The following is a 112,089-nucleotide window of genomic DNA, read 5'->3' on the forward strand; positions in this document are numbered from 1 at the left end:
GGCCCGCCCCGCCCCCCCCCCCCCCCCGGCGGCCCGCGCGCGGGCGGGCCCCCGCGCCCCCCCCCCCCCCCCCCCCCCCCCCCCCCCCCCCCCCCCCCGCCCCCCCCCCCCCCCCCCCCCCCCCCCGGGGGGGGGGGGGGGGGGCCCCCCCCCCCCCCCGGGGGGGGGGGGGGGGGGGGGGGGCCCCCCGCCGCGAGCGCGACGTCGGATATGCGGACGGGCCCCACCCCCAGCCCCTCCCCTGAAGGGGAGGGGGGTGAAGTAAGGACCGACTGGACGCGCGCAGAGATCGCGGCGTTGTTCGACCTGCCGTTCGACGCACTCATGTACCGGGCGCAGACCGTGCACCGGTCGCATCATGCGGTGAGCGAGGTGCAGCTTTGCACGCTCTTGTCGATCAAGACCGGCGGGTGCCCCGAGGATTGCGGCTATTGTTCGCAGTCGGCGAGCGCGGATACGCAGCTGAAGGCGGAAAAGCTGATGGACGTCGATGCCGTCCTTGCCGACGCCGCGCACGCCAAGGCGGCGGGATCGCAGCGGTTCTGCATGGGCGCGGCGTGGCGCAACCCTAAAGCCCGCGACATGCCGAAGGTTGTCGCGATGGTCGAGGGCGTCCGCGCGATGGGGCTGGAGACGTGCATGACGCTCGGCATGCTCGACGCGGATCAGGCAAAGCAGCTCGCCGATGCGGGGCTCGATTACTACAACCACAATATCGACACCTCGCCGGAGAATTACGGCAACGTCATCACCACGCGGACGTTCGAGGACCGGCTGGAGACGCTGGCCAACGTGCGCGATGCGGGCATCTCGGTGTGCTGCGGCGGGATCGTCGGGATGGGCGAGACGCGCAGCGATCGCGTCGGCTTCGTCCACGCGCTCGCCACGCTGCCGCGGCATCCCGAGAGCGTGCCGGTCAATGCGCTGGTGCCGGTCAAGGGGACGGTGCTCGGCAACATGCTCGCCGACACGCCGCTCGCGAAGATCGACGATATCGAGTTCGTGCGGACCGTCGCGGTGGCGCGGATCACGATGCCGCTGAGCATGGTGCGGCTGTCGGCGGGGCGCGAGAGCATGTCCGAGGCGACCCAGGCGCTGTGTTTCATGGCGGGGGCGAATTCGATCTTCACCGGCGACACGCTGCTGACGACGGGCAATGCCGGCGACAGCGCGGATGCGGCGTTGCTGGCGAAGCTGGGGATGACGCCGATGACGGGTGCCGAACCGATGCGCGAGGCCAAGACATGCTGCTGATCGCACTCCTGGTTGCCGCCGCGCCGATGCAGCCCCAGTCGCAGGCGCAGGCGCAGATGACCCGGTCCGCGGGCAGCAGCTATGCGCAGGCGGATGCGGCGATGACCGCGCAGTGGAAGCGGACCTACGCCTATATGAAGCGGCGCGATGCGCAGGACACGTCGCGTGGCGGTGGCTTCGGGTTTGCGGGATCGCTGCTCGAGAGCCAGCGCGCGTGGCTGAAGTTCCGCGACACGCAGTGCGTGATCGAGGGCGGGCAATATGCCGGCGGATCGGCGCAGGCGATGACGATCGCCGGCTGCCGCACCGGCCTGACCAAGGCACGGACCGCGCAGCTCAAATCGATGATGTGGTACCAGTAACGACACGTCCGCACCCGGCGCCAAGCCGGGGAGACGGCACAGTTTAGGGCGAGAGATGTTCAAGAAAATCCTGGTCGCCAATCGCGGCGAGATCGGATGCCGCGTGATGCGCACCGCCAAGGCGATGGGGATCAAGACCGTCGCGGTCTATTCCGACGCCGATGTGCGCAGCCCGCACGTGCTGATGGCGGACGAGAGCGTGCGGCTGGGGCCAGCGCCCGCGGCGGAGAGCTATCTCAAGGCTGAGCTGATCCTGCTGGCGGCCAAGGAGACGGGCGCGGACTGTATCCATCCGGGCTATGGCTTCCTGTCCGAGCGCGAGAGCTTCGCGCGGGCATGTGCCGAGGCGGGGATCGCATTCGTCGGCCCGCCGCCGGCTGCGATCGCGGCGATGGGCGACAAGATCGAATCGAAGAAGCTCGCCAAGGCGGCGGGCGTCAACGTCGTGCCGGGCTATCTGGGCGAGATCGCGGACACCGACGAGGCGGTGCGGATCGCGGGCGACATCGGCTATCCGGTGATGATGAAGGCGTCGGCGGGCGGCGGCGGCAAGGGCATGCGGCTGGCGTATAGCGAGCAGGACGTCCGCGAGGGCTTCGAGGCGACCAAGCGCGAGGGGCTGGCGTCGTTCGGCGACGACCGCGTGTTCATCGAGAAGTTCATCGAAAGCCCGCGGCATATCGAGATCCAGCTGATCGGCGACCAGCATGGCAACATCGTCTATCTTAACGAGCGCGAATGCTCGATCCAGCGGCGGCACCAGAAGGTCGTCGAGGAGGCGCCGTCGCCGTTCGTGACGCCCAAGATGCGCAAGGCGATGGGCGAGCAGGCGGTCGCGCTGGCGCGGGCGGTCGGCTATTATTCGGCGGGGACGGTCGAGCTGATCGTGTCGGGCGCGGATACGAGCGGCGAGGGGTTCTACTTCCTCGAGATGAACACGCGGCTCCAGGTCGAGCATCCGGTGACCGAGGAGATTACCGGGCTCGATCTGGTCGAGCTGATGATCCGCGTCGCGGCGGGCGAGCCGCTGGGGTTCGCGCAGGACGCGGTGAAGCTGAACGGCTGGTCGATCGAGAACCGGGTCTATGCGGAGGATCCGTATCGCGGGTTCCTGCCGAGTATCGGGCGGCTGGTGCGGTATAATCCGCCTGAGACGTCTCCCCTCCCGCTTGCGGGAGGGGGGGCAGAAGAACCCCGCGTCCGGGTCGACGATGGCGTGCGCGAGGGGGGCGAGGTCAGCATGTTCTATGATCCGATGATCGCCAAGCTGATCACCTGGGCGCCGACGCGCGAGGGGGCGGTCGCGGCGCAGATCGCGGCGCTCGACGCGTTCGAGCTCGAGGGGCCGGGGAACAACATCGATTTCCTGTCGGCGATCATGCAGCATCCGCGCTTCCAGTCGGGGGCGCTGACGACCGGGTTCATCGCCGAGGAATATCCCGACGGGTTCCACGGCGCGCCTGCGGATGCGGCGTTGCTGACGACGCTGGCTGCGGTTGCCGCCTTTGCCGCGACGGCAGAAGCCGACCGCGCGCGGCGGATCGACGGGCAGCTCGGGCGGCGGTTGCGGCCGCCTGCGGACTGGGTGGTGACGATCGGCGGGACCGATCACGACGTGCGCGTGTCGACCGACGGGATTTCGGTCGATGGCGTCGAGCTCGATTTGTCGCTCGAATATACGCCGGGGGACCGGATGGTGATGGTCGAGGGCGACGAGCATCTCACGATCCGCATCGCCAGGGCGCGCGCGGGGTTCAGGCTGACGACGCGCGGCGCGAGCCATGTCGCGCGCGTGCTGCCGGCGCGGGTCGCGCCCTATGCCGCGCACCTGATCGAGAAGGTCGCGCCCGATCTGTCGAAATTCCTGATCTGCCCGATGCCGGGGCTGCTGGTGCGGCTCGACGTGGCGGCGGGGGACCGGGTCGAGGCGGGGCAGGCGCTCGCGGTGGTCGAGGCGATGAAGATGGAGAATATCCTGCGCGCGGAGAAGACCGGCGTGGTGAAGTCGGTGTCGGCCGCGGCGGGCGACAGCCTGGCGGTGGATCAGGTGATTTTGGAGCTGGAATAGGCATTTCGGCCCTTGTGTCCCCGCGCAGGCGGGGACCCAGACTGGGCTCCCGCCTTCGCGGGAGAACAAGGGGTCCACCACCCCGGCGGATGCCGGGGTCCAGTTGGGGGACGTGGCTAGGCTAGCGCTGCGCGTCGTTACTCGAGCCTTCCCACCTGGGCCCCGGCCTTCGCCGGGGTGGTTTGGTTTGTGGTGGGGTGGGGTGGGGCTATCGCCGCACGCATTGTGCGCCACCCCGGCGGAGGCCGGGGCCCAGTTGGGGGACGTGGCTGGGCTGATGCTGCGCGTCGTTACTTCAGCCTTCCCAACTGGGCCCCGGCCTTCGCCGGGGTGGTGTGTAGGGAGGGCGGGGCATCGCGGCGGGCTCTCCCGTTTTTGGCTGTGACGCTGTAGAGCCGGGCGGATGATCGTTCCCCGCTATTTCGCCGCGTTGCTGCTGCTCGTGTCCGCCGTGCCTGTCCTGGCGCAGGACGAGGCGAAGGTGGCGTCGGTGGCGGCGGGGCTGACGCGGGCGTCGGCGGAGTTGCAGGCGGTCGACGATGCAGCCGTCGAGGCGCGCGACGATGCGGCGCGGCAGGCGTTGCGGGCGCGGGCGGAGGCGGTGCAGGCGACCGCGGCGGAGGCGGTCAGGGTGCTGACGCCCGAAATGGCGCTGGTCCAGGCGCGGGTGACCGAGCTGGGCGCGGCGACGCCCGGGGTGGTCGAGGCGCCCGAGATCCGCCAGCAGCGCCGGTTGCTCGCGCAGAGCCAGTCGGCGATCGATTCGGCGATCAAGCGCGCGCGGCTGATCGGGGTCGAGGCCAAGCAGCAGATCGACGATATCGGTGCGGCCGAGGCTGAGGAGCTGGGCCAGCAACTGTCCGAGCGCAGCGCGTCGCCACTGTCGCCGACACTGTGGACCGCGATCGTCGATCACCTGCCGCGCGACACCGCGCGGCTGAACCGGTTCGCGGCGACCGGCGTGCGCCAGTTCGTCCAGCGGTTCGGCATGCAGGCGGCGATCATCGCGCTGACCGGGCTGCTCGCCGCACTGGTGCTGCTCGTGCCGGTGCGCGGTGCGCTCCACCGGCTGGGGCGCGGCTATGCGACCGATCATGCGCCGGGGGGGCGGATCCGGCGGTCTGCCTATGCGCTGTGGCTGGTGGTGATCGGCACGATGTTGCCCGGATTCGCCGCGCTGGCGTTCGTCCAGTCGCTGCGCTGGTCCGCCCTGCTGTCGCCCGCGTTCGACCAGATCGCGGCGCGTTTCGTCGGATTGTCGTTCTTTGCGGCCTTCCTGTCGGCGTTGGGCGGCGCGTTGCTGTTGCGCGCGCAGCCGAGCTGGCGGCTGTTGCCGATCGGCGACAGCGCGGCACAGACGCTGCGCCCCTTCACCTGGGCGGCGGCGGGGTTGGTGTTCTTCGGCCAGCTGCTGATCACGGCCAACGCGCTGGTCGGTGCGAGTGCGGCGGCGTCGACCGCGGCGAACGCGCTGATCGCGCTGCTCCACCTGGCGTTGATCGCCGGCGTGCTGGTCGCGCTCGGGCGGCTGAGGGCGGCGGCCCAGCCCGATCCCGAGAAGCCCGCCCGCAACAGCCTGCTCGCGATCGTCGCGCTGGTCGTGTGGCTGGCGGTGCTGGTCGCGTTCGTCGCGACGCTGAGCGGATACGTCAATTTCGCGCTGAAGACCGCGCAGTGGATGGTGTGGGGGGCGATCGTCGGCGCGACGCTGTACCTGATGATGACCTTCACCGACGACGCTTGCCGCGCTGCGCTGTCGAGCAACAACCGGATCGGCCGCAGCGCGAACAGCGGCTTCGGGGTCGGCAACCGGACGGTCGACCAGATAGGCGTCCTGCTGTCGGCGGTGCTGCGGCTGATGCTGATCATGCTGGCGTTCGGCGCGGTGATGGCGCCGTTCGGGGCGGGCGTGACGTCGGTGTTCGAGCTGTTCGGGACGCTTGCGGGCGGGATCACGGTCGGCGAGATCACGATATCGCCTGGCGCGGTGCTGCGGTCGATCGCGGTGCTGTTCGTCGCGCTGGCGATCATGCGCGGGCTGCAGCACTGGCTGGTCAACAGCTATCTGCCGACGACCGCGATGGATGCGGGCGCACAGAATTCGGTGACGATGGTCGCGCGCTATGCGGGGATCATCGCCGCGGTGCTGTGGGCGCTCGCCGCGCTCGGGATCGGGATGGAGAAGCTGGCGGTGGTGCTCGGCGCGCTGTCGGTGGGCATCGGCTTCGGCCTGCAGGCGATCACGCAGAATTTCGTGTCGGGGCTGATCCTGCTCGCCGAGCGGCCGGTCAAGATCGGCGACTGGGTGCGGATCGGCAACCAGGAGGGCGACGTCAAGCGGATCAACGTGCGGTCGACCGAGATCCAGGTCGCCGACCGATCGACGCTGATCGTCCCCAATTCGGAGCTGATCACCAAGACGATCCAGAACATGACGCTGGCCGCGCCGATCGGGCGGATCCAGCTGCAATTCTCGGTGCCGATCGAGAGCGATCTCGACGCGGTGCGGACGATGCTGTTCACCGCCTTTGCCGACCAGAGCGAGGTGCTCGACGATCCCGAGGTGAAGGTGTTCATCGATTCGGTCGATGGCGGGCGCGCGAAGCTCAACTGCTTTGCCTATGTCGCGAGCCCGCGTGATGCCTATCCCGTGCGCAGCGCGCTGCTGTTCACGCTGCTGCGCCAGTTCCGCGAGGCGGGGATCGACCTGGGTGCGACGACGACGCGGATGGAGCTGATCGGGACGCCGCCCGCCGTCGGGGCTGCCGGAATCATGGCCGGACCGACCGACGCGGCGCGGTGAAGCGGCATAATCCTGCGACAATTGGCCCCTAGGTGCCGGGGTCAGGTCGATGGGATATCAGGGTTATGCGTACACTGGGTTTGATGCTGGCGGTGAGCCTGCCGGCGATGGCGGCGGCGCAACAGGCGCCTGCGCCGGTGCCGACGACGGATGCCGCGCAGACGGACGGCGCCGCAGCCGAGGCGGAGGATAGCGTCGAGGGCGAGGAGATCGTCGTCACCGGATCGCGCAAGCTGCCGGGGTCGGTGGTCGGCGACATTCCGCCCGACCAGACCTTGGGCCAGGCGGACATCCGTTCCTACGGCGTCAGCTCGGTGTCCGACCTGCTCGCCGAACTCAGCCCGCAGACGACGAGCGGGCGCGGCAGCGGGGGCGCGCCGGTGGTGCTGCTCAACGGGCGGCGCATCTCGAGCTTTTCCGAAATCCGCGACATCCCGACCGAGGCGATCCAGCGCGTCGAGATCCTGCCCGAGGAGGTCGCGCTGAAATATGGCTATCGCGCGGACCAGAAGGTCGTGAACTTCGTGCTGCGCCGCCGCTTTCGCGCGGTGACCGCGGAGGCGATCGACCGGATGCCGACCGAGGGGGGGACGAACACGCCGCAGGCCAAGCTCGACCTGTTGACGATCGCACGCGACCGGCGGGTCAACCTGCACGCCGAATATACGACGAGTTCGGCGCTGACCGAGGCGGAGCGCGACATCGTGCCGATCGCGGGGGGCAACGGCAGCGGGGCGGTGGGAGCGGGCGGCACGGTCGTCGATCCGACGCCGTTCCGCACGCTGCAGGGCCAGACGAGTACCTTCACCGCGAACAGCGTCTATGCGCGCAACATCTTCGGCAATGTCGGCGCGACGATCAACGGACGGCTCGAATCGACCGACAGCCGCAGCCTGAACGGCCTGCCCGTGGCCGCGCTGACGCTGGCGGACGGGAGCGTGATCAACCGCGCGCTCGACGATCCGGGCTTCCTGCCGCTGGCGCAGCGCGCGTCGTCGATCGCGGCGCATCTGGGCACGACGCTGAACGGCGATGTCGGCACGTGGCGCTGGACGGTGACGGGCAATTACGATCGCAGCGACACGCAGACCTTTACCGATACTGGCGTCGATGCGAGTGCGTTCAATGCGCGGCTGGCGGCGGGCGATCCGACCGCGGTGCCGCTGGGCGCGCTGACCGCGGCGGATATCGGCGCGGCGGCGGGCAATCGCGCCTATGCGACGCAGAGCATCGGCGGGATCGATGCGGTCGCCAATGGCCGGCTGTTCGCGCTGCCCGCGGGCGACGTGTCGACGACGCTCAAGCTGGGGGCGGAAACCGCCGATTTCGACAGCCGGTCGGATCGCGGCGGGTTCGCGCAGCGCGGGCAGGTGGCGCGCGACACGGTCAACGGCCAGGTCAATGTCGACCTGCCGATCGCGAGCCGGTCGAAGGACGTGCTGCCGTTCCTCGGCACGCTGTCGGCGAACTTCAACCTGGCGCAGGATCATTTGTCGGATTTCGGCACGCTGACCACGCTCGGTTACGGCGCGAACTGGGCGCCGATCCCGGCGGTGCGGCTGATCGCGTCAGTGACCGACACCGACCAGGCGCCGACCGCGCAACAGCTGGGCAATCCGTCGATCACGACGCCGAATGTCCGCGTGTTCGATTATGTCCAGGGCACGACCGCGACCGTCACGACGATCAGCGGCGGCAATCCCGGGCTGAGCGCGGACAATAACCGCGTGACCAAGCTGGGGCTGACGGTGAAGCCCTGGGCGGGGCGCGAGGTGACGCTGACCGCCAATTATGTCGACAGCCGGACCGACAATCCGATCGCCGCCTTCCCGGCCGCGACCGCGGCGATCGAGGCGGCGTTTCCCGACCGGTTCGTCCGCGACGCGACGGGCGCGCTGTTGCAGGTCGACCGGCGGCCGATCAATTTCGCGCGCAGCGAACGCTCCGAACTGCGCTGGGGAATCAATTTCTCCGCGCCGCTGAAGTCGAAGATCCAGCGCGAGCTCGAGGCGTTTCGCGCGGGGACGGGGCCCAATCCGTTTGCCGGGATGCAGCCGCCGGGCGGCGGGCGGCCGCGGGGTGAAGGCGGGCGGGGTGAAGGCGCGCGGGGTGAAGGACCGCGGGGCGAAGGCGCCGGGCCGGGTGAAGGCCGTGGCGGCGGTGGCCCGGGCGGTCCGGGCGGCGGGGGCGGCGGCTTCGGGCGCGGCGGGCGCGGGCAGGGCGGCGGGCGTGTCCAGTTCGCGCTGTATCACACCTGGCGCTTTACCGACCGCGTGCTGGTGGCGGAGGGCGGGCCGAGCCTGAACCTGCTCGACGGCGATGCGATCGGCAATAATGGCGGGTCGGCGCGGCACAGCCTCGAGGCGCAGGCGGGCTACAGCAACAACGGCCTCGGCGCGCGGCTGTCGGCGAATTACGCGGCGGGGACCAGGGTCGATGGCGGGACCGCGGCGGCGCCCGAGACGCTCAATTTCGGCGGGCTGGCGACCGCCAACGTGCGGCTGTTCGCGGATCTGGGGCAGCGGCTCGAATGGGTGAAGGCGCGGCCGTGGCTGCGCGGGATGCGCGTCACGCTGTCGGTCGACAATGTGTTCAACACGCGGCAGCGGGTGACGGATGCGAGCGGGGCGGTGCCGAATACCTATCAGCCGGATTATCTGGATCCGCTGGGGCGGACGGTGCGGCTGAGCGTGCGGAAGCTGTTTTTCTGAGGCCGTCCCACGTCGCGTCATCCTGACGAAAGTCAGGATCCAGAGCCCAACAGCGCCGCCCTCCGTGGCTCTGGATCCTGACTTTCGTCAGGATGACGGGGTGGGGGCGGTTCAGCGTTCGGGTTAGAGGCCGATCTTGCTCGCGAGCCAGCGGGCGGCGGACTCGGCGGTCTGTTTGTCGGTGTCGCGGTCGACCTGGTAGTTGGCGGTGCGCATCGCCTCGACCGGGATGCGGCCGACAAGCGGGCGGAGCGCGGCGGTGAAGCGCGCGTCGTTCGCGCGGGCGGGTGCGACCATCAGGATCGCGTCATAGCCGGGGATCGCGTGGCGCGGGTCGGTGAGCACGGTCAGTTTGTCCGCGGCGATCCGGCCGTCCGAGGAAAAGGCGGAGATGACGTCCGCCTTCCCGCTCTGCAGCGCGCGGTACATGAAGGTCGGGCTGTACGGCGTGGTGCGCGCGAAACGGAGCGGATAGGCGCGTTTCACCGCCGCCCATTCGGGGCGTTCGAGGAATTCGAGGTCACTGCCGAGCGTCAGGCCGGGCGCGGCCTTCACCAGATCGTCGAGGCTCGCGATGCGCTGGCGGCGCGCCACGTCCGCCTTCATCGCAAAGGCATAGGCGTTCTCGAACCCGAGCGTGCCGACCAGGCCGACGCCGTGCGTGCTCTTCGCCCAAGCGCCGATATCGGCGACCATCTTCGTGCGCTCGGGCACGTCGCTGCGCTTCATCTCGTTGGCCCAGATCGTGCCGGCATAATCGACATAGACGTCGATATCGCCGCCTGCGAGCGCGCCGAAGACGAGCGCGGAGCCCAGGCCGTCGCGATAGGTGACCGTGTAGCCGGCACGCGTCAGCCGGTCGCCGATCAGCCGCGCGAGGATATATTGCTCGGAGAAATTCTTCGCGCCGACGACGACCGTCCGGTCGCCGCCGCCGCCGCGCGGCCAGAGCGGCGCGGTGGCGAGTGCGGTGCCGGCGACCAGCAGCGCGGTACTCGCGATCCAGAGCCAGCGACGGCGCGCGCGGATGCCCTGTTCGATCCCGCCGATCAGCGCGTCGACGATAAGCGCGAGCGCCGCCGCGCTGACGCAGCCGGCAAGCACCAGCGCCCAGTTCTGCGTCTGGAGCCCGGCGAAGATCAGGTCGCCCAGACTCGGCTGGCCGACCGTGGTCGACAAGGTCGCCGCGCCGATCGTCCAGACCGCGGCGGTGCGGATGCCGGCGACGACGACGGGTGCGGCGAGCGGGGCCTCGACGAGGCGGAGCTTCTGCGCGGGGGTCATGCCGACCGCGTCGGCGGCCTGCGACACCGCGGGATCGAGCCCCTGCAGCCCCGCGACCGCGTTGCGCAGGATCGGCAGCAGCGCATAGAGCGTGAGCGCGATCAGCGAGGGGAGGAAGCCCAAGGCCGGGATCCCGCCGCCGACCAGCGCGGACAGGCTGAGCAGCAGCGGATAGAAGAGCGCGAGCAGCGCGAGGCTGGGGACGGTCTGGACGAGGCTGGCGAAACCAAGCGCGACGCGCGCGACCGCGGCGTTGCGCGCGGACCAGATCGCGAGCGGCAGGCTGATCGCGATGCCGAGCAGCAACGCCGCCGCGGACAGCAGGACGTGGCTGGCGAGCAGCGGCGGCACGCGGGTCAGCGCGTCGAGGAACGCGCTCATGCGACGAGCGCCCGGAGGCGGTCGGCCTGCGCGCGCGGGACCTGGACCAAAGCCTGCGCGTCGTCGCCGCCCTCGCCCGCTACGAGGGCTGCGGGGGTCGCATCGGCGACGATCCGCCCGGCCTTCATGACGAGCACGCGGTCGGCGAGCAGCAGCGCCTCCGCCATGTCGTGCGTGACGAGGATGGTGGTGAGGCCCAGCCGGTCGTGCAGCTCGCGGATGCGCGTGCCGAGCGCGTCGCGGGTGACGGGATCGAGCGCGCCGAACGCCTCGTCGAGGAGCAGGAGCTTTGCCCCGGGCGCGAGCGCGCGGGCGATGCCGACGCGCTGGCGCTGGCCGCCCGACAGCGCGTCGGGCAGGCGTCCGGCTATGCTGCGCGGCAGGTCGACGAGATCGAGCAGCGCGCCGACATCGGCCTCGTCCCCGCGGCCGGCGATGCGCAGCCCGATCGCGATGTTCTCGGCGATCGTCATGTGCGGGAACAGGCCGATATTCTGGAAGACATAGCCGACCCGGCGGCGCAGCGCGGGCGCGGGGCCGTGCGTGACGTCGGTGCCGTCGAGCAGGACGCGGCCGTCGCTGGGCTCGACGAGGCGGTTGATCGTTTTAAGAAGGGTCGACTTGCCCGATCCGGAGGTGCCGACGAGCGCGACGAAGCTGCCGCCCGCGATGTCGAGCGAGACCGCGTCGACCGCGATCGTCGCGCCGTAAGCCCTGGTGACGCGTTCGAAAGCGAGCGCTGGAGATTGATCTGGCATCTGGGCGCAGGATGCGGGAAACATACCGCAAAATCAAACGGAGAGGATCGGCCATGAGCCAGCAGAGCATATTCATCACCGGCGGCGGATCGGGGATCGGCCGCGCGACCGCTTTGCTGTTCGCGCGCAAGGGCTGGCGGATCGGGCTGGCCGACGTCAGCGCCGCGGGGCTGGCGGAGACCGCGGCGCTGCTGCCCGAGGGGGCGTCGACCTATGTGATGGACGTGCGCGACCGCGAGGCGTGGGTGGCGTCGCTCGATGCGTTCAAGACCGTGACGGGCGGGCGGCTCGACGTGCTGTTCAACAATGCCGGGATCGGCTCTGGCGGGCCGCTCGCGACGACCGATTTCGCCGAGATCGACCGGGTGGTCGGCGTCAACCTGGTCGGCGTGCTGAACGGCGCGAAGATCGGTCATGGCTATCTGAAGCGGACGCCGGGATCGTGCCTGCTCAACACCGCATCGGCGTCGGCAATCTATGGCTCGTCGGGACTGGCGCCCTATTCGGCGACCAAGTTCGGGGTGCGCGCGATCACCGAGGCGCTCGACGGCGAATGGGCGGGCGACGGGATCAAGGTGCGCGCGATCGTGCCGAGCTTCATCGACACGCCGCTGCTGAACACGACCGCGGGGGGATCGAACCGGTCGATCCGCGAGACGGTGACGGGCGCGGGGCTCGAGCTGACCGGGGTCGAGGCGGTCGCCGACGCGGCCTGGGCGGCGGTGCACGGCAAGGCGGTCCACACCTATGTCGGCAAGACCGCGCACCGCATGGCATTCGCCGCGCGCTGGATGCCGGGGTCGCTGCGCAAGCGGATGCGGCGGAGTGTGAAGCGGTAGGGGGGCGGCGGGGTGTCGCGCCCTATCCGTCATCCCGGGCTTGACCCGGGACCCAGGGTTGCGGGCGTTGCCGTTTGTGGCTCTGGATCCTGACTTTCGTCAGGATGACGGGGGTGGGGGTGTTGCGCTCTATCCGTCACCCCGGGCTTGATCCGGGACCCAGAGTCACGGGCGTTGCCGTTTGGGGCTCTGGGTCCTGACTTTCGTCAGGATGACGGGAGGGGTCAGATGACGGGGGGCGTCAGGATGACGGTTCGGCGGTCAGGAGTCGCCGACGATGGCGTCGATCGCTTCGGCCATTTCGATGTCGCGGGGGGAGAGGCCGCCGGCGTCGTGGGTGGTGAGCAGGATCTCGACGCGGTTCCAGACATTCTTCCATTCGGGATGATGGTTGGCGCGCTCGGCGATCAGTGCGACCTGGGTCATGAAGCCGAATGCCTCGACGAAATCGGCGAACACGATCGTCCGCGTGATCGCGTCGCGGCCATCGTCATAATCCCACTCGTCGAGTCCATCGAGCGCCTCGGCCCGCTCGGTCTCGTTCAGTGCCTCGATCATTCGCGTACCCTTGCAGCTGTGGATCGCCAACGCGTATGGCTGGAGCCATGAGCGGGCAAGCGACAATCCATGGTGATACGCAGGGGCTCGCGCCCGATGCGGCTGCGATCGAGGCGATCGGACGTGCGACGATCGCGCGGCTGCCCGCCGAATTTCGCGTGCATCTGGGTGACGTCGTCTTCGCCATCGAGGAATTCGCCGACGAGGAGACGCTGGCAGAACTCGGCATCGAGCATCCGCTCGACCTGTCGGGGGTGTATCAGGGGCGGCCGCTGGGCGAGAAATCGTCGATGGATAGTGGCGCGATGCCCGACCGCATCACGCTGTACAGGCGGGCGATCCTCGAGGAATGGATCGAGACGGGGGTGCGGCTCGACGATCTGGTCGCGCATGTCACGATCCACGAGATCGGGCATCATTTCGGGCTGAGCGACGACGACATGCATGCGCTGGAAGACGCCGCGGCGTGAGCCTGGCGTTTCGCCGTGTCGCCTGCGACCGCGGCGGACGGCGGCTGTTCGACGACGTGTCGTTCGCGCTGGCGGCGGGTGAGGCGGCGGTCGTCGCGGGGCCGAACGGCGTCGGCAAATCGAGCCTGATCCGGATTGCCGCGGGGCTGTTGCCGCCCGCCGCGGGTGAGGCCACGGCGACCGGGCGCATCGCGCTGCTCGCCGAGGCGGCGGCGCTGGATGCGGAGCGCTCGGTAAGCGAGGGGCTGGCGTTCTGGGCGGCGCTCGACGGGGTGGACGCGGCGGCGGTGGCGCAGGCGCTCGATGCCGTCGGGCTCGCGGCGCTGGCGGCGGTGCCGGTGCGGATGCTGTCGACCGGGCAGCGGCGGCGGGTGGCGATGGCGCGCGTGGTCGCGTCGGGCGCGCCGATCTGGCTGCTCGACGAGCCGGGCAACGGGCTCGATGCGGCGTCGGTCGGGCGGTTGGAAGCGCTGATCGCGCGGCATCGGGGCGGGGGCGGGATCGTGCTGGCCGCGACGCATCTGCCGCTCGCGATTCCGGGGGCGCAGACGATCGTCCTGTCGGGTGGAGAGACGGCGTAATGCTGGCGCTGACCTTGCGCGACGTGCGGCGCGGCTATGCGGGGGGCGGGGCGGCGCTGGTCGTCGCGTTCTTCCTGCTGGTCGCGGTGCTGTTTCCGTTCGCGATCGGGCCCGATGCGGCGGTGCTCGCGCGGGTCGGGGGCGGGGTGATCTGGGCGGCGGCGCTGCTCGCGGCCTTGCTGCCGGTCGAGCGGCTGGTGGGGCCGGACCTGGAGAGCGGGGTGCTCGACCAGTTGCGGGTGCGCGGGGTGTCGCTGGCGCTGGTCGCTGCTTGCAAAATGGTCGCGCACTGGGTGGCGTTCGCGCCGCCGCTGATGCTGGCGGCGGTGATCGCGGCGGGGTTGCTCGACCTGTCGGGGGCGACGCTGCTGCGGGTCGAGATCGGGCTGGCGATCGGGACGCCGGGGCTTGCGGCGCTCGCGGTCGCGACGGGGGCGCTGGTCGCGGGGTTGCGCGGCGGGAGCGCGGTGGCGGGGCTGGTGATGCTGCCGCTCGCGGTGCCGTTGCTGATCTTTGGCGCGGGGGCGCTCGATCCGGTCGGCGGAGCGGGGGCGTTCAAGCTGCTCGGCGCGGTGAGCCTGGTGCTGGTGGCGGGGGCGCCGTTCGTCGCGGGGGCGGCGATGCGGGCGGGGATGGAGTAGGTTGGGTGTTGGGGCGGGGTGTTGGGGCTGGTGCTTCGACTTCGCTCAGCACGAACGGTTTGGGTTGGGGCGAGCCTGTGCTTCGACTTCGCTCAGCACGAACGGATCTTGGGTGGTCCCGCGTCAGTCGCGGGACCAGCGGGCCCAGATGGCGGTGGGGAGGGTGAGGCCGCGGGTTTCCTCGCGGACGCCGAGTTCGCCGGCTTCGACCTTGCCCGGCAGGTCGGCGAAGACCTGGTTGAGCAGTTCGCCGATCGCGAGCGCGGACATGCGGACTGCGTAGACGGTCAGGAACAGGAAGCGGGAGTTCTCGTCGAGCAGCTTGCGGCAGTCGGCGATGAGGCGGGGCAAGTCCTCCTCGAGCCGCCAGACCTCGCCCTCGGGACCGCGGCCATATTTGGGCGGGTCGAGCAGGATGCCGTCATAGCGGCGGCCGCGACGGACCTCGCGCGCGACGAACTTGGCGGCGTCGTCGGTCATCCAGCGGATCGGCGCGTCGGCCATGCCCGACAGGCGCGCATTGGCCTTGGCCGCCTCGACCGATTTCTTCGACGCATCGACATGGACCATGCGGACGCCCTTGGTCGCCATGGCGAGCGTGCCGACGCCGGTATAGCCGAACAGGTTCATGCATTCGGGGCTGTCGAGCCCGGCGACGCGCTCGCGCATCCAGCTCCACACCGGCGCCATGTCGGGGAAGAAGCCGAGATGGCGGAAGGGGGTGGTCTGCGCGGTGTAGGACACCTCGTTCCACTTGAGCGTCCAGCCCTCGCGGGGCACGGGTTCCGAGAATTCCCAGCGGCCACCGCCATCCTCGTCCGAGCCGGGGACGAATTCGCCTTGCGCCTTCCAGTCGGTGGAGGCGGGGGCCCACATCGCCTGCGGTTCGGGGCGGATGAAGCGGAAGCGGCCATAGCGTTCGAGCTTCTTGCCGTGGCCCGAATCGATCAGGCCGTAATCCGCCCAGGGTTCGCCGATGAGCGTGTCGAGCGTCTTCATGCCGACGGCTTTGCGCGGTCGGCGATATAGGTGGTGATCGCGTCGAAGGTCGCAGGGAGCGTGACGTAGCGTTCCTCGCGCTGGAACAGGTCGCCGACGCGTGCGGGGAGCGAAGGCCGGACGCCGGTCGCGCGCTCGACCGCGTCGCGGAACTTGGCGGGATGCGCGGTGGCGAGCGTGACGATCGGCGTGCCGGGCGGCACCTCGGTACGCAGCGCGGCGGCGAGGCCGATCGCGGTGTGCGGGTCGATCACCTGGCCGGCATGCTCGTGCGCCCAGCGCATCGCGAGCGTCATGTCGTCGAGATCGACGCGGTCGCTCTGGAACAAGGCCGCCGCCCCTTGCGACTGCGCGTTGGTGAGCCGCATCGCGCCAGACGATTCGAAGCCCGCCATCTGGGCGGCGAGTGCTGCGCCGTCGCGGCTGCCGAGGTCGAACAACAGGCGTTCGAAGTTCGAGCTGACCTGGATGTCCATCGACGGGGTCGGGGTCTGTTCGACGCCGGTCTTCGAATAGTCGCCGCTGCTGAGCGCGCGGTGGAGGATGTCGTTGACGTTGGTCGCGACGATCAGCCGCGCGACGGGGAGGCCCATGCGGGCGGCGACATAGCCCGCGAAGACGTCGCCGAAATTGCCGGTCGGAACAGAGAAGGCGACCGCGCGGTCGGGCGCGCCGAGGCGGACCGCAGCGTAGAAGAAGTACACGACCTGCGCCATCAGCCGCGCCCAGTTGATCGAATTCACCGCGGAGAGCGCGAACCGGTCGGAGAAGTCGGGGTCGTTGAACATCGCCTTCACGAGCGCCTGCGCGTCGTCGAAGCTGCCTTCGATCGCGATGTTGTAGACATTGGGGCTGAGCACCGTCGTCATCTGGCGGCGCTGCACGTCCGAGATGCGGCCCGCGGGGTGGAGCATGAAGATGTCGATGCCCTCGCGCCCCGCGACCGCGTCGATCGCGGCCGAGCCGGTATCGCCGCTGGTCGCGCCGACGATCGTGAGCCGCTTGGTGGTGCCGGCAAGGAAGCGTTCGAAGAAGAGGCCGAGCAGCTGGAGCGCGACGTCCTTGAAAGCGAGCGTCGGGCCGTGGAAGAGTTCGAGCAGCCACTGGTCGTGGTCGAGCTGGACCAGCGGGACGACGGCGGCGTGCGAGAAGCGGCCATAGGCTTGGTCGCAGAGCGCCTTCAGCTCGTCGCGGGTCATCGCGTCGCCGACGAACGGCGCCATGACGGCGACCGCGGTGTCGACATAGGAGAGGCCGGCGAGCGCGGCGATCTCGTCGCGGGTCATCGTCGGCCATGTCTCGGGGAGGTAGAGGCCGCCATCGGATGCGAGACCGGCGAGCGTCGCCGCTTCGAAATCGAGGACGGGGGCCGAGCCGCGGGTGCTGATGTAACGCATGGCCAAACCGGTTAGCGGGACGCAGCTTTCGACACAACCTTGCCGCGCCTGCCCAGTGCCAGGACATAAATGATCGCGGCGATCGCGGCGAAGAAGAACCACTGGCCGGCATAGGCGAGATGGTTGTTCGGGACCGCGTCGAGGTCGGGCTTGCCATTGGGGGCGAGGCCGGCGGGCGGGGTGTCGGCCACCAGCATCAGCCGCGCCGGGGTCGGGTCGAACAGCGAACCGATCAGCGAGCGGCCGTCGGGGGCGTGGGTGATATAGCCCGAGACCGCGCCGCCGGGCCATTGCGGCTTTAGCTTTGGATCGCGCGTCGTGCCGAGCTGGACGATCATGCCGGGCCCTTCGGCGCCGGTGCGGCAGTCGGCGATGACGCGGAAGCCCGCCTTGCCCGCGCCGGCGAGGCGGATCGCGGTCGGCTCGAGGCAGACGCCCGTTGCGCGGCGGAACAGCAGGGTCTCGTCGGGGAAACTCGGGAACGCCATCGGCGGACGCGCGGGGTTGGCGGCGAGCTGGGCGAGGAACGCCTCCTTCTTCGGGAGGCGGTCGAGCAGCTGCCACAGGCCGAGCGCGATCATCGCCGCGACCGCGAGCGCGACGAGGAGGGTCGGGAGGACGGGGAAACGTCGGGTGGTCGTCACGGCTGGCTGCGACCCTCGCGCGCGGCGTTGCGATATTCGGCGGACATGAGCGCACCCTTGGCGGCGCGGAGCGACAGGATGACGCCCGCGGCGGTGAACGGGATCCAGACCAGCATGTGCACCCAGAGCGGCGGGTGCAGCGTCAGCTCGAGCGTGATCGCGAGCGCGACGACGATCGCGCCGAGGATCAGCGTCAGGAACGCGGCGGGGCCGTCACCGACGTTGAACTTGCTGAAATCGAGGCCGCAATTGGAGCAGCGGTCGGCGAATTCGGCCCATCTGGCGAAGAGGGTGGGCTTGCCGCAGCGCGGGCACAAGCCCTTGAGCGCGACCTGGGCGATCGGGGGGGCTGTGGCGAGGGGGTAGGGGTCGGGGGTCATGCGCGGTCGCCTTGCCCGGTGTGGCGCCCCGCGGAGGCGGGGCGCCAGGCTGGGCTCCCGCCTTCGCGGGAGAACAGGGTGAGAAGGGCGGGCGGTTCGCCGGAGGCCACCTCCCCGGCGGAGGCCGGGGCCCAGTTGGGGGACGTTGCTGACGCAGGGCAGCGCTTCGTTACTGCGGCCTTCCCAACTGGGCCCCGGCCTTCGCCGGGGTGGTAGGCGGGTAGGGGGTGGGCGTGAACGCTCAACCGCCGTGGACGGGGGCGCCCCAGCCGCCCCAGACATAGACGGTGACGAACAGGAACAGCCAGACGACGTCGACGAAATGCCAGTACCAAGCGGCGGCTTCGAAGCCGAAATGCTGGCGCGGGGTGAAGTCGCCGCGATAGGCGCGGACGAGGCAGACGATCAGGAAGATCGTGCCGATGAGCACGTGGAAGCCGTGGAACCCGGTCGCCATGAAGAATGCGGCGCCATAGTTGATCCCCTTGAACGGGAACGGCGCGTGGACATACTCATAGGCTTGGATCGCGCTGAACAGCGCGCCGAGGATGACGGTCAACCACAGGCCCTTGAGCACGCCGTCGCGGTTGCCGACGCCGATCATGCCCCACAGCCCGGTCTTCTCGCCGCCACGCTGGTTGTGAATCAGCGCATGGTGCGCCCAGGTGACGGTGGTGCCGGACGTCAGCAGGATCAGCGTGTTGAGCAGCGGAAGCTCGAACGGGTTGATGACGGTGAGGCCCTTGGGCGGCCACTGTGCGGCGACCGCGGCCGCGCCTTCGGCGGCGCGTTCGACCTGGCCGTCGACGATGCTCATCGCGGTCGGGAAGAGCGAGAAGTCGAAGAACGCCCAGAACCAGCCGACGAAGAACATGACTTCGGAAGCGATGAACAGGATCATGCCGTAGCGGAAATGGAGCTGGACGACGGGGGTATGGTCGCCCGCGCGCGCCTCGGCGATGACCTGGGCCCACCAGCTGTAGAAAGTGAAGAGCAGCCCGGCGAGACCGATGAAGAAGATCCAGCCGCCGCCATTGGGCTTGTCGACATGGCCGCCATGCATCCACATGACGCCGCCGACCGCCATCACGAGTGCGGACATCGACCCGACCAGCGGCCAGACGCTGGGCGGCAGGATGTGATAATCGTGGTTCTTGGCGCCGGCCATGGTACTCCCCTATGTTCTTTACGACTGTCCTAGCTTGCGTTTTTCGCGGAATCCACCGGGTAAAACGTGTAGCTGAGCGTGATCGTCTGGATATCCGCCGCGTCGGGATCCTTCAGGATCTTCGGATCGACGAAGAAGATCACCGGCATGCGCGCGGTCTCGCCGGGCTTGAGCGTCTGCTCGGTGAAGCAGAAGCACTGGATCTTGGTGAAATATTTGCCGGCCTGCGCGGGCGTTACGTTGAACGTCGCGGTGCCGGTGATCGGCCGGTCCGAGGTGTTGGTCGCGGTGAAGAACGCCATGTCGCGCGCGCCGACCGCGATCGTGTCCGACGGGTTTTCGGGCGCGAATTTCCACGGCAGCTTCGGGTTCACATTGGCATCGAAATCGACGCGGATCTGGCGATCGGTCCCGCCCGGGGCGACGAGCCCGCGCTGCGTCGTGCCGTTGAGCCCGGTGACCTGGCAGAACAGGCGGTAGAGCGGCACGCTGGCAAAGGCGAGCCCGGTCATGAAGCAGATGCCGAGCACCGCGAGCAGGGCGGTTCGCGTGGTGCGTTCGACCCGCATCAGTGCGGCATCCCCGCCTGGATCTTGGCGATCGAGATGGCGAAGACGAGGATGACGAACGCGCCGAGCAGCAGCGCCATCACCTTGGCCCGGCCCATCTGGCGGCGGCGGATCAGGTCTTCGCGGGTCTTGTCGTCGTTCATGCCAGCCACCTATCGACGACGAGCGCGCCGAACATCGCAAAGAGATACAGGATCGAATATTTGAACAAGCGCCGCTCGGGCTTCATCGCGTCGTCGGTGCCGGTCGTGCGCGTCGCGACGACCACCACGAGCCAGGCGAAGATCCCCGTCAGGACGGTCGCGACGACGCCATAGAAATTCCCGACCAGGCCGAGCGGCCAGGGGAGCACCGCGGCGAGCGCCATCGGGATGGTGTAGAGGCCGATCTGGGTCCGGGTGACGCGTTCGCCCGCGACGACGGGGAGCATCGGCACGCCCGCATTGGCGTAATCGGTCTTCACGAACAGCGCGAGTGCCCAGAAATGCGGCGGCGTCCACAGGAAGACGAGCCCGAAGAGCAGCAGCGGGAGCAGCGCGACATCGCCGGTCGCGGCAGCCCAGCCGATCAGCGGCGGGAAGGCGCCCGCCGCACCACCGATGACGATGTTCTGCGGCGTGCGGCGCTTGAGCCAGACGGTGTAGACGAGGACGTAGAACAGGATCGAGACGGTCAGGATCGCGGCCGCGGCGAGGTTGACCGCGAGCCCCATCAGCAGGACCGAGAAGCTCGCGAGCCCGACGCCGAAATGCAGCGCGGCCTGACGGTCCATCCGGCCGGCGGGAAGCGGGCGCTTCTGCGTGCGGCGCATGACTGCGTCGATGTCGGATTCATACCATTGGTTGAGCGCCCCCGCCGCACCCGCGCCGAGCGCGATGCACAGGATCGCGGTGAAGCCGATCACGGGATGGATGCCGACGGGCGCGGCAAGCATGCCGCACAGCCCGGTGAACACGACGAGCGTCATCACCCGGGGTTTGGTCAGCGCCAGAAAGTCGCGCCATTCGGCGGGGGGAAGCAGGGGCGTCGCAGTGGTCATGGTTGCGCAGGCCTATACGCGACCCTGCCGTTCGGGGAAAGCGATGGTTCTGCTGGGGAAATCGAAACCCGGGTATGGTGGCGGGCGCCGATCAGGCGGCGGTGATCGGCTGGCCGAGGTCGAGTCGCTCGCCATCGGTGACGATCACGCGGTCGCCGAGCTTCACCGCATCGAAGATCCGCTTCGCGAACGCCCTGGGCACGCCGATACAGCCGTGGGTGGCATAGCCGTCGCCGACCTCGCTGCCATGGATCGAGATGCCGTCATTGGTCAGCCGCAGCATGTACGGCATCGGCGCATTGTAGATGTTGGAGACGTGGTCCGCGTCTTTTTGCGTGATCGGGAAGACGCCGAGCGGGGTCGGCTTGTCGTCCGCGCCGTAGATGATGACCGCGGTGCCGATTTCATAGCCGGCGCGGAAGACCGAGACGGTCTGCGCGGCGAGGTCGACGGTGACGATGACGGGGCCCTGGGGCGCGCCGGTCTCATCCCAGTAATGGTCGCCCTGCCGCATGGGGCCGGGGATCTGGAGGATGCGCTTGACGGTGTAGGCAGCGGGATCCGGGGCGGCGGGTTTCGGGGCGGGGGCCGCTGGGCGGGCCTTTGGCGCGGTGCGGGGTGCGGCGGGGGCCTGGGTGGCGGTCACGGGGCGGGCGCCGGTGAGCGCGATCGCGGTGCCGCCGGCGAGGGTCAGGCCGAGAATCGAGACGGCGAGGTGCTGGAGCGTCGGCATGCGCCGTGTTTGGGGACCCGCGCGGGGTTTGGCTAGCGGGGGATTTCGGGGCGTGCCGGGGTGGGACGATTTTCGGGCGAGCGTTGTCCGGCTGGGCTCTGGGTCCTGACGTTCGTCAGGATGACGGTTTGGGGGGGCGGAAATGAAAAAAGCGCCCCGGGTTGCCCCGGGGCGCTTTCGGTTTTTGCGGGGGCCTGATGGCCCTTGTCCGCCTTAGTCAATTTTCGGGAGCGTCTCGAACTGGTGATAGGGCGGGGGCGAGGAGATCGTCCATTCGAGCGTCGTGGCGCCCTCACCCCACGGATTGTCCGCCGCCTTCTTGCCCGCGATCAGCGACCAGATCAGGTTGACGAAGAAGATCGCCATGCCCGCGGCCATGATCATGTAGCCGACCGTCGCGACATAGTTCCAGTGCGCGTAGGCGTCGGGATAATCCGGGTAACGGCGCGGCATGCCCTGGAGCCCGAGGAAGTGCATCGGGAAGAACATGACGTTCACGCCGATGAAGAACACCCAGAAGTGGAGCTGGCCGAGGAACTCGTTGTACATCTTGCCCGACATCTTCGGGAACCAGTAGTAGAAGCCCGCGAACAGCGAGAACACCGCGCCGAGGCTGAGCACGTAGTGGAAATGCGCCACCACGTAATAGGTGTCCTGCATGTAATCGTCGATGCCGCCATTGGCGAGCACGACGCCGGTCACGCCACCGACGGTGAACATGAAGATGAAGCCGATCGACCAGACCATCGGCGTCTTGAAGCTCATCGAGCCGCCCCACATCGTCGCGATCCACGAGAAGATCTTGATGCCGGTGGGGACCGCGATGACCATCGTCGCGGCGGTAAAGTACATCTTGGTGTTCACCGACAGGCCGGTGGTGAACATGTGGTGCGCCCAGACGACGAAGCCGACCACGCCGATCGCGACCATGGCATAGGCCATGCCGAGATAGCCGAAGACGGGCTTGCGGCTGAAGGTCGAGATGATCTGGCTGACGATGCCGAAGCCCGGCAGGATCATGATGTAGACTTCGGGATGGCCGAAGAACCAGAACAGATGCTGGTAGAGGACGGGATCGCCGCCGCCGGCCGGGTCGAAGAAGGTCGTGCCGAAGTTGCGATCGGTCAGCAGCATCGTGATCGCGGCCGCGAGGACCGGGAGCGCGAGCAGCAGCAGGAACGCGGTGACGAGCATCGACCAGACGAACAGCGGCATCTTGTGCAGCGTCATGCCCGGCGCACGCATGTTGAAGATGGTGGTGATGAAGTTGATCGCGCCGAGGATCGACGACGCACCCGCGAGATGGAGCGCGAGGATAGCCATGTCGGTCGACGGCCCGGGCTCGCCGTAGGTCGAGAGCGGGGCGTAGAGCGTCCAGCCATTGCCGGCGCCGCCGAAGAAGGGCGAGGCGAGCAGCAGCGTGAAGGCGGGGATCAGCAGCCAGAACGACACGTTGTTCATGCGCGGGAACGCCATGTCGGGCGCGCCGATCATGATCGGCACGAACCAGTTGCCGAACCCGCCGACCATCGCCGGCATGACCATGAAGAACACCATGATCAGGCCGTGCGCGGTGATCAGCACGTTCCAGAGGTGGAGCGATTCGTCGAGGCTGGCGCTGCCGCCGTGGAGCATGCCGGCCCAGCCCTGAAGATACTGGATACCGGGCTCGGCGAGCTCGGCACGCATGAGGCCCGAGACCGAGCCGCCGATGATCCCCGCGACGATCGCGAAGATCAGGTAGAGCGTGCCGATGTCCTTGTGGTTGGTCGACATGAACCAACGCGCGAAGAAACCGGGCTTGTGATCGGCATCGTGATGATGCGCGTGCGCATCATGGGCGACGAATGCCGACGGGTTGAGAGCGGTGTCGGTCATCTTAGAGTCCCGCGTTGCCGGCGCCGGCCGGGTTGGAGGTCGCGCCCTGCGTGGTCGCAGGCGCTGCGGTGGTCACGTTTTCGACCGGGCCGGTGGCGTTGGCGGTTTCCGCCGCCTCCTCGACCTTGGCCGCGGAGCCGTCGGCGCCGGGCTGCGGAATGACCTTGTCGGAGGCTTGGCCCGGGGTCGGCATCGTGCCGCCCTTGGCCCGGACCCACGCCGCGAACTGCGCGGGCGAGACGGCCTGGACCGCGATCGGCATGAACGCGTGACGCGCACCGCAGAGCTCGGAGCACTGGCCGAAATAGAGGCCGGGCTTGTCGATCGTGAAGCTGGTCTCGTTCAGGCGGCCGGGGATCGCGTCGAGCTTGATCCAGAAGGCGGGGACCGCCCAGCTGTGGATCACGTCGTTCGCGGTCGTGATGAGGCGGATCGGCACGCCGACCGGCAGGACGATGCGGTTGTCGGTCGCGAGCAGGCGCGGGCCGTCGGCATCGGTGCGCGCGCGTTCGCCAGCGCCGACGTCCTTGGCCTCCTTCAGCATGTTCGCGGTGACTTCGAAGCCGCCATTATCCGGATACTGGTAGGTCCAGTACCACTGGTTGCCGATCGCCTTGATCGTCACCGCGCCCGCGGGCGCCGGCTTGAACTGGGCGGAGAGCAGACCGATCGATGGGACCGCGATCAGCACGAGGATGATCACCGGGGCGAGCGTCCAGATGATCTCGATCACGGTGTTGTGGCTGGTCTTCGACGGCACCGGGTTGGCGGCGCGGCGATAGCGGAACACCACCCAGAAGAGCAAAGCGAGCACCAGCAGCGAGACCGCGGTGATCGTCGGCATCAGGATCGCATTGTGCATCCAGTGCGCGAAGACGCCGTTCTTGGTGACCTGTGGCTGGAGGCCGACGGTGCCGGGGGTGGGCTGGCCCACGCCGGGGGTCGGGGCCATCGCATAGCCGCCATCCTCGGCGAGCGCCGGGCTGGAGGGATTCGCGGTCGCCGGGGCGGCAGCGCTGGTGGGTGCGGTGTTCGACACGCCGGCCGGGCCGGCCGCGGCCTGTGGTGCAGCGCCCGCGGCGCCGGTGTCAGGCGCGGTCGCGGCGGCCTGCGAAGCCGGTGCAGCCTGCCCGGCGACGCCGCCAAGACTCGCCAGTGCGAGCCCCGCTGCGATCGCCAATCCTCTCATCCCCAGTATGCGCATCGTTTTTCTTGACCCCGGTTTGGTGCGAACCCGTATCACGGACGCGCGGATGTCTGCTTATCATTTTGACATTCGGCTATAGGCGGCGGCGGGGCGAGCCTCAACCCCGGTGCGGGCTTTGTTGAATTTGTTGCACGGGCCGGCAAATTTTTCGGGGCGTAGGGCGGCCGGCGCGGGGGCGGTGGCGGTTGTCATTGCGTGGACTTTGCCGCGATCGTACAGCGCGACAGATTTCATTGGAGCGATGACCCGCGATGACCGAAGACGACGTGCTCGCCGAATTCCGCGCTGCCGAGGCGCTGCTCGAGGGGCATTTCATCCTGTCCTCGGGCCTGCGCAGCTCGCGCTATCTGCAATGCGCGCGCGTGCTGATGGACCCCAGGCGTGGCGCGCGGCTGGCGGAGGCGCTGGTCGCGCGGATCCCGGCGAGCCTGCGCGCGTCGATCAGCGCGGTGGTGTCGCCGGCGATGGGCGGGGTGATCTGCGGTCATGAGATGGCGCGCGCGCTGGGCGTCGAGGCGATGTTCCTCGAGCGGCCCGACGGCGTGTTCGAGCTGCGCCGCGGCTTCCGGCTGGCGCCGGGGCAGCGCGTGCTGATGATGGAGGACGTGGTGACCACCGGGCTGTCGTCGAAGGAAGCGATCGCGGCGATCGGGCGCGCGGGCGGCGAGACGGTCGCGGCGGCGGCGCTGGTCGACCGGTCGAACGGCGCGGCGGATCTGGGCGTGCCGTTCTTTCCGCTGATCCGGCTCGACGTGCCGACCTATGCAGCGGATGCACTGCCCCCCGAACTCGCGGCGATCCCGGCGATCAAGCCCGGCAGCAGGGCCGTCGTATGAGCCCCCCCGGCACCGCGCATCTGCGCCTGGGCGTCAACATCGATCACGTCGCGACGGTGCGCAACGCGCGAGGGGCGGGCTATCCCGATCCGGTCCGCGCGGCGCTGGTCGCGGCGGCGGCGGGGGCGGACGGGATCACCGCGCATCTGCGTGAGGATCGCCGGCACATCACCGACGACGACATCGCGCGGCTGTCGACCGAGCTTGCGATCCCGCTCAACCTGGAGATGGCGGCAACCGACGAGATGCTCGGCATCGCGCTGCGCCACCGGCCCCATGCGGCGTGCATCGTGCCCGAAAAGCGCGAGGAGCTGACCACCGAGGGCGGGCTCGACGTGGCGGGGCATTATGACCGGATGGCACGGCTGGTCGACGCGCTGGCGGGGGCGGGGATCCGCGTGTCGCTGTTCATCGAGCCCGACGCGCGGCAGATCGAGGCGGCGGTGCGGCTGAAGGTGCCGGTCGTCGAGCTGCACACGGGCCGTTATGCCGAGCTGTCGGGCGATGCGCGCAGCGTCGAGCTGCGGCGGCTCGAGGATGCGGCGGCGCTGGCGGCGAAGAACGGCATCGAGGTGCATGCGGGGCACGGGCTCACCTATGACAATGTCGCGCCGATCGCGGCGATCCGGCAGGTGCGCGAGCTGAATATCGGGCATTTCCTGGTGGGCGAGGCGTTGTTCGTCGGGCTTGGCGAGGCGGTGCGGCGGATGCGCGAGGCTATGGATGCGGCGCGGTAGCGTGCAGATGGGGTTCACGCGAAGGCGCGAAGGCGCGAAGAGTCTGAAGACCGCCCCGGGCTCGCGTCTCCCGCTCGCTTCGCGCCTTCGCGCCTTCGCGAGAACATATCTTGCCTTCCGACTCCAGGCGTCGCGATGATCATCGGGTTGGGGTCGGACCTGTGCAATATCGAGCGCATCCAGGCGTCGGTCGAGCGGTTCGGCGAGCGGTTCGAGCAGCGGGTGTTTACCGAGGTGGAGCTGGCCAAGGCGGCGCGGCGGCCGTTCACCAAGGCGGGGACGCTCGCCAAGCGGTTCGCGGCGAAGGAGGCGTTTTCGAAGGCGGTCGGCACCGGGTTTCGCGCAGGCGTGTTCATGAAGGACATCGGCGTCGTCAACGCCGCGAGCGGTGCGCCGACGCTGGCCCTGACCGGCGGGGCCAAGGCGAGGCTTGACGCGTTGACCCCCGAAGGCCACGCCGCACGCGTGCACCTGACCATGACGGACGATCATCCCTGGGCGCAGGCCTTTGTGATAATCGAAGCTATACCCCTGTTATCCGCGGATAAAGATCGATGAAGGAAGCGGCGTTGGACGGCAAAGAGTCGCTCGAGAATCCGGCAGCATCGCGAGTCGGCGCCACACCCGTCCCGCCTCCGGGCAACGACGGTTCCCCTCACACGAAGACGACGGCGCCCACGCGGCGCGGGACCGACTGGTGGGGCGAGGTGAAGGGTATATTCTGGCTGGTGCTGGTGGTGCTCGGCTTCCACAGCTTCATCGCCAAGCCGTTTTATATCCCGAGCGAATCGATGCTGCCGGGCTTGCGGATCGGCGACCGGCTGGTCGTCACGAAATTCGCCTATGGCTGGTCGTTCGTGTCGCCGACGATCCCGAACCCGGTCGCGATCTTCAAGAGCGTCGTGCTCCGCCAGCAGGAAGACAGCTGGAGCGTGCAGATCCCCTTCATCAAGGGGCGGCTGTTCGGGTCGCTGCCGACGCGCGGCGACGTGGTGATCGTGACGCCGCCGGGGACGCAGAACGACTATATCAAGCGCGTGATCGGCCTGCCGGGCGACCGGCTGGAAGTGCGCGGCGGGACGGTGATCCTGAACGGCGTGCCGGTGAAGCGCGGCCCCGTCCACGACACGCTGATCCCGGTCGACACCAACAGCCCGTGCAGCGAGGACGAATATCCCGGCGCGCGCGAGACGCGGGCCGACGGCGCGATGATCTGTCGCCTGCCGACGATCACTGAGACGCTGCCCAATGGCCGGCGGTTCGACACGATCGAGATGGGCTGGAGCCCCGGCGACGATTACGGGCCGATCACGATCCCGGCGGCTCATGTCTTCCTGATGGGCGACAATCGCGACCGGTCCGCGGACAGCCGCTTCGCGCTGACGCAGCTCGGCCTTGGCGGGCCGGTGCCATACGAGAATCTGGGCGGGCGCGCGGAATTCATCACCTTCAGCCTCGACGGCGATGCGACCTACAACCCGCTGACCTGGTGGGGATCGCTCCGGTCGGATCGCGCGGGCACGTCGCTGCACCCTGCAACGGCGAACTGAGATGGCCGACGATAGCGGCGCGACCAAGCGCGTCGACGAGGCCAGCCCGGTCGAGATGCGCGACCCGGCGTTGCGTAAGGAAATCCGGCGCGCGACGATCTGGCTGGGGCTCGCCTGCCTGATCGCGCTGGCGATCGTGCTGGTCCAGCCGTTGCTGCTGATCTTCGCCGCGGTGGTGTTCGCGTCGCTGCTCGACGGCGGCGTCCGGTTGCTCGGGCGCGTGCTGCCGATCAGCCGGGGGTGGCGGCTGCTGATCGTCGTGGTGCTGGTGCTGGTGTTCATGATCGGCACGTTCGTGCTGACCGGGGTGCAGGTGACCGAACAGGTGACGCAGCTGCGCTCGACGCTCGAGCTGCAGGCGAACCGGTTCACGGGCTATCTGGCGTCGCAGGGGCTGATGCCGGGCGTGTCGGATGTGAGCGGGATCGCCAAGCAGGCGCTGGGGTCGGTCGGGCGCGTGACATCCTGGGTCGGCACCGCGATCGGCGCGCTGACCAGCCTGTTCATGATCCTCGTGCTCGGGCTGTTCATCGCGATGGACCCGGGCACCTATGCGCGCGGCGTGCAGTGGATGGTGCCGACCGACCTGCGCGACGAATTCGCCCGGACGATGGTAACGATGGGCGAGACGATGCGGCGGCTGCTCGCCGGGCGGTTGCTCGGCATGGCGGTCGAGGGGGTCGCGACGGGGATCGCGCTGGCGATCGGCGGCGTGCCGATGGCGATGCTGCTCGGGATCATCGCGGGCATCCTCGCCTTCATCCCCAATATCGGTGCGATCGTCACCGGCGTGCTGATGGTCGCGGTCGGCTTCAGCGCGGGCGTCGACACCGGGTACTGGGCGATCGGCACCTATTTCGTGGTGCAGACGATCGACGGCTATGTGATCGTGCCGATGGTCGCCAAGCGCACCGTCGACCTGCCGCCGGCGCTGACGCTGGGCGCGCAGATCCTGGCGAGCGCGTTGTTCGGGATCCTCGGCCTCGCGCTTGCCGATCCGATGACCGCGATGCTCAAGACCGCGCTCGAGCGCCGGTCGGACCGCGAGGACGAGAAGGCCGCGGACTGACGAGCGTGTCGAACAGCGCGAGGTAGCGTTCGGCCGAGTCGCTGCCGGGTTGCGGGACGGGTGCCGGTCGCGGCGTACCGGAGGTGAGCCAGGCGTCGAGTGCGGCGACGAGTGCGGGGCCGTCGTCGCGCATGACGATCGTGCCGCGTGCGGGGGTGTCGACGATCTCGGCGATCGCATGGCTCGAATCGGTCGCGACGACGGGCGTGCCGACCGACAGCGCCTCGCGCAGGACCCCCGGCACGCCTTCGAAATCCGAGGTCAGCGCGACGAGCCGCGCGCGCGCCATTGCCGGGAGCGGATCGGCGACATGGCCGGGCAGGTGCACGCGGGCGGCAAGGCCGAGTGCGATCGCCTGCGCCGTGAGCGCGCCGCGACATGCGCCCTCGCCGAGGATGACGAGCGCGATGTCGCGGTCGGCGAGCGCGGCGACTGCGGCGAGCAGCCGGTCCCAGCGCTTCTGCGGTTCGAGCCGGCCGACGCCGAGGATGAACCGCGACGGCAGCACGGGGAGCGTCGCGCCGGGCGCGGCGCGTGCCGGCGGGTTGGGGATGACGCTGACCCGGCCCGGCATGCGCGTCGCGGCGGCGGCCTGCAGCGCGGTGGCGTGCGTCATCGCGACGAGATGATCGAGGAACCGGCCGTGCCGCGCGAGCCAGACGCGGTGTGCGGCGTGGAGGAGGCGGCCATGGTCGCCGCGGTCGGGCGCGTTCGACATCTTGCCGACGATCGGTGGACAGGCGCGCCCGAGCCTGAGCCGGATCCAGGCGGCGATCCCGGTATAATGATTGCCGGGGCAGAAGAGGATGTCGGGGGCCAGGCGGCGGACGAGGCCGGGCAATGTGCGCGCGGTGCCGGGGACGATCGCAAGGCCGGCGGGAAGTTCGGCGGCGAGCGGGCCGGTCGGGTCGCCGATCACCAGCGTGACGCGGCGACCCGCGGCGAGCCAGCCGCGCGCAAGTCGCAGCTGCGCGCGCTCGACGCCGCCGCCGGACAGGTCGTCTGCATAGGTGAGGATGTGGTCAGCGCCCGGCATCGCGCACAGATGGCGCGGCCGGGGCGCGATGGCGAGAGGGTAAGCGGCGGCGAACCGCGCGGGTTCGGGGACGGATGACTCGATCTTCACGTGCAAGCCGGCGGCGGGGCGGCTATTGGCGCGGCGTGATGGCATGCCCGGAAAGGCCGGGTGCGCGGTACAGGACGAGGATCGTTCGATGCGTACGCGTATGACGGGCTCCGCGCTGACGGCCGGGAACCCGCCGGGTCGTTCCGCGGCCGGGGTGGTGCAGGCGGGGGTGGTGCAGGCGGGAGCCGATATCGTCGGGCTCGAACCGCTCAAGACCTTCCGCAGCCGGTGGCCAGCGATCATCGGCGCGGTGCTGACGCTGGCGATGATCGCGGGGCTCGCGCGCGAGCTGTTCGCGCACGGGCTGGCCGGACTGTCGCGGTCTGTGCCGTCCGATCCGCGATTCTACCTGTGTTTCGCGCTGCTCTACATGTCGCCGCCGACGGGGGATTACGTGATCTTCCGCCGGTTGTGGGGGATCCCGGTCGCGGGGCTGGTCGCGCTGATCAAGAAGCGGATCGCGAACGAGGTGGTGTTCGGCTATTCGGGCGACGCCTATTTCTATGCCTGGGCGCGGGCGCGGGCACGGATGGTGGCGTCGCCGTTCGGCGCAGTGAAGGACGTGACGATCCTGTCGGCGATCGCGGGCAACGCGATCACGCTGGCGATGGTCGCGATCGCGCTGCCGCTGAGCCGCGACCTGTTGCCGCCCGACCTGTTCAAGACGGTGCTGGGGTCGGCGGCGATCACCTTTGCGATCTCGCTGCCGTTCCTGATCTTCTCGCGGCGCGTCTTCTCGCTGCCACGCGCGACCTTGTGGTGGGTGTTCATGATCCACTGCATCCGGCTGATGTGCGGATCGCTGCTGATCGCGCTCGCCTGGCATTTCGCGCTGCCCGGCGTGTCGATCGCGATGTGGCTGTTTCTGGCGGCGGGGCGGCTGCTCGTGTCGCGGCTGCCGCTGGTGCCGAACAAGGACCTGCTGTTCGCCAATTTCGCGATCCTGTTGATCGGCCAGGACCAGGCGCTGTCGGAGCTCGTCGCGTTCACCGCGGCGCTGACGTTGCTCGTCCACGTCATTCTGATTGTCATATTCAGCGGGCATGCGATCGCGATGAGGACGCGTGCGTGAACCGATATCTTGGGGCGGTACTGATGCTGGCGGGGCTGGTCGCGGGCGCCGCCCCGGCATGGGCCGGCGGCCGGGCGGCGATCCAGGAGCCGATGCTCGGCAGCGACGCGCAGGCGTGCGAGCGCGACGAGGGGCCGGCGATCGCAGCGACGATCGTCGGACTGAAGGATCGCAAGGGCAATCTGATGCTCGAGCTTTATCCGCCCGACGAGGCCGATTTCCTGCGCGGCGACCGCGAGCTGATCGCGGCGGGCAAGACGTTTCGCCGCATCAGCGTGCCGGCCCCCGCGACCGGCCCGACTGCCTTGTGCATCCGCGTGCCGCACCCGGGCCGCTACGCGCTGCTGTTCACGCACGACCGTGACGGCCGGGCCAAGTTCAGTCTCTGGTCGGACGGCGCGGGGTTCGTGAAGGGCGACCGGCTCGGCCGATCGCGACCCAAGGTCGACCAGGCGATCATCGAGGTCGGGCCCGGACTCACGCATGTCACGATCCGCGCGCAATATCTGCGCGGGCTGGGCGGGTTCGGCCCATTGGACGGCAAGTGAGGGGGCGGGCGGGCTGAGATGCGGATCGTCGACGTCAACGAATTCTACTCGCCGACCGGTGGTGGCGTGCGCACCTATATCGACCGGAAGATGGGGATCCTCGCCGATCTGGGGCACGAGCTGATCGTCGTCGCGCCGGGCCGCGAGGACCGCGTCGAGGAGCGGCCGGGTGGCGGGCGCGTGATCTATCTCAAATCGCCGGGAATGCCGTTCGATCGCAATTACGGGCTGTTCTGGGATCGTGCGGCGATCCACCGGGTGCTCGACGAGCTCGATCCCGACGTGGTCGAATGCTGTTCGCCCTGGCGGCCCGCCTGGTTCGTCGGCGACTGGACGGGGCCCGACGGGCAGCAGCGCGCGCTGAAATCCTTCTTCATGCACAACGACAATATCGCCGCCTATGCGCAGCGCTGGTTCGCAGGGTTCGCCAGCCACGACCGGATCGAGCGCGCGTTCGGCTGGTACAGCCGGTACATGAACCGGTTCCTGACGCGGTTCGATACGGTCGTCACCAACGGACCCGCACTGGAGAAACGGTTGCGCGCGCGTGGGGTCCGGATCGACGCGGCGATGCCGCTGGGGATCGAGCGCGGCCATTTCTCGCCACGGCTGCGCGACGAGGCGCTGCGGGGGCGGCTGTTGCAGCAATGCGGGTTGCCGGCGGACGCGATGCTGCTGATCGGGCTGGGCCGGCATCACGGCGAGAAGCGCTGGCCGCTGGTCGTCGACGCGGTCGCGCGCGCGGGCACCGACCTGGCGATCGGGCTGATCCTGTTCGGCACGGGCAGCCAGAGCAAGGCGATCGCACGGCGGATCGGCGGATCGCCGCATATCCGGATGTTCGCGCCGGTCTATGACCGCGAGCGGCTGGCCGCGATCATGGCGAGCTGCGACGCGCTGATCCACGGGTCGGAGGCCGAGCCGTTCGGGCTGGTCGCGTCGGAGGCGATGGCGTCGGGGCTGCCGCTGATCGTGCCCGATACGGGCGGGTGCGCCGAGATCGCCGACCGGCATGCCAGCGAGCTCTATACGGCGCGCGATGCGACCGCGGCGGCGGCGGCGATCGCGCGGCTGTTCGCGCGCGACCGCGGGATGCTCAGGCGCGCGGCGGTCGTGGCGTCGGCACAGGTCCGCTCGGATCATGCGCATGCGGTCGAGCTGGTGGACTATTATGCCGGGCTGATCGCGGCGCGACGGGGGCGGCTGGCGGCGTGACCGACAGCCGGAAGCGGGTGCCGGGGACGGTGACCGCTCCGGATGCCGCCTTTTCGAGCGCGGCGTCGAGTTGCGAATCGCCCGCGGTCGCGGCGGATTCGCCACCGGTGAGGATGACGGTGCTCGGGGCGAGGTGCAGGCGATCGCGTGCGACGAGGTGGAGACGGGCCTCTGCCGCGGGGTCGAGCAGGGTGCGGCTGCGGAAGTAGAAGGGGCCGGCGGCGAAGCGGGGATCGGGGAGGCGGCCGGTGGCGGGCAGGACCTGCGGCGACAGCGTGACGATCGGGCCGGTGATCCCGCGCGCGTCGAGCGTTCGCCTCAGCGTGGCGGCTTCGCGCATGGCGGTGACGAGCGAAAGGCGGCCGGGCTCGGCAAGCGTGGCAAGTGTCGGTGCGAGGCCGAGCAGCGCGAAGACGGCCATGATCCGGGCGGTTGCGCGGGTCGGCGGTTGCGCGGTCCCGGCGGCGGCGAGCGCGACGAACAGCGGGGGCAGCATCGGCAGCAGATATTGCCGCCAGGTCGGCACCGGGAGTAGCGCGGCGACCAGCCCGGCGAGGACGAGCAGGTCGGGCAGCGTGACGCGACGACGACGGATCGCGGCGCGCGCGACGAGGGCGAGGGCGGGCAGCGCGGCACCGAGCGCGAGGAACTTCAGCGAATCGAGCGCCTTGGCGGCAAGCGACAGCTTCCAGGGCCGTGCCGCGTAATATTCTGCGGGCGCCTGGGCGGGAAAATGCAGCGTGCCGAACAGGAAGCCTTCGGGCGACAGCGCGAAGGTCCAGCCGACGAAGGCGACGATCGGGAGCGCGCCGAGCGCCACCAGCCAGACGCGGTGGCGGGAATGGAGCAGCGCGTAGAGGCCGTAGGCGGCGGCGGGGAGGGCGTAGGAGATTTTTGCGGCGACCGCGGCGGCGAGCAGAAGGCCGATTGTCAGTGCGCCGGCGCGGGTCCGGTTGTCGCGGAGGATCAGGCAGAGCGCGGCGGCAAGGCAGGCGGCGGGGAGCGCGTCGTTGCGCGCGGTGCCGATGCTGAACAGCAGGATGTCGGTGGTCGCGAACAGCGCCGCGCAGAGGCGCGCGGTGGCGGGGCCGGCACCGGTGCGGCGCGCGGCGGCGTGGACGAACGCGACGGTTGCGAGGCCGAGCAGCGCGTTGGTGACGCGGAGGGCGGGCCAGGTCCAGGCGCCGGTCAGGACGGCGATCGGTGCGAGGAGGAAGGGCTGGAGCGGGGTCTGGAGATAGGCGAAGTCGCGATAGGGGAGCAGGCCGTGCGCGGTGAGGACGGTGGCGGCGACATACTGGCTTTCGTCGTGGTCGACGGGGCGGAGGAGGGCGAGCGCGATGTAGAGCGCGGCTAAACCCCCTAGAAGAAGGATGTTCACCCGCGAAGGCGGGTGTCCAGTCTGGGCACCCGCCTTCGCGGGTGAACAGGGTTGGGGAGGGCTAGGCTCCATTACTCGGTTCCACCCCGGCAGTCTTCGGTTCCACCCCGGCGGGATTTGGTTCCACCCCGGCGGAGGCCGGGGCCCAGTTGGCGGACGGTCATGGCTGAGGGTCGCGTTCCGTTACTCAGGCTTTCCCAACTGGGCCCCGGCCTTCGCCGGGGTGGTGGTGGCTGCCGGGGTGGTGGTGCCGACTGGGGTGATAGCGTCCGCCGGTGTGGTGCCGGGCGGGGCAAGGGTCAGGCTTTTACCGCGGTCAGGAAATAGTCGAGGCTGGTCGAATCGCTGAGCGTGAAGCCGGTTGCCGGCGAGAAGCCGAGGCCTTGCGTGTGGACGACGTGGAGGCCAGCGTCGCGCAGCAGCGCGGTCAGTTCGTCGGGGGTGAGGAACTTGTTCCAGTCGTGCGTGCCGCGCGGGATGCGGCCGGTGCCTTCGGCGATCGTGATCATCGCGAGCCGTGACAGCGGCGTGCGGTTCGGGGTCGACAGGATCAGCAGGCCATTGTCGGCCAGCACGCGCGCGAGACCGCGGACGAAGCCTGTCGGGTCGCTGACATGCTCGATCACCTCGAGGCTGGTGACGAGGTCGAACTGGCCGTCGAGCCCCTCGACGCCGCCTGCGCGATAGTCGATCGCGAGTCCGCTCTGCGCCGCATGTATTTCTGCCGCGGCGATATTTTCGGGCGCGGCGTCGATCCCGGTCACGCTGGCGCCGAGCCGCGCGAGCGGTTCGCAGAGCAGCCCCGCGCCGCAGCCGACGTCGAGCGCGGTCCGGCCGGCGAGCGGGGTGAAGCCCGTGCCGTCGCCGTGCCAGTGCGTGTCGACCCGGTCGCGGATGTAGCGCAGGCGAGGCGGATTGAGCTGGTGGAGCGGCGCGGATGAGCCCTTGGGGTTCCACCAGTCGGCCGCCATCGTGCCGAAATGCGCGGCCTCCCGGGGATCGATTGTTGCGCTTTCGTTGCGGTCACTTGCCAGTATCATGCGCGCTACCTATCAGGGCCGCCGCTTCGACCCAAAGGGATTTACGCTGCCCATGGCCCGTATCGTGATGAAATTCGGCGGGACGTCGATGGCCGGGATCGAACGTATCCGCAACGTCGCGGCGCGCGTGAAGCGCGAGGTCGATGCGGGCAACGAGGTCGCGGTCGTCGTCTCTGCAATGGCGGGCGAGACCGACCGGCTGGTCGGCTTCTGTCGCGAGGCGTCGTCGCTGTACGATGCGAAGGAATATGACGTCGTCGTCTCGGCGGGCGAGCAGATCACGAGCGGGCTGCTCGCGATCGCGCTCCAGGCCGCGGGATGCAAGGCGCGGTCGTGGCTGGGGTGGCAGCTGCCGATCAACACGTCGGACGCGCATGGCTCGGCCCGGATCGGCGAGATCGACACGGTCGCGCTCGATGCGAGCCTGGCGGACGGGGTCGTCGCGGTGATCCCGGGGTTTCAGGGCGTGGCGGAGGGCCAGCGCGTCACCACGCTGGGGCGCGGCGGGTCGGACACCTCGGCGGTCGCGATGGCGGCGGCGATGAAGGCCGATCGCTGCGACATCTATACCGATGTCGACGGCGTCTACACGACCGATCCGAGGATCGTGCCGCGTGCGCGCAAACTCGGCAAGGTGACGTATGAGGAGATGCTGGAACTCGCCAGCGTCGGCGCCAAGGTGTTGCAGACGCGGTCTGTCGGCCTGGCGATGAAAGAGAATGTGCGCGTGCGCGTGCTGTCCTCGTTCGAGGATGGCGATACCAGTGACGGACACCGCGGCACGCTGATCGTGGGCGAAGAGGAAATCGACGATATGGAACGCCAGCTCATCACCGGCATCGCGCATGACAAGAACGAGGCGAAGATCACGCTGACGCAGGTCAGCGATCGCCCGGGATCGGTCGCGGCGATCTTCGCACCGCTCGCCGATGCGGGGATCAACGTCGACATGATCGTCCAGAACGTCGCGCATTCGACCGGGTCGACCGACGTGACGTTCACCGTGCCCTCGGCGGATCTGGCGCGGACGCTCGACGTGCTCGACAAGGCGAAGGACGCGATCGGTTTCGCGAGCCTGGTCCACGACACGCGTGTCGCCAAGGTCTCGGTGGTCGGCGTCGGGATGCGCAGCCATGCGGGCGTCGCCTCGACGATGTTCACGACGCTCGGTGAGCGCGGGATCAACATCCAGGCGATAGCGACGTCGGAGATCAAGGTCAGTGTGCTGATCGAAGAGGATTATACCGAGCTGGCGGTGCGTGTGCTGCATACGGCTTACGGGCTCGACGCCGAGGATGCGGCTTGACGGACACCGTCCGTTCGTTTCGAGCATTGTCGGGAAATATGTCACGGATACTGCGCGGGGTTTATCGACTTCGCTCGACACGAACGGGAGTTTTGTAATGACCATCGGCAGCGACCGGCTTCAGCGCCGCATGGCGCGCGGCGCCGCATTCCTCGGGTCCGAGGTCGCGATTCTTGGCGGGGCGATGTCGTGGGTGAGCGAGCGCAACCTCGTCTCCGCGATCTCGAATGCGGGCGGGTTCGGGGTGATCGCGTGCGGGGCGATGACGCCCGCGTTGCTCGATGCCGAGATCGCCGCGACGCAGGCGATGACCGACAAGCCGTTCGGCGTGAACCTGATCACGATGCATCCCGACCTGGTCGAGCTGATCGCGGTGTGCACGCGTCACAAGGTCGGCCATGTCGTGCTGGCGGGCGGATTGCCGCCCAAGGGCAGCCTCGAGGCGATCAAGGCGGGGGGCGCCAAGGTCATCTGTTTCGCGCCGACGCTGGCGCTGGCCAAAAAGCTGATCCGCAGCGGCGTGGATGCGCTGGTGATCGAGGGCATGGAAGCCGGCGGGCATATCGGCCCGGTGTCGACGAGTGTGCTGGCACAGGAGATGCTGCCCGAGATCGCCGAGCTGGTGCCGGTGTTCGTCGCAGGCGGGATCGGTCGCGGCGAGGCGATTGCGGGCTATCTCGACATGGGCGCGGCGGGCGTCCAGCTCGGCACGCGGTTCGTCTGCGGGACCGAATCGATCGCGCATGCCAATTTCAAGAAGGCGTTCATCCGCGCGTCGGCGCGCGATGCGATCGCCAGCGTCCAGCTCGACGCGCGGCTTCCCGTCATTCCGGTCCGCGCGCTGAAGAATGCAGCGGGCGAGCTGTTCTCGGCCAAGCAGCGCGAGGTTGCGGGGCATCTCGACGAGGGACGCGTGGCGATGGGCGAGGCGCAGTTGCAGATCGAACATTACTGGGCGGGCGCGCTGCGCCGCGCGGTGGTCGACGGCGATGTCGAGCATGGGTCGGTGATGGCGGGCCAGTCGGTCGGCATGGTCACCAAGGAAGAGCCGGTCGCGGACATCATCGCCGAGCTGATGGCACAGGCCGCGGCGGCGCTCGAGGCACGCGCGGCCTGATCCTTCGCCGGCCTAACACGCTGCGATCGTGCCGTTCGTCGCATTAGGGTTGCAGTCGCGTACGCGTTTTATACCCTGTTAACCTTATCGCGGCAGGTCTGTCTCGGTCGGGGGACAGCGAGGACTTGAGTCGATGAAGCGTCAGTTTGCGATGATTGCGGTGACCGCAGCCCTGCTCGCCGGGTGCGCGCGGAAGCCGGTCGAGGTCGCGGCGCCCGCACCGGCGCCGGTCGCGCCGGTGCCGGTCGCGGCCCCGCTGCCCAAGGGCGCGTTTCCGGGGATGAAGATCCCCGCGGTGCTCGCCGACGGTACCTATCCGACGCCGAACCGCAACCTGACCGAATCCGCAAAGATCTGGCACCTGCGCGCCGCGCTGAACGTCGCGGCACTGGCGTGCCGCGGACCCGACGAGGCGGTGATCGTCGCGGGCTACAACGCGATGCTCGCCGCGCAGAAGCCGGTGCTCGCCAAGGCCGAGGCGACCTATTCGGCGGAATATCGCGCGGGCGGCGGCGACTGGCAGGATCGCTACGACGATTCGATGACGCGGCTGTACAATTTCTTCTCGCAGTCGCCGTCGCGCGATGCGTTCTGCGAAGCGGCAGGGCGCGTGCTGGCCGAGGGCGCGAGCGTGCCGGGGCCGATGCTGGCGAGCTTTGCGGCGACGCGGCTGCCGATGCTCGAGCAGCCCTTCACCGATTTCTACCGTGCGTTCGACGCCTGGCGCGGCACCGCGGTGCAGCCGCTCCCGGCACAGCGCGTAATCTTTGCGAGCAACGGCGCAGTGCCGGTCGGCGGTTCCGGCATGGCACCGCTGCCGTCCGCCGCGCCCGCCACGCCGGGATTGCAGGCGCAGCTCCGGCCCGTCACGCAGCCGCCGCTTCCCGTCGCGCCGCGTCCGCAGCTGCAGGTCGATCCGGGCGCCCTGCAATAAGACGAGCCTTCCACCTGCGGCGGTGCGAAACCGCGGGCCGGGCGACGCGAATGCTTTCTTCGCGGCGATGCTTGGGTTAACAGCCCCCGGAATGGCTGACGCAGAGCAGGATCAACCGGCGGGAGGGCGCTTTGCGGGGCGCGAGCACCGGTTCGCGCTGCGCGTGTATTTCGAGGACACCGACCTGTCGGGCGTCGTCTACCACGCCAATTACCTGCGCTACATGGAGCGCGCGCGGTCGGACATGCTGCGCGTCGGCGGGATCGACCAGCGCGCCGCGTTCGAGGCGGGCGAGGGCTCCTATGCGATCGCGAGCCTCGCCATCCGCTATGCCGCGCCCGCGCGGCTCGACGATGCGCTGGTGATCGTCTCACGGATCACGCAGGTCCGCGCGGCCAGCGTCGCCATTCATCAACGAGTCATGTGCGGCGGGCTTGTCTTGGCCGAGGCGGACGTGGTGGCGGCGCTGATCGCCCCCAACGGCCGGCCGCGTCGCCAGCCGCGCGCATGGACTGACATCTACGAACGCCTTGTCTGGCAGGGGGAAGCATGAATCCGGTTCTGACTATGGATAGCGCGACATTGTCGCCGATCCACTTGTTCCTACAGGCCGATCTGGTCGTGAAGGGCGTGATGATCGGGCTGCTGCTCGCCAGCGTCTGGACCTGGGCGCTGATCGTCGCGTTCTGGCGGCGGCTGGGCAAGACCCGCAAGGGGCTGGTGCGGTTCGAGCGCGACTTCTGGAAGGCCGAGGACATCGACGTGTTCTACAAGGCCGAGAGCGAGACCGACCTGCCATCGGCGCGCGTGTTCGCGGCCGGGGTGACCGAGTGGCGGCGGTCGACTGCGGGCGGCACGATCGACAAGGCCGGGACACGCGAGCGGCTCGCCACGACGATGGGCGCGGCGGTCGCGCACGAGATCGACACGCTGTCGGACCGGCTGAACGTGCTGGCGACGGTCGGATCGGTCGCGCCGTTCGTCGGGCTGTTCGGCACCGTCTGGGGCATCATGCGCAGCTTCACGAGCATCGCGGCGGCGCAGAACACCTCGCTCGCCGTCGTCGCGCCGGGGATCGCGGAAGCGCTGTTCGCGACCGCGATCGGCCTGTTCGCGGCCATCCCGGCGGTGATCGCGTACAACCGCTTCAGCCACGGCATCAACCGGATCGAGGCGAGCCTCAACCGCTTTGCCGACGGCTTCCACGCGACGCTGTCGCGGCAGCTGGACGGCGCGCGATGAGCGGCCGGCCGGTGCTGTGCACGGGAGGCGCGTAGATGGCGATGAACCTTCCTTCGGGTCGCGGTCGCGGGCGGCGCGCGCCGATGGCGGACATCAACGTCACGCCGATGGTCGACGTGATGCTGGTGCTGCTGATCATCTTCATGGTGACCGCGCCGCTGATGACCGCGGGCGTGCCGGTGAACCTGCCCGATGCACGCGCCAAGGCACTGGACCAGGAGCAGAAACCCGTCGAGATCTCGATGGATGCGACGGGCGCGGTGTTCATCGACCAGGACCAGATCGGCGAGGACGCGCTGCCGGTGCGGCTCGCGTCGATCGCGGCGAGCCGGGCAGTCGGCAACGAGCCGCAGGTGCTGCTGCGCGCGGACCGCAAGCTCGATTACGGCCGGGTGATGCGCGTGATGGGCGAGCTCAACCGCGCCGGGCTGAACCGCGTCGCGCTGGTGACGGTCGAGGGCACACCCAACTGATGTCGCGGCGGTGATGGGCCCTTGGTGATGGATCGCTCCGAAAAGATCGGGTTCGGCGTCGCGCTGGTCGGGCATGTCGTGCTGTTCGCGCTGTTGTCGGTCGGGTTTCTCGACACGCCCGAGCCGCCCAAGCCCGTCCAGCAGCCGATCGACATCAGCCTGGTGCCCGACGTGGCGCTCGAGACGACCGCGCCGCAATCGGCGGAGACGCCCGCCGAATCGGTCGCGCCCGACGAGGGCCCGCCCGAGGATGCGGCACCGCCCGCGCCGCAAGAGGCCGAGCCCGAGCCGCAGCCGGATCCGGTGCCGCCTGCGCCGCAGCCGGCGCCCCCCAAGCCTGCGCCCAAACCTGCGCCCCCCAAACCGGCGCCCAAGCCTGAGCCGAAGCCCGAGCCCAAGCCGGTGGCCAAGCCCAGGCCCGCGCCGCCCAAGCCGGTGGCGAAGCCCGCGCCCGTTCCGAAGCCGGTGGCCAAGCCTGCGCCGGCCAAGCCGAGCCCGGCGAAATCCAAGCCTGCGCCCGCGAAACCGGCGGCCAAGCCATCGCCCGCCAAGGCGGCACCGGCGAAGAGCGCGGCCAAGTCGAGCGCGGCGCCCGCCAAGAGTGCGGCGTCCTCGGCAAAGCCCGCCAAGCCGTCCGCGACCAAGGGCAGCGGATCGACTGCGGACGCGAAGGCGGCGCGGCCGCGCGGGTCGCGGCTGGGGGACAACTTCCTGAAGGGCCTGTCGGCGGATCCGTCGCCGAGCAAGTCGGAAGCGCCCAAGGCGGCCAAGCTCGGTGCGCAGGCGGCGGCCAATATCGGCTCGGCGATCCTGCGACAGGTGCAGCCCTGCGCAAACCGGCAGGTGACGCCGGGGCCGGGCGCGGAGCGGATCCGGGTGACGATCAACCTGAAGCTCAATCGCGACGGGACGCTGAAGTCGCGGCCGACGATCACCGGGCATGCTGGCGTCGACGACGAGAACCGGCGCTATGTCGACCGCGTCGACGATCTCGCGATCGCGACCTTCACGGGCTGTTCGCCGCTGCGCGGTTTGCCCGACGACCTGTATGACGTGCAGAATGGCTGGAGCAATTTCAGCCTGCGTTACAAGCTTCCCGGATGAGGATGTCCGTTATGTTCCGATCGCTGTCCCCCCGCCGGCCCGCCATGATCGCCAGCCTCTTCCCCGGCGAAGGCCGGGGCCCAGGTGGAGAGGTTTTCGTGACGGCGCGCACCGTGCTTGCAGCAGCGTCTCCCAGCTGGGCCCCGGCCTTCGCCGGGGTGGGGTCTGGGGTGAGGGCGGTGCTTGCTTCGGTCGGCGTGTTGGGACTCGTTGCCGGCGGTGCGGCCAGTGCGCAGGATGCGCCGGCGCCCGTTCCGCAGGCGGGCACGCCGGCGGCGGCGGAGGATCAGTCCGGCGGGCTGGTGGTCGACGTGACGGGCGGGATCTCCGCGCCGATGCCGATCGCGGTGCCGGTGATGCCGACGTCCGCGGTGGTGTCGACGCCGGCGGGGTCGACCGACGTGCTCGGGCGGCAGCTGGCCGATATCGTCACCAACGACCTGCGCAATTCGGGGCTGTTCACGCCGCTCGCCCCCGGCCAGCTGCGCGCGATCGGCTTTCCCGAGGTTACCGCGCCGGGGTTCGATTACTGGGGCAGCACGGGTGCGCAGGCGCTGGTGCAGGGCTTCATCCGCGCGAATGGCGACGGGAACCTGACGGTCGGCTGCTACCTGTACGACGTGTCGTCGCGCGCCGAGCTGACCCGGCAGGGGTTCGTCGTGCCGCCGTCCGACTGGCGGCGTGCCGGGCATAAATGCGCGGACATGGTCTATACGCGACTGACCGGCGAGGGCGCATATTTCGACAGCCGCGTCGTCTATGTCTCGGAAACCGGACCCAAAAACCGGCGGATCAAGCGGCTGGCGATCATGGACCAGGATGGTGCGAACCACCGCTTCCTGACCAACGGCCAGTCGATCGTGCTGACGCCGCGCTTCGCGCCGAACCAGCAGTCGATCGTGTATATGAGCTATGTGAACAACCGGCCGGCGATCTATGTCTATGACATCGGCACCGGGCGGCAGCGGCTCGTGGTGCAGAATGCCAGCCTGACCTTTGCGCCGCGCTTCTCGCCCGATGGCCGCAACATCCTGTTCTCGATGGCGCAGGGCGGCAATACCGACGTGTACCGCGTGTCGAGCCAGGGCGGCGCGCCGCAGCGGCTGACCAATTCGCCCGGCATCGATACCGGCGGCAGCTATTCGCCCGACGGATCGAAGATCGTGTTCGAGAGCGACCGGTCGGGCGGGCAGCAGATCTATGTCATGAACGCGGACGGATCGAACCAGCAGCGGATCAGCTTCGGCGGCGGGCGCTATGCGACGCCGGTATGGAGCCCGCGCGGCGACCTGATCGCGTTCACCAAGCTCGGCGGGGGGTTCCGGATCGGGATCATGAGCCCGAGCGGCGGGGGCGAGAAGCTGCTGACCAACGACTGGCAGGACGAGGGGCCGAGCTGGTCGCCGAACGGCCGCGTGATCAACTTCTTCCGCTCGGGACGCGGCGGCGGGGGCAAGGCGGATCTGTGGTCCGTCGACCTGACGGGCGTCAACGAGCGCAAGATTCCGACCCCCCTCGACGGGTCGGATCCAGCCTGGGGCCCGCTGCGGCCCTAGACCGATTATGTAATCTATGTTGGAATATGTTCCGACCACGGGAGAAGATGTGATGGCCAAGTTTACGACAACGCTGCTGTGCGCGACCGCGCTGATCGCCGTCGCGGGCTGCGCCAAGAAGCGCCCCGAGACCCTGCCGCCCGCCCCCGTCGATTCGTCGGCGGGCGTCGATCCGACCGGCGGGCTGGCCAATGGCGGCGCCAACGGCGCGATCGTGCCCGGGTCGGACGCCGATTTCCGTCGCTCGGTGCAGAGCAACACGGTCAATTTCGCGCTCGACATGTACGATATCGATCCGACCGCGCGCGCGATCCTCGACAGCCAGGCCGAGTGGCTGGCGCGCAACCCCAATGTCCGGATCACGATCGAGGGGCATTGCGACGAGCGCGGCACGCGCGAGTATAACCTGGCGCTGGGCGACCGGCGGGCCAATTCGGCGAAGAACTACCTCGCGGCACGCGGCGTGTCGGCGTCGCGGATGACGACGATCAGCTATGGCTCGGAGCGGCCGGTGGCGCAGGGGTCGGACGATGCGGCCTGGGCGGAGAACCGCCGGGCGGTCACGATTGTGCTGAACTGAGGGCTGGGGGCGGGCCCTTCGGGGGCCTTTCCTGCCGTCATCCCCGCGGAGGCGGGGATCCAGACTGGCTGACGGTCGGGCATGGTCGCGAGGGTAGCCGGTCTGGGTTCCCGCCTTCGCGGGAATGACGGCGGGGCTTGAGCCTCGTGCCCTCACCCTCCCATGCGCAAGGGCGCATGGGCCCCTCCCTCTCCCCCGAGGGGAGAGGGGGTCTGGTTTAGGTCAGGGCCTTGTCTAGGAGTTTTGCCAGGCGGAGGCCGCCTTTGCGGACTTCTTCGCGGGAGACGGGCGCGATGCGGGCGATCGTGGCTTCGTCGAGCTTCACGCGCGGGGGGACGGGGGCGCAGGCGTCGCCGCCGAGCGCCGAGGCATAGGTGACGTCGTGCGCGACCTGCCAGCTTTCGCGGCTCCAGTCGGCGACGGTGCCGGCGGCGATGCGCGCGCGTTCGGCGGCCGGGTAGCGGCGGACGAGCGAGGGTGGCGCGGAGATTGCGCGTTCGGCGAGCGTGCCGTCCCAGACCGAGTGGAGATTGAGCCGGGCGGGGGCGTAGATGCCGTAATCGGTCTTCACGTCGTTGCCGCCCTTGTCGTGGCGATCGCCCGCGTGGAGCGGCTGGTGCAGGTCGCCGACGAAGTGGATGAGGAAGGCGAGCGCCTGGACGCGGTCGTGCGGCGAGGTGCTGCGGTCGCGGAGCAGTTTCACGTCGCGGTCGATCTGCGCGGAGACACAGTCGCCGTCCTTGCAGGCAGGCGTCAGGTCGAACGGCGCGCAGACATCGACATTCTGGTAATGCCAGCTGTACGCGAAGCCGAAGCGCGATTTGCCGTCGGCGGTCTTGAGCGGCTTTATGCAATCCGCCCAGACACTTGCCTCTTCGATCGTGCCGGCCGGGCATTCGGGGGTGTCGAGCAGCACTTGCTGCGCGAGGATGCGGCGGATCGCGACCTTCGTGCGCGGCGCGACATTGGCATAGGCGATTTGCGCGACCGTCTCATGCCCATATTCCCAATAAGCGGTGGCGGGGGCGGCGGTCAGCGCGGTCGCGGCGAGCAGGCCGAGCGCGGTCAGGGGCTTGCGAATCATGGCTGCTCACTAGCGTAGATGGCGACGTTGCGCGCGCCCTTTGCAGACGCGGTGCCGCGGTACATGCCCGGCGTGGTGAACGACCAGGCCATGGTGCCATCGGGGGCGACGACGATCGCGCCGCCGGTGCCGCCGAGCGCGCGGACTTCGGCGAGGACCGCCTCGGTCGCGGCCTGAAGCGACTCGCCGGTCAGGCGGACGCGCGCGGCGATCTCATGCCCGACGCCGACGCGCAGGAAGAACTCGCCCGAGCCGGTGCACGACACCGCGCAGGCGCGGTCGTCGGCGAAGGTACCGGCACCGATGACGGGCGAATCGCCGATCCGGCCCCAGCGCTTGCCGGTGACGCCGCCGGTCGAGGTAGCGGCGGCGACATGGCCGTGCGTGTCGCAGGCGACCGCGCCGACGGTGCCGTATTTCATGTCAACGTCGAACATGTCGCCGCTCGCCTGAAGCTCGGCGAACTGGCGGCGGCGCTCGTCGGTGGCGAACCAGTCCTGATCCGCCTGTTCGAGGCCGTGCTCGCGCGAAAACGCGTCGGCGCCGGTACTTGCGAGGAAGACGTGGCGGCCGTCGTCGAGGATCGCGCGCGCGAGGCCGACCGGGCTGCGAGTCGCGGTGGCGGCGGCGACGGCGCCCGCGGCGCGCGTGCGGCCGTCCATGATCGCGGCGTCGAGCTCGATCCCGCCGTCATGCGTGAAGACCGCGCCGCGGCCCGAATTGAAGTGCGGATCATCCTCGAGCACGCGGACCGCGGCCTCGACCGCGTCGAGCGCGGTGCCGCCGCCCGCGAGCACCGCGGCGCCGGCGTCGAGTGCGCGCGACAGGCCGGCGCGCGCGCCCGAATCCTGCTCGGCGGAGAGCATTTCGCGGTCGAGCTTGCCCGCGCCGCCGTGGATGACGAGGGTCCAGTTGGGTTGGGGCATGGGGGCTTTCACAAGGTTGGCGGGGTGGGACGAAGGTGGAGACGCAGCCCGATCAGCGGGCGCAAGGGCACGACCCTGCGGCCGATCCGGTAGAAGGCGAAACAGCCGGCGACGGTCGCGACCAGCAGCAGCGTGAACTCCGCCCAGCCGGGAAGGCCGGCGGGGAGCAGTGCGTACATGACGAGGACGATGATCGTCTGGTGGATCAGGTAGAAGGGGAACACCGCCTCGGTCAGCATCGGCCGCCAGCGATGGTCGCGGTTGAGATGGCGTTCGGCGAGCCCGATCAGCGCGACGATTCCGCCCCATTGTTCAAGCGCATGCGCGATGCCGTAGGCGGTATAGACCCAGTGCGGCTTCGCAATTCCGGCGGGCCAGCCGAGCTCTATGCCGAGGATCGTCGCATAGCCGAGCAGCGCGAGCCCGGCGCCGACCTTCCACAGCCGCGCGATCGCGGCGATCGCGGGTTCGGAGCGCGCGAGGCCGAAGCCGAACAGGAAGGCGGGGAAATAGGTGATGTGCGCGATCCAGTCGCCGAGCAGCGCCTGGCTCTCGGCCGCCATCTGGAACCACCAGCCATGCACGAAGACCAGCCAGGCGAGCGGCAGCAGCAGCACGAGCCAGCCGCCGAAGACGCGGTCAAAGAGCCGCTGCGCGCCGCGGCTGCGGACATTCTGATGGCTGCGCAGGCTGCGCGGGCCCCGGACCAGCGCGACGCCGAGCGTCAGGACCGTCGTGTAGACAAAGAGATAGACGACGAACCAGAGGTGGTTCCAGGCGGGCAGCCACAGGCCGTCGAGCGGGGCGAAGCGGAAGGCGTCGTGCGTCCAGAAGGTCCAGTAGCTGCCCGCATAGCCGTGCCGGGTGACGAGCTCGACCCAGGGTTGCGGGGGGACGATGACGAGGATGCCGAAAGCGAGCGGCACGAGCAGCCGGTAGCAGCGCGTCGCGAAGAAGCGGACCGGGCCGCTCGACCGGCGGAGCAGCGCGCGGCTGGCATAGCCCGAGACGACGAACAGCAAGGTCAGCCGCCACGCATTGGTGGCGAGCATCGGCAGCCGGACCCAGTCCTCGACATGCAGCGACTTCACATGGAAGTTCCACGGCACGAAGACCATCGCGATATGGTAAAGGATCAGCAGGGCGAAGGCGCCGATCCGCAGCCAGTCCATGCCGTAATGCCGGGTCATCGCAGCGCCCTAGGCGGCGGGTGACGGGGCTGCAAGCACGCGCTGCCCCGTCACGCCGGCGCGGGCGCGCCCGGCCCGGCCCGGTCAGGCGGCCATGCGGGGGACGCCGAGGAAGTCTCGCTTGCCGAGCGGGACGCCCTGGGCGCGCAGGATCGCGTAGGCGATGCTGGCGTGGAAGTAGAAATTGGGCTGCGAGAAGGACAAAAGGAAGTTCGCGCCGGTGAAGGGCATGACATAGCTGCCGAATTCGAACTTCGTCGCGGCGGTGGCGAGCGTGTCGAATTCGGCCGGGTCATAGCCCTCGAGCGTCGCGATCGCGCCCTGTACCGCGGCGTGGAGCCCGGCGAAATCGGTCGGCCAGGCGCTGCGGTCGGGGGAGAAGACGCTGTCACGGACGCCCTGCACGCCGCCCGCCGAATGCGCGACGCACGACTTCACCTGATAGCCGAAGGGGAGCATGTCGTCGGCGAGCTTTGCGTCGATCAGCGTGGCGGGGTCGATCCCGCGCTCGGCGGCGAAGGCTTCCGCCTTGTCGAGCAGGGCGTCGAGCGCGCGCAGGACCTGGAGGTTGGAGGGGATCGTCGCATCGTAGAGGGAGAGGGTCATCGATCGGGCTCCGCTGAGATGCGGCAACCTATGGCCGTGCGGCGGCATGTGCCAGCGTTGTTTCGCTCGCCGCGTCCAGCCGCTATATACGGCAGTGAACCCACGAGGAATCTTCATGTCCCTTCGTCCCTGGCGCGATATCACCCGCCGTACGAGCCGCCAGATCATGGTCGGCAACGTCCCCGTCGGCGGCGATGCGCCCGTCACCGTGCAGACGATGACCAACACGCCGACCGACGACATCAAGGCGACGGTCGACCAGATCCGCCGATGCGAAGAGGCGGGCGTCGACATCATCCGCGTCAGCTGCCCCGATGTCGAATCGACCAGCGCGCTGAAGCAGATCGTCCGCGCGAGCCGCGTGCCGATCGTCGCGGATATCCATTTCCACTACAAGCGCGCGCTCGAGGCGGCGGATGCGGGCGCGGCGTGCCTGCGGATCAACCCGGGCAATATCGGCTCGGCGAGCCGCGTAAAGGAGGTCGTCGACGCGGCGAAATCCAATGGCTGCGCGATCCGGATCGGCGTGAACGGCGGGAGCCTCGAGCGGCATCTGCTCGAAAAATATGGCGAGCCGTGTCCCGATGCGCTGGTCGAATCGGCGCTCGATCACATCAAGTTGCTGCAGGACCATGACTTTCACGAGTTCAAGGTCGCGGTGAAGGCGTCCGACCTGTTCCTGGCGGTCGCGGCCTATCAGCAGCTCGCCGAACAGGTCGACTGCCCGCTGCATCTCGGCATCACCGAGGCGGGCGGGTTCGTCGGCGGCACGGTCAAGTCGGCGATCGGGATGGGCAGCCTGCTCTGGTACGGGATCGGCGACACGATCCGCGTGTCGCTGTCGGCCGAGCCCGAGGAGGAAGTGCGCGTCGGGTTCGAGATCTTGAAGGCGCTCGGCATCCGCAACCGCGGCGTGCGTGTCGTGTCGTGCCCGAGCTGTGCGCGGCAGGGGTTCGACGTGATCCGTACCGTCCAGGCGCTGGAGGAGCGGTTGCAGCATATCCGCACGCCGATGTCGCTCAGCGTGCTCGGCTGCGTCGTGAACGGGCCGGGCGAGGCGCGCGAGACCGATATCGGGATCACCGGCGGCGGCAACGGCAAGCACATGGTGTATCTGTCGGGGGTCACCGACCATCATGTCCAGGACGCGGACATGGTGAACCACATCGTCAAGCTGGTCGAGGCCAAGGCGGCGGAGATCGAGGCCGCGGATGCGGCGGTCGCGGCGCTGGTGCCGGAGATGGCGGCGGAATAGGTCCGGTGCTATGCGTCGGGTACTGGAGGCTCGGCCATGACCTATCATGCCAAGGTGATCACTGGCGGCAAGATCGTGATTCCGGCGGACTTGCGCCGGGAATTGGGCATCAAGGACGGTGACTCGATCGTCCTCGAAGCGAACGCCGACGGCATCCTGCTTCGCCGTGAGGACCCCGATGCGGCGCTGGCGCGTCTGCGTCGCGGGCTGAGCGGATATAGCGTCGACCAGTTTCTTCACGAGCGACGCGCCGACTGGGGCGAATGAGACAGGTCATCGATGCGTCGGTCGTGCTGGCCCATCTTCGCGGTGAGCCGGGCGGCGATATTGTGGTTCGCGACGATGGCCCTTTCTGCCTGTCCAGCGTCAATCTGGCCGAGATCATGACGAAGGTAATCGACCTCGATCTTTCAGCGGATGACGTGACGAGTGTGCTCAAGACGCTGCCGATCGAGAGCTTCGCCTATGGCACGGAAGACGCGGTGCGGACGGCGACGTTGCGCACGGCAACGCGACCGCTGGGTCTCTCGCTCGGTGATCGGGCGTGCCTTGCGCTCGCGACGCGCCTGGCGGTGCCGGTGTTGACGGCAGATACCGCGTGGGCCGGGCTCGATCTGGATATCGAAGTCCGCCTGATTCGATGACAGCCCGGCTCGTTTCGCCTGCTCTGGCCTTTGCGGTCGCCGCGCTCGGGATCGGGTTGTTCTCGGTGATGGACGCGGTGATGAAGTCGCTGGTGCTGGGGATCGGGGTGTATAACGCGCTGCTCTGGCGGCAGATGGCGAGTGTCGGGCTGGGGGCGGTCGCCTGGAAGCTCGGGCGGAGCGGGCGGCCGAGCGGGCGGGCGCTGAAACTCCATCTTGCCAGAGGGTTGGTGACCGCGGCGATGGCACTGCTGTTCTTCTGGGGGCTGGCGCGCGTGCCGATGGCGCAGGCGATTTCGCTGACCTACATCTCGCCGATCCTCGCGCTGCTGCTCGCCGCCGTCACGCTCGGCGAACGCGTCGGGCGCCGGGTCGTGGTCGCGTCGGTCATGGCGCTGGGCGGGGTCGGGATCGTGATGATCGGGCATGGTCGCGAGGGCGCGGCGGGGGCGGCGAGCCTGACGGGGGTCGCCGCGGTGCTCGGATCAGCGCTGCTCTATGCGGTCAATCTGGTGATCGCGCGGGTACAGGCGCAGGCGGCGCGGCCGGGCGAGATCGCGTTCTTCCAGGCGCTGGTGGTGACCGCGACGCTCGCGCTCGCGGCGCCGTGGCTGGCGGTGCTGCCCGACGCGGCGACATGGCCGCGGCTGTTGCTGGCGGCGGGGCTGGCGACCGCGTCGCTGTGGCTGCTCGGCTGGGCCTATGCGCACGGCGACACGGGATTTCTGGCGACGACCGAATATAGCTCGTTCGTCTATGCCGCGGGGCTTGGCTATCTGGTGTTCGGCGAGCGGGTGTCGGCGTTTACCGCGTGCGGCGCGGGTGTCATCGTCGTCGCATGCCTGTATGCGGCGCGGCGGCGCGATATCGCGCAGACGTCGATGGAGGCCGCCGCATGACCCAGATCCGTTCCGCCACCCGCGCCGATACCGGCACGATCCTGCGCTTCGTGCGTGAACTCGCGGCGTTCGAGCGCGAACCCGATGCGGTCGAGGCGACCGAGGCGACGCTGGGCGAGGCGCTGTTCGGGGATGCCCCCGCGGCGGAGGCGGTGATCGCGGACGGGGCAGACGGGCCGGTCGGTTTCGCGGTGTTCTTCCACAATTTCTCGACCTGGACGGGCAAGCGCGGGGTGTATCTGGAGGATCTGTACGTGACGCCCGAGGCACGCGGGCAGGGGGTCGGCGGTGCGCTGCTCGCGCATCTGGCGGGGATCGCGATCGACCGCGGGTGCGCGCGGTTCGAATGGTCGGTGCTCGACTGGAATGCGGATGCGATCGCGGTCTATCGCAAGCTGGGTGCGGTGGGGATGGAGGACTGGACGATCCAGCGGTTGACGGGGGATGCGCTGGTGAAGCTGGCGGGGCGGTAGGGGGCCGTCGGAGGGGTCGTCATCCTGACGAAAGTCAGGATCCAGAGTTACTTCGCGCTGTCCTGTTTGGCTCTAGGTCCTGACTTTCGTCAGGATGACGGAAGAAGAAGGGATGACGGAAGAGGAAGGCGCGTCAGTTGCGGGCGACTGTGGTGCGCCAGATGACGGGCCAGGTGATCGCGCCGCGGCATTCGCCCATCATGCGCATTTCGGCGAGGCGGAAGCGGGTGCCGTCCCAGACATAGTCCTGGCCGACGCCGCAGTCGCCGATGCCGCGGCCCTTGGCGTAGGAGCTGAGCAGTCCGGTCTTCGGGTCGTAGCCGGCGTTGACGAGTGCGGGTTTCGCGCCGGGTTCGCCAAATTGCGGGGGCAGGTCGAATGGGGCTTCGCTGGCCTTGCCGTCGCGGACGATCAGCGCGCGGGTGATGACATTATACGCGCCGGATCCGCAGGATAGCAGGACGAGATCGGTCGTCGCGTCGAGCGCATGGGTCTCGTTGGTGACGGGGCCAAACTGGTCCGCGGCGCAGCCGGTACGCTGGCGCATCTGCGCGACGAGCGGCGCGGCGGGGGCCTGCGCGCGGCGGTCGGTGAGCGGGGCGGCGAGGATCGTCGGGAGCGCGGGCGGGGTGATCGCGGGCGTCGTGTCGCCGGTCGCGACGAGCGCGGTGGCGGTGTCCGCGCGGCCCTGTTGCGCGTCGGCATAGCGGAGCGCGGCGGCGGCGCCGGTGATGACGATGGGGATCGTCCGGCCGTCGAGTCGCGCGGTCATCGCGGTGCCGGTGGCGAGGCGGCGGGCGAGCGTCATCGCGACCGGGCCGGTGACGGTGAAGCGCCGGTCGTCGCCGGGATTGCCGCTGGCGAGCGGGGTGCCGTCGATCGCGACGACGACGCGGCGCAGCGCGCTGCCCGGCGTGCCGATCGTCACCGACACGGGCGCGTCGGCGGCGGGGCTGCGCTCGATGACGATCGACAGCTCTGCGATGCTCGAATCGTCGGGCGCCATCGAGACCGCGGTGCAATAGGCACCGTTGTCGCAGGCAATTCCCCAGGCGCCGAAGGTCTTTACGCTGGTCGGGCGGGGGCGTGCCTTTGAGTCGACGGCGGGCTCCGCGGGAGCCTGCGGGGTGGCGCCGCGCGCGACGGGGCGCGGTTTGGGGCGGGCTGGGGTTTCGAGCGGGACGGTGGCGTCGTTGGGCGCGCCGGTGTTGCCGCTGGGACTGCAGGCCGTCGCGGCCACCAGAACCGAAACGGGCAGAACCGAAACGGGCAGAAGCGAAACGAGAACTGGATAGCGCATGCGACCTCCTGACCGGTCTGGCGGCGACGGTCCCGCTTCGATAGGGGCGAGGCCATAGTCGAACAACCGGCAATAGAGATGGAGAGTGCGATGCAGACGATCGGCGTAATCGGCGCGGGACAGATGGGCGCGGGGATCGCGCAGGTCGCCGCGCAGGCGGGCTACCGCGTGCTGCTGGCCGATATGGGCCTGCCCCAGGCCGAGGCGGGCAAGGCGGGGATCGGCAAGGCGATGGCGCGGCTGGTCGAGAAGGAGAAGATCACCGCCGACGTCCGCGAGACGACCTTGGCCAATATCGAGCCGGTCGCGAGCGTCGCGGAGATGGGCGACTGTTTCATCGTCGTCGAGGCCGCGACCGAGCGCGAGGCGATCAAGCGGACGATCTTCGCCGAGGTCGGCAAGGTGTTGAAAGCGGACGCGATCCTGGCGTCGAACACCTCGTCGATCCCGATCACGCGGCTGGCGCAGGCAGCGCCGGATGCGGCGCGGTTCATGGGGGTGCATTTCTTCAATCCCGTCCCCGTCATGCGGCCGATCGAGCTGATCCGCGGGCTCGCCACGTCGGACGAAACGGTCGCAGCGGTCGAGGCGTTTGCCGAAAAGCTCGGCAAGCAGGTCGTGCATGCGAACGACGCGCCGGGCTTCATCGTCAACCGCGTCCTGATGCCGATGATCAACGAGGCGTGCTTCGCACTAGGCGAAGGCGTGGCGGGGGTGCGCGACATCGATCTGGCGTGCCAGCTGGGGCTCAATCACCCGATGGGGCCGCTGACTCTGGCCGATTTCATCGGGCTCGACACCTGCCTGGAGATCACCCGCGTGCTGTTCGAAGGGACCGGTGATCCGAAGTTCCGGCCCGCGCCGCTGCTGGTGAAATATGTCGAGGCGGGGTGGTTCGGCCGCAAGACCAAGCGCGGCTTCTATGACTATTCGGGGGCGGAGCCGGTGCCGACGCGCTAACCAGATCGGTTATTTACCCTTGACATCGTCACGTTGTTCTGGCACATAACGGGAACGATGACGAATTGCGAGTCGGGCCGGACGCGGTCGGGGTGATCCCCCGGCGGCGGACCGGCCCGATCCATTTGGGGGATGGCGCATGGCGGCGGGTGGGGGAGCGGGCGGGAAAGCTGGGGGCCGGCTGCAGGTGCGCAAGGCCGCCAAGGGCGGCTGGACACCGGCCAAGCGCGCGGCGTTTCTCGAGCATCTGGCGGCGACGTGCAACATCGCGGCGTCGGCGCGCGCGGTGGGGATGGCGCCGCGCGGGGCGCATGCGCTGAAGGCGCGCGACGCGGTGTTCGCAGCCGACTGGGCGGGGGCGATCGAGGCGGCGTACGAGACGCTCGAGGCGCGGTTGCTGGCCTATGCGCTGGGGGACGCCGAGGGGGAGTCTGAGGCGGAAGCTGAGGGGGAAGCTGACGGGGTCGTTGACGGGGATGCGGAGGCGGAGTTGCGCGGGGCGCATTTCGATCCGCGGGTCGCGGTGCAGGCGCTGGGGTTTCGCAAGCGCGGGGGCGGGTCGTCTGGTGGGGCGGGGACGCTGTGCAAGCGCGTGTCGCTGGCCGAGCTGGAGGCGGTGCTGGTCGCGCGGCTCGATGCGCTCGACGCGCAGGCTGCGTCCGTCACGGGGGATGCGTGATGGCGGATAGCGGGGGTGCGACGTTCGATCCTGCGGTGCTCGCGCGGTTGCGGGGGTTGCCGCGGGGGCAGCTGGTGACGCTGTTGCGCGGGCTGTCCGAGGCGGAACTCAGGACGCTGCACGAGAGCTGGGCGATCTGGGCGTTGCCGGGGCAGCGCGAACCCGCGGGCGACTGGCAGGTCTGGCTGATCCGCGCGGGCCGCGGCTTTGGCAAGACGCGCGCGGGCGCCGAATGGGTGAGCGCGCTGGCCCGCGCGATGCCGGGCGCGCGGATCGCGATGGTCGGGGGGACGATGGACGACGTCCGCAAGGTGATGGTCGAGGGCGAGAGCGGGCTGATCGCGGTGGCGCAGGCGGGCGAGACCTATCGCTGGCGGCGCTGGCGCTGGTCCCCGGCGGCTGTGTCGAGATTACGGGAGAACCGGGCGTGTGGCGGATCGTCGAGACGCGGGTCGAGGCGATGGTGACGAGCCTGGTGCTGACCCCGCTCACGCCCGCGCCGCTGCCGGTGCGCGGGAGCAGCGGGCGGATCGTCGGTGCGGCGGATGCGCTGATCGGCACGACGCGGCTTGCGGCGTTCGAGACGCCGGGGCTCGAGGATGCGCCGCTCGCCGCGCCGCGGCTGTCGGTGGCGGCGACGGGGACAGGCGTGGGGTGGCGGCATGCGGCCTTGCTCTATTCGTTCGACGACGGCGCGAGCTGGATCGCGGCGGGGGCGAGTGCGGCGCCGGCGACGATCGGGACGATCGCGGTCGTCGCTGGGACGGCGCCGGCGACGCTGACCGACCGGGCGGGCACGTTCGAGGTGGTGCTGGTGCGCGGCGACCTGGCGCTCGCGGACGCGGATGCGGCGGCGCTCGATGCGGGAGCCAATCTGGCGATGGCGGGGGGCGAGCTGATCCAGTTCGGCCGCGCGGCGCCGCTCGGCGGCGGGCGGTGGCGGCTGACGCAGCTGCTGCGCGGGCGGCGTGGGACCGAGGCGGCGATCGGCACGCAGGCGCCGGGCGACGGCTTCGTGCTGATCACGGCGGATTCGGTGCGGACGATCGACCTGCCCGTCGCGGCGATCGGCGGGACGGTGCGGGTGATGGCGTCGGGGGTGGGCGATGCGGTGCCGGTCGAGACGCGGCTGATGCTGGCGGGGGCGTCGGTGCTGCCGCCGTCGCCGGTCGGTCTGCGTGCGATGATCGCGGCGGATGGCGGTGCGACGCTCAGCTGGACACGGCGGAGCCGGGCGGGGTGGCGCTGGATCGATGGCGGTGACGTGCCGCTGGGCGAGGGCGGCGAAGCCTATGCGGTGACGGTCCTGACGGGGGCGGGGGTGACGCGGCTCGTCGAGACAACGACGCCGGTCGTGACGCTGTCCGCGGCGGAGCGCGCAGCGGGGGCGGTGCGGGTCGAGGTGCGCCAGCGCGGCGACTTCGGCGTGTCGCTGCCCGCGATACTGATAGTGTGACGAGGGGGAGAGTGGCGATGACGGACGAGACGAGCGTGCGGACGGGGTTGCCGCTGCTGCAGCCGGGGCAGGCGCAGAAGGAGATGGTGCATAACGAGGCGCTCGCGCTGATCGACCTGCTGATCCAGCCGAGCGTGGTGACGGTCGGGCTGAACGTGCCGCCGGCCGCGCCCGCGCCCGGCGCGTGCTGGATCGTCGGGGCCGCGCCGACCGGGGACTGGGGGGGCCATGCACAGGCGCTGGCGGGCTGGACGACGGGGGGCTGGCGGTTCGCCGCGCCGCGGGCCGGCATGACGGTGTGGCGCGAGGATCTGGCAACGCTGATCCGGCATGACGGGACGGGCTGGGCAGCCGCCGATATCACCGGCGGGCGAGTCGTGATCGGCGGTAACCAGGTGGTCGGCGCGCAAGGCGCGGCAATTGCCGATCCGGTCGGTGGAGCCGTGGTCGATACGTCCGCCCGGGCTACACTTTCCGCCGTTCTGGTGCTATTGAGGAGCCACGGATTGATCGCCGCCTAAACACTCTAAAAACTGTGGCGTTCCAGCAACACCTCGAACTTTTGTGCGCTTGCGTGGAAACAAGCCGAAGGATAGGGAGTTTGCGATGTCCGTGTGACACTCATGAAAGGGGATTTATATGCGGAAGCTTGCCGTCGTTCTGGCACTCGCCTCCACCGCACTCGCCACTCCTGCCCTCGCCCGCGACAAGTCGTGGTACGTTGGCATCGAAGGCGGTGCGATGATCGTTGAAGACATCGATTACGACATCGGTGCTCTGAACAATGCCGGTTCGGTCGACCATGACTATGGTTATGACGTCGACGCAGTCATGGGCTACGATTTCGGTGGCTTCCGCCTCGAAACCGAAGTCGGTTACCGCAAGGCTACTGTGGACGGCTATTCGTCGACCACGACCACGCCAGCTTTCACGGGTGCAGGCGCACTCGTCAACGCACCGGCCAACAACTATGACTATGCTGGCGGTTCTTCGTCGGCACTCAGCTTCATGCTGAACGGCCTGCTGGACTTCGGTCCGGATGACGGCATCCAGGGCTTTGTCGGCGGTGGTGTCGGTGTTGCTCGCGTCAAGGCGAACTACGCCCTCAACAACAACGGTTCGTTCCTGAACGATTCGGACACCGTGTTCGCCTATCAGGGCCTCGCCGGTATCCGTGCACCGCTGACCGACCACATCGACGCGACGCTGAAGTATCGTTTCTTCAACGCCGAGAACGTCAAGCTGGTCGACAACACCAACCGCCTGTTCGACGGTCGTTACCGTTCGCACAGCATCCTTGGTGGTGTGACGTACAACTTCGGCGCACCTGCCGAGCCGATGGCACCTCCTCCCCCGCCGCCGGCACCCGAGCCGATGGCTCCCCCGCCGCCGCCGGCGCCGGTCGAGGTCGTTTGCTCGCCTGGTCCGTTCATCGTGTTCTTCGAGTGGGACAAGTCGGACATCACGCCTGAGGCTGCGTCGATCCTCGACAACGCCGTCACGCAGTACCAGTCGTGCGGCAACGCACAGGTCATGCTGGCAGGCCACGCCGATAAGTCGGGTTCGGCGTCGTACAACGTCGGTCTCTCGCAGCGTCGTGCAGACGGCGTCCGCGCCTATCTGTCGTCGCATGCGATCCCGGATGGCGTGATCTCGACCGAAGCGTTCGGTGAGAGCCGTCCGCGCGTCGACACCGCCGATGGCGTGCGCGAAGTGCAGAACCGTCGCGTGGAGGTCACCTACGGTCCGGGTTCGGGCCAGTAAGACTTCCGCCTTCCGGTCCTTGCGGATCGGATGCGGGAAAAGATCGGGGAGGTCGGCGCGAGCCGGCCTCCCTTTTCTTTTGTCTTCTGTTCTTTGGGGCGGGAAGAAGTTTGGTTCGCGCGGAGGCGCGGAGGCGCGGAGCCTTTTGGGGTGGGCCGCGGGGGTGCATCACGGAGGTCTGGGCAGGATTTGGCGTGCCGCACGGGATGCTTCGGCGGGGTCGCGCATAGGCGTGCGTTGGAAGTGTTCACGCGAAGGCGCAAAGGCGCGAAGATCTTGGGGCTGCCTTCTTGTGTGCCGCCGGGCGGCGGGGCGCGGCTTCGCCGATCGTGGTTGGGGCGGTCAGTCGGCCGACGTGCAATCTTTGCGCCTTTGCGCCTTCGCGTGAGATACTAATCACTGCGCCTGGCGGCGGCGTTTATGCCTTGGGGGGATCGTCGGGCTCGAGGGCGGGGGCGAGCCAGGCGGGGATCAGCGCGTCGCCGAGGGCGTCGGTGCGGCGGTGGTCGATCATCAGGGCGAGGTCGGGATAGGTGACGCGGGTGCGGCTGCTCGGTTCGGTGAAGGGCGCGACGACGAGGCGGCGGTTGACCTTCGAACGGTGGTGCATCCGCGCGGTGTTCTCCTGGCCGACATAGCAGCCCTTGGTGAAGCTGACGCCGTTCAGCTCGCGCGCGTTGCATTCGAGCCAGAGCGTCTCGCCATTGCCGAGCTCGGCGACGCCTTCGGTCACGCCGAGTGACAGGCGGTGTGCGTGCCAGGCGGGCGCGGCATCACCTGTCGCTGCGTCTGCGGGGGCGAGCCAGCGGTGGCCGAGCGCGGGAAGCCGCGGGTCGGGGCTGCCCTCAGTCCCCGTCGGCGACCAGTGGACGCGGAGCGGATCGGGGGCGATCGTGATCGCGCGGCGCAGGCGGTAGAGCGTCAGTCGCTTCGCCAGTGCCTCGGCCTGCGCGGCCTCGACATCGACCAGCACGTCGGCCCCGTCCGCCCAGAGGATGAAGTCGAACAGCACCTTGCCCTGCGGCGACAGCAACGCGGCCCAGGCGGGCGCGCCGGGCGCGAGCAACGCGGTGTCGGCGGTCACCAGCCCCTGCAGGAAGCCGCGGACGTCCTCGCCCGCGATGCGCAGCACCGCGCGGTCGGCGAGAAGGGTTGCGCTGTCGGTCTGGGTCATCTCCTTCACCTAGTGCGCGCCCGGCGATTTCCAAGGCGCGCAACCGTCTGGCGTCGTCCGCCGCGCGTCGGTAGGAGGGCGCATGACCGACAGCATCACGATCCGCCGCCCCGACGACTGGCATCTCCATCTGCGCGACGGCGCGATGCTGGACGCGGTCGCTCCGCACAGCGCGCGGCAGTTCGCGCGTGCGATCATCATGCCCAACCTCACCCCGCCGGTGACGACGATCGCCGCCGCGCGCGCCTATCGCGAGCGGATCCTCGCCGCGGTCGGGGGGGCCGATTTCACGCCGCTGATGACCTGCTATCTGACCGACGGCACCGATCCGGCGGAGATCAAGCGCGGCCATGCCGAGGGCGTGTTCACCGCGTGCAAGCTCTACCCTGCGCATGCGACGACCAATTCGGCGCACGGCGTCACCGATATCCGCGCGCTGACCGGCGTGCTCGAGACGCTGCAGCGGATCGGCATGCCGCTGCTGATCCACGGCGAGGTGACCGACAAGTCGATCGACATCTTCGACCGCGAGGCGGTGTTCGTTGAACGCATCCTGACGCCGCTGACGCGCGACTATCCGGGGCTGAAGATCGTGCTCGAGCACATCACCACCGCCGAGGCGGCGGCGTTCGTGACCGAGGCGGACCATCCGATCGCCGCAACGATCACCCCGCAGCATCTGCTGATCAACCGCAACGCGCTGTTCGACGGGGGGCTTCGGCCGCACGCCTATTGCCTGCCCGTGCTCAAGCGCGAGACTCACCGGCTCGCGGTGCGCAAGGCCGCGGTGTCGGGCAGCCCGCGCTTCTTCCTCGGCACCGACAGCGCGCCGCATGTCGTGGGCGCGAAGGAATCGGGCTGCGGCTGTGCGGGGATCTTCAACGCGCCGTTCGCGCTCGAGGCGTATCTCGGCGTGTTCGACGCGGAGGGCGCGATCGACCGGTTCGAGGGGTTCGCGTCGGAGCACGGCGCGCGCTTCTACGGGTTGCCGCTGAACGAGGGCACGGTGACGCTGGTGCGCGAGAGCGTGATGGTGCCCGAGCGGGTCGGGGAGGGGGATACGTCGGTCGTGCCGTTCCTGGCGGGGACTGATGCCGGGTGGCGGTTCGCGGGCTAAGGCGCGCCGTCCGTTTCCCTTCTCCCGTCATCCTGACGAAAGTCAGGATCCAGGGTTACATGCGTTGTCCTGCCTGGCTCTGGATCCTGACGTTCGTCAGGATGACGGATCTTGCGCGAGTCGGTCGAGCCAGAGCCGCGCTTCCTTTTGCTCGCCGGGCGCACTCGCGCTGACCGGCCCGCGTGCGGCGAAGAAGTCGCGGTGGAGCGCGAACCGGTCGAGCATCAGCCGGTCGCGCATCGCGTCGATCTCGGTGCCCATCTCGGTCAGCGCGGCGATCGTCGGGGCGATCGCGGTGCGGACGCGGCGGTCGCTGCTGCGGTCGAACAGCCCGAGCGCGCCGTTCGCGGTCTTTTCGAGCGCGGCGATCAGCGTTGCGCGATACTCGGTTTCGAGATCCTCGCGCTGGGCGTCTAGACGGGCGAGGCGGTCGGGTTTGGCCATTCGCGTGGCGTTAGGCGATTGTGGGGGTGGGCGCTACCGGGGGCTGTTGTCCCGCGGGGGTGGTGCCGCGCCGCGGGCAAAGCCCGCGTCGTCGGACGGCTTTCAGCCGCCGGCCGGGCTTGCGCGAGTCGAGCGGGCGTTGCCGCTCGCCGCGCTGCGCCCTAAAACGGCAGCCACCTGCTCTTGTGGGTGATGTTCATGTACCCGACGTTCACGCCCGCGCGCCAGCCGACGCCGAGCCGGATCGGGATCAGCACGACGTTGCCGCGGCGCAGATAGGTCGCGGCGAATCCGCCGACGAGATAGAGCCGGCCCTCGACCGCGGGGAAGCGCTTGTAGAGCTCCTCGGTGTCGTAGAGGTTGTAGACCAGCACGAACACCTTGTTCGCGTCGCCGCCGACGTCGAAGCCGACCGACGGCCCGGTCCAGTAGACCGGCTTCTCGCCCTCGACCTTGTGGTTCATCAGCCCCGAGCCATAACGCACGCCGAGGATGAACGCGCCTGACGCCTCGCGGCCGGCGATATAGGCGTTGGGCTGGCCCTGGTCCTTCAGGATGTTCTCTAGGATCCCGCCGAGCCCGGCCGCGCCCTTGCCGAACACGCCTTCGCCCGCGGCGAGCAGATCGTCGCGCTCATAGGTGTCGGCGGCGCTCATTGTCGCCTCCGCGCGCGTCGTCGCGCCGGGGCCAGACGCGGGCGGGGGCGGCGCGGCGGGCTGGACCGGCTCGACCGGCGCGGGCTCGGGATAGCGCTGGTCGGGGACCTGCTGGCCCCGCGATGGGGTGGTGCTGGTCTGGGGCGCGAGATCCCCGTCGATCGCCTGGTTGGGATCGATCGTGCGGACCTGTGCGGGCGCGCTGCTCGCGATCGACGCTGCGAAGGCGCCGAGGCCAAGCCAGAAACTGCGCATGATGCTATCTTCCCCAATGCCGAGTGCGCGTGAGTTAACAAACCCCCGCCTGACCCCGCAATGAATGAAACGGCGGGAAGAGTCGAATTCGCGTTCGGTACCCGCGTAACGACGGTTGCCCCCGCCGCAGACCCTCGCTATAGCCCCGCATCTGCTGCAGCCGGAGACGTGGGTGAGTGGCTGAAACCAGCGGTTTGCTAAACCGCCGTACCGGGTTTACTGGTACCGAGGGTTCGAATCCCTCCGTCTCCGCCATCTTCGTCACCGCTAGTGTGATCGACGTGTGCCCCCCATCGTAGCGTGCCGATGCGGGATAGCGGGCCGCTTACGCGGTAGGCTAAGCGCGACGTTCGACGTCCGCCCCTCTTCGATCACCGCTGCGCTTCGATATCCCATCTAACGGATCGGCGTTGAATATCGGCTGTTGTCGTGTATGCGTGTGGCACCACTAAGAGGGTTGATCATGAAGAAGATTTTCGCTGTCGCCGTCGCTGCCGGCCTGTTCTCGCTCGCAGCTTGCAACACCAGCCCGCGCGAGCAGGCAGCCGACAACATCGAGTCGAACACCGAGGCGGTCGCTGACAACCTCGAGGACGCTGCCGACCTCACGGGCAACGAAGCAGCCGAAGAAAGCCTCGAGAACAAGGCTGACGCGGTGCGTGCGACCGGCCAGAACCAGGCTGAAGACATGCGCACCAACGACGCTGATACCAATCTGTCGAACGGTATCTGAGCCACAGCGCTCAGGGTCGCGGGCCAAGCTGCCTGCGTCCCCGAGCGACGTGCAGAAAAGGGCATCCGGGGCGACCCGGATGCCCTTTTTGCGTTCGGCGTGTGTGAGGGGCGCCGCTGGCGTCGCCTATCGCACTGCGGGCCGGTCAGGTCGCATCGGCACGCCGGGCGGCGCGGGCGTGTTCGCGCGTGAAATCGCCGACGCCGCGATCGGTGTGGCACAGCCGGTCCCAGTGGCGGAAATACAGGCCGTAATTGCAGCCATAGAGTTCGTGATGGCGCTGATGATGGCTGGCGGTGATCAGCCAGCCGCCCAGCGGGCCGCTCCACATGAAGCGCGGGAAGATCTCCCACCCCATGTGGTTGGTCACGCCCATCACCGTCATGATCGTCAGCACGACCCCCAGCCCGTAAATGTGGATCGGCACGAAGAAGACGAGCAGCGGAATGACGATGGCGCCGCTCAGCGCCTCGATCGGGTGGAACGCCATGGCGGCCCATGCCGTCGGCGGACGGCTGGCATGATGGAGCGCATGCGCGAGCTTGAACGGGGCGGGGCGATGCATCCAGCGATGCGTCCAGTAGAACCAGGCATCGTGGAGAAGCAGATAGGCGAACACCGAGACCGGGAGGTACCAGAGCGGATAGGCGTGGACATCGGCATAGACCTGGGTCCAGCCGCGATGTTGCCAGCCCCAGGCGACGACGCCGGCGGGAATGCCGTAGAGCGCGGCGGAGGCAAGGCTCCAGACGATCTCGCGCCGGACCTGCGGATCGAGCCCGAGGTAGAGCCCCGGATGCTTGCGCGTCGTGATCCAGGCGAACGCGCCCGACACGAGCAGATAGCGGACCCCGACGATGACGGTCATCGCAATGGCGGAGAGGATGATGGCAAGCGTCATGCGGGGTCCTCTACACCGCGGCGGTCGGCGGCGCGAACCGCAAGCGCACGCCGCCGCGCGGGCAGCCCCCACCACGGCGTGCCCGGCGATAGATGATGTTCGTGATGATAGCCGCCGAAGTGGAAACAGGTCATCAGCGACAGCGCGGGTCCGATGTCGAGGCTGTGCGCGCGGTGGGTATCCGCGAAGGGCAGGTCGCGCTCGCGGTGCGGCAGCCAGGTCCCGAAGACGAACAGCTGCGCGACGGCGCCGAGCGCGGGCAGCGCCCAGAAGATCACGATGTTGCCGAGCGGCGCGCCGAGCAGCAGCGTATAAACCAGCGCCACCAATGTGATGCGGATGATCTGGCCGTGCGAATAATAGGTCTTGAAGAACTGCAGGAACCAGCGGGTCAGCCGCGGATCGCCGCCATGGAAATCGGGATCGCCGGCGCGTCCGGTCTGCTTGTGGTGGAGATGATGCTGCGGGAGCAGGGACGCATAGGACAGGCAGGCATAGAGCGAGAGACAGGTCGCGCCGATCGCCCGGTTCAGCCTTGGATGCTCGGGCGCGAGCGCACCATGCATCGAATCATGCGCGACGATGAACAGCCCGGTGGAGAGCCAGGTCTGGACGAGGACCATCAGGACCGCGATCGGCAGCGTCGCGAGGCTCCATTCCCAGAAGAAGATGCCGGTAATGTGGATGGCGAGCCACGCGACCATGATCGCGGCCGACAGCGACACGCCGATCCGCATCTGACGCTTCATCGCGTCCGACGGGTGGGCGGCGGTGATGCTCACCCGCGCTGGTCTGCCGGACTGGTGTTCGGGGTCCGCGCGGGACGGGCCGAACGACGCTGCGCATCGGCATTGGCGCGCAACTGCGCCTTCAGTACCGCGGGCTTGCGCGCGAACAGGAAGCCGTGGCTGACGGTGCCGTCCTTGCCCTCAACCGCGTGATGCAGGCGATGCGCCTGGAGCAGCCGCTTGAAATAGCCCTGTTTGGGGACCCAGCGAAAGCCGCCGCGCTGATGCACGAGCATGTCGTGGACGAAGGCGTAGATGCCGCCATAGACGGTGATGCCGAGTGCCGCCCACCAGAGCGGCGGGTACCAGAGCCCGACCACGAACAGCACGATCGGCACGATCGCGAAGACGATCGCATAAAGGTCGTTCTTCTCGAACCAGCCCTCATGCTCCTCGTGATGCGACTTGTGCCAGCCCCAGCCCCAGCCGTGCATCACATAGCGGTGCGTCGCCCAGGCGAAGCACTCCATGAACAGGACCATGCCGACGACGATCGCCAGTTTCTCGACCCAGGTCACGACGCGCGATCGGGCAAATCGGCGCTGACCAGAAGCAGTGCATTCAACATGGCGTATATATAACCGTTCGGGGCGGACGATGCGAGGGCGCGCCGCCATAAAAGCACGCGCGGCACCGCCGCGGCAGCCGCGGGTCGGCGGTGGCATACACAGGTAAATCATACGGATGCGATCGATCGCGGCACCGCAGGGCGGGACGCTGCGTTCGACCCCGATGCCCGCTTCGAATTCCCGTGCCGACCACCGCGACACCCCGTCCTGGTTGCTGGTCGCAGCCATGATGCTCAGTTTCCTCGTCGCGCAGCAGGATGACCGGTTCACGGTCGATCCGCTGCGGGCGATGCCGGCGATCCTGTCGCTGCTCGCGCTGGGCGGCGCGCTGGCGATCGGCCGGTACAGCGCGCGACCGCGTCTTGCCGCGGGGGCGAGGGCGTTTCTGCAAATGACGCTGTTCACGCTGTTCGGCGTGGTCCTCGCCTATGCGCTGGCCGCGAAGTCCGGCACCTTGTGGGATGCCCGGCTGGCGGCGGCGGATCGCGCGGTCGGCTTCGACTGGCCGGTCGTGCTCGCGCTGCTCGACCAGTGTCCGCCGCTGATCTGGCTGCTGGGCCTCGCCTATCACAGCCTGACGGTGCAGATGATCGTCGTCATCGTCGCGCTCAGCGGAATGGGGAAGTTCGACACGCTGCGGACGATGGTGTGCGCCGCGATCCTGTCCGGGTTCGTCACGATCCTGATCTCGGGTCTGACGCCTGCGATGGGAAACCTGTTCGACCCGGCGCGCTACGTGCATCTCTGGCCGTCGATCGCATGGCTGGAACAGGGGCTGATCTCGGGGCTGCGCGACGGATCGCTGCGTGTGCTCGATCTCACCATGCTGATGGGGATCGTCAGCTTTCCCAGTTTCCATGCGACGCTCGCCGCGATCTTCATCTGGGCCTTCGGTGCGATGCCGCGCCTTGCCGGACCGGGCCGCAGCTGGGCGATCCTGACGATCGTCGCGACGCCGGTGTTCGGCGGTCACTACGGGGTCGACGTGCTGATGGGGCTGCTGCTCGCGCCGCCCGCGATCGTCGCGGCACAGCGCCTCACGCAGCGCAGGCAGCCCTGTCCTCAGCCGGGTCCAGGCCTGCCGGCATAACGATCGCGTCGTCGCGCAGCGCCGCCTCGACGAGTACGGCGGCGTCGGCGGCGCCCCCCGCCATCGCCATCTCCGCCGCGAGCAGACCTGCCGCGCGGCGATAGCCCGGATCGGTCAGGACGTGGCGGAGCGCGGGTTCGAGCCCGCCTTTGGCGGCGTCGGCGGCGGATACGATGCGCGCCGCGCCGATCCGCTTCAGCCGCGCCGCGGTCGCCGGCTGTTCGAACGCCAGCGGCACGGTGACGATCGGTACGCCCGCCGCGAGCGCGTCAAGCACGGTGTTGAAGCCGCCGTGGAGGATGGCTGCCGAACAGTGCGGCAGGATGCGCGTCTGCGACCAGAAGGCGCGGACCAGCGGGTCGCCGGGCAGCGAGGCCGCGTCGCCGTCGCTCAGGCCGCCGCCATGCGCGACCACCGCGCGCGCACCGACCGCGGCACAGGCCGCGGTCATCGCGGCGAACAGCGACCGGCGCGCACCCTGCAGCGACCCGAGCGAGCAGTATATCAGCGGTCGGCCGTCGCTTTCGGGGATGTCGTCCACGGGTTCGTCGAGGCGCCACGGCGCGCCGTACCGGAAGCTCGGGGGCAGGGCGGTGCGCGGAAAGTCGAGTCCTGCCGGGCATTGCGCGATCTGCAGGCGGTCCGACCATTGCTGCTGTGGATCGGGATCGAGCCCCCAAAGCTGTGCATAATGCGTCACGATGCGGGTCACCGGGCGCATCAGCAGGTCGCTGACCGCATAGCCGCCATTGTTGCGATTCCGCCCGAGCGCATCGGCCCGGTAGGCCCAGCCGAGAAAGGGCGGGGGGATCATCGGCTCGCGGAGCAGCGGCAGTCCGGTGATCGCGGTCACGAACGGCAGGCCGAGATGGCGTGCCACCAGCGCCCCCGCCGGCTCGACCGAATCCGCCACGACCGCATCGACGCCGAGCCGCGTGAGGGTGGCCGGCAGCGCCGCGAGCAGGAGCTCGGTCATCGCCGCGGTGCTGCGGATCATGCGGGGCAGTCCGACCGGCCCCGAGGGCTGGGCGAGCTTGCGATAATGTTCGGCCAGCAGGCCCTGGCGATCGGCGGGATGGTCGAGCGGCGCGAACGCGACATCGCCGCGCGGCAACATCGCCGCGACGTCGGCCATATGCACCAGCGTGACCCGGTGTCCCGCGGCGACGAGCGATGTGCCCAGCGCGACCAGAGGATTGATATGCCCGGCGGTCGGCGGCGCGATGATGGCGATATGCCGCCCTGCAACAGTCAATTCAGGAGCTTTCCGACGCCGTCTGGTAGGGCCGCCACTATCAGCATGGATGCGACGCGCGATAGTCGCAATACGGTGATCGAGTATAACTTGGTAACGATCTACGCTGCGATCGATCTCGCCGCATGGTCGCGCCTGCCGAGACCCGTGTGGCTGCGCGGTGTCATCCCGGCTTCACGATGGACGCATAAGACGCCCCGAATCGCAAGCGGGGGGCGTGGTGAACAGGGACGCGGGGGTTTTCAGGGGCGTCGGGGAGCGCCGGCCGGTGACGCCGGCGCTGGCGATGCAATGCCCGGACGCGGCGCTGTCACGCGCGCTGCGTGCGTTCGTGCACGGGCGGCTGGGGCATCACGCAGATGGCGACGACGTCGTGCAGGAAACCTATCTGCGGCTGTTCACCTATCAGGCGAGCGCGCGGGTCGAGGACGTGAAGGCGCTCTGCTTCGCGATCGCGCGCAATCTGCTGCGCGATCATCACCGCGTCGCCCGGCGCGCCGCGCATGTCGAACTGGACGAGGCGATGGTCTGTCCGCTGCCGGCGGCGGATCGGGTGGTGGCGTTCCGCCGCGCGGTCGCGCTGATGGCGGGCGCGCTCGAACGCATGCCGCCGCTGCGCCGCGAGATATTCCTGCGCCGACGGCTGGACGGGCTCACCACCGCAGCGATCGCCGATCGGCTCGACATGAGCACCGCCGCGGTCGAGAAGCATGTCGTCCGGGCCTTTGCCGACCTTCGCACCGCGCTGGCGCGGCGGGGGTTCACGATGGAGGCGGGGGCGTGACCGCCGGCAGCAGCAGCAGCAGCAGCAGCAGCAGCAGGGGCGGGGGCGGGGGCGCATCCTTGACCGATGCCGCGCTGACGGATGCGTTGCGGACCGCCGCTTTGCACTGTGGTCGGCTGTCGGACGAGCAGGTCCGCGCGCTCAGGCGGCGGCGGCGGTCCGTCGTCGTCGCGGCCACGACCGCGCCGGTCGTCGCCGTATTGCTCGTCCTCGGCCTCCGCATGGCCCCGCCGCCCGCCGCGGTCGCACCGTCGCCGCAGCTGTTCGCGACGCGGGCCGGCGCGCGCGCGACCGCGACGCTGGCGGACGGCACCACCATCCGGCTGAACGGCGCGACGCGGCTGCAGGTCGTCTACACGACCGCCGGGCGCAGCGCCCGGCTGCTGGCGGGCCAGGCGTTCTTCGACGTGCGCCACGATGCCGCGCGCCCCTTCGTCGTGCGTGCGGGGGCCAGCCGGACGCGCGTGCTCGGCACCGCGTTCGACCTCGATCTGACGCGGCGACAGGTCGCGCTGGCGGTCTATCGCGGCGCGGTCGGGTTCGACCCGCTCGACCCGGCGTCAGCAGACGCGCGGCGCGGCGTCGTGGTCCGTGCGGGCTATCGCAGCAGCATCCGCGGCGGCGTGACGGCGGTACCCGAGCGCTTCGATCCGGGGCTGCCCGACTGGCGTCAGGGCTGGATCGACACCGCGGGCATGCGGCTCGACGATCTGGTCGAGATCCTCGACCGGCAGGGCGGCGTCCGGATCGCGCGCCCTGCCGAGCCGCTCGCCTCGACGACGGTGTTCGGCCGTTTCCGGACCGATCATCCACGCCAGCTCCTGGCGGCGATCGGCGGCGGGTTCGGGTTCGCGGTGGTCGAGCGGGACGGGGGTCTGGCGCTCGAAACCGCACGCTGAAAAAACACTGTCCGGATCCGTCGGGCTGCGCCGTCTTCCTTCCGAATGGCGCGTGGGGGCGCCATGACGGGGGATTATCATGACGCGGTTTTACGGAACGTCGGCACTCGCTCTGGCGGTATGCGCGCTTATGGCGCCAGCGGCGGCACACGCCCGGCCGGCGGGGGCACAGCCGGCGGGAACGCGTGCGTTCGCCATTCCCGCAGGCGACCTCGCCGCGGCGCTGTCGGCCTATTCGAGCGCGACGGGGATGCAGGTGATCGCGGCGCCCGCGCTGATCCAGGGACAGCGCACCGGGGGGGTGAGCGGGCGGCTGACCGCGCCGGCGGCCCTTGCCGTGCTGCTGCGCGGCACGGGCCTGCACCCGGTCGAGAGCAACGGCGTGCTGGTCCTGCGGCGCGCGCCGCCGCGCCCGGGCCTGCGCACCGTCAGCGCAGCCACGCCGGCGGTTGCGGGGGGCGTCGCGGGGGGCGTGTCGACGCTGGCAGCCGACCCGGTCGCGGTCGCCGACGACATCGTCGTCAACGGCTATCGCCGCAGCCTGCTCGCCGCGCAGGAGCTCAAGCGCCGCGCGGTCGGGACCGAGGACAATATCGTCGCGTCCGACATCGCCGCCTTTCCCGACCTCAATCTCGCCGAAGCGCTGCAACGCGTCCCCGGCGTTGCGATCACCCGCGACACCGGCGAAGGCCGCCAGATCGCGCTGCGCGGGCTCGGCCCCGATTTCACGCGCACCCAGCTGAACGGCATGGAGGTGCTCGGCAACACCGCGTCGGGGATGGACAATCGCGGCAACGTCAGCCGCAGCCGCGGCTTCGACTTCAGCCTGTTCGCGTCCGAGCTGTTCAACCGCGTCAGCGTGCAGAAGAGCTATGCCGCCAATCAGGACGAGGGCGGGATCGCCGGGACGGTCCAGCTCTTCACCGCCAAGCCGTTCGACTATGACGGGCAGAAGATCGTGCTGTCGGCCAAGGGCCAGACCAACGACCAGACCAGCGGCATCACCCCGCGGCTCGTCGGGCTGTTCTCGCAGCGCCAGGGCGATTTCGGCGCGCTCGTCTCGGTCGCCTATTCGAAGATCCGCAACAACGAATATGGCTATCGCAACTGGAACTGGGGCAAGGTCACCTACGGCGCTAACAATATCGGGCCCGAAATCGATGCGGCGACACGCGCGCTGCTGCGCGGCGGCACGATCTTCGCACCGCAGGCGCAGTCGCCCTCGACCTGGTACACCGACCGCGAGCGGATCGGCGTCACCAGCGCGCTGCAATATCATCCGGGCGATCGGTTCAAGCTCGATGTCGACCTGCTCTACGGACACCTTGCCGACAAGCGTGACGACTGGGCGATCGCGGCGGGCGGCTATAACGCGCTGACCGGCAATGTCAGCGGCACGCAGGTCATCCGCTCCGCGACGATCCAGGGCAATTCGCTCGTCGCCGCCAGCTATACCGGGATCGACCAGCGGACCGAGCATCACCGGGTCGAGAACCAGACCGATTTCTATCAGGCGGTGGCCAATGCCGAATGGAAGATCGGCGATCGCCTGACGCTGACCGCGCTCGCCGGCTATCAGAAGTCGGCCTTCGCGCAGCCGACGTTCGACAAGATCTTCCTGCAGGCGCGCAACACCGCGTTCAGTTTCGACATGCAGCCGACGATCCCGGTCAACACCTATGGCTTCGACCTGACCAAGCCGGCGAACTGGAACGTCCAGCGGCTGGTGACGCAGGAAAACACGATCGACAATGCCTATCGCAACGGCCAGCTCCAGGCGGTCTATACGGTGTCGCCGATCCTGAAGCTCGAGCTCGGCGGCGAGTATAAGCGCTTCACCAACAGCGGGTACCAGTATCTCACCAACATCTTCTACGGGACGCAGGCGACCAGCGACCGCGCGGTACCCGACGCGCTGAAATACGTGATCAACCGCGACAGCCTGATCCCCTATATCGGCGGCGACGTCGCGGGCATCTACGCGCTGCTCGGCAACAACCGCAATCTGACCGCGGCGAACCTGACCGCGGGCAGCGACTTCCGCATCCGCGAGACGAGCTGGGCGGGCTTCACGCAGCTCGATCTCGATACCGAACTCGGTTCGATGCGGCTGCGCGGCAATGCGGGCGTGCGCTATTACCATACCGCGCTGGTCTCGAGCGGGTCGCTCGCGACCGCGACCAACGGCGTCACGGTGCTCCAGCCCGTGACGGTCAAGACCAGCAACGACGACTGGCTGCCCGCGCTCAACATCGCGCTCGACCTCACGCCGAAGCTGATCGCGCGCGCGTCGGCGAGCCGCAACGTCAACCGTCCCGGCCTGCCGCAGCTTGCCGCCGCGGGCACGCTGACGGTCGCGCCGTTCGGCGGCACGGTGTCGGTCGGCAACCCCAACCTTCAGCCGTTCCGCTCGACCTCGGTGGAAGGCGGGCTGGAATATTACATGGATCGCAACGGCTTCGCGTCGGTCGGCGTGTTCTGGAAGGATCTGGCGAGCTTCATCACCTCGGAGACGTCGCAGGTGCCCTACAGCGCCACCGGCTTTCCGGTCTCGCTGCTGCTGCCGGGGCAGGACGGCACCACGCCGTACAACTATACGCGGCCCGTCAATGGCGACGGCGCCAGCATCCGCGGGGTCGAGGCCGCGGTCCAGCACGACTTCACCTTCCTGCCCGCGCCGTTCGACCATTTCGGCGTGGTCGCCAACGGCACCTGGATCGATGGCGACCAGAAGGCGATCTACAACGGCGTCGCCCAGACCATCCCGCTGTTCAACCTGTCGAAATGGGCCGCCAACGCGACGCTGTATTTCGAGACCGAGCGGTTCGGCGCGCGCGTCTCGACCGCCTATCGCAGCCGCTACATCACCGGCGCGGGCAGCAACGCCAATGTCGGCGACGGCATCCGGCCGACCAACAACGTCGATTTCCAGATCCGCTACAGCCCGGTCGAGAATCTGCGCTTCGTGATCGAGGGGATCAACGTCACCAACCGGCCGATCGAGCAGTTCGCCGATCTCAGCGCCGACCGGACGCTCGTCTACACGCGCAGCGGCCGCATCTTTACCTTCGGCGTGACCACCAGCTTCTGACCTTCGCGTCCGCGGCGCTCCCCGCCGCGGACGCGGGCGTACGGCGTATCTCCACACACCTGCCACGGGAGTTTGCATGAAAAGCCAAGCTACATTGTTGTCCGCCGTCGGCCTGGTCGCGGCGCTGCTGGCATCGCCTGCGCTCGGACAGGGCTGGCCGTCGCCGGTTGCGCCGCTGCCCGAACGCGCCACCGCGCTCGACAAGCGCTTCCAGCCCGCGGTCGACTTCGACACCGACGTCTGCTTCAACGTCCCCGCGGTCGACGCGTCGGGCGCGATCAGCCCGGCCGCCTCGACCTATGCGACGCGCCCGCCGGCATCGTGTCGCGCCGCGAACTACCGCACGCAGAGCAACGTCTATGCGCGCAGCCGCTGCAACAACGGCTATTGCGGGCGGGTCTACAGCTATTTCTGGCAGTCGGACTTCTCGCATGCGTTCGACTGGGAATCGATCATCGTCTGGACCACCGACCAGGGCACGAGCAGCCGGGTCGTTGGTGTCACCCGCGGCGACCACGGCGATTGGGATACGCGTCCGACCAGCGGCGGCCAGCTCCGCTTCGTCAGCGATGCGAGTGGCGAACACGTCAAGCTCGTCTTCCATTACGAGACCTGGGGCTTTTCGCACCTGTGGCGCTTTTCCAAGATCGATGGCGGCGACGAGCCGGCCGAGAACGGTACCGGCCAGTGGCTCATCCAGCCGCTGGTGAGCTGGAACGGCTATCCGTCGGTCGCGGTCCGCAACGCGGTGTCGAACTACGACTTTAAGGGCGCGAACTTCGACAACAAGGAAGCGCGCTTCGCCAGCACGCTGGCCGCGGCCAATGCCGGCGGCATCGCGCCGGGGTTCAACGCGAATGTCGATGCCGGCAGCAATTCGCCGGGCTGCCCGTCGGGCTCGACGCTCTGTTGATCCAGCCCCGCCCCGCGCCGCCAATGGCGACGCGGGGCGGCACCGGAGGCCGCATGCCACTGCGCCCCGTCCGTCCTTCACCGTCGTTCGGCTGGATCGCGGCGGCGATCATGGTCGTGCTGTTCGGCGCGATCGTCGTCGGCTGGCGCCAGCGGCAGCGCGACGTCGCAGCGACCGCGATCGCCGTCGTGCGGGCCCCGACCATCCCCGTCGTCAGGATCCGGCCATTACCAGAGGCGAGGCCGACCACGGTCGCACCGGTCGCCGCGAACGTCGCGGCCGCGCATCTTCGCACCGTCTACCCGCTGCTGTCCGACGTCACGATCACCTGCCGCGACGATCGCTGCACGCTGACCGCAACGATCCGTCCGGTGACCGGGCAGGCCGATCTCGACCGGCGGCAGGGGATGCTGCTGGGGGGCCTCGCCGCGGCGCTGGCTGCCGACGGATACCGGTTGGCGGTGCCGTTCAAGATGGACGAGGTCGCCGACAACCTGTTCCACATCCGTGCATCGGTGACGCCGCGATAACCCGATTGCGCCGGGTCAGGCGCGGACGAGGTGGATGTTGGGGTGGTCGGCGATGATCGTCAGGATGGTGTCAAAATAGGTTTCGCCGCGGCCCTGTTCGAGCGCGTCGAGCTGGGTGGTGATGCGTGCGGCGTCGAAGGCCGTGTTCTGGAGCTTGGCGCGGAGATGGGCTCTGGTGGCGTCGATGCCGAGCGCGGCGCGGCTCGTCTCGATATCCTGCCAGACGAGGATAACCGGGGCCTTGCCCGCAAGCGCGCCGTAGCCACCGTAGAACAGGTCATCGAGCGCATCGAGGCTGGGGCCGAGCGACCAGTCCTCGCCCGCCATGAAGACGCGGTTGATCTCGTCGTAGAAGCTCGCAATGTCGCGGATCGCGCGGCCGGCGATGGTGAGGGTCGTGGCCCTGGGGTCGTCGATCATCCGCATGCTGGTCCGTCTGCTAGCTGGCGCCGGCCTCGATCCGGCACTGCGACATATCGGGGACAGCGCCCGCGGCGTGCGCGAGTTCCGTGCGCGCTGCAACGATGTCGCGCCGGAAGTCGGGGGCGGTGTGCAGCGTGGCGACGAGCACCGGCTTCACTTGGCGGATTTTTCGAGGTCGCCGCATTGCTTGGCGATGCGGACCGGGTTGCAGCGCGCGACATGGCCGCCGGGCAGCGCGACGCGGTAGCCGCCGGCGAAGCGCGGATCGGGCCAGAGATAGTCGGTCGAGACATAATGCGCGCCGCCCGCCAGCGCGGTGTCGCGGGGTACGCGGTCATTGGCGCGCGCCTCACGCGTGTTGGCGTCGGCGCGGGTGCGGACGAGGAAGCCCGCGCGCACGTCGCGGCGGATGCGTTCGGCGTCGCGGACCGGGTCGTTAAGCGTCAGATAGGCGGCGGCGGGCGACGCCTCGTCGGTGTTGATGAAGAACACGCGGCCTTCGAGCGAGCGGCGCGCGCCGCGATAGACCGCGACCTTGGCGGGGGGCTCGTCGAGCGCGAACAGGAATTTGCCGCGCGACGCCTCGAGCAGCGGCCAGTTGTCGGCGAGGACGGCGTCACGCAGCGTCGGATAGCGGCCCTGCACGTCGTCGGGCACGATCAGCCTGTCCGGCGCGAGCACCGAGCGGATCTCCGCATCGAGCGCGTCATAGGCGGCCGCGTCGAACGGCAGCGCGTCAATGCCGCCGCGCGCGGCGTTCTGTTCGTCCTTGGCGTTGAACATCAGCAGGATCGGGACGTGGCGCGGATGGCGGGCCGACCAGTCGCGGACAATTGTCAGGCATTCGGTGAGCAGGACGCAGCTCGACGCATTGTCGATGCCGGGGATGTGCAGCACCTTGAAGCCCGGCCGCTGTAGCTTGGGATCGGACGATCCGCGCGCATAATGCCCGCCCTGCGGATCATAGTTCACGTCGATCTCGAGCTGGCGCGCGCCCGCGTCGAGCTGGTCGACGAGGCTGCGATGCGCATAGTCGAGCGCGTCGGCCATCGCCGGATCGGCCGCGCGCACCTTCGCCATCGTCGCGGCGGGCATCGGCTGCTTGTAGCTGTTGTGCGTGCCGATGACGGCGATGTCGTTGATCCGCAGCGGTGGGCCGGCATCCTTCGCGGTCGCGGGGCCTGCGAGCAGGGCGAGGGGGAGAACCGCCGCGGTCGCCCGCAGCATCGTCGAGATACGCATGATTGTCCTGCCCTGTTGGCGCCCGGCCGGCGTGGTCCGCGGGCTTTGGCCGTGCCAGATGACGCGCCGAGGACCGTTCTGTTACGCCACTGTCTTAATTGGGCGCGCGGCGGCCCGCGCGATGGGGCCGCAGATTGTGTATCGCGGTCTCTAAGCCATTAACTAATTGGACAATATCGGGTGATACTCGCTGTCCCCTCAGTGGGGGACAGCGTGTTTAGACCTTGGATATGGATGTGCGGCGTGGCCGCGCTGGGCAGCGCGACGCCGCTGTCCGCGGAACTGAACGTGCCGATCGCGGCGCGGGTCGTGTCGTTCCTTCAGCCCGGTCCGGCGGGGACGGTCGCCGCGGCGATCGTGTTCGAGCCGGGCAATGCGGCATCGGAGGCCGAGGCGGCGGCGATCGAGCGGGCGATCGGATCGGGGCTGGCCGCCGGACGCAGTGCGATCCGCGCGCGCCGCGTGCCGGTCGGCGCGATCGGGTCGCTGGCCGGATTCCGCCTCGCCTTCGTCACGACGGGGTTGCGCCCGGAGCATGCCGGCATCGCCGCCGCAGCCGCCAGATCGTCCGTCCTGACGATCTCGTCGGATCCCGCCTGCGTGCAGACCGCGCGGTGCGTGGTCGGCATCACCTCGGGTCCCAAGACCCAGATCACCGTCAGTCGCGCCGCGGCGCGGGCTGCCAATATCAGATTCGGGTCGGCATTCCTGATGCTGATCAAGGAAATTTAACGATGACCGTTTCGACTTTCGCCACCGGATTGCGCGCCATGCTGACGGCCGGTGCAGTGCTGTGCCCGGCCGTCGCAGGTGCGCAGGCCGTCGATTACCAGGCGTTGCAGGAAACGATCGGCGAGCCGGTGACGACCAGCGTCACGGGCAAGCCACAGCGCGCGTCCGAACTGCCCGCGTCTGCGATCATCATCACGCGCGAGGATATCGCCCGGTCGCCCGCCCGCGACGTACCCGGGCTGCTGAAGACGCATGCCGGCATCGACGTGAACAGCTGGACCGCGGGGCAGAGCGACGTGTCGGTGCGCGGCGGCGTGCAGACCTATAATGCGCGGCTGCTCGTGCTGGTCGACGGACGCCAGGTCTATCTCGATCACTACGGGATGACCGACTGGAATCTGCTGGGCGTCCAGCTCGAGGAGATCCAGCAGATCGAGCTGGTGCGGGGGCCGGCGAACGCGCTGTTCGGGTTCAACGCCGCCAGCGGCGTCGTCAACATCATCACCCGGCGCGTCGGCCAGACGCCGACCGTCACCGCGACCGCCGAGCTCGGCAATCACGACATCAGCCGGCTCGCCGGGTCGGTGACGCTGCCCGTCACCCCGGCGATCGGCATCCGGCTGGCCGGGGTCCGCGCGCGCGAGGACGAGCGCCGCATCCCGGCGACGCTGCTGCGCCCGGCGATGGTCAGCGACGTCGCGAGCGACCAGGTGTCGGGCGACATCACCGGTTCGTTCGACGGACTGGAGACGGTGCTGGGCGGCGGCCATTCGACCAATCGGCAGGCCGAGTATCTGCCGAGCCAGCTGCTGTCGAACCAGCGCTATCGCAGCGACAACGTCCATGCCTCGGCCACGCGCGACACGGGCTGGGGCGGCGTGACGCTGGGCGGCTATGTCAACTGGCTCGATGTGCAATATGGCGTCGGCGCGACGGCGGATGCGACCGAGCCGCTCGGGTTCAAGAACCGGATCATCGTCACCCAGGCGTCGACGCTGGTCCGGCTGGGCAAGAGCGATACGCTGCGGCTCGGCGGCGAATATCGCAACAACCGGCTGCGCTCGGCCTATCAGTTCGCCGAGCGGATCTCCTATGACGTCGGATCGGCCAATGCGATGCTCGACCTGCATCCGGACGAGGCGATTTCGATCACCGCGGCGGCGCGGATCGACCGGCTCTGGCTGCACCAGGCGGGCGCAATCGCGCAGCCGAGCTATGACGTGGCGAGCGATTTCGACCGCGCCTTCACCCGGTTCAGCTTCAACGTCGCGCTGCTCGTCCAGACCGATGCGCGCGGCCAGCTGCGGATCAATGGCGGTCGCGGCTACCAGCTGCCGTCGCTGGTGAATTACGGGATCCGCCTGCCGATCATCACCCCGGCGCCGGTGCCGATCTTCGTGGCAGGATCGCCGCGGATCGATCCGGTCGGCGTGTGGAGCGGCGAGGTCGGCTATGCGCGGACGATCGGCGGCACGCAGATCGAGGCGAACGCGTTCGTGACGAAGACGGACAATGCGATCGCGTCGCCGGGCGACGGCCTGCAGACCGAGCTGTTCCTGACCCCGCTGCCCTCGCTCGTCGCGCGGTTCACGGCGATCGGCGACTATACCACCTATGGCACCGAGGTGTCGGCGTCGGGGGCGGTCGGTGCGCTCACATGGCGCGCCAATTATACCTGGACGCACACCGACGAGCAGCTGGCGTCGCTGACGCTGCCGATCCCCTATGCGCTGTCGCCCAAGTCGACGACGCCGGTTCACAAGGCCAATCTGGCGCTCGGCTATGACATCGGGCGACTGTCGCTGTCGGGGGTCGCGCGTTACACCTCGTCGACGCGGCAATTCGCCTTCTCGTCGACGCCGCAGCTGCTGCTCTACCGGGTCGACGACGCGGTGGCGCTCGATGCACGGGCGGGGCTGCGGCTGACCTCCGCGCTCGAAGTCTATGTCGCGGGCGAAAATCTGGCGCTGGCGGACGGCGCCGCGGTATCGCCGATCCCGGCGGATCGTCGCGTGCGCGCAGGGGTGCGACTTGCGCTTTAACGCGTTCTTCCGGCTGTCGGACCGGCTCGACCGCAGGCTGGCGCTCGCCGACCGGCCGATCGCGGTCAAGGTCGCGGCGACGCCGGTCATCATGCTGGTGCTGTTCGTGGTGATGGCGCTGGCCAGCACCGCGGCGCTGCTGATCACCGGGCGCAGCGTCGACGACATCGTCAACCGCGACATGCGCGATATCAAGCAGCTCAACGCGATCACGCAGCGGTTCGATATCGCCAACGCGAACGTCTATCACCTGCTGGTGACGAAGGCGGCGACGCCGACGATCGCGGTCGACGGGCAGGTGGCGGCGATCCACCGCGACCTGGCCCGGGTCCGTACGGCGCTGGTCGGCTACCGGCGCAGCCATGCCGGGCAGCGCGCACAGCTGGGCCCGGTGCTGGCCGATCTCGACCGATATACCGCGACCGTCGACGTGCTGACGTCGATGCTCGAGGTCGACTTTGCCAGCACCGCGGCGATGGTCGACCCGTTTCGCGCCAATGCGCAGCAGATCGATACGCGGATCCGGCGCGTGACCGCCGCGGGGATCGGCCGCGCCGGGCAGGCGGCATCGGGGGCGCTGCTGGTCACGCATGTCACGATCGCGATCCTGCTGCTCGTCCTGCTCGTCGGCACGGGCGGCAGCCTGGTGATGGCCTATGTGATCGGGCGATCGATCATCGGCTCGATCACCGACATTGCCGCGGCGACGGATGCGGTGATGCACGAGGCGGCGATCGATCTGTCGACGCTCAAGCGGCATGACGAGCTGGGGCTGGTCGTCACCGCGCTGACGACGTTCCAGACGCAGCGAGAGGATGCGAAACGCCTAGCGGATCAGGCGGAGGTGCTGCGCCGCCATGCCGAGGAGGAAAAGGCGCGCCAGGCCAGCGCGATCGCCGAGGTCGAGGCGCAGGCGCGGCGCGAGCGCGAGGCCACGCTGGCCGCGCTGGCCGAGGCGTTCGAACGTCAGGTCGGCGGCATCATCCGCGAGGCGCAGGAGGCGATGGCGCTGCTCGAGGCGAATGCGATCAGCCTGCACGAGACGATCGAGGGCAATCGCCGGCTGGCACAGGAGCTCGACGCGATCGCGCAGCTGTTCGCGACCGAGATGCTCGAGGCGGGCAAGGAGACGCATCTGCTGGCGCACACCTTCGAGGAGATCGACCGGGAGGTGGCGGGGACCAGCCTCGCCGCAAGGTCGATCAGCGACCATGCGCGCAGTGCGAACGACACCGTCGCGCTGTCGCAGGAACAGGCCAGCAGCATTGAGCAGATCGTCGACGTGATCAGCGCGATCACCAAGCAGACCAACCTGCTCGCGCTCAACGCGACGATCGAGGCGGCGCGCGCGGGACCCGCGGGTGCGGGCTTTTCGGTGGTGGCGGCCGAGATCAAGTCGCTGGCGACGCGGACGGGCGCGAGCGCGGGCGACGTGCGCTCGAAGATCGAGGCGGTTCAGGACCAGATCCGGTCGGTCGTGGCGAGCACGGGCAGTCTGGGGGCGCTGATCAACGGCATGGACGACGGCGCGGGCCGGGTGGCGGCGATGTCGCGTGCGCAGGCGCAGGCGATCGAACAGCTCAACGGGCGGATCGAGGCGGTCGAGGACCGCAGCCAGATGCTCACCGAGGCGAGCCAGCAGATCGCATCGTCGGTCGATCGCAATCTCGCCTCGGTCGACGAGGTCCAGCGGACCGGCGCGATGCTCAAGCGGACGCTGCAGTCACTGGCCGACGACGCGCATGCCTTTACCCGCCATTTCCTCGGCGACGATGCGGGGCCCGAGCGGCAGCAACGGCAGGTCGCGTGATCTTGCCGTTGCTTGCCGGCAATAGACGCGCCCCGTCGTGTCCCGTGAAACAACAGCAAGACGAGGAATCTCTTGTCTGGTGCCGTGGCGGTCGGTGACCGATGTCGAGCAAAACGCCGGAATATCAGCCGCAGATCAGGGTGACACAGCGCAAGCGGGCGGCAGATAAAGGTGGGGGACTCCGGGCATAGTATCTCAGTTAGAACTGTGCTGGACAAACCTCTTTGCCTGCCGGTATGCCGCTGATTGAAATCGGGGGATGCTATAATGGTTGGAAGTCTATCGTCGGTGCGGCGTGTCCGTGCGCGCGCCTTGCAGACAAGCGCGCTGGTCATGACGCTGGCGCTGGCGGCCCCCGCCTTTGCGCAGTGCGCGCCCGATCCTACCCAGACGAACGGCACGACGGCCTGTGCGGGGACCGACACGGACGGCCTCGTGGTGACGACCTTCGGGACCAGCGTCAGCGTTCCCTCCGGGGCAACGGTACTGGGTGGCGGGCAGACCGGCATCGCGGTGCAATTGCCGGCCGGGCAGACGGGATCTGCCGTCAATATCTCGGTCGCCGGGCGTGTCGACGGCGTGGCGCAGTCGGGCATAACCATGCTGTCCCAGCCGTCGGCGACCCCGAGCTATTCGACTGCCAATCTGTACCTGACGGTCGCCGAGGGCGGTACGGTCAGCGGCACGACCGCTCTGGTGGTCGGGCAGGCCGGGGCAGGCGGCGGCTCCAATTACGGCTATGCCACGATCGACAATGCCGGGACGCTGACGGGGACGGGCGGCATCGCGCTGTTGTCGACGACGCCCGCTTATGCCGGCTTTTTGTCCATCACCAACCGCGCGACCGGGACGATCGGCGCTATCAGCGGACCGGTCGGGACGCTGATCAACGCGGGGATGATCGACGGCGGCACACGCAGTGCAATCGACTGGGGCACGGGCTTCCTGTTTTTTGGCGACGTCACCAATTCGGGTACCATCACGTCGGCGAGCACGACCGCCACGCTCGCCAATCTTGGGTCGTCGCGCGCCGTCGCCAATACCGGGCTCATCGCCAATAGCGGCAGCGGTGCCGCGCTCGCGGGCGAGAGCCTGGTCGTCACCAACGCGACGGGCGGGCGGATCACCAGCGCCGGTGCGACCGCGATTCAGGCCAATACAGTCCTCGTGCTGACGAATGCCGGCACCATCACCGGCAATGTCGTCACGGCGGCGCAGCCTGCCTACGCGGCCAGCAGCATGATCGATTCGAGCGCGGGGACGATCACCGGATCGGTCACGTTCGGCGCGGGCAGCGATACGCTGGTCGCGGGCTGGGGCGGCACCGGGCTGGTCACTGGCATCACCGGCGCGATCGACGGCGGTGCCGGCATCGACACGGTGCGCGTGCGGATCTCCGCCGACGCGACGCTTGCCAATGCCGCGGTGCTTCCGACCGCCTTCGAACAGTTTTCCGTCGCGCCCGACGCGAACGTCACGGTGACGCTCGCCGACGGGTTCAGTGCCCCCGGACCGCTGGGCATCACGGGCAGCGGCACGATCGTCAACCGCACCACCCTGACCGGTGCCACGCAGGCGGTGGTCGCGAACGACTTTTCCGCGTCCGGCTATCCGACGTTCATCAATGCAGGGATGATCCGGACGACCGCCGGCACCAGCGGCTTTTTCGCGGCGTCGCTGGGGTTCAACGTCAACCGGTTCGAGAATAGCGGGACGATCGCCGCGAACGGGGACGGCGTGTCGTTCAGTTCGCAGGGTGAATTCGTCAACAGCGGTACGATCACTGCCGCAGGCACGGGCGTATCGCTGTTCGGGCCGAGCTTCGCCAATAGCGGCACGATCCGCTCGACCGGCGGCACCGGCGTCATCCTGTCGGGGTCGTCCGGGTCGGCCTGGACGAACAGCGGGCTGATCGAGGGGGCGACGGCGGGCGCGCGCATCAGCAGCGCGCTGGTGAACACGGGAACGATCACGTCGGCAGCGACCGGCGTGCAGATCGATTATTACGGTGTGCTCGACAACCGCGCGGGCGGCGTGGTGACGGGTGGCGTCGCTGGGATCGCGGGCACGTCCGATTCGCTGTTCAACGCCACGATCGTCAATGCCGGCACGATCAACGGCAATGTGCGCCTCGTCGGAAACTGGGGCAGCAGCTATAGCAACAACCGCTATTTCGCGCTGGCGGGGGGCGTGCTGAACGGCAGCCTGACGCTCGGCAATGGCGATACGCTGATCACCGAATTCGCCAATGGCGGCGCGGGCGCGTTCGCCGGCATCACGGGCACGGTGACGGCGTCGGGAACGCTGCTGCGCTACCGCGTGCGCGCCGACGCGGCGGCGATGCTCGATCGGCCCGCGGGCTTCGCCGGAACGGGTTATGACCTGTACGACGGCGCGACGCTTACACTCACCGGCACCGCGACGCAGTCGGCGCCGACCTTCTACGCAGCGCCGCTGTCGCTGGCTGGCTTTGGTATCGTCGACATCGACGGCACGATCACCGCGACGAGCCAGCCCGCGATCCAGGTCACCGCGCTCGCAATTGCGCCGGGCGAGACCGCACCGGCCACGAGCGGTCTGGCGATCACCAGCCGGGGATCGCTGACGCTCGATCATCCGGACGATGCGAGCTATCCCTATGCGGCGGTCGCGCTCGGCGGGAGCGACAGCTTCACCAACGCGGGCACGATCACCGTGCGCGATCGTGCGACGACGATCTACAGCCCGGTCTACGCGATCGGCGGCGGCAAGGACGTCGTCAACAACGGTACGATCACGCTCGTCAACGCCGGCGGCTTGAGGGGCGCACAGACATTCACGAACGCAGGCGCGATCGTCCAGACCGGCGCGGCGTCGTCCACAGCCGTGATCGGCGGGGTTGCCGCAGTCACGAACACGGGCACGATCGACGCCACCGGTACCGCCATCCTGCTGAGCTATGGAAATTCGATCGTCAATTCGGGACGGATCGCAAGCTCCGGATCGGCAGCGATCGCGACGTCGGAATACGAAACCGCGTACCGCGCGACGATCACCAACCAGGCCGGCGGGACCATTGCGGGCGCGAACGGCCAGGCGTCGATCCGGATTGCCGGCGGGACGCTCTCCAATGCCGGGACCATCACCGGGTCGGTCGATCTGGGCTATTCGGTTTACGGCCAGTCCTACTCGGAAGCCACCTACATCGCCAATGGCGGCACGCTCGCGGGTGATCTGCGCTTCGGCGCGGGCGACGACATGTTCGTCGCGGTGGACGATGCGACCGGGGTCAGCGGGACGATCGACGGCGGGGAGGGGACGGATACCTTCGTCCGTGCCCGCACGAGCAGCGGCACGGTGACGCTGGGCGCGTCCCTGCCGATCAGCTTCGAGCGGGAAGGCGTGCGTGCGCTCGGTACCGCAACCGTCGCGACGATCGCCGCAGCGACGCCGTTCGCGGCCGATGTCATCGTTTCGGGCGATGGTTCGATCGTCAACACCGCGACGCTTCTGGGCCGGGTCTCGGCCGAGTCGACCAGCTTCGGCCAGACCAGCGACACGGGACGGCTTGCGTCGTTTACGAACAACGGCAGCATCGCGCTGGGATTCTTCGGTGCCGTGGACAGCATGGTCAATGCCGGTACGATCGGAACCGACACCCTGGCCGGCACGGCGGTGGCGATTTACCAGGATAGCCCGCTGGCGTTTGCCAATAGCGGAAGCATCGTCAGCAGCGGCCGTTCGAGCACGATATATGTGGGCGGCACGGACGTCGGTTTCGCCAATAGCGGCACGATTGCCAATCGTGGGACCGGCCTCGCCGTATCGCTGTTCAGCAATTATGGCGGGACGATCGCTGCGACGAACAGCGGCACGCTCTCGGGTGGCTTCGACGCGTCGTCGTACAACTTCTACGGCGCGGGTAGCACGTCGGTATCACTCGACAACAGCGGTACGATCACGCGGGCGGACGCTGCCGCCGTCGAACTCTATGTCGATCCGAGCGCGGCGGCTGGCAGCGTGTCATTGACCAATTCGGGTATGATCGAAGCGACCGGCGTCGACGGCATCGGTGCGATCGCAAGTGTCGTCGGCTATGCAAGCGATGCCGCTCAGACCATCAATGTGGTCAATTCGGGGACCATCCGTGCAACCGGCAGCGGCGGCGTCGCGCTGCTTCTCAACAGCAACGCTCCTGTCGCGGCTACGGTGGTCAACGCCGTCGCCGGGGTCATCGAGGCCACGGGAGCGACCGCCACTGCGCTCCTGTCCTACGAAGCGGGCGTCAACCTGACGAACGCGGGCGTCATCCGCGGCAATGCCGGCCACATGATTGCGGCCGACGATCCCTTCGCAGACTATCTCGGCGCGGCCTATGTCGCCGGCGCGATCCAGACCGGCGGCAGCGCCGACGACCGGATCGTCAACACGGGCACGATCATCGGATCGGTCGCGCTGGGTGCCGGCAACGACATGATCGAGAATCGCGGACGGATCGAGGGCGACGTGTTCCTCGGGGCCGGCGACGACAGCTTCCTGCAACTGGCAAGCGCGACGCTGATCGGTACCGTCGACGGCGGCACCGGGCTCGACAGCCTGATCGTCGATGCGACCGGCGGTGGTGCGGTCAACGGCGACCAGTTCATCAACTTCGAACGATTCAACCAGATCGGCCAGGGCAGTGTCGCCTATTCGGGCAATTTCCGCTTCGACACGATCGGTGTGTCGATGGGCAGCGTCACGGTCGCGGCGGGCGAGACACTGGCCAGCAACGGCCCCGTCACGCTGACCGGGTCGGACACCGCCGAGACGGTGAGCAACAGCGGCACGATTGCAGATTCGGTCATGCTGCTGGGCGGCAATGACCGCTTCGTCAACGCGGGCATGGTCGGCGGGGCCGTATCGCTGGGCGACGGCGATGACGAATTCGTCGAACAGGCCGGGAGCCGTGTCGTCGGCGGCGTCGATGGCGGCGCGGGCAACGACCTCTACACGATCGCGCTTGCCGGCGATCATGCGGGCCTTGGCGCGCGGACCGGGTTCGAGCGGCTGGGTGTCAGCGGTTCGGGTACGCTGTCGCTGATGCTCGACCAGAGCTTCGACCAGATCGCGCTGGCCGGCACCGGACTGAACCTCGCACTGGCCAGCTATACCGTCGGCGCGGTGACGGGATCGGCAGGGGCCGAAACGCTGCGCGTCGACGATATCGGCACCGTCTCGCTGGGTGCGGGCGACGACAGCGTCACGCTCGGCACGACGCGCGCGACGGGCCGCTATGACGGCGGTACGGGAACCGACACGCTGCGCTTCGGTGCATCGGCGCCGGTCACGCTGGCGGGCACGGCAACCGGCTTCGAACAGGTCGTGCTGGCAGGCGGTGCGCTGACCATCACGGGAACGCTGGGGACCAGCGGCGCCCCGCTCGCATTCGACGCGGGCGAGCAGCGTATCACGGTCGCCGATGGCGGAACGCTGGCCGGCATGATCGATCTCGGCGGGGGCAATGACAGTTTCCGCCTTGCCGCGAACGGGACGGTAAACGGAATGGTCATCGGCGGTGCCGGCACCGATGTCGCGACGATCGAGCTGCAGGGCAATCGCACGCTCGGCGCGGTGCTGAGCGGGTTCGAAACGCTCGCAACCGAAGGCGCCGGTACGGTGACGCTGACCGGTGCGCAGGCCTATGACCGCGTGCTGGCGAGCGGCGACCTGGCGATCGCGGCGGGTGCGTCGCTGGTCGCGCCGCAGGTCGTGTTCGCCGGCGGCAATAACCGCTTCGCGATCGCCGGCACCTTCGCAGGCTCGGTCGACGGTGGCGGGGGCAGCGATACGATCGCCGTATCGGGGGGCAGCCAGACGACGCCGGTCGCCTTCGGCTCGATCACGAATGTCGAGGCGTTCACGATGTCGGGCGGCTATGCGACGGTGTCGGGTACGGCGGCGTTCGGCAGCCTCGACCTGACCGGGGGACGGCTGGTCGGACTGGCCGGGTCGACGCTCGGCGCGCCGCAGATCCTGGTCCGTCAGGGTGCGACCTTCGGGTCGGCCGGCACGGTCAACGCCAGTGTGACGGTCGCAGGGACGCTCAGCCCCGGCGCATCGCCCGGCACGATGACGGTGAACGGCAATGTCGCGCTGCAATCGGGGTCGGTTTCGCTGTTCGAGATTACCCCGACGGTGTCGGACAAGCTGCTCGTCAACGGCACACTGACGATCGCGTCGGGTGCGACGCTTCAGTTCGCGCCGAGCGGCACGCTGCGCCCCGGCACATCCTATGACCTGGTCATCGCGAGCGGCGGGATCACCGGCAGCTATTCGACGATCATCAAGCCCGACACGCTGTTCGGGTTCGTCGTCCAGCGCGCCGATCGGATCCAGCTGCTTGGTCAGTTCCTTGGCGATGCGAGCTTCTCGCCGCAGATCGCCCGCAGCATCGCCTATGCCAATGCGACGCTGGCGACGGTGTCCGCGACGAGCACGCTGTTCGACGCGCTGCCGTCGCTGCTGACCGCCAGCGGCGCATCGAACCCGGTGGCGTTCGCGCAGATCACGCCTGAAGCCTATGCATCCGCAACGCAGATCGGTGTCGACAATGCGCTTGCCCTTTCGGGGGTCGCGCGCGGCGCGGCGTTCGGCACGACGGGCGACGACGCGCATGCCTTCACGTTCGCGCAGACACTGGGCGGATGGCACCGGCTTGGCGGGGACCCGGCGGCAGGTAGCGCGATGGCGCAGAGCCAGAGCTACGGGTTCCTTGGCGGGATCGGGTTCGGCAGCGCCGACTGGAGCATCGGCGGGTTCGCCGGCTATCTCAACGATCGCCAGCAGATCGACACGCTCGGGGCACGGACCAAGCTCGACGGCGTCGTCGCGGGCATCCATGGCCGTTACCGCACCCAGGGCGGTCTCGGCCTGACCGCATCGGTGCTCTACGACGGCGGGACGGCACGGACGATGCGGGCCCTGCCGGGGACCGCGTCCGCCAACGGGCGCTATGATCTCCACAGCTGGGTCAGCGACGTTTCGGTCAGCTATGATCTCGACATGGGCTCGGACTGGGCGCTTCGCCCGCGCGCAGGGGTCACCTATGTGCGCACCACGCGCGACGGCGTGACGGAAACGGGCGGCAGTCCGTTCGCGCTGACCGTCGAACGGGACCGGCATGTCGCGGGCTTCGCCGATGCCGGGCTGTCATTTGCACGCCCCGAACTGTCGACGAACCCCTTCCGCCCGTTCGTGTCACTCGGCGCACGGTACCAGATCGAAGGCACGCGGACCGACGCGGTTGCGGGCTATGCCGGCGGCGGGCTGGGTCTGATGTCGCTCGGCGCGCAGCGGGCGCGGATGGTCGGCACGGCGGCGGCGGGTATCGCGTACCGCCTGCCGAGCGGGCTCGACGTCTTCGCCTCGGCCGGCTCGCAGACCGGTCGCGACGATCATCAGGAAAGCATCACCGCGGGCGTGCGGCTGAGGTTCTGAACGGGGGCAACCGGGGTATGCCGCGTGCGGCTATCGTCACGCGGCATACCCCGGTCCGCGCTCAGCCGCGCTGGCGGCGTTGCGCGTGAAGTTCGGCCTTGGCGAGCAGCGCGTGGAGATCGTCGCGGGCGATGTCGAAGCTTTCGTGCATATCCTCGAGCGCGGCGTCGATGTCGTCGGGGTGAAATCCCGCGGCGCGGCGGTCGGCCGCGATCGCGGCGGGGGGCAGCGCGCTGTGATGCGGATAGGGGTGCCGCGTCACGCGGTAGAAGAGGACGGCGACCAGCACGAGCACGACCGAATTGAGCGCGACGGGGACGAGCGCGAAGGCGTAGCCCGCCGTATGGATGCCGGGGCCGCCGATCACTGCGGTCAGCGCCGCGGCGCCGCCGGGCGGGTGCAGGCAGCGGAGCAGCGACATCGCGAGGATCGCAGCCCCGACCGCCACACCCGCGGCCAGCGTGGCGTCGGGGATGAGCTGAAACGCGGCGACACCGATCGCGGCGGACAGCGTGTTGCCGCCGATCACCGGCCAGGGCTGTGCTAGCGGGCTCGACCGGACCGCGAAGACGAGCACCGCCGACGCCCCCAGCGGCGCGACGATCTGTGGAACGTCGCCGACGGGGAGCAGCGCGACGCAGACGAGCATCGTCAGCGCGATGCCGATACAGGCGCCGACGCCCCCGAGCAGGCGGTCGGCGGGAAAGGCCTTCGCCCAGAAGGCTTTGGCGCGGGGCAGGGGCATGAGCGATCGTCCGTGTGGCTGAGCGTGCCGCCCCTACGCTGCGCCCGTGCATTTCGCTATGTCGCGCGTCACCGGGATCGCTAGAGGACGGTGAAGATGGATGATGGCGAGGCATGATGCTGGGGGATGTGACCAGGCGGCGTATCGGCCGCGAGGCGGAGCCGCTGGTGATCATCGACGGCTTTGCCGAGGATCCGGACGGATTGCGCAAGGCCGCGGCGGACGCGGCGTTCGGATCCGCGGGCGAGCATTATCCCGGTCTCCGCGCGGCGCTGCCCGAACATTATCTTGCCGACCAGCTTCCGCGGATCGCCCGCGCGCTGGGCCGCGATTTCGGGCCATGCCGCCGCATCCATGTCGTCGATGCGCAATTCTCGATCGTCACGGTGACGCCCGACGCGCTCGAGATCCGGCAACGGCTGCCGCATGTCGATGCCTATGCGCGCGACCGGATCGCGCTGATCCATTATCTGTCGCCGACGAACCGCGACGGGACCGCCTTCTTCCGTCATCGCGCCACCGGGTTCGAGACGGTCGACGAGACGCGCGCGCCCGACTTCTTCGAACGGCTCGGCCGTGAGGTCGCGGCCATGCCGCCGCACGGCTATATCGCCGATGATACCGCATTGTTCGAGCGGACCGCGCTGGTCGATGCCGCCTATAACCGGGCGTTGCTGTACCGCAGCTATGTGCTGCACAGCGGCGCGATCGCGCGCGATGCGGTGTTGTCGGCGGATCCGGCGGCGGGGCGGCTGACGATCACCGCGTTCCTCGCGATCGAATGAGGCTATTGCCGGCCCGCCCAGCGGATCGCGTTGACGAGCACCCGCCGATAGGTCGGGTCGTCATAGGCCTCTGGTAAATGGCCGAGCGCCGAATAGACCATGCGGCCTTTGGTGCGCGGATTGGTCCAGATGACGGGGTGCGTCCCCATCGCGAGCTTGGCGCCCGGACGGTAGCTCGCCTCGTCGAGCGTCGCGAGCACGGTCATGCCGCGGGCGGCCGGATTGGCGTTGAAGGAATACCATTCGTCGACCGCGGTCCAGGGCAGGCGCACCCCCGCCATGACCGGATGGTCGGGGCGATCGACGACGAGCCGCGCGCGCTGGAACTGATCCTCGCCGCCCGGATGGCCGATGAACTTCGTGCCGATCACCGTGTCGCTGTACCAGGCGTCGGTATGGCTGTCGTCGCCCGCGGCATGCAGCGCGACGACGCCGCCGCCGCGCGCGACGAAGCGGGCGAAGGCCACGCGCTGGTCTGGCGTCAGGAATCCACCGCTGGCGCTGTTGAGCACGACGACGGAGAAGTGGCGCAGCTGTTCGTCGTTGAAGACCGCCGCATTTTCGGTCGCGTAGCTCGTCCGACCCAGGCCCTGCACAATGTCGGCGAGCACGCGGTTCGAATGCGGGATATGCTCGATATGCCGCCAGCCATTGGTCTTCGACACGATCAGCACCGCGTCATGCAAGTCCTTGGGCAGCACGGGGGCGACGGTGTCGGTCGTGGCCTTCGGCAAATGCGGATCGGGCGCGGCCTGCGCCGTGGTGAGCAGGGCGGCCAGCGCCAACATCTTGAGCATCGTGCAATCTCCCGCCCGGTCCTAGCGCGCGGGACCATCGGAGTTCAACTGGTAGCGATAACGCGCTATGCTGGGTCATAAATATGATGGGGGAGTTGAGAGCGAATGTCTGGAAGATCCAAGCGCGCGCTGGTCGCGCTGATGCTGGTGTCCGCGCCTGCGACCGCGCAGACGTCTCAGGACCGTGCGCGGGCGATTGCGGGGGAGCCCGCCGCGGCGCCGCAGCGGCTCAGGCTGACCGACGTTCCCGTGGCGACGGGCAAGCCGACCGCACTGTTCGACGGGCGCAGTCTCAAGGGCTGGACCGCGTGGCTCGGCTATCCTGACCCGTCGATCACCTATCAGGCAAAGCCGGGCACGCCGCCGATCGGCACGAGCAGGGACACCAAGGGCGATTTCGCGGTGCGCAGCGTCGACGGGGCACCGGCGATCTGGGTGAAGGGCGAGACCTGGGGCAGCCTGGTCCACCAGGCGGACCTTCGCGACTATCACCTGCGGCTGCAGTTCAAATGGGGCGCCAGGACCTGGGCGCCGCGCGCGACGCAGCCGCGCAACAACGGCCTGCTCTATCATACGCATGGCGCGCCGGGCGAGGTGTTCGGGACGTGGCGGCCCTCGGTCGAGTTCGAGATCATGACCGGATCGACCGGGATGATCGTCGCGGTCGGCAGCAAGCTGCGCGGCCGTACCGGGGTGACGTTCGATCCGTCGCTGGTCGAACCGCATCTCCGCTTCCGTGCCGGGGGACGCGAGATCGACATCGTCAACAGCACGCCGACCTGGAACGTCGAGGCGGCGACCGATGCCGAGCGGCCGATCGGCGCGTGGAACACGCTCGACCTCTATGTCGTCGGCGACCGCGCGGTGCATGTCGTCAACGGCTTCCCGGTCGGCGAAGTGCATGATCTGGCGACGATCGGCCCCGACGGCCGGCAGCCGCTGACGCATGGCCGGATCCAGCTGCAGTCCGAAGGCGCCGAGACCTGGTTCCGCGCGATCACGGTCGAGCCGATCACGACCCTGCCGAAGATCGTCGTGGGGCAGTAGGGGGCGGGGCAGTAGGGGGCGGGGCGTGCGCGGCTGCGGGCTGGTCGCGCCAGATCCAGCGCAGCATGTCGGGCAGGATCGCGCCGCCGTCCGCGTCCGAATGGCCACCGCGCGTCCACGCCGTTCGGACGTCGTAGCGCGGGCCCGGGCGGTGATCCGCATCGGCCTGCGCGTTCGCCCAGGCGAGGCTCTTTGCCATCTGCTGGTTGGCGAGAAACCAGTTGCCATGTTCGTCGTCGAGATCGGCCGCCCCGTCCTGCAGGACGATGCGCAAGGGGCGGATCGGGCTCTTGCGGATGAGCCCCGGATAGAGGTCGCCGCCGAGCGTGCGGGGTGCGCCGTCCGGGCCGAGCGTGAGGCCGATCGACGTATAGCTGCCGATGAAGCTGATGACGTTGCCGAACGCTTCCGGATGCCGCCACGCGATCGTCCAGGAGGCGATCGCGCCGCTCGACGTGCCGCCGATCGCGCGGCGCTTCGGATCGTCGGCGAACCGCCAGCGTGCCGCGACCGCGGGCAGCAGTTCGTTGAGCGTCATCCAGCCATAATCGTCGGACAGCGCGTCATATTCCTCCACCCGGTGATCCGGGTTGGCCATGCCGAGCGTGTCGGGATAGTGCGTCGCGCGGTGACCGGGGGTCACGAAGATGCCGAGCGTCGGCGGAATCGCGTGCTGTAGGATCAGCGTGTCGAGGACCGCGGGCACCCTGAGCGACCCTGCCGGATTCGTCGCGCGCTGCCCGTCCTGGAACAGCAGCAGATTGGGCGGGCGGCGTGGATCATAGCCGGGCGGGACATAGACCCAGTAGCGCCGCACCGTGCCGGCAAAGCGCCGCGACCGGAGCTCGAACGGGCCGGCCAGCGTTCCCCGCAGTGCCGGCGCCGGCGCCGGTGGGGGGGGCGGTGGGGGCGCGGTCTGTGCGGGGGGCTGCGCAGCTGTCGCCGACACGGTCAACGCGGCGCCCAGCAGGGCCGCCGCCGTCAGGATCACGCGCATCTCCGCCCCCCTCATAGTGTCGGGTCAGCCTAGCACAGCGCGGGCGCGGTGCGAATCGGTGTGGGGGATCGGGATTATCTCCCGGCGCGGGGAGATTGTCGGCATCCGGATCGTTCAATCCCCGTCCGATCGGCCCGTGCGTCCGATGTCACACGGGGGAGACGAGACGATGCGTATGACGGCGTTCGGCGACGCAAGGGTCTAGGCGAGGATGAGCCGGCCCGGGATCAGGCGCATCGTCGTCATCGCCGTCGTGCTGCTGGGTCTGTGCGGGATCGCGTTTGCCGCAATCGCATACCGGCCCGCCATCGCCCGCGTGACGCGCCCCGATCCCCGGCAGTTCGATCCCGCGCTGGTCGCGCGCGGCGCCAATCTGGCGCGGCTGGGCAATTGCGTCAGCTGTCATCAGGCGGCGGGCGGGCGTCCCTATGCGGGCGGCTATCCGATCAAGACGCCGTTCGGGACGATCTATGGCAGCAACATCACGCCCGATGCCGCGACCGGGATCGGATCATGGTCGCCGGCCGCGTTTCGCCGGGCGATGCACGAGGGCGTCGGGCGCGACGGCAGCCATCTCTATCCGGCCTTTCCCTATACGCATTATGCGGGCGTGGCGGACGGCGATGTGGACGCGCTTTATGCATTCTTGATGACCCGGCCGGCGGTGCGCGCGGTGCCGCCCGCTAACCGGATGATTCCGCCGCTCGGCTTCCGGCCGCTGCTGGCGGGCTGGAAGCTGCTGTTCTTCGATCCGCAGCCGGTCGTCGCCGATCCGCGCCAGTCGGCCGCGTGGAACCGGGGGCGGTATATCGGCGAGACGCTGGCGCATTGTACCGCCTGCCACAGCCCGCGCGGCCTGTTGCAGCAGGAGAAGCGCGGCGACCAGGCCTATGACGGCGGCTGGTCGGGCGGCTGGTATGCGCCGCCGATCAACGCGCACTCGCCCGCGGTGCGTGCCTGGACCGTCGAGCGGCTCGACGCCTATTTCCGCACCGGGCTCAGTACGGCGCATGCCGCGGCGGCGGGGCCGATGGGGCCGGTCACCTATAATCTGGCGCGCGCGGCGCCGGCCGATGTCCGCGCGCTCGCGACCTATCATGCGTGGCAGATGCGCGCTGCGCCCGCCGCGCGGGCCGAGCCGCGGCTGCCCGATCGTAGAACGCTCGCAGGCCAGCGGCATCCCGAGGGCGCGCGGCTGTATGCGGGGGCGTGCGCGGTCTGCCACGAGCCGGGGGCGGCGATGATGGTCGCCGGGCGTCCCGCGCTGCCGCTCGGCACGCCGCTGCACGAGGCGAACCCGCGCGACACGATCCAGGTCATCCTCAAGGGGCTGAAACCGCCGGTCGCGCCGCGCGGGCCGTATATGCCCGCCTTTGCCGATGCGCTGGACGACCGGCAGGTGGCGGAGGTCGTCGCCTATCTCCAGGCCCGGCACGGGACGGGGCCGGCTTGGCCAGACCTCGAGAAAGACGTCGCTGCGGCGCGCAAGGAGGGTGAATGATCGACCTGACCGTCAACGGGGCGACCGCGCGCGTCGATGTCGATCCCGCCACCCCGCTGCTCTATGTGCTGCGCGACGATTTGCGGCTGCATGCGGCCAAGTTCGGGTGCGGGCTGGGGCAATGCGGGGCGTGCACCGTGCTGGTCGACGACCGGCCGGTCTTTGCCTGCCTGCTGCCCGTCGGTGCGGTCGGTACCCGCACGGTCACGACGGTCGAGGGGCTGGGCAGCGCGGCGGCGCCGGGCGACGTCCAGCGCGCGTTCCTGCACGAGCAGGCGGCGCAATGCGGCTATTGCATCCCCGGGATGATCGCGCGCGCCGAGGGGCTGTTGCGCAAGACCGTCACGCCGATCGAAACCGAGCTGCGCAGCGCGATGGCGCCGTCGCTCTGCCGGTGCGGGACGCATATGCGGATCCTGCGCGCGGTACGGCGCGCGGCGGTGATGCGCGGCGGCGGGGTGGTCGAGCCTGCGGAGCCGGTGACGTGAGCGGACAGGCGTCGCGGCGCGACATACTCGGCGGGCTGCTGGTCGCCTTCGCGCTCGCGCCGACGGCCGCGCTGGCGCAGACCGGCGGCGGCGAGGGCAGCGGCGGACCGCCGACGGTCGCGCCCGATTTGCCGGGGACGCTCGCCAAATTTCCCGATCTCGACGCGTGGATCCGCATCGGTCCCGATGGCCGGGTCACGGTGTTCACGGGCAAGGTCGAGCTCGGCACCGGCGTGAAGACCGCGATGGCGCAGCTGGCCGCCGACGAACTCGACGTCGCGATCGGGCGGGTCGACCTGATCACCGCGGATACCGCGCTGACCCCGAACGAGGGCGTGACCGCGGGCAGCCAGACGCTCGAGCAGAGCGGTACCGCGATCGCCAATGCCGCCGCCTGTGTCCGGCTGCTGCTCGCCGAGACCGCGGCGGCGCGCTGGGGCGTGGCGGCGACGACGCTGTTCACGCGCGACGGCGTCGTGCTGGACGGGCAGGGGCGGCGTGCGACCTATGCCGAGCTCGCCGCGTCGACGTCGCTGGCGGTGCGTGCGCGCGCCGACGTGCCGCGCAAGCCTGTGGCGGCGCGGCGGCTGATCGGGCGACCGGTGCCGCGCGTCGACCTGCCCGCCAAGCTGACCGGGCTGCCGAGCTATGTGCAGGACATGCGGCTGCCGGACATGGTGCATGCGCGCGTCCTGCGCGGGCCGTCGTCGGGGACGCGGCTGACGCCCGATCTTGCCGCGCTGCGACGGCAGCCGGGCGTCGCGCGGGTCGTTGAGGTCGGGCGGTTCGCGGCGATCGTCGGTCCGCGTGAATGGCCGCTCGAACAGGCGCTGCGCGTCGCCAATCAGGGTGCATGGACGCGCGACGCGGCTGTGCCCGCGCTGCCGCCGATGCCCGCGGGACTGCTGGAGATGCGGCGCGAGAGCAGTGTGATCGACACGCGTCGCGACGCGTCCGCGGCGCCGGGCGTGCGGCGGCTGTCCGCGCGGTACGACCGGCCCTATCTGATGCACGGTGCGATCGGGCCGTCTTGCGCGGTGGCGCTGATGGCCGAGGGGCAATTGACGGTGTGGACGCACAGCCAGGGCGTCGAGCCGCTGCGCACCGCGATCGCCGAGCTGGTCGCGATGCCCGCCGACCGCGTCCGCTGCGTCCACCGCGAGGGGGCGGGCTGTTACGGGCATAATGGGGCGGACGACGTCGCGGGCGATGCCGCGCTGATCGCATGTGCGATGCCCGGCGTTCCGGTCCGGCTGCAATGGAGCCGCGAGCAGGAACATGGCTGGGAACCGCTCGGGCCGGCGATGCTCGCGCAGATCGACGCGACGCTCGATGCGTCGGGGCGGATCGTCGACTGGCGGCATCAGGTGTGGAGCAACACGCACAGCACGCGGCCCGTCGCGGCGGGCGACCTGCTCGCAGGCGTGGAGGTGGTGCCGCCATTCACGCCGACGCCGCCCAAGCCGATCCCGCAGCCCAATGGCGGCGGCGATCGCAACGCCATCCCGCTTTATCGCTTTGCCAACCAGAGCATCGTCAGCCATTTCCTGCCCGACATGCCGGTGCGCGTGTCGGCGCTGCGCGGGCTGGGCGCGCATCTGAACATCTTCGCGCTCGAAAGCGCGATGGACGAGCTCGCGGCGGCGGCGGGGCGTGACCCGGTCGCGTTCCGGCTCGCGCATCTCGACGATCCGCGCGCTGCCGACGTGATCCGGCGCGCGGCGGCGCGGTTCGGGTGGAGCCGCTACCGGCCCCGGCCCAATCGCGGGCGGGGCTTCGCCTTTGCGCGGTACAAGAATCACGGCGCCTATTGCGCGGTCGCGCTCGATGTCGAGCGGATCCCCGACGAGGGGCGGTTGATCGTCCACCGCGCGGTCGTCGCGGTCGACAGCGGCGAGGCGGTCAATCCCGACGGCATCCGCAACCAGGTCGAGGGCGGGTTGCTCCAGTCGCTGAGCTGGACCGCATATGAGTCCGCGGGACACGACGGTGCGCGCCGGACCGATTATGACTGGAGCGGCTATCCGATCCTGCGGTTCGCGGACGTGCCGCACAGCGTCGTCGTCGAGGTGATCGACCGGCCGGGTACGCCGTTTCTGGGTACGGGCGAGTGCGCGCAGGGGCCCACCGCCGCCGCGCTCGCCAATGCGCTGGCGGCGGCGACGGGGGTCAGGACCAGGAGCATGCCGCTGGCGGGGGGGCTGGCGACACGCTCCTAATCATCGGCGGTCGTCGGGCGACCGCCGTATTGGTCGGGTCAGGCGCCGCCGGCGACCGGGGCGAGCGTCTGCTGGTGCTGGACCACGCGCCATTCCTCATGCTCGAGCCGGCGCATCGTCGTCGTGCAATAGGCGGTATAGCCGGTTGCGCCTTCGCGACTCGCCTCGGCCTTGTAGGCGATCGCGATCAGGCCCTCCTGCGGGCGCATGATCTGCTGTTCGCTGAACCGGACCTCCGACCAGCGCGGCGTATCGGCGACCGCCTCGATCGCCTGCGCGCCGGTCATCACGAAGGGCTGCTCGGGAAGCACCATCACGCATTCGTCGTCGATCAGCGTGTGATACTGGTCCGCGTCGCCCGTCCACAGGCTTTCTTCAAATGCCCAGACCCTGGTGTCGTCCATTGCTCGTCTCCTTCTGTCGGGGTCGAGCGCGGGGACGGCCTACTTCGTTCCTCACAATCGGTGAGACGAGGGTCTTTTGACCATCGGAGCATCCTATGTTTCCGACGCGTGTGTGGCTGCCGACCGACGCGCCGGTCGGCAGCCCTCGTCCTACAGCCCGTAGGAGAGCCGGAGGTACCCGAACCGGCCCGGGATGTCATAGGTCGTCGGGTCGAAGTTGTTCAGGCTGCAGCTGAAGCAGGCGGGGGGATCCTTGTCGAAGACGTTGTTCACGCCGAAGGTCAGCGCGAGCTTCGAATCGAGCCAGGTCGGCCGGAACTGGAGCTGGACGTCGCCGTAGAGGCGGCTCTTCAGGGCGTTCTCCGCAGCGATCTCGTCGACATTGTCGATATAGCGTCCGGTGACGCTGGCGGTGACCGGGCCTACCGACCAGTCGATCGTGCCCAGTCCCTTGAAATGCGGATAGGTCTGATCGGGCGAGCCGCGTTCGGTGCCGACATAGTCGGTCGTGACGAAGCCGTCGGTCGCGGGCGTGCGCTCGCTGTACTTGAGCAGATAGTTGCCCGAGACATAGAGGCCGAAGCGCCCGGCGCCGGTTTCGCCCGAGCGGACCGTCAGCGTCGCGTCGATGCCCTTGGTGCGGATGCCGCCGGTGTTGAGCAGCAGGCCGTTGATCGCGGTCACGATGCCGCTGGGGGCACGCCGCACCGCCGCGCAGCTGAGCGCGTCGCCGGTCTGGGCGCAGCGGCTGAGCAGCACCTGGGCCGGGATCGACGCGATCGAGTCGTCGACCTTGATGTCGTAGTAGTTGACCTCGAGGCTGAGCGCCGAGAGCGTGCCGCCGCGGGCCCAGCTGGGGCTGTAGACGCCGCCGAACAGCAGCGTCCGGGCGGTTTCAGGGCGCAGCTCGCTGTTGCCGCCGGTGAGCACCGGCAACTGGCCCGAGGGTTCGGCATAGCTGCCATTGCCGGGCACGCCGTTGGCGACGCAGTTCGCGCGAACGGTCGGGTTGGACTGGAACAGCCCGCCCGCGGCGCTGGTGCAGGGATCGTCGATCGAGGCGTCGAACCGCGACTGCGCGCCGAACAGCTCGCCGATCGACGGTGCGCGCAGCGATTCGGCATATTGGCCGCGCAGCAGCAGGTCGCTGACGGGCTTCCACAACGCGCCGCCGCTGAGCGTCGTATTGCCCCCGAAGGTCGAATAGTTCGAGTGGCGGACCGCGCCGTTCAGCTCGAGCGAGGCGATGCCGGGAATGTCGCGCAGCAGCGGCAGGCGGATTTCGCCATAGACCTCGTCGACGTTGAACTTGCCGCTGGCTGCCTGTGCCGGGATGTCCGCGCCGAGGCCCGCCTGGATGATCGGGTCGGGCGTGAAGCTGCCGAACTGATAGCGATGCTCATAGCCGACCGCGATGCCGACCGGCCCGCCGGGCAGGTCGAACAGCTCGCCGGAGATATTGGCGGTATAGTCGTTCAGCTTCTGGCGGCTGCGGTCGCGTTCGTCGAAGCCGATATAGCCGAGCATCGCCGGGGTGATCGAGCCGACCCCGCCGAAGAAGTTGAACGGCACGCATTCGCCGGTGCACTGGCTGATCGGGCCGATCGCGCGGGCGAGGCGCGCGGCGTTGATGTTGCCGGTGAACAGCTGCTTGGCATCGTTATAGCCGATGACCGCGCTCGCATCCCAATACCAGTTGTGGCCGAACATCTGGAACTTGCCGTCCAGCGTGCCGGTCAGCGACATGGTGTCGACCTGCTGGCTGTAGGTGCGCTGCCCCGCCTCGACGAGGCGGCGGAAGATCGCGGTGTAGTTCTGCCCGGGGACGAGCGTCACGCCGAACGGGTTGAACGGGTTGGTGGCATCGACCGAGAGCGTGTCGAGCATGTTGCCGTTGCCGACGTCGGGACCGATGCCGAGCGGGAGGAACGCCGCCTGGTTCTGCGAATTGCGGCGGTTATAGACCGCCTTCACGCGCAGGTTGAGCGCCTCCGAAAATTCGGCGCGCGTGTTGACGAAGCCGCCGAACCGCTCGACCGGCGTCAGGAAATAGTTGAGCGGGGCGAAGTTGAACCGGTCGGCGGCGGTGAACGCCTTGAAGTCGCCGGTGGCGAGCGTCGGGTCGTAGACCGGCCGGCCGCTGGCGACGGGGCCACGCAGCGTGATGTTCTGGCCGTTCACCAGGAACCGGCCGAAGGGCGTGAAGCTGGAGCAGCCGCCGATGGGTTCGGCGCAGCTGGTCTGCCCCGGATTGGGGAATTGCGAGATGTCGCGGTCGGCGGCGCTGACCGATTCCTGCTTGGTGTAATAGCCGCCCGCGACGACGTGCACGCCCTGGCTGCCAAAACCGTAGCTCAGTTGGTAATCCTGCGTCTTGCCGTCATTGTCGCCGAGATACTGGCCATATTGCGCCGATCCCTTGAACCCCTTCTGGTTCTGCTTGGTGATGATGTTGACGACGCCGGCGATCGCGTCGGACCCGTATTGCGTCGAGGCGCCCGATTGCAGCACCTCGATCCGTTCGATCATCGAGGACGGGATCGAGTTGAGATCGACCGTCGCCGGGATGCCGCTGGCCGACGCGCCGTTGACGAAGCGCAGGCCGTCGACGAGCACGAGCGTCCGCTTGGGACCGAGATAGCGCAGGTCGAGCACCGCGGAGCCCGCGCCGACGCCGCCGCCATCGGGCGGGTTGCCGAAATTGCCCGAGCTGTTGAACTTCGAATTGAGGCCGCCCGACGAGGCGGGCAGGCGTTGCAGGATGTCCGCGACGGACGACAGACCGGTGCGCGCGATCGCGTTCTCATCCACAGTTATGACGGGCGATGGCTGATCGAGCGGGTCGCGGCGGATGCGCGATCCGGTGACGATGATGTCTTCGGTGGGGGCCTCGGTCGCCGCGGGGGCGGTGGGCGTCTGGGGGTCGGTCGCCAGTTGCGCTGCGGCGCCATTGGCCGCGATCAGCAGGCCCGCGCCCATCGCCATCCGCGACGAGCGCATCATCCATTTCGTCCAACGCATTTCTGTCCCCCTTGTGACACCCCGTTTTACGGCGGTGCACCATGGTTACGACGAAAATGGTTTTTATGACCATATGTTGCTGCTCCGTTACGATCAGCAATGGTAAATTGCGAAACGGGTGTTGCTTGCGGGATACACCATCAAGCCCCGTTCAGGGGGTGCTGCGCTTGCGCGTGGGGGCGCGGAAGTCGGGGGGCTTGTCGACGATCCAGCGCAGGTAGCGGGCGATATCCTCGCGCGCGCGGAGCTGGTCCATCGTCGCGTAGCTGGTGGCGAGGTCGCGGTTTGCGACGAAGGCGTGGATGGTGCGGTGGCAGATCGGGTGCACCGGCACGGTCTGCGTACCGCCCTCGCTCTTGGGGACGACGTGATGGCGCTCGACACGGTGGCCGAGCGGGCGGCCGCACAGCGCGCAGGGCGGGTCGTCCGCAGCCTGCGCGGTCCGTGCCGCCGCCTCGGCCAGTCCGGCCATCCGTTTCACGCGCCCGCCCATTCCCCTCGCACCTATCGCCGGGGCGCGAGCAGGCGGTCGAGACCGACCGGTGCATAGTCGTGACCCTCGACATCGACGCCGACGTCGAACTGGCGGAGCATCGGCTTCAGCCGGCCATGGCTGTGCCCATGGAGATTGAGCGCGCCGCGGTGCTGGCCGTTCCAGCTGCGGAACGGGTAATGGCACAGGACGAGCCGCCGGTCGTCGAGCGTGATCTCCGCATAGTCGGCGACGCTGGCCCAGCCCGGTGCCGCCAGCGTCGCATCGGGATCGTTGTTGCCGCGCAGCAGGTGTTTGGTCCCGTGCAGTCGCGCGAGCAGCCCGGCCACGTCCGCGGGGCGACGCGCGACGTCGCCAAGGTGCCACACCACGTCCTGCGGCCCGACGACCGCGTTCCACCGGTCGATCAGCGCGGCGTCCATCGCGGCGGTGTCGGCGAACGGCCGGCGCGCGATGTTGATCGTGCGGTGGTCGCCGAAATGCGTGTCGGCGGTGAAGAAGACGCTCACGCGCGTGGCTCCGCGGGCAGGGCGACGGCGGCGAAATGGGTGCGGATATAGTCGAGCTTGGGATCGATATAGCGGCGGCAGAAGGGCCGGTCGGGATCGGTCCGGTAGTAATTCTGGAAGCGCTCGTCCGAGGGGCGGAAGCCGGTGCACGGCAGGACCAGGGTGCGGGCCGGTGCCGCCGTCTCGGCTGCGAACCGGGCGATCGCGGCTTCGGCGTCGGGGCGCTGGTCGTCCTCGAACACATAGATGGCGCTGCGGTAGCGTCCGGCGGGGGAATAGCCGGATTTCGCCGAATGCGTGCGAAGATGGACCTCGGCCAGTGTCGCGAGGGTGATGACGGCGGGATCGAACGTCACGATCACGCCCTCCGCCCAGGCGTCCGACGGGGCCTCGGACTGGAGGAAACCCTGCTCGACCGCCTGCACGCCGCGGAGCGCCTGAAAGACGCCCTCGGTGCACCAGTGGCACCCGCCGCCGAACCCGATCCGGTGCACGCGCTGTTCCGTCATCCGGCGATCGTGAACACCGAGCCGGAATCGACGCGTATCCCTGCACCGTTGATGAAGCTCGCCCGCTCCGAGCAGAGGAAGGCGACGGCGGCGGCGACCTCCTCGGCCTTGCCGCGGCGCTTGAGCACCATCCCCGGGCGTTCCTCCTCGAGGAAGCTGTCGATCGCCGCGTCGAAGCTTTCGCCGCGTTCCTCGGCGCGCTTGCGCATCATCTTGTCGGTCATCGGCGTCGCGATGAACGCGGGCGAGACGGTGTTCACGAGGACATTGTCGCCGCCATAGGCCTTGGACAGCCCTTTCGCGAGCGCGAGGATCCCCGCCTTCGACGCGCAATAGGCGAGTTCGTCGACATAGGGCTGCACCGCATCTTCGGAGGCGAACAGCACGATCCGGCCCCAGCCGCCCTTGCGCATCGCCGGGATCGCCTCGCGACACATGCGCACCGCGCCCATGAGGTTGATGTCGAGCGTCTGCTCCCAGCCGGCATCGTCGACGTCGAGAAAGTCGCCGGTCGCGCCCGTCACGCCCGCGGCGTTGACATAGATGTCGGGATCACCGAGCCGCTCGCGCACCTCGGCCCAGATCGCGCGGACATCATCGAGGCTGGTGACGTCGCCGGTCACCGCGACCACCTCGCCGAGCGGCGACAGTTCGGCGAGCGCCGCGTCGAGCGTGCCGCCCGGCTGATCGGTGATCGCGACGCGCACGCCGGCCTCGAGCAGCAGTCGCGCGGTCTCCTTGCCCATGCCGGAATCCGCGCCGCTGATCAGCGCAATGCGCCCCTTGATACCCAGATCCATGTGAAACTCCTCAATCGTCGGATGCGAGAAAACGGTCGGCGGTGCGCAGCGACAGCGCCATGATCGTCAGCGCGGGGTTGGCCGCCAGCGCGCTGGGAAAGATGGAATTGTCGCAGATAAGCAGGTTCGCAATGTCGAAGCTGCGACCGTCGGAATCAACCACCGCGGTGTCGCCGTCATGCCCCATGCGGCAGGTGCCGATCGTATGCGCCGAGCGATCGACCGCGAAGATGTCCTGCGCGCCCGCCGCCGCCCAGATGTCGGTGAGCGTGCGCCGCGCGTGGCGATCGATCGCCTGTTCGTTGGCGTGATAGCTGAAGTCGATCCGCGCCTTGCGGTGGCCGAAGGCGTCGACCTCGTCGGCGAGCGTCAGCCGGTTGTCGGCATGCGGCAGGCATTCGCCGTTGATGCCGATCCCCGCCATCCGGTTATAGCCGCGCAGGAGCGTCTGCAGCCGTTCGCCCCACAGGCCGGCACCGCGGGCGAGCCCGGTGGCGAGGTTGACGGGGAGCACGCCGAGGCTCTGGATCAGATAGCCGCCCGCGCAGCCGGCATCGCCGGGGCGCATCATATCCTCGCTGATCAGCGACGAGGGATAGCCGCGGTTCATCCGCATCTCCGCGTCGAACCGGCCCCAGACCTGGGTTGCGACATGCGCCATGAAGTTGCGCCCGACCTGACCGCTCGAATTGGCGATGCCGAGGTTGAGCAGCAGCCGCGGCGTCTCGACCCCGCCGGCGCACAGGAAGACGGCGGCGCAAAGCTGGCGATGCTCCTGCCCGTTCTGGCTGTACACCACCGCGCTGATCCGGCCGCTGCCGTCATAGTCGAACGCGATCACGCGGGCGCCGGCGCGGATCTCGGCCCCATGCGCCACTGCGAGGGGCAGATAGGTCGTGTCCATGCTCGTCTTGGCGGCGTTGCGGCAACCCTGATGACAGGCGCCGCAATTGACGCAGGCCTGGCGCTGTCCCCAGTGCGGCTGGTCGCGATCGCGCGAGACCAGGGCGGCGGGGGCGTCGGTCGCGGTGATGCCGAGCGCCGCGCAGCCCCGCGCCATCGCATCGGCAGCGGCGTTGCGCGCGACGGGGGGATAGGCGTAGCGGCGGCTGGCGTCCCACGGATAGTCGGCAGGGCCCGAGACGCCGGTGAACGCCTCGACCTCCACGATGTACCGGGTCAGCTCGTCAGGATCGATCGGCCAGTCAGCGCCTTCGCCGGTCAGCGTCTTGAGTTGCAGGTCGCGGGGATCGGGACGCGGGCAGAAGGCGCCCCAGTGCAGCGTCGAGCCGCCGACGCCCATCCCCGAATTGTTCGACCCGAACGCGGTCGGCGTCGATCCGCCGCTCAGCCGTTCCTCCATCCAGTAGATGTCGGCCGCGACCTCGTCGGCGACATGCTCTTCGGGGCGGAAGGCGCGGCCCGCCTCGAGCGCGACGACCGACAGGCCCGCCTGTGCGAGCCGGGCGGTGAGCGGCGCACCGCCCGCGCCGGTGCCGATCACGACCGCATCGACGACGTCGTTCGCTCCATGCTGCCTCGTCGTCACGCCCCGCGCTCCTGCGACGGGCGCTGCCACGCTTCGGGATCGTCGGCGCCGGTGCGGGTATAGCCCTGCTTGCGGGGGCCATCGCCGCCGATCGCAAAGCCGTCATAGCCGATCGCGGCCATCGTCGCGGGCTGCGCCATCCAGATGCGGACCGTCTCGGCGCGGACATCCTCGAACCAGAGCCGCATCTGCACGGGCGACAGGCGGGTCGCGTCCTCTTCGATGCCGACCGTGCCGCCGGCGATGCGATCGAGCCAGCCGTCCTGGTCGGGATCGGCCAGCGCGACGAAACCGCCGGTCGCCGTATCGAGCGTCGCGAGCCCGCGCGACCATGCCGCACGGTCGTCCGGCAGCTCGGCGAAGCGCCAGCCGTCGCCGACACCCTGCGCGACCGAGTCGAGGATGCGACCTGCCAGCGCATGGTCGGCGCCGCAATCGGGGAGGATCCGGGCCACCAGCGCCGCGACGGTCGCATGGTCGGCCTCGTGCCATAACGCGGTACCGACGGGCATCGGGTAGATCCGGTCGAGCATCGCGGCGCGCGTCCCGCTGCTGACGCGATCGGAGTCGAGCAGCCGGGCGAAATCTTCGGGCAGCGCAGCCGTCGTTGCCAGTGCCGCGTGCTCGCGGATCAGCGCGGCGAGCGCGCGGGGCTGTTCATAGGGGATGAGGTGCGCGGCACCCTGGACGACGCGCATCCGGGCATTGGCATAATGCGGCAGGTTGAGCCGGCGCTGCGCATCCTCGCCGAGATCGTCGTCTTCGGTCCCGGCAATGATCAGCGCGGGAAGCGAGAGCTGTCCGACCGCGGCGGCCCAGTCCTCGCGGCTGCCGCGTTCGAGCCAGCCAAGCCAGGCCGCGCGGTTCGATCGCCGCACGTCGTCGATCGCCTGGTCGCGAAGGGCCTCCGGGAGCGTCTCGGCGCTGTTGGCATCGACGAAGGTTTCCGCATTTTCACGCGACGCCGGGCCATCGGCGAACCACCCGACCATCTCCGCACGGCGTTTTTCGTCCATCGGTTCGGGCGAGGGGGGCGACGCGGCGACGAGTACGACGCCGAGAATATTTGCGAGACCCGGCTCGCCCGCGGCGGCGCGCGCGGCGACGAGCGTGGCGATCTTGCCCCCCATGCTGTGCCCGACGAGCACGCAGGCGGTGAGGTCGCGGGCGCGGATTTCCTGCGCCAGCCAGTCGGTCATCGTCCCGACATCAGCATGCCCCCTATCGGCGGCGTCACCGAACCCCGGCAGGTCGAGCGCGACGCAGTCATGATCGGACAGGTGATCGGCGACCTGCTGCCATTCGCGCGCGCTGGCGCCAAGAGCGTGTAAAAACAACAAGGTGGGTGGGGTCATGGGGCCTCGCGAAACTGACCCCTACCGGACGATGCAGGCGCGGAACCGTTCCATCGCACCGGCCGCCGTAATTGGCATAGATCAATTTGGTGGCGATCTGCGACCACTTTGGGTGCGTCTGTCGCGCCGCGCGGGTCTGGACCGGGCGCACAAAGACCGGCATCCTCGCGCGATGGACGACAATAGCGGTCAGCGCGCCCCGATGATCGACCGTGCCCGCAGCGTCGCGGCAGGGTTTGCCGATGTCGGGCTCACCCAGGCCGAAGAGCTGCTCCGGCGGCTGTCTCCCGAGGGCCGCGAGCAGGCGCGGCGCGAGCGCGATGCGCGGGCGCGTCGGCAGAAGCGGCTGATGGTCCGGCTGGTCCTCGCGGCGATCGTGTCGCTGCTCGGCGGCGCGGCGCTCGCCGCGGTCCTGCCGGCGATGCTGGCGCTTGCCGTCGCCGCAGCGCTGATGCTGCTGCTGGTGATCGTGATCGTCGCGCAGGCCGATCCGCGCGCGCCGGGACGCGAGGCGCTGGTGGAGGCCGGGCTGGCCGGGCTCGCCGAGCAGGCGGGGATCTGGCTCGCCGCGCAACGCCGCGGGATGCCGCTGCCCGCGCTGCGGCTCGCCGATGCTTTGGGCAGCCGGTTCGAGGCGCTGGCGCCGCGCCTCGCCCGGCTCGATCCGCGCAGCCCGGCCGCGGCGTCGATCCGCAAGCTGGTCGCGGTCGAGCTGCCCGCGCTGGTCGACAGCTGGCGGATGGTCGGCATTTCGGCGCGGCGCGAAATGCAGGCGGATGGCCGGACGCCCGACGATCACCTGATCAACGGTCTGCGCCTGATCGATGCCGAGCTCGCGCGCGCCGGCGAATGCCTCGGGCGGAGCAGCCTCGACGAGATTGCGATCCAGGGGCGGTATCTCGAACTCAAATATGACGCGGACGGTCCGGGCTTGTAGGACGGGACACCTGGCCGCGGCCGGTCGTTAGAGGCGGATGATCCGTTTCAAAATTCCCGCCGCGATCGCCGCCATCGCTGCCTTCGCCGTCTCCGCCACGCCGGGCCTTGCCCAGACCGTGCCGCTCGGCGCCAATCTCGAGCGTTTTGCCTATCCCGCGTCGCTGCGCTGGTATGACGGATCGTCGCAGGGGCAGGCGGTGCGGATGGCGTATCTCGACCTCGCACCGACCGCGCGCGCAAACGGCACGACGGTCGTGCTGCTGCACGGCAAGAATTTCTGTGCCGCGACCTGGGACGAGACCGCGCGCGGGCTGGCGGGTGCGGGCTACCGCGTGATCGCGCCCGATCAGGTCGGCTTCTGCAAATCGTCCAAGCCCAAGGGCTATCAGTACAGCTTCAACGCGATGGCCGAACTGACCCGCGGGCTGCTCGACCGGGCCGGGGCGGGCAAGGTCATCCTGGTCGGCCATTCGACCGGCGGGATCCTCGCGACGCGGTTCGCGCTGCTCCACCCTGAGCGCGTGTCGCGGCTCGTGCTCGTCAATCCGCTCGGGCTGAACGACACGCTGGCGCAGGGCGTGCCCTATACCGATCTCGGCGCGTTGCGGACCGAGGAGGCGAAGACCGATGCCGCGTCGATCAAGGCGTATCAGCTGCGCAACTATTATCACGGGGAATGGCGCCCGGCCTATGATCGCTGGGTGGCGATGCTGGCGGGGCAATATGCCGGTCCCGACGGCGATGTGGTGCGCGATGCGCAGGCGCGGCTGTCCGACATGATCCAGACCCAGCCGGTCGCCGCCGAACTGCCGCGGCTGGCGATGCCCGTGCGGCTGATCATCGGCGACCGTGATCTGACCGCGTTCCGGGCGAACCGCGCCGCACCCGACCGGCGGGCGCAGGTGCAGACCGTGCCGCAGGCGGCGGTGACCGCGGCACGACGTATCCCCGACGCGCGGCTGATCCGCCTCGAGGGGCTGGGTCATGCGCCGCAGGTCGAGGCGCCGGCGCGGTTCCTGCAGACGCTGGAGGCGGCGATCGCGTCGTAAGGGGCGCGGTTATTACGCCGGCTTGATCCATCCGTGCATCGCCATCCAGCGCGCGAATTCGTCGAACCAGCCGGTGCTCGTGGTGGTCTTTGGATACATACCGAAGCCGTGCCCGCCCTGTTCGAACAGGTGGAACTCGACCGGGCGTTTGGCGGTGCGCCAGCTGTCGATCAGCCCGTAGCCGGCATTGCCGAACAACGGATCGTCCGCCGCCAGCGCGACGAACATCGGCGGTGCGTCGGCGGGCACCGTCATCGCGGCGAGCGGGCCGTAGATGTTGCCGATGAATGCGGGCTTCGCGTCCTGCCCGGCGATGGTCGTCGCCATCGTCAGCATCGCGCCCGCCGAAAAGCCGACCATGCCGATGCGGGCCGGATCGACGTGCCATTCGCCCGCCCGCTTGCGGACGAGCGCGAACGCCGCGCGCGCATCGGCGATCTGCGGCGCGAGGCCTGCCATCATCGCCGCGGGATCCCGGCGTGGCGGCATTGCGCCCGGGGGGGCACCCGCGGGGGCGGGACGCGCGAAGGTTTCGAGATCCGCCGGCGTCTGATTCAGCCGGTATTTGAGCACGAACGCGGCGACGCCCCGCGCGGCGAGCGCGCGCGCCACGTCCCACCCCTCATTCTCCATCGACAGCGTGCGGAATCCACCGCCCGGCGCGACGATCACCGCGGTGCCGTTGGCCTTGGCGGGATCGGGCAGGACGGGGGTCAGCGTCGCGACCGTGACGTTGCGCGCGAACACGCTGCCATATTGGCTGTGCCAGGCTTCGGGGGCGGTTGCCCCGGGGAGTTTCCCGGTGCCCAGGTCGATCGCGCCGGGCTGCGCGGGGATGGCGATCGACGCCATCGTGTCGGAGGACTGCGCCAGCGCGGGCGGGGCGACTGCGATCGTCAGGCCGACCAGCCACGCAAGACGACGTCTTGCCCCTCGAACGACTTCGTTGCCGCGACATCCGATGCGCATATCCGCTCTCCCGTTCTTGTCTGTTTTCGGGATGATATCGATAGCGCTATCACTGCACAATGGTGGTCGGGCGCTTTTTCCTTGCGATGGCGGTTGTGGGGAAGGTCAGAAGCTGGCGCGGTTAGTCACCGCTGCAATGCGCACAGACTTTGCTGCGGTGCGGCAATATCGAAGGACGTACAGGCTCAGAATTTTGGCGAACATCCTTGCGAGCGATGGCGGGCGTTGCTGGTTCATCTGCCGCGTCCGGCCGTCGGGTGAGTCTCGCTGGTCCGGCTGTACTTGCGTAGAGCGTCGGCCGCGATCGTCGCTTCTGTAGAGACAGTGCGGACCGTGCGGCTCGCGGCGTGGCGAACCGTGTCCCCGTGCGGCGCGGGGCGCTGTGTCGGTTTGGGACAAGCCATTGCCCTTTTTGTAACGATCTGACCATGGGTCGGACGACGCGACGACAGCAGTGGGGCCGCAGGATGCCGGATTTCGCAAGAGACTGTTTGAAAGCCAGAAATGACGGCCGTATCGCCGCCAGCGATCCGGTCGGCCATCTCGCGCTTTGCCCCTATGACGAGATTCGCGATCCAGTGCTGCGCGCGATGTGGCAGGATGGGTTTGTTGTCACGCGTCTATATGGGTCAGAATCTTAACTCAGATTACCCGGCCGTGACGGCGACCGTGACGGCGGGAATCCGCGATGGCGATGCCGGAATAGTATCCGCAGCCGTGCGACGGCGCCCGGAGGTGCGCAACCTCTCTGGCCGGTTAAGCAGCGTTTTAAGCAGGTTGCGGCCGGAGGCAGGCCATTTATCGTCACGGGACATCGTGAAGAGGAATGAACGGCAGACCCATGCCAGACCAAGACCCGACCCCCGACTATGAGCGGCTGACGATCGACGCGCTGGCCGCGGCCGCGGCTGCGGAGACCGACGAACAGCGCCACATGCTCCTCGATCAGGCGGCGATCTACGCCGCGCTCGGCGAGAAGACCCGCGGCTATGCGCTGACTGGGCGCTAGACGCTGTCGGGGCCGCATCAGCCCCAGTCTTCGAGCTTGCCCAAGGCCGTGCGCGGCACCGCCGTGCCGAAGCGATAGGCTTTCGGACGTTGGGGATCGGTGAGCCGGTTCGCCGCGAATTGCTCGATCCGCGCGGACAGCCGGGCGGGGTCCTGACCGGGGTGCGGCACGACGAACGCCTTCAACCGGCCATTGCCGTGCAGCCGCACCGCGACGTCCGCGACACCCTCCACCGTCCGCAGCACGCCGGCGACACGCCCGGGCCAGACATTGAATCCGGCGACCTGGACCGCGCCGTCGCGCCGACCGATCGGTCGAATGATGCGCTCGCCGAGACGGGAGACATGGTCGGGCAGGTCGTGGTGCCCGCCGTCGCGGTCGACGAGCCGCCAGTCATCCGGGTCGGCGGCCGTGAGCTGCCAGCGGGGCAGCAGGTCGTAGTCGAGCGCGGGCAGCGCGCGGATCGCGATACCGCCGGTTTCGGAGGCGCCGTAGATATCGGCCAACCCGGCAAGCCCCGCCGCGAGCAGCACGGCAGCGGTGGCGTCGTCGAGCGGCCCGGCCGAACTGATGCCGATGACATCCCCCGGCCAGTGGCGCATCATCCGCGACAGCGCGCGCCACTGGTCGGGCACCGCGACGACGAGGTCGCCCGCTTCCAGCGACAGCGGTGTACCGACCGTCCGCACGACGACGGGAACGCCCAGCGCGTCGGGCAGCAGCGCGGTCCAGACCAGCCCGTAGAGATGATCGGCGGGGACCAGTGCGACGACCCGCCGCCGGTCGGCGAACCGTGTCGCGAAGAAGGCCGCCTCTTCGAGCAGGTCGGCGACGGCGTGGATACAGAGGCGCGGGCTGCCGGTCGAGCCGGACGTCCGCACCGCGATCCGGCCGGGGCCCGTAGCGTGCGCGCGCAGGATCCAGTCGGTCCAGGCGCCGACCGTCTGCGGCGGACCATCCCCGAGCGTGTCGTCGTCGAGGTCGAACGCCTCCGCCAGCGCGCCCAGCGCACCAAGCTGCTCCATCGAATCGAGCCCGAGGCCCTCGTCGCCGATCGGCATGGCTTCGGGCCAGTCGCCCCGTGTTACGGCCGGCGGCGCGGGATCGCGGAGCCGCGCCATCTCGGTCGCGACGACCGCGCAGGCGATGCGGTGTACCGCGGCGCGCGACAGTCCGGGCCGGGTCACGCGGTCGCGGTCTCGCGCGAGCGGACCCGGTTCCGCCCGGCATGCTTGGCGGCGTAGAGGCGATCATCCGCGAGCGCGAGCAGCGCATCGATCGAACCGTCGGTTTCGTTCAGCGTGGCGCAGCCCAGGCTGGCGGTGACGTGCAAGCCACCGCGCGGCGTGTCGACCGCGATTCCGGCGATCGCCGCGCGCATCGCCTCGGCGAGCGCCGCCGCCTGATCCTCGTCATAGCGCGGCAGCAGGACGCCGAACTCCTCGCCCCCGAGCCGCGCGAATATTCCGCAGGGCGGGACCAGCGCGGTGCAGACATCGGTAACGCGCCGGAGCAGCGTGTCGCCGACCGGGTGGCCATGCGTGTCGTTGACCGCCTTGAAATGATCCAGGTCGAGAACGATCAGCGACAGCGATTGCCGCAGCTCGCGCCAGTGCCGCTGTTCGCGTTTCAGCACCTCGCCGAAATGCCGTCGGTTGGCGGCGCCGGTCAGGTGATCATGATTCAACAGGCGGCGCATGTCCGCCGCCGCCTCGCCACGCCGCGGCACGTCGCGCAGGATGACTGAGAAGCCGGAGGCGCGCGGCTCGCCCCGCTCGGACCGCGCGACGACGAGCCGCTGGCACCAGTAGCGCTCGCCATCCGCGCGCTGCTGCCATCCCTCCTGGAGATGCCAGCCCTCGCGCGCCGCGATCAGCAGCTGCTCGTCGAGGCGAAGATCGCCGCCGCTCGCCTCGCTTCCGCCGATCTCGGCGAGGTGGCGTCCGATGACATCGGCGGCGGCGTGTCCGGTCTGGCGGGCGAAGCAGGCGTCGGCGGACTGGATCTCGCCGCTGGGGGTGATCGTCAGCGCGGCATAATGGCTGACGCTGTCGAGCAGCGTGGCAAACCAGGTATCCGCCTGACGCAGCCGCGCCTCCTGGGCGACCTGTTCGCTGATATCGGACAGCGTCGCCATCAGCCGATCGGGGCCGAGCTTGACCAGGGTGCACGCCAGCACCTTGGGCGCGGTACCGCGGCGACGCGTGGCGAGATCGACGAAGATCCGGTGGCCGTCGCAGATCCGGCCCGTCGCCGGCGCATAGGCCGCGACGATGCTGCGCAATTCGGGCGCATGATGTTCGAGCGCGGCAAACAGGTTACCGGGATCGCGGGCCCCGGCGAGCGGCAGGAGATGCTGCATCGCGTGCGGGTTCATCATCGCGATCGTGCCGCTGCTGTCGCACTCGATCAGGCCGACGGGGCAGGCGTACAGAAACTCGAGAAGCTCTTCCTCGCTCGACCTATCGCTCATCGAAGCGGCTTAGCGTTCGATGAGGATATAGCGGCGCGCAATGCCGGGTGTCGCGAGCAGACGCAGCCGGACCCTGGTCGGGCGCATCCGCAGCGTGAGGACATAGGGGACGATGTCGTCGATCTCGGGCTCGTCCTCGAACCGCTGCGCGACCATGAAATTGTTCATGCACTGCGCCACCGCATCGAAGAACGGCACGCCCATCACGGTCGCGGGATCAAGGCCCGACATCCGCGCCTCGGTCGCGTTGTAGACCTGGACGAGCGTGTCGGCTTCGAACCCGACCACCCCGAACGGCAGGGTGTCGCGGTCCTCGACGCGCATCGTGTCGAGCTCGGGCAGCGCGACATTATCAAAACTGTATTGTTCCAGTACCATAGCCACGGTCTCCCTGCGACAGCGCTATGGGGCGGCGGGGTTAAGCATAGCCTAAGATCACCTGTTTCTTACAACGGCACGCACGTGACTCGCGCCTCGACCGCGAACCGGACGAGCTGCGCCAGGCTGGTCGCGCCCGTCTTGCGCATGAGATGCTCGCGGTAGGTTTCCACCGTGCGCGGACTGATATCCAGCCGCGTCGCAATCTGTTTCGCGGTCAGCCCCTCGACGATCTGGCGCAGGACCTGGCGTTCGCGGTGCGAGAGCGAGGCGAGGCGCTGCTCGAGCAGGGTCGATTGCAGGATCCGGTCGCGGACCGCCGCCACTGCGCCGAGCAGCCGCTGCGCCTCGAACGGCTTTTCGAGCAGGTCGGCGGCGCCCGATTTCATCGCCGCTACCGCCATCGGGATATCCGCATGACCGGTGACGAGGATCACCGGGTCCGACCGGTCGAGCGAAGGGAGGGTCTGCAACAGCTCAAGCCCGCTGAGGCCGCCCAGCGCGACGTCGCTGAGAATGATCCCGGGCGGAAGCCGCGGCAGGTCGAGCATGAACGCCTCGACGCTGGGGAAGGAGCGGGTCTCGAACTCCTCCAGCGCGAGGAGCATTTCGAGCGAGCGGCACATCTGGGGCTCGTCATCGATGATGTAGATCGGTCGGTCACGCGGCATGGGCGACCATTTCTCCACTGGACCCGGCACCAGGACGCTGCGGCAGCGAGATGCGGAAGGTCGCGCCGCCGCCGCTGTTCGTAGAGGCGGTGATCGTCCCCTCATGCGCGTCGACGATCGCGCGGCAGATGGCGAGCCCGACACCGAGGCCATGGGGCTTGCTGGTCCGGAATGGGGCGAAGATCGCCTGTTCCTGGCCGGGTGCGATGCCGGGGCCGGTGTCCGAGACGGTGATCGTGCACTGCCCGTCAGGCCCCGAGACGGCGCGCAGGTCGATCACGCGGGTCGCCGTGTCGGACACCGCATCGGCCGCATTGGCGATCAGGTTGAGCAGGACCTGCTGGATCTGGATCGCATCGATCCACATTTCGCCGAGATCGGGTGCGATACTGACCTTCAGCTCCGCTCCGGCCTGACGGACCGCGAGCATGCCGAGCGTCGCCCCCTCCGCGATGATGTCGCGCGCATCGACCCATTGCGCCTGTAACGGGCCGCGCTCGACGAACCGACGCAGCCTTTTGAGCACGGCGGCCGCCCGGAAGATCTCCTGGACCGCGCCGTCGAGCGCTGCGCCGACCTCGCCTACGTCGCGGCCGCGCGCCAGCGCCGCCTGCGCAACGGTGGCGAAGTTCGCGGCGGTCGCCAGCGGCTGGTTCAGTTCATGCGCGATCGCCGAGCCGAGCTGGCCGAGCGCGGTGGCGCGTGCGAGCTGGTGGAGCTCCGCCTGCAACAGCGCGAGCCGTTCGGCGGCGGCGACCTGTTCGGTCTCGTCACGGAGATGGAGCGTGCGCAGCCCGGTCGCGGCGAACGGCAGCGGGCCGCTCGACAGCGACAGCGCGAGACGCGTGCCATCGGCGCGGCACAGCTCGTGCGCGGTCGCGGTGTCGCCGGACAGGTCGGGCAGGCCGGGAAGCAGGTCCGCGAGCCGCAGGCGTCCGGTATCGGGGTCGGTGATCCCGAGGATGCCGCGCGCGCTCCGGTTGATCGCGAGCACGTCGCCCGCCGCGTCGACGATGAGCATCGCCGCGGGCGTGGTGTTGAAGATCGAGTGGAGACAGAGTTCGCGCTGGTGCGACCGGCCCTGCGCGAGGCCGGCGCGCTGGCGCAGAAGGGTCATGCGACCGCCGAACAGCGCGAGGATGATCGCAAAACCGGTCACGACCAGCGTGTTCAGCGGCGTCACGAGCGGATGGTGCGCGCTGAACACCAGTGCGGTGGGAATCGTCGTCGCGGCGCCCACGCATGCGGTCAGCGCACCCCCCAGGACGGCGCCGATCGCGATCGCCGCCAGCGCGAAGGTGAAGGGCAGGTCGATCCCGAACAGGTGCCGACCGACCGCCGTGGCGACCAGCGCGGCGCTGCCGAAACCCACGCCCTGCAGCAGGTTCCAGCGCCAGTCGGACGCGGTCTCCTGCTGGTCGACGATGGCCCATAGCCGCTGCACGATCGCTCCAAATTCGAATCCGCCGGAAAGAACCAAAATGCTACGCTTTCCGCATAGGGGTTTCCAGATACGGGCCGGGGTCTTCGTGCAGTGCAACCGTCTCAAATTGAAGCAAAGCCGGTGTGGTGGGCATGGTGTGCCAAGCCTGAACAGACTGTCTGGGGTCCGTATCCGTACGGACTTGCC

Annotated in this window: 106 protein-coding genes and 1 tRNA gene; 58 read left to right on the forward strand and 49 right to left on the reverse strand. The window is 69.1% G+C overall.

The features are described from left to right. Positions 1–210 precede the first annotated feature (210 nt). From bioB to FHY04_RS13955, 5 genes are all read left to right on the forward strand, one after another. A complete protein-coding gene (bioB, locus tag FHY04_RS13935; RefSeq protein ID WP_183937008.1) occupies positions 211–1,254 on the forward strand; it encodes a biotin synthase BioB in 1,044 nt (347 codons plus the stop codon). Further along, positions 1,245–1,616 (forward strand): lysozyme inhibitor LprI family protein, encoded by a 372-nt coding sequence (locus tag FHY04_RS13940; RefSeq protein WP_183936874.1) that lies wholly within the window; start codon positions 1,245–1,247, stop codon positions 1,614–1,616. The genes bioB and FHY04_RS13940 overlap by 10 nt, the downstream gene beginning before the upstream one ends. A 55-nt stretch (positions 1,617–1,671) precedes the next feature. Further along, positions 1,672–3,684 carry an acetyl/propionyl/methylcrotonyl-CoA carboxylase subunit alpha gene (locus tag FHY04_RS13945; protein WP_183936875.1) on the forward strand — a complete coding sequence of 671 codons (2,013 nt, stop codon included), beginning with the start codon at positions 1,672–1,674 and terminating at the stop codon, positions 3,682–3,684. Positions 3,685–4,087: 403 nt separating this feature from the next. Then, positions 4,088–6,487 carry a DUF3772 domain-containing protein gene (locus tag FHY04_RS13950; RefSeq protein ID WP_183936876.1) on the forward strand — a complete coding sequence of 800 codons (2,400 nt, stop codon included), beginning with the start codon at positions 4,088–4,090 and terminating at the stop codon, positions 6,485–6,487. Positions 6,488–6,552: 65 nt separating this feature from the next. After that, a complete protein-coding gene (locus FHY04_RS13955; RefSeq protein ID WP_183936877.1) occupies positions 6,553–9,198 on the forward strand; it encodes a TonB-dependent receptor in 2,646 nt (881 codons plus the stop codon). 123 nt (positions 9,199–9,321) lie between these two features. Here the strand turns inward: FHY04_RS13955 and FHY04_RS13960 are convergent, their stop codons facing one another. Beyond that, positions 9,322–10,863: an ABC transporter permease/substrate-binding protein gene (locus tag FHY04_RS13960; RefSeq protein WP_183936878.1), complete on the reverse strand. Its 1,542-nt coding sequence runs from the start codon at positions 10,861–10,863 to the stop codon at positions 9,322–9,324. Next, on the reverse strand, positions 10,860–11,621 hold the full coding sequence (locus tag FHY04_RS13965) for an ATP-binding cassette domain-containing protein (RefSeq protein WP_183936879.1): 762 nt from the start codon (positions 11,619–11,621) through the stop codon (positions 10,860–10,862). Before FHY04_RS13965 ends, FHY04_RS13960 begins: the two co-directional genes overlap by 4 nt. 53 nt (positions 11,622–11,674) lie before the next feature. On the opposite strand from FHY04_RS13965, the gene FHY04_RS13970 reads away from it, so the two are divergent. Next, positions 11,675–12,460 carry an SDR family oxidoreductase gene (locus tag FHY04_RS13970; protein WP_183936880.1) on the forward strand — a complete coding sequence of 262 codons (786 nt, stop codon included), beginning with the start codon at positions 11,675–11,677 and terminating at the stop codon, positions 12,458–12,460. A gap of 261 nt (positions 12,461–12,721) precedes the next feature. Here FHY04_RS13970 and FHY04_RS13975 read toward each other — a convergent pair whose 3' ends face one another. Further along, positions 12,722–13,018 (reverse strand): 4a-hydroxytetrahydrobiopterin dehydratase, encoded by a 297-nt coding sequence (locus FHY04_RS13975; RefSeq protein ID WP_031394518.1) that lies wholly within the window; start codon positions 13,016–13,018, stop codon positions 12,722–12,724. 47 nt (positions 13,019–13,065) lie between these two features. Between FHY04_RS13975 and FHY04_RS13980 the strand changes: the two genes are divergently transcribed. Genes FHY04_RS13980 through FHY04_RS13990 form a run of 3 tightly spaced genes read left to right on the forward strand, consistent with a single transcriptional unit; the run spans position 13,066 to position 14,710 of the window. After that, positions 13,066–13,488, forward strand: a complete 423-nt coding sequence (locus FHY04_RS13980) for a metallopeptidase family protein (protein ID WP_234387565.1) — start codon at positions 13,066–13,068, stop codon at positions 13,486–13,488. Then, on the forward strand, positions 13,485–14,069 hold the full coding sequence (gene ccmA, locus FHY04_RS13985) for a heme ABC exporter ATP-binding protein CcmA (protein WP_183937025.1): 585 nt from the start codon (positions 13,485–13,487) through the stop codon (positions 14,067–14,069). The genes FHY04_RS13980 and ccmA overlap by 4 nt, the downstream gene beginning before the upstream one ends. After that, positions 14,069–14,710, forward strand: a complete 642-nt coding sequence (locus FHY04_RS13990; RefSeq protein ID WP_183936881.1) for a heme exporter protein CcmB — start codon at positions 14,069–14,071, stop codon at positions 14,708–14,710. The genes ccmA and FHY04_RS13990 overlap by 1 nt, the downstream gene beginning before the upstream one ends. Positions 14,711–14,833: 123 nt before the next feature. On the opposite strand, the gene FHY04_RS13995 is transcribed toward FHY04_RS13990, so the two are convergent. The 11 genes from FHY04_RS13995 to coxB all read right to left on the reverse strand — a co-directional run bounded on the left by FHY04_RS13995 (position 14,834) and on the right by coxB (position 24,706). Continuing rightward, positions 14,834–15,709 (reverse strand): class I SAM-dependent methyltransferase, encoded by an 876-nt coding sequence (locus tag FHY04_RS13995; RefSeq protein ID WP_056017567.1) that lies wholly within the window; start codon positions 15,707–15,709, stop codon positions 14,834–14,836. Continuing rightward, positions 15,706–17,106, reverse strand: a complete 1,401-nt coding sequence (gene thrC / locus FHY04_RS14000) for a threonine synthase (protein WP_183936882.1) — start codon at positions 17,104–17,106, stop codon at positions 15,706–15,708. The genes FHY04_RS13995 and thrC overlap by 4 nt, the downstream gene beginning before the upstream one ends. 11 nt (positions 17,107–17,117) lie before the next feature. Then, the gene (locus FHY04_RS14005) at positions 17,118–17,750 is read right to left on the reverse strand and encodes an SURF1 family cytochrome oxidase biogenesis protein (RefSeq protein ID WP_311724936.1); all 633 of its coding nucleotides are present in this window, start codon (positions 17,748–17,750) and stop codon (positions 17,118–17,120) included. Beyond that, the gene (locus FHY04_RS14010) at positions 17,747–18,130 is read right to left on the reverse strand and encodes a DUF983 domain-containing protein (protein ID WP_183936883.1); all 384 of its coding nucleotides are present in this window, start codon (positions 18,128–18,130) and stop codon (positions 17,747–17,749) included. Before FHY04_RS14010 ends, FHY04_RS14005 begins: the two co-directional genes overlap by 4 nt. A 241-nt stretch (positions 18,131–18,371) precedes the next feature. After that, positions 18,372–19,298 carry a cytochrome c oxidase subunit 3 gene (locus FHY04_RS14015; RefSeq protein WP_183936884.1) on the reverse strand — a complete coding sequence of 309 codons (927 nt, stop codon included), beginning with the start codon at positions 19,296–19,298 and terminating at the stop codon, positions 18,372–18,374. Positions 19,299–19,327: 29 nt separating this feature from the next. Then, complete coding sequence (locus tag FHY04_RS14020; protein WP_031441785.1) at positions 19,328–19,867, reverse strand: cytochrome c oxidase assembly protein; 540 nt, start codon at positions 19,865–19,867, stop codon at positions 19,328–19,330. Next, positions 19,867–20,010: a hypothetical protein gene (locus FHY04_RS14025; RefSeq protein WP_166746380.1), complete on the reverse strand. Its 144-nt coding sequence runs from the start codon at positions 20,008–20,010 to the stop codon at positions 19,867–19,869. The genes FHY04_RS14020 and FHY04_RS14025 overlap by 1 nt, the downstream gene beginning before the upstream one ends. Beyond that, positions 20,007–20,906 carry a heme o synthase gene (locus tag FHY04_RS14030; RefSeq protein WP_166746379.1) on the reverse strand — a complete coding sequence of 300 codons (900 nt, stop codon included), beginning with the start codon at positions 20,904–20,906 and terminating at the stop codon, positions 20,007–20,009. Before FHY04_RS14030 ends, FHY04_RS14025 begins: the two co-directional genes overlap by 4 nt. Before the next feature lie 91 nt (positions 20,907–20,997). Next, complete coding sequence (locus tag FHY04_RS14035; RefSeq protein WP_183936885.1) at positions 20,998–21,639, reverse strand: L,D-transpeptidase family protein; 642 nt, start codon at positions 21,637–21,639, stop codon at positions 20,998–21,000. A gap of 213 nt (positions 21,640–21,852) precedes the next feature. Further along, positions 21,853–23,517 (reverse strand): cytochrome c oxidase subunit I, encoded by a 1,665-nt coding sequence (gene ctaD, locus FHY04_RS14040; protein WP_031393246.1) that lies wholly within the window; start codon positions 23,515–23,517, stop codon positions 21,853–21,855. 1 nt (position 23,518) lies between these two features. Beyond that, positions 23,519–24,706 (reverse strand): cytochrome c oxidase subunit II, encoded by a 1,188-nt coding sequence (coxB, locus tag FHY04_RS14045; RefSeq protein WP_373929223.1) that lies wholly within the window; start codon positions 24,704–24,706, stop codon positions 23,519–23,521. 269 nt (positions 24,707–24,975) lie between these two features. Between coxB and pyrE the strand changes: the two genes are divergently transcribed. From pyrE to FHY04_RS14070, 5 genes are all read left to right on the forward strand, one after another. Further along, positions 24,976–25,560, forward strand: a complete 585-nt coding sequence (gene pyrE, locus FHY04_RS14050) for an orotate phosphoribosyltransferase (RefSeq protein WP_183936886.1) — start codon at positions 24,976–24,978, stop codon at positions 25,558–25,560. After that, positions 25,557–26,297 (forward strand): pyridoxine 5'-phosphate synthase, encoded by a 741-nt coding sequence (locus FHY04_RS14055; protein ID WP_107045503.1) that lies wholly within the window; start codon positions 25,557–25,559, stop codon positions 26,295–26,297. The genes pyrE and FHY04_RS14055 overlap by 4 nt, the downstream gene beginning before the upstream one ends. Positions 26,298–26,432: 135 nt before the next feature. Then, complete coding sequence (gene acpS, locus FHY04_RS14060) at positions 26,433–26,855, forward strand: holo-ACP synthase (protein WP_056407025.1); 423 nt, start codon at positions 26,433–26,435, stop codon at positions 26,853–26,855. After that, positions 26,852–27,847, forward strand: a complete 996-nt coding sequence (gene lepB / locus FHY04_RS14065; RefSeq protein WP_183936887.1) for a signal peptidase I — start codon at positions 26,852–26,854, stop codon at positions 27,845–27,847. The genes acpS and lepB overlap by 4 nt, the downstream gene beginning before the upstream one ends. A 1-nt stretch (position 27,848) precedes the next feature. After that, on the forward strand, positions 27,849–28,916 hold the full coding sequence (locus tag FHY04_RS14070) for an AI-2E family transporter (RefSeq protein WP_031439338.1): 1,068 nt from the start codon (positions 27,849–27,851) through the stop codon (positions 28,914–28,916). Here FHY04_RS14070 and FHY04_RS14075 read toward each other — a convergent pair. Then, on the reverse strand, positions 28,861–29,952 hold the full coding sequence (locus tag FHY04_RS14075; protein WP_183936888.1) for a glycosyltransferase: 1,092 nt from the start codon (positions 29,950–29,952) through the stop codon (positions 28,861–28,863). The two genes, FHY04_RS14070 and FHY04_RS14075, sit on opposite strands and share 56 nt — an antisense overlap. A gap of 178 nt (positions 29,953–30,130) precedes the next feature. Between FHY04_RS14075 and FHY04_RS14080 the strand changes: the two genes are divergently transcribed. Genes FHY04_RS14080 through FHY04_RS14090 form a run of 3 tightly spaced genes read left to right on the forward strand, consistent with a single transcriptional unit; the run spans position 30,131 to position 32,877 of the window. Further along, complete coding sequence (locus FHY04_RS14080; RefSeq protein ID WP_167396700.1) at positions 30,131–31,114, forward strand: hypothetical protein; 984 nt, start codon at positions 30,131–30,133, stop codon at positions 31,112–31,114. A 23-nt stretch (positions 31,115–31,137) separates the two neighbouring features. Next, the gene (locus FHY04_RS14085; RefSeq protein WP_183937010.1) at positions 31,138–31,662 is read left to right on the forward strand and encodes a DUF2141 domain-containing protein; all 525 of its coding nucleotides are present in this window, start codon (positions 31,138–31,140) and stop codon (positions 31,660–31,662) included. An 18-nt stretch (positions 31,663–31,680) separates the two neighbouring features. Then, positions 31,681–32,877 (forward strand): glycosyltransferase, encoded by a 1,197-nt coding sequence (locus tag FHY04_RS14090; protein ID WP_183936889.1) that lies wholly within the window; start codon positions 31,681–31,683, stop codon positions 32,875–32,877. Here FHY04_RS14090 and FHY04_RS14095 read toward each other — a convergent pair. Together FHY04_RS14095 and ubiG are read right to left on the reverse strand one after the other, a co-directional pair. Continuing rightward, positions 32,759–34,258: a DUF2029 domain-containing protein gene (locus FHY04_RS14095; RefSeq protein WP_183936890.1), complete on the reverse strand. Its 1,500-nt coding sequence runs from the start codon at positions 34,256–34,258 to the stop codon at positions 32,759–32,761. The two genes, FHY04_RS14090 and FHY04_RS14095, sit on opposite strands and share 119 nt — an antisense overlap. 299 nt (positions 34,259–34,557) lie before the next feature. Further along, positions 34,558–35,298, reverse strand: a complete 741-nt coding sequence (ubiG, locus tag FHY04_RS14100; RefSeq protein ID WP_183936891.1) for a bifunctional 2-polyprenyl-6-hydroxyphenol methylase/3-demethylubiquinol 3-O-methyltransferase UbiG — start codon at positions 35,296–35,298, stop codon at positions 34,558–34,560. Positions 35,299–35,350: 52 nt separating this feature from the next. Between ubiG and FHY04_RS14105 the strand changes: the two genes are divergently transcribed. The 9 genes from FHY04_RS14105 (at position 35,351) to pal (ending at position 43,610) form a co-directional block, all read left to right on the forward strand. After that, positions 35,351–36,604 carry an aspartate kinase gene (locus FHY04_RS14105; protein ID WP_031440023.1) on the forward strand — a complete coding sequence of 418 codons (1,254 nt, stop codon included), beginning with the start codon at positions 35,351–35,353 and terminating at the stop codon, positions 36,602–36,604. A gap of 97 nt (positions 36,605–36,701) precedes the next feature. Beyond that, a complete protein-coding gene (locus FHY04_RS14110; protein WP_031440024.1) occupies positions 36,702–37,721 on the forward strand; it encodes a nitronate monooxygenase family protein in 1,020 nt (339 codons plus the stop codon). 133 nt (positions 37,722–37,854) lie between these two features. Further along, entirely contained in the window at positions 37,855–38,655 is an 801-nt protein-coding gene (locus tag FHY04_RS14115) for a hypothetical protein (protein WP_183936892.1), read from the forward strand. A 91-nt stretch (positions 38,656–38,746) separates the two neighbouring features. Next, complete coding sequence (locus FHY04_RS14120) at positions 38,747–39,208, forward strand: YbgC/FadM family acyl-CoA thioesterase (RefSeq protein ID WP_031440026.1); 462 nt, start codon at positions 38,747–38,749, stop codon at positions 39,206–39,208. Further along, positions 39,205–39,897, forward strand: coding sequence for a protein TolQ (tolQ, locus tag FHY04_RS14125; RefSeq protein WP_031440027.1), 693 nt, complete (start codon positions 39,205–39,207; stop codon positions 39,895–39,897). The genes FHY04_RS14120 and tolQ overlap by 4 nt, the downstream gene beginning before the upstream one ends. Positions 39,898–39,932: 35 nt before the next feature. Next, positions 39,933–40,370: a protein TolR gene (gene tolR / locus FHY04_RS14130; protein ID WP_037531582.1), complete on the forward strand. Its 438-nt coding sequence runs from the start codon at positions 39,933–39,935 to the stop codon at positions 40,368–40,370. 27 nt (positions 40,371–40,397) lie between these two features. Beyond that, a complete protein-coding gene (locus FHY04_RS14135) occupies positions 40,398–41,474 on the forward strand; it encodes a cell envelope biogenesis protein TolA (protein WP_183936893.1) in 1,077 nt (358 codons plus the stop codon). A 200-nt stretch (positions 41,475–41,674) separates the two neighbouring features. Further along, on the forward strand, positions 41,675–43,030 hold the full coding sequence (gene tolB, locus FHY04_RS14140) for a Tol-Pal system beta propeller repeat protein TolB (protein WP_221211807.1): 1,356 nt from the start codon (positions 41,675–41,677) through the stop codon (positions 43,028–43,030). 52 nt (positions 43,031–43,082) lie between these two features. Further along, positions 43,083–43,610 (forward strand): peptidoglycan-associated lipoprotein Pal, encoded by a 528-nt coding sequence (pal, locus tag FHY04_RS14145; RefSeq protein WP_031395926.1) that lies wholly within the window; start codon positions 43,083–43,085, stop codon positions 43,608–43,610. A 217-nt stretch (positions 43,611–43,827) separates the two neighbouring features. Here the strand turns inward: pal and FHY04_RS14150 are convergent, their stop codons facing one another. From FHY04_RS14150 to FHY04_RS14165, 4 genes are all read right to left on the reverse strand, one after another. Then, positions 43,828–44,694, reverse strand: coding sequence for a S1/P1 nuclease (locus tag FHY04_RS14150; RefSeq protein ID WP_183936894.1), 867 nt, complete (start codon positions 44,692–44,694; stop codon positions 43,828–43,830). Beyond that, positions 44,691–45,620 carry an isoaspartyl peptidase/L-asparaginase family protein gene (locus FHY04_RS14155; RefSeq protein ID WP_183936895.1) on the reverse strand — a complete coding sequence of 310 codons (930 nt, stop codon included), beginning with the start codon at positions 45,618–45,620 and terminating at the stop codon, positions 44,691–44,693. The genes FHY04_RS14150 and FHY04_RS14155 overlap by 4 nt, the downstream gene beginning before the upstream one ends. An 8-nt stretch (positions 45,621–45,628) precedes the next feature. After that, a complete protein-coding gene (locus tag FHY04_RS14160; RefSeq protein ID WP_183936896.1) occupies positions 45,629–46,810 on the reverse strand; it encodes an acyltransferase family protein in 1,182 nt (393 codons plus the stop codon). 84 nt (positions 46,811–46,894) lie between these two features. Then, a complete protein-coding gene (locus tag FHY04_RS14165) occupies positions 46,895–47,416 on the reverse strand; it encodes a DUF1993 family protein (RefSeq protein ID WP_183936897.1) in 522 nt (173 codons plus the stop codon). Between the two features lie 115 nt (positions 47,417–47,531). On the opposite strand from FHY04_RS14165, the gene ispG reads away from it, so the two are divergent. Genes ispG through FHY04_RS14190 form a run of 5 tightly spaced genes read left to right on the forward strand, consistent with a single transcriptional unit; the run spans position 47,532 to position 50,687 of the window. After that, positions 47,532–48,671 (forward strand): flavodoxin-dependent (E)-4-hydroxy-3-methylbut-2-enyl-diphosphate synthase, encoded by a 1,140-nt coding sequence (gene ispG / locus FHY04_RS14170; RefSeq protein ID WP_031440350.1) that lies wholly within the window; start codon positions 47,532–47,534, stop codon positions 48,669–48,671. A gap of 36 nt (positions 48,672–48,707) precedes the next feature. After that, complete coding sequence (locus FHY04_RS14175; RefSeq protein WP_043156878.1) at positions 48,708–48,938, forward strand: AbrB/MazE/SpoVT family DNA-binding domain-containing protein; 231 nt, start codon at positions 48,708–48,710, stop codon at positions 48,936–48,938. Beyond that, a complete protein-coding gene (locus FHY04_RS14180) occupies positions 48,935–49,315 on the forward strand; it encodes a type II toxin-antitoxin system VapC family toxin (protein ID WP_056407052.1) in 381 nt (126 codons plus the stop codon). The genes FHY04_RS14175 and FHY04_RS14180 overlap by 4 nt, the downstream gene beginning before the upstream one ends. Next, the gene (locus FHY04_RS14185) at positions 49,312–50,214 is read left to right on the forward strand and encodes a DMT family transporter (RefSeq protein WP_183936898.1); all 903 of its coding nucleotides are present in this window, start codon (positions 49,312–49,314) and stop codon (positions 50,212–50,214) included. Before FHY04_RS14180 ends, FHY04_RS14185 begins: the two co-directional genes overlap by 4 nt. Continuing rightward, on the forward strand, positions 50,211–50,687 hold the full coding sequence (locus FHY04_RS14190) for a GNAT family N-acetyltransferase (protein ID WP_031440353.1): 477 nt from the start codon (positions 50,211–50,213) through the stop codon (positions 50,685–50,687). The genes FHY04_RS14185 and FHY04_RS14190 overlap by 4 nt, the downstream gene beginning before the upstream one ends. A gap of 133 nt (positions 50,688–50,820) precedes the next feature. On the opposite strand, the gene FHY04_RS14195 is transcribed toward FHY04_RS14190, so the two are convergent. Further along, positions 50,821–51,987 carry a DUF1176 domain-containing protein gene (locus FHY04_RS14195; protein ID WP_183936899.1) on the reverse strand — a complete coding sequence of 389 codons (1,167 nt, stop codon included), beginning with the start codon at positions 51,985–51,987 and terminating at the stop codon, positions 50,821–50,823. A gap of 90 nt (positions 51,988–52,077) precedes the next feature. Between FHY04_RS14195 and FHY04_RS14200 the strand changes: the two genes are divergently transcribed. The 6 genes from FHY04_RS14200 (at position 52,078) to FHY04_RS14225 (ending at position 56,846) form a co-directional block, all read left to right on the forward strand. Then, positions 52,078–52,947 carry a 3-hydroxyacyl-CoA dehydrogenase NAD-binding domain-containing protein gene (locus FHY04_RS14200; RefSeq protein WP_183936900.1) on the forward strand — a complete coding sequence of 290 codons (870 nt, stop codon included), beginning with the start codon at positions 52,078–52,080 and terminating at the stop codon, positions 52,945–52,947. A 139-nt stretch (positions 52,948–53,086) separates the two neighbouring features. Continuing rightward, complete coding sequence (locus tag FHY04_RS14205) at positions 53,087–53,626, forward strand: hypothetical protein (RefSeq protein WP_183936901.1); 540 nt, start codon at positions 53,087–53,089, stop codon at positions 53,624–53,626. Then, a complete protein-coding gene (locus FHY04_RS14210) occupies positions 53,626–54,093 on the forward strand; it encodes a terminase large subunit domain-containing protein (RefSeq protein ID WP_183936902.1) in 468 nt (155 codons plus the stop codon). The genes FHY04_RS14205 and FHY04_RS14210 overlap by 1 nt, the downstream gene beginning before the upstream one ends. Further along, entirely contained in the window at positions 54,054–55,082 is a 1,029-nt protein-coding gene (locus FHY04_RS14215; RefSeq protein ID WP_183936903.1) for a hypothetical protein, read from the forward strand. Before FHY04_RS14210 ends, FHY04_RS14215 begins: the two co-directional genes overlap by 40 nt. 17 nt (positions 55,083–55,099) lie before the next feature. Then, on the forward strand, positions 55,100–55,603 hold the full coding sequence (locus FHY04_RS14220; protein WP_183936904.1) for a DUF2793 domain-containing protein: 504 nt from the start codon (positions 55,100–55,102) through the stop codon (positions 55,601–55,603). A gap of 118 nt (positions 55,604–55,721) precedes the next feature. After that, positions 55,722–56,846, forward strand: coding sequence for an OmpA family protein (locus tag FHY04_RS14225; protein WP_031396246.1), 1,125 nt, complete (start codon positions 55,722–55,724; stop codon positions 56,844–56,846). A 418-nt stretch (positions 56,847–57,264) separates the two neighbouring features. Here FHY04_RS14225 and FHY04_RS14230 read toward each other — a convergent pair whose 3' ends face one another. Beyond that, positions 57,265–58,020: a folate-binding protein YgfZ gene (locus FHY04_RS14230; protein ID WP_183936905.1), complete on the reverse strand. Its 756-nt coding sequence runs from the start codon at positions 58,018–58,020 to the stop codon at positions 57,265–57,267. A gap of 82 nt (positions 58,021–58,102) precedes the next feature. Between FHY04_RS14230 and pyrC the strand changes: the two genes are divergently transcribed. Further along, positions 58,103–59,137: a dihydroorotase gene (pyrC, locus tag FHY04_RS14235; RefSeq protein WP_183936906.1), complete on the forward strand. Its 1,035-nt coding sequence runs from the start codon at positions 58,103–58,105 to the stop codon at positions 59,135–59,137. A gap of 96 nt (positions 59,138–59,233) precedes the next feature. Here the strand turns inward: pyrC and FHY04_RS14240 are convergent, their stop codons facing one another. Together FHY04_RS14240 and FHY04_RS14245 are read right to left on the reverse strand one after the other, a co-directional pair. Next, positions 59,234–59,581 carry a hypothetical protein gene (locus FHY04_RS14240; RefSeq protein ID WP_183936907.1) on the reverse strand — a complete coding sequence of 116 codons (348 nt, stop codon included), beginning with the start codon at positions 59,579–59,581 and terminating at the stop codon, positions 59,234–59,236. A gap of 161 nt (positions 59,582–59,742) precedes the next feature. After that, positions 59,743–60,492 carry a DUF1134 domain-containing protein gene (locus tag FHY04_RS14245; protein ID WP_183936908.1) on the reverse strand — a complete coding sequence of 250 codons (750 nt, stop codon included), beginning with the start codon at positions 60,490–60,492 and terminating at the stop codon, positions 59,743–59,745. Between the two features lie 162 nt (positions 60,493–60,654). Between FHY04_RS14245 and FHY04_RS14250 the strand changes: the two genes are divergently transcribed. After that, positions 60,655–60,747, forward strand: a tRNA-Ser gene (locus FHY04_RS14250). Between the two features lie 208 nt (positions 60,748–60,955). Beyond that, positions 60,956–61,225 carry a hypothetical protein gene (locus FHY04_RS14255; RefSeq protein WP_031393429.1) on the forward strand — a complete coding sequence of 90 codons (270 nt, stop codon included), beginning with the start codon at positions 60,956–60,958 and terminating at the stop codon, positions 61,223–61,225. Between the two features lie 145 nt (positions 61,226–61,370). On the opposite strand, the gene FHY04_RS14260 is transcribed toward FHY04_RS14255, so the two are convergent. Genes FHY04_RS14260 through FHY04_RS14270 form a run of 3 tightly spaced genes read right to left on the reverse strand, consistent with a single transcriptional unit; the run spans position 61,371 to position 63,396 of the window. Then, positions 61,371–62,126: a sterol desaturase family protein gene (locus FHY04_RS14260; protein ID WP_183936909.1), complete on the reverse strand. Its 756-nt coding sequence runs from the start codon at positions 62,124–62,126 to the stop codon at positions 61,371–61,373. Then, positions 62,123–62,908, reverse strand: a complete 786-nt coding sequence (locus FHY04_RS14265) for a fatty acid desaturase (protein ID WP_236559223.1) — start codon at positions 62,906–62,908, stop codon at positions 62,123–62,125. The genes FHY04_RS14260 and FHY04_RS14265 overlap by 4 nt, the downstream gene beginning before the upstream one ends. Next, entirely contained in the window at positions 62,905–63,396 is a 492-nt protein-coding gene (locus FHY04_RS14270; RefSeq protein WP_183937012.1) for a sterol desaturase family protein, read from the reverse strand. Before FHY04_RS14270 ends, FHY04_RS14265 begins: the two co-directional genes overlap by 4 nt. A 250-nt stretch (positions 63,397–63,646) precedes the next feature. Here FHY04_RS14270 and FHY04_RS14275 point away from each other — a divergent pair, with 250 nt between their 5' ends. Continuing rightward, a complete protein-coding gene (locus FHY04_RS14275; protein ID WP_221211801.1) occupies positions 63,647–64,573 on the forward strand; it encodes a phosphatase PAP2 family protein in 927 nt (308 codons plus the stop codon). Here FHY04_RS14275 and FHY04_RS14280 read toward each other — a convergent pair. Beyond that, positions 64,521–65,828: a glycosyltransferase gene (locus FHY04_RS14280; RefSeq protein WP_183936911.1), complete on the reverse strand. Its 1,308-nt coding sequence runs from the start codon at positions 65,826–65,828 to the stop codon at positions 64,521–64,523. The genes FHY04_RS14275 and FHY04_RS14280 overlap by 53 nt on opposite strands. 268 nt (positions 65,829–66,096) lie before the next feature. Here FHY04_RS14280 and FHY04_RS14285 point away from each other — a divergent pair, with 268 nt between their 5' ends. The 5 genes from FHY04_RS14285 (at position 66,097) to FHY04_RS14305 (ending at position 72,045) form a co-directional block, all read left to right on the forward strand. After that, positions 66,097–66,612, forward strand: coding sequence for an RNA polymerase sigma factor (locus FHY04_RS14285; protein ID WP_183936912.1), 516 nt, complete (start codon positions 66,097–66,099; stop codon positions 66,610–66,612). Further along, positions 66,609–67,511 carry a FecR domain-containing protein gene (locus FHY04_RS14290; protein ID WP_183936913.1) on the forward strand — a complete coding sequence of 301 codons (903 nt, stop codon included), beginning with the start codon at positions 66,609–66,611 and terminating at the stop codon, positions 67,509–67,511. Before FHY04_RS14285 ends, FHY04_RS14290 begins: the two co-directional genes overlap by 4 nt. Positions 67,512–67,590: 79 nt before the next feature. Beyond that, positions 67,591–70,602 (forward strand): TonB-dependent receptor, encoded by a 3,012-nt coding sequence (locus tag FHY04_RS14295; protein ID WP_183936914.1) that lies wholly within the window; start codon positions 67,591–67,593, stop codon positions 70,600–70,602. A 76-nt stretch (positions 70,603–70,678) separates the two neighbouring features. Continuing rightward, entirely contained in the window at positions 70,679–71,515 is an 837-nt protein-coding gene (locus FHY04_RS14300) for an NPP1 family protein (RefSeq protein WP_183936915.1), read from the forward strand. Positions 71,516–71,568: 53 nt separating this feature from the next. After that, a complete protein-coding gene (locus FHY04_RS14305; RefSeq protein ID WP_183936916.1) occupies positions 71,569–72,045 on the forward strand; it encodes a hypothetical protein in 477 nt (158 codons plus the stop codon). A 15-nt stretch (positions 72,046–72,060) separates the two neighbouring features. Here FHY04_RS14305 and FHY04_RS14310 read toward each other — a convergent pair whose 3' ends face one another. Genes FHY04_RS14310 through FHY04_RS14320 form a run of 3 tightly spaced genes read right to left on the reverse strand, consistent with a single transcriptional unit; the run spans position 72,061 to position 73,710 of the window. Next, a complete protein-coding gene (locus FHY04_RS14310; RefSeq protein WP_260171528.1) occupies positions 72,061–72,471 on the reverse strand; it encodes a barstar family protein in 411 nt (136 codons plus the stop codon). A gap of 13 nt (positions 72,472–72,484) precedes the next feature. Further along, on the reverse strand, positions 72,485–72,625 hold the full coding sequence (locus FHY04_RS14315; RefSeq protein WP_183936917.1) for a hypothetical protein: 141 nt from the start codon (positions 72,623–72,625) through the stop codon (positions 72,485–72,487). Further along, a complete protein-coding gene (locus tag FHY04_RS14320; protein ID WP_183936918.1) occupies positions 72,622–73,710 on the reverse strand; it encodes a Ca2+-dependent phosphoinositide-specific phospholipase C in 1,089 nt (362 codons plus the stop codon). Before FHY04_RS14320 ends, FHY04_RS14315 begins: the two co-directional genes overlap by 4 nt. A 243-nt stretch (positions 73,711–73,953) precedes the next feature. Here FHY04_RS14320 and FHY04_RS14325 point away from each other — a divergent pair, with 243 nt between their 5' ends. The 4 genes from FHY04_RS14325 to FHY04_RS14340 all read left to right on the forward strand — a co-directional run bounded on the left by FHY04_RS14325 (position 73,954) and on the right by FHY04_RS14340 (position 85,752). Further along, complete coding sequence (locus FHY04_RS14325; protein ID WP_159513227.1) at positions 73,954–74,442, forward strand: YfiR/HmsC family protein; 489 nt, start codon at positions 73,954–73,956, stop codon at positions 74,440–74,442. A gap of 2 nt (positions 74,443–74,444) precedes the next feature. Continuing rightward, positions 74,445–76,484 (forward strand): TonB-dependent siderophore receptor, encoded by a 2,040-nt coding sequence (locus tag FHY04_RS14330; RefSeq protein ID WP_183936919.1) that lies wholly within the window; start codon positions 74,445–74,447, stop codon positions 76,482–76,484. Further along, positions 76,474–78,294: a methyl-accepting chemotaxis protein gene (locus FHY04_RS14335; RefSeq protein WP_183936920.1), complete on the forward strand. Its 1,821-nt coding sequence runs from the start codon at positions 76,474–76,476 to the stop codon at positions 78,292–78,294. The genes FHY04_RS14330 and FHY04_RS14335 overlap by 11 nt, the downstream gene beginning before the upstream one ends. A gap of 267 nt (positions 78,295–78,561) precedes the next feature. Next, the gene (locus tag FHY04_RS14340) at positions 78,562–85,752 is read left to right on the forward strand and encodes an autotransporter outer membrane beta-barrel domain-containing protein (RefSeq protein ID WP_183936921.1); all 7,191 of its coding nucleotides are present in this window, start codon (positions 78,562–78,564) and stop codon (positions 85,750–85,752) included. A 61-nt stretch (positions 85,753–85,813) separates the two neighbouring features. On the opposite strand, the gene FHY04_RS14345 is transcribed toward FHY04_RS14340, so the two are convergent. After that, positions 85,814–86,497, reverse strand: a complete 684-nt coding sequence (locus FHY04_RS14345) for an HPP family protein (protein WP_183936922.1) — start codon at positions 86,495–86,497, stop codon at positions 85,814–85,816. 113 nt (positions 86,498–86,610) lie between these two features. Here FHY04_RS14345 and FHY04_RS14350 point away from each other — a divergent pair, with 113 nt between their 5' ends. Then, complete coding sequence (locus FHY04_RS14350) at positions 86,611–87,282, forward strand: DUF6445 family protein (RefSeq protein WP_183936923.1); 672 nt, start codon at positions 86,611–86,613, stop codon at positions 87,280–87,282. Positions 87,283–87,284: 2 nt separating this feature from the next. Here FHY04_RS14350 and FHY04_RS14355 read toward each other — a convergent pair whose 3' ends face one another. Then, positions 87,285–88,079: a ThuA domain-containing protein gene (locus FHY04_RS14355; protein ID WP_183936924.1), complete on the reverse strand. Its 795-nt coding sequence runs from the start codon at positions 88,077–88,079 to the stop codon at positions 87,285–87,287. Positions 88,080–88,184: 105 nt separating this feature from the next. Between FHY04_RS14355 and FHY04_RS14360 the strand changes: the two genes are divergently transcribed. Further along, positions 88,185–89,126 carry a DUF1080 domain-containing protein gene (locus FHY04_RS14360; RefSeq protein WP_183936925.1) on the forward strand — a complete coding sequence of 314 codons (942 nt, stop codon included), beginning with the start codon at positions 88,185–88,187 and terminating at the stop codon, positions 89,124–89,126. On the opposite strand, the gene FHY04_RS14365 is transcribed toward FHY04_RS14360, so the two are convergent. After that, positions 89,092–90,123 (reverse strand): esterase family protein, encoded by a 1,032-nt coding sequence (locus tag FHY04_RS14365; RefSeq protein ID WP_183936926.1) that lies wholly within the window; start codon positions 90,121–90,123, stop codon positions 89,092–89,094. The genes FHY04_RS14360 and FHY04_RS14365 overlap by 35 nt on opposite strands. A gap of 211 nt (positions 90,124–90,334) precedes the next feature. On the opposite strand from FHY04_RS14365, the gene FHY04_RS14370 reads away from it, so the two are divergent. From FHY04_RS14370 to FHY04_RS14380, 3 genes are read left to right on the forward strand one after another with little or no spacing between them, the layout of a single operon-like run. Next, entirely contained in the window at positions 90,335–91,624 is a 1,290-nt protein-coding gene (locus tag FHY04_RS14370) for a cytochrome c (protein ID WP_183936927.1), read from the forward strand. After that, positions 91,621–92,112, forward strand: a complete 492-nt coding sequence (locus tag FHY04_RS14375; protein ID WP_183936928.1) for a (2Fe-2S)-binding protein — start codon at positions 91,621–91,623, stop codon at positions 92,110–92,112. The genes FHY04_RS14370 and FHY04_RS14375 overlap by 4 nt, the downstream gene beginning before the upstream one ends. Continuing rightward, positions 92,109–94,331: a molybdopterin cofactor-binding domain-containing protein gene (locus FHY04_RS14380; protein WP_183936929.1), complete on the forward strand. Its 2,223-nt coding sequence runs from the start codon at positions 92,109–92,111 to the stop codon at positions 94,329–94,331. Before FHY04_RS14375 ends, FHY04_RS14380 begins: the two co-directional genes overlap by 4 nt. Before the next feature lie 38 nt (positions 94,332–94,369). On the opposite strand, the gene FHY04_RS14385 is transcribed toward FHY04_RS14380, so the two are convergent. From FHY04_RS14385 to FHY04_RS14420, 8 genes are all read right to left on the reverse strand, one after another. Next, positions 94,370–94,735, reverse strand: a complete 366-nt coding sequence (locus FHY04_RS14385; RefSeq protein ID WP_031395307.1) for a DUF4440 domain-containing protein — start codon at positions 94,733–94,735, stop codon at positions 94,370–94,372. A gap of 150 nt (positions 94,736–94,885) precedes the next feature. Then, positions 94,886–97,756: a TonB-dependent receptor domain-containing protein gene (locus FHY04_RS14390; RefSeq protein ID WP_311724990.1), complete on the reverse strand. Its 2,871-nt coding sequence runs from the start codon at positions 97,754–97,756 to the stop codon at positions 94,886–94,888. A 151-nt stretch (positions 97,757–97,907) separates the two neighbouring features. Continuing rightward, on the reverse strand, positions 97,908–98,228 hold the full coding sequence (locus FHY04_RS14395; RefSeq protein ID WP_037531130.1) for an HNH endonuclease: 321 nt from the start codon (positions 98,226–98,228) through the stop codon (positions 97,908–97,910). Positions 98,229–98,260: 32 nt separating this feature from the next. Further along, on the reverse strand, positions 98,261–98,758 hold the full coding sequence (locus FHY04_RS14400) for a metallophosphoesterase family protein (protein WP_183936930.1): 498 nt from the start codon (positions 98,756–98,758) through the stop codon (positions 98,261–98,263). Then, a complete protein-coding gene (locus FHY04_RS14405; protein WP_183936931.1) occupies positions 98,755–99,267 on the reverse strand; it encodes a peptide-methionine (S)-S-oxide reductase in 513 nt (170 codons plus the stop codon). Before FHY04_RS14405 ends, FHY04_RS14400 begins: the two co-directional genes overlap by 4 nt. Next, the gene (locus tag FHY04_RS14410) at positions 99,264–100,067 is read right to left on the reverse strand and encodes an SDR family NAD(P)-dependent oxidoreductase (RefSeq protein WP_037531123.1); all 804 of its coding nucleotides are present in this window, start codon (positions 100,065–100,067) and stop codon (positions 99,264–99,266) included. Before FHY04_RS14410 ends, FHY04_RS14405 begins: the two co-directional genes overlap by 4 nt. A 10-nt stretch (positions 100,068–100,077) precedes the next feature. Further along, positions 100,078–101,616, reverse strand: coding sequence for a GMC family oxidoreductase (locus FHY04_RS22940; protein WP_183936932.1), 1,539 nt, complete (start codon positions 101,614–101,616; stop codon positions 100,078–100,080). Next, positions 101,613–102,971 (reverse strand): alpha/beta hydrolase, encoded by a 1,359-nt coding sequence (locus FHY04_RS14420; protein WP_183936933.1) that lies wholly within the window; start codon positions 102,969–102,971, stop codon positions 101,613–101,615. Before FHY04_RS14420 ends, FHY04_RS22940 begins: the two co-directional genes overlap by 4 nt. 172 nt (positions 102,972–103,143) lie before the next feature. Between FHY04_RS14420 and FHY04_RS14425 the strand changes: the two genes are divergently transcribed. Next, a complete protein-coding gene (locus tag FHY04_RS14425; protein ID WP_221211802.1) occupies positions 103,144–103,908 on the forward strand; it encodes a hypothetical protein in 765 nt (254 codons plus the stop codon). Between the two features lie 37 nt (positions 103,909–103,945). Further along, a complete protein-coding gene (locus FHY04_RS14430) occupies positions 103,946–104,959 on the forward strand; it encodes an alpha/beta fold hydrolase (protein ID WP_183936935.1) in 1,014 nt (337 codons plus the stop codon). A gap of 12 nt (positions 104,960–104,971) precedes the next feature. Here FHY04_RS14430 and FHY04_RS14435 read toward each other — a convergent pair whose 3' ends face one another. Beyond that, positions 104,972–105,928: an alpha/beta hydrolase gene (locus FHY04_RS14435; protein ID WP_183936936.1), complete on the reverse strand. Its 957-nt coding sequence runs from the start codon at positions 105,926–105,928 to the stop codon at positions 104,972–104,974. Between the two features lie 841 nt (positions 105,929–106,769). On the opposite strand from FHY04_RS14435, the gene FHY04_RS14440 reads away from it, so the two are divergent. Next, positions 106,770–106,937, forward strand: coding sequence for a hypothetical protein (locus FHY04_RS14440; RefSeq protein WP_183936937.1), 168 nt, complete (start codon positions 106,770–106,772; stop codon positions 106,935–106,937). A gap of 17 nt (positions 106,938–106,954) precedes the next feature. Here FHY04_RS14440 and FHY04_RS22945 read toward each other — a convergent pair whose 3' ends face one another. The 5 genes from FHY04_RS22945 to FHY04_RS22950 all read right to left on the reverse strand — a co-directional run bounded on the left by FHY04_RS22945 (position 106,955) and on the right by FHY04_RS22950 (position 111,903). After that, positions 106,955–108,124, reverse strand: coding sequence for an AMP-binding protein (locus tag FHY04_RS22945; protein WP_183936938.1), 1,170 nt, complete (start codon positions 108,122–108,124; stop codon positions 106,955–106,957). Beyond that, positions 108,121–109,410, reverse strand: a complete 1,290-nt coding sequence (locus FHY04_RS14450) for a sensor domain-containing diguanylate cyclase (protein WP_183936939.1) — start codon at positions 109,408–109,410, stop codon at positions 108,121–108,123. Before FHY04_RS14450 ends, FHY04_RS22945 begins: the two co-directional genes overlap by 4 nt. Before the next feature lie 9 nt (positions 109,411–109,419). Beyond that, entirely contained in the window at positions 109,420–109,788 is a 369-nt protein-coding gene (locus FHY04_RS14455) for a phosphonate transporter (RefSeq protein WP_183937015.1), read from the reverse strand. Positions 109,789–109,856: 68 nt separating this feature from the next. After that, a complete protein-coding gene (locus FHY04_RS14460; RefSeq protein ID WP_183936940.1) occupies positions 109,857–110,459 on the reverse strand; it encodes a response regulator transcription factor in 603 nt (200 codons plus the stop codon). Next, entirely contained in the window at positions 110,449–111,903 is a 1,455-nt protein-coding gene (locus FHY04_RS22950) for an ATP-binding protein (RefSeq protein WP_183936941.1), read from the reverse strand. The genes FHY04_RS14460 and FHY04_RS22950 overlap by 11 nt, the downstream gene beginning before the upstream one ends. Positions 111,904–112,089 lie beyond the last annotated feature (186 nt).

Origin of the sequence: Sphingomonas sp. BK481, from assembly GCF_014194875.1 — a bacterium.
GTDB classification, from domain to species: domain Bacteria; phylum Pseudomonadota; class Alphaproteobacteria; order Sphingomonadales; family Sphingomonadaceae; genus Sphingomonas; species Sphingomonas aerolata.

Bases quoted from the DNA above. Each gene is read 5' to 3' on its own strand.
- bioB (WP_183937008.1), top strand. From the start codon at position 211: ATGCGGACGGGCCCCACCCCCAGCCCCTCCCCTGAAGGGGAGGGGGGT.
- FHY04_RS13940 (WP_183936874.1), top strand. From the start codon at position 1,245: ATGCTGCTGATCGCACTCCTGGTTGCCGCCGCGCCGATGCAGCCCCAG.
- FHY04_RS13945 (WP_183936875.1), top strand. From the start codon at position 1,672: ATGTTCAAGAAAATCCTGGTCGCCAATCGCGGCGAGATCGGATGCCGC.
- FHY04_RS13950 (WP_183936876.1), top strand. From the start codon at position 4,088: ATGATCGTTCCCCGCTATTTCGCCGCGTTGCTGCTGCTCGTGTCCGCC.
- FHY04_RS13955 (WP_183936877.1), top strand. From the start codon at position 6,553: ATGCGTACACTGGGTTTGATGCTGGCGGTGAGCCTGCCGGCGATGGCG.
- FHY04_RS13960 (WP_183936878.1), bottom strand. From the start codon at position 10,863: ATGAGCGCGTTCCTCGACGCGCTGACCCGCGTGCCGCCGCTGCTCGCC.
- FHY04_RS13965 (WP_183936879.1), bottom strand. From the start codon at position 11,621: ATGCCAGATCAATCTCCAGCGCTCGCTTTCGAACGCGTCACCAGGGCT.
- FHY04_RS13970 (WP_183936880.1), top strand. From the start codon at position 11,675: ATGAGCCAGCAGAGCATATTCATCACCGGCGGCGGATCGGGGATCGGC.
- FHY04_RS13975 (WP_031394518.1), bottom strand. From the start codon at position 13,018: ATGATCGAGGCACTGAACGAGACCGAGCGGGCCGAGGCGCTCGATGGA.
- FHY04_RS13980 (WP_234387565.1), top strand. From the start codon at position 13,066: ATGAGCGGGCAAGCGACAATCCATGGTGATACGCAGGGGCTCGCGCCC.
- FHY04_RS13990 (WP_183936881.1), top strand. From the start codon at position 14,069: ATGCTGGCGCTGACCTTGCGCGACGTGCGGCGCGGCTATGCGGGGGGC.
- FHY04_RS13995 (WP_056017567.1), bottom strand. From the start codon at position 15,709: ATGAAGACGCTCGACACGCTCATCGGCGAACCCTGGGCGGATTACGGC.
- thrC (WP_183936882.1), bottom strand. From the start codon at position 17,106: ATGCGTTACATCAGCACCCGCGGCTCGGCCCCCGTCCTCGATTTCGAA.
- FHY04_RS14010 (WP_183936883.1), bottom strand. From the start codon at position 18,130: ATGACCCCCGACCCCTACCCCCTCGCCACAGCCCCCCCGATCGCCCAG.
- FHY04_RS14015 (WP_183936884.1), bottom strand. From the start codon at position 19,298: ATGGCCGGCGCCAAGAACCACGATTATCACATCCTGCCGCCCAGCGTC.
- FHY04_RS14020 (WP_031441785.1), bottom strand. From the start codon at position 19,867: ATGCGGGTCGAACGCACCACGCGAACCGCCCTGCTCGCGGTGCTCGGC.
- FHY04_RS14025 (WP_166746380.1), bottom strand. From the start codon at position 20,010: ATGAACGACGACAAGACCCGCGAAGACCTGATCCGCCGCCGCCAGATG.
- FHY04_RS14030 (WP_166746379.1), bottom strand. From the start codon at position 20,906: ATGACCACTGCGACGCCCCTGCTTCCCCCCGCCGAATGGCGCGACTTT.
- FHY04_RS14035 (WP_183936885.1), bottom strand. From the start codon at position 21,639: ATGCCGACGCTCCAGCACCTCGCCGTCTCGATTCTCGGCCTGACCCTC.
- ctaD (WP_031393246.1), bottom strand. From the start codon at position 23,517: ATGACCGACACCGCTCTCAACCCGTCGGCATTCGTCGCCCATGATGCG.
- coxB (WP_373929223.1), bottom strand. From the start codon at position 24,706: ATGAGAGGATTGGCGATCGCAGCGGGGCTCGCACTGGCGAGTCTTGGC.
- pyrE (WP_183936886.1), top strand. From the start codon at position 24,976: ATGACCGAAGACGACGTGCTCGCCGAATTCCGCGCTGCCGAGGCGCTG.
- FHY04_RS14055 (WP_107045503.1), top strand. From the start codon at position 25,557: ATGAGCCCCCCCGGCACCGCGCATCTGCGCCTGGGCGTCAACATCGAT.
- acpS (WP_056407025.1), top strand. From the start codon at position 26,433: ATGATCATCGGGTTGGGGTCGGACCTGTGCAATATCGAGCGCATCCAG.
- lepB (WP_183936887.1), top strand. From the start codon at position 26,852: ATGAAGGAAGCGGCGTTGGACGGCAAAGAGTCGCTCGAGAATCCGGCA.
- FHY04_RS14070 (WP_031439338.1), top strand. From the start codon at position 27,849: ATGGCCGACGATAGCGGCGCGACCAAGCGCGTCGACGAGGCCAGCCCG.
- FHY04_RS14075 (WP_183936888.1), bottom strand. From the start codon at position 29,952: ATGCCGGGCGCTGACCACATCCTCACCTATGCAGACGACCTGTCCGGC.
- FHY04_RS14080 (WP_167396700.1), top strand. From the start codon at position 30,131: ATGCGTACGCGTATGACGGGCTCCGCGCTGACGGCCGGGAACCCGCCG.
- FHY04_RS14085 (WP_183937010.1), top strand. From the start codon at position 31,138: ATGCTGGCGGGGCTGGTCGCGGGCGCCGCCCCGGCATGGGCCGGCGGC.
- FHY04_RS14090 (WP_183936889.1), top strand. From the start codon at position 31,681: ATGCGGATCGTCGACGTCAACGAATTCTACTCGCCGACCGGTGGTGGC.
- ubiG (WP_183936891.1), bottom strand. From the start codon at position 35,298: ATGATACTGGCAAGTGACCGCAACGAAAGCGCAACAATCGATCCCCGG.
- FHY04_RS14105 (WP_031440023.1), top strand. From the start codon at position 35,351: ATGGCCCGTATCGTGATGAAATTCGGCGGGACGTCGATGGCCGGGATC.
- FHY04_RS14110 (WP_031440024.1), top strand. From the start codon at position 36,702: ATGACCATCGGCAGCGACCGGCTTCAGCGCCGCATGGCGCGCGGCGCC.
- FHY04_RS14115 (WP_183936892.1), top strand. From the start codon at position 37,855: ATGAAGCGTCAGTTTGCGATGATTGCGGTGACCGCAGCCCTGCTCGCC.
- FHY04_RS14120 (WP_031440026.1), top strand. From the start codon at position 38,747: ATGGCTGACGCAGAGCAGGATCAACCGGCGGGAGGGCGCTTTGCGGGG.
- tolQ (WP_031440027.1), top strand. From the start codon at position 39,205: ATGAATCCGGTTCTGACTATGGATAGCGCGACATTGTCGCCGATCCAC.
- tolR (WP_037531582.1), top strand. From the start codon at position 39,933: ATGGCGATGAACCTTCCTTCGGGTCGCGGTCGCGGGCGGCGCGCGCCG.
- FHY04_RS14135 (WP_183936893.1), top strand. From the start codon at position 40,398: ATGGATCGCTCCGAAAAGATCGGGTTCGGCGTCGCGCTGGTCGGGCAT.
- pal (WP_031395926.1), top strand. From the start codon at position 43,083: ATGGCCAAGTTTACGACAACGCTGCTGTGCGCGACCGCGCTGATCGCC.
- FHY04_RS14150 (WP_183936894.1), bottom strand. From the start codon at position 44,694: ATGATTCGCAAGCCCCTGACCGCGCTCGGCCTGCTCGCCGCGACCGCG.
- FHY04_RS14155 (WP_183936895.1), bottom strand. From the start codon at position 45,620: ATGCCCCAACCCAACTGGACCCTCGTCATCCACGGCGGCGCGGGCAAG.
- FHY04_RS14160 (WP_183936896.1), bottom strand. From the start codon at position 46,810: ATGACCCGGCATTACGGCATGGACTGGCTGCGGATCGGCGCCTTCGCC.
- FHY04_RS14165 (WP_183936897.1), bottom strand. From the start codon at position 47,416: ATGACCCTCTCCCTCTACGATGCGACGATCCCCTCCAACCTCCAGGTC.
- ispG (WP_031440350.1), top strand. From the start codon at position 47,532: ATGTCCCTTCGTCCCTGGCGCGATATCACCCGCCGTACGAGCCGCCAG.
- FHY04_RS14175 (WP_043156878.1), top strand. From the start codon at position 48,708: ATGACCTATCATGCCAAGGTGATCACTGGCGGCAAGATCGTGATTCCG.
- FHY04_RS14180 (WP_056407052.1), top strand. From the start codon at position 48,935: ATGAGACAGGTCATCGATGCGTCGGTCGTGCTGGCCCATCTTCGCGGT.
- FHY04_RS14185 (WP_183936898.1), top strand. From the start codon at position 49,312: ATGACAGCCCGGCTCGTTTCGCCTGCTCTGGCCTTTGCGGTCGCCGCG.
- FHY04_RS14190 (WP_031440353.1), top strand. From the start codon at position 50,211: ATGACCCAGATCCGTTCCGCCACCCGCGCCGATACCGGCACGATCCTG.
- FHY04_RS14195 (WP_183936899.1), bottom strand. From the start codon at position 51,987: ATGCGCTATCCAGTTCTCGTTTCGCTTCTGCCCGTTTCGGTTCTGCCC.
- FHY04_RS14200 (WP_183936900.1), top strand. From the start codon at position 52,078: ATGCAGACGATCGGCGTAATCGGCGCGGGACAGATGGGCGCGGGGATC.
- FHY04_RS14205 (WP_183936901.1), top strand. From the start codon at position 53,087: ATGGCGGCGGGTGGGGGAGCGGGCGGGAAAGCTGGGGGCCGGCTGCAG.
- FHY04_RS14210 (WP_183936902.1), top strand. From the start codon at position 53,626: ATGGCGGATAGCGGGGGTGCGACGTTCGATCCTGCGGTGCTCGCGCGG.
- FHY04_RS14220 (WP_183936904.1), top strand. From the start codon at position 55,100: ATGACGGACGAGACGAGCGTGCGGACGGGGTTGCCGCTGCTGCAGCCG.
- FHY04_RS14225 (WP_031396246.1), top strand. From the start codon at position 55,722: ATGCGGAAGCTTGCCGTCGTTCTGGCACTCGCCTCCACCGCACTCGCC.
- FHY04_RS14230 (WP_183936905.1), bottom strand. From the start codon at position 58,020: ATGACCCAGACCGACAGCGCAACCCTTCTCGCCGACCGCGCGGTGCTG.
- pyrC (WP_183936906.1), top strand. From the start codon at position 58,103: ATGACCGACAGCATCACGATCCGCCGCCCCGACGACTGGCATCTCCAT.
- FHY04_RS14240 (WP_183936907.1), bottom strand. From the start codon at position 59,581: ATGGCCAAACCCGACCGCCTCGCCCGTCTAGACGCCCAGCGCGAGGAT.
- FHY04_RS14245 (WP_183936908.1), bottom strand. From the start codon at position 60,492: ATGCGCAGTTTCTGGCTTGGCCTCGGCGCCTTCGCAGCGTCGATCGCG.
- FHY04_RS14255 (WP_031393429.1), top strand. From the start codon at position 60,956: ATGAAGAAGATTTTCGCTGTCGCCGTCGCTGCCGGCCTGTTCTCGCTC.
- FHY04_RS14260 (WP_183936909.1), bottom strand. From the start codon at position 62,126: ATGACGCTTGCCATCATCCTCTCCGCCATTGCGATGACCGTCATCGTC.
- FHY04_RS14270 (WP_183937012.1), bottom strand. From the start codon at position 63,396: ATGGTCCTGTTCATGGAGTGCTTCGCCTGGGCGACGCACCGCTATGTG.
- FHY04_RS14275 (WP_221211801.1), top strand. From the start codon at position 63,647: ATGCCCGCTTCGAATTCCCGTGCCGACCACCGCGACACCCCGTCCTGG.
- FHY04_RS14295 (WP_183936914.1), top strand. From the start codon at position 67,591: ATGACGCGGTTTTACGGAACGTCGGCACTCGCTCTGGCGGTATGCGCG.
- FHY04_RS14300 (WP_183936915.1), top strand. From the start codon at position 70,679: ATGAAAAGCCAAGCTACATTGTTGTCCGCCGTCGGCCTGGTCGCGGCG.
- FHY04_RS14305 (WP_183936916.1), top strand. From the start codon at position 71,569: ATGCCACTGCGCCCCGTCCGTCCTTCACCGTCGTTCGGCTGGATCGCG.
- FHY04_RS14310 (WP_260171528.1), bottom strand. From the start codon at position 72,471: ATGCGGATGATCGACGACCCCAGGGCCACGACCCTCACCATCGCCGGC.
- FHY04_RS14320 (WP_183936918.1), bottom strand. From the start codon at position 73,710: ATGCGTATCTCGACGATGCTGCGGGCGACCGCGGCGGTTCTCCCCCTC.
- FHY04_RS14330 (WP_183936919.1), top strand. From the start codon at position 74,445: ATGACCGTTTCGACTTTCGCCACCGGATTGCGCGCCATGCTGACGGCC.
- FHY04_RS14340 (WP_183936921.1), top strand. From the start codon at position 78,562: ATGGTTGGAAGTCTATCGTCGGTGCGGCGTGTCCGTGCGCGCGCCTTG.
- FHY04_RS14345 (WP_183936922.1), bottom strand. From the start codon at position 86,497: ATGCCCCTGCCCCGCGCCAAAGCCTTCTGGGCGAAGGCCTTTCCCGCC.
- FHY04_RS14350 (WP_183936923.1), top strand. From the start codon at position 86,611: ATGATGCTGGGGGATGTGACCAGGCGGCGTATCGGCCGCGAGGCGGAG.
- FHY04_RS14355 (WP_183936924.1), bottom strand. From the start codon at position 88,079: ATGCTCAAGATGTTGGCGCTGGCCGCCCTGCTCACCACGGCGCAGGCC.
- FHY04_RS14360 (WP_183936925.1), top strand. From the start codon at position 88,185: ATGTCTGGAAGATCCAAGCGCGCGCTGGTCGCGCTGATGCTGGTGTCC.
- FHY04_RS14365 (WP_183936926.1), bottom strand. From the start codon at position 90,123: ATGCGCGTGATCCTGACGGCGGCGGCCCTGCTGGGCGCCGCGTTGACC.
- FHY04_RS14370 (WP_183936927.1), top strand. From the start codon at position 90,335: ATGAGCCGGCCCGGGATCAGGCGCATCGTCGTCATCGCCGTCGTGCTG.
- FHY04_RS14375 (WP_183936928.1), top strand. From the start codon at position 91,621: ATGATCGACCTGACCGTCAACGGGGCGACCGCGCGCGTCGATGTCGAT.
- FHY04_RS14385 (WP_031395307.1), bottom strand. From the start codon at position 94,735: ATGGACGACACCAGGGTCTGGGCATTTGAAGAAAGCCTGTGGACGGGC.
- FHY04_RS14390 (WP_311724990.1), bottom strand. From the start codon at position 97,756: ATGCGTTGGACGAAATGGATGATGCGCTCGTCGCGGATGGCGATGGGC.
- FHY04_RS14395 (WP_037531130.1), bottom strand. From the start codon at position 98,228: ATGGCCGGACTGGCCGAGGCGGCGGCACGGACCGCGCAGGCTGCGGAC.
- FHY04_RS14405 (WP_183936931.1), bottom strand. From the start codon at position 99,267: ATGACGGAACAGCGCGTGCACCGGATCGGGTTCGGCGGCGGGTGCCAC.
- FHY04_RS14410 (WP_037531123.1), bottom strand. From the start codon at position 100,067: ATGGATCTGGGTATCAAGGGGCGCATTGCGCTGATCAGCGGCGCGGAT.
- FHY04_RS14420 (WP_183936933.1), bottom strand. From the start codon at position 102,971: ATGACCCCACCCACCTTGTTGTTTTTACACGCTCTTGGCGCCAGCGCG.
- FHY04_RS14425 (WP_221211802.1), top strand. From the start codon at position 103,144: ATGGACGACAATAGCGGTCAGCGCGCCCCGATGATCGACCGTGCCCGC.
- FHY04_RS14430 (WP_183936935.1), top strand. From the start codon at position 103,946: ATGATCCGTTTCAAAATTCCCGCCGCGATCGCCGCCATCGCTGCCTTC.
- FHY04_RS14435 (WP_183936936.1), bottom strand. From the start codon at position 105,928: ATGCGCATCGGATGTCGCGGCAACGAAGTCGTTCGAGGGGCAAGACGT.
- FHY04_RS14440 (WP_183936937.1), top strand. From the start codon at position 106,770: ATGCCAGACCAAGACCCGACCCCCGACTATGAGCGGCTGACGATCGAC.
- FHY04_RS14450 (WP_183936939.1), bottom strand. From the start codon at position 109,410: ATGAGCGATAGGTCGAGCGAGGAAGAGCTTCTCGAGTTTCTGTACGCC.
- FHY04_RS14455 (WP_183937015.1), bottom strand. From the start codon at position 109,788: ATGGTACTGGAACAATACAGTTTTGATAATGTCGCGCTGCCCGAGCTC.
- FHY04_RS14460 (WP_183936940.1), bottom strand. From the start codon at position 110,459: ATGCCGCGTGACCGACCGATCTACATCATCGATGACGAGCCCCAGATG.